Origin of the sequence: Nocardia sp. NPDC019323 (genome assembly GCF_044389845.1) — a bacterium.
Classification (GTDB): domain Bacteria; phylum Actinomycetota; class Actinomycetes; order Mycobacteriales; family Mycobacteriaceae; genus Nocardia; species Nocardia implantans.
Window position 1 is genome coordinate 600,752 of the sequence record NZ_JBIRYN010000001.1, and the last position, 115,343, is coordinate 716,094.

The following is a 115,343-nucleotide window of genomic DNA, read 5'->3' on the forward strand; positions in this document are numbered from 1 at the left end:
CGACGATATATCGGCAATGCATCGAGCGCAAGGCCCGGTTTCGATTTCCGGGCCCCGTCCGAGGTCAGCTCACCAGCGAGTCGATCCAGCGCGACAACCGCGCCCCTTCGACAACCATCAGTTCGGGATCACGAAAAGTATTGGTGAGCAGCGAGATTCCTTGATACGCGGCGACATAGGCGACGGCGAGTTCCTCAGCGTCCGCCCGTCCCATCGCGGCGAACTGCCGCTCGGCCCAGTCCACGAGCACCCGCATCACCTCGGCGGCCGCGGTGTCCAACCCATCTCCCCGCTTGTCCAATTCCGAGGACAAAGTGCCGAACGGACATCCGTATCGCACGGTCTGGTCACGCTCGGCGACCCACCCCGCGATCAGGGCCTTCAATCGCTCCGCGGGCGTCTCGTGCTGATCGCTCGCGGCGATCACGGCATCGAGGATGCGGGCGTGCGAGCTGATGGCCGCCTCGATGAGCTGGTCTTTCGTCTTGAAGTAGTAGTAGACGTTGCCGACCGGGACCTCCGCGGCGCGCGCGATGTCGGCGATCGTCGTCTTCTCCACGCCTTGCTGATAGAACACCCGGGCCGCGGCATCGACCAGCCGCTCCCGCTTACCCGATCCGGCCTTCGCCTGTGAGTCAGTCACACAACTAACTGTAGACAGCGCGGCGGCGATCGGCTACGGTGCATTTAGTCAGACAACTAACTAAGGAGTTGACGATGATCGTGGTCACCGGAGCCACCGGAAATATCGGCGCGCCGCTCGTGCGCCTGCTGGCTGACGCCGGCGAAGAGGTGACGGCCGTCGCCCGGCATGCGGACCTCTCGCTGCCCGCCGGTGTCCGGTCGGTTCAAGCCGATCTGGGCGAACCGGAAAGCCTCTCCCCCGCCGTCACGGGAGCCGACACCCTGTTTCTCCTGATCACCGGCGAGCAGTTGGTGACGGGTCCGGCCCCCGAGCAGGTGCTGAAAGTCGCCGCGGCGGCAGGCGTGCGGCGCGTCGTCTTCGTGTCCTCGCAGGGCGTCGCCACTCGTCCGGACGCCGCGGGCTACGCCAGGCTCGTCGCCTACGAAGCGGCGATCAGGGAATCCGGGCTGGCCTGGACCTTTCTCCGGCCGTCCGGATTCTTCTCCAACACCTATGCGTGGGCGGACGCGGTGCGCACGCAGCGCATGGTCGCCGCGCCGTTCGGCGACATCGGTCTTCCCTCGATCGATCCGGCCGACATCGCCGCGGTCGCGGCAGCGGCGTTACGCGACGACCGGCACGACGGGCACGTCTACACCCTCACCGGGCCCGAACTCGCCACACCGCGGGCTCAGGCCGAGGCACTCGGCGCGGCAATCGGCGCGCCGCTGCGCTTCGTCGAATTGACTCGTACGCAAGCTCGTTCGACGATGCTCGAGTTCATGCCCGAGCCGGTGGCCGAGCACACACTGACCATCCTCGGCGAGCCGACGCCCGCCGAACAGCGGATCAGCCCCGATGTGCCGCGGGTGCTCGGGCGTCCGGCCACGAAGTACGCCGACTGGGCCGCCCGCAATCGAGCGGCCTTCGTCTGAGGCTCGGGCAGCACGCTGCGCGAACGAGAAATGAGCACCGCCCGACGTTCCTCGGCTGGCGGAGTTCCGGCGTCTCGCATCGTCCGGGTGGCGGTGACGTGAACGGGTCACCGCCGTTGGCGCCTAGGCGGCGAAGACCTGGCGACCTGGGTGCGCACGGCGATTGCGGAGAAATCGCCGGGCCGGCTCGCGGGTCCGGCGACCGTCAGCCGATGTCGACCGGATCGATCTGCACGCGAAGGGGGGCGTCGGAGCGGTGCGTGCTGCGAACCGCCTGAGCCGCGCGCAGAGCACGCGCCAGCGCGGCTCCGGATCGGCGATCGACCCGCAACAGCAAGCGCTCCACTTCGGCGGGCGCATCGCCGGAGGAGAACGGTTTGCGGGCGCCGTCCGGCAGCGGCACCGGTCCGAGGCGGTCGACCGTGTCGGGCAGGTCCGCCGCCGAGAGCAGTTCGGCGATGGTGTCGGCGGTGCCATCGATCGCGGCGAGACGGACGGCGGGCGGGAAGCCGACCTCGGCCCGCGCCGCCACCTCCGCCCGCGCCGCGCCTACCGGATCCCACCGGACCAGCGCCTGCACGGTCGGGATCGAGGGCTCGGCCACGACGACGACCTGACCGTGCGCGCGGACCAGCGCCGCGGCGGCCATCCAGCGGCGCAACGCGTCCTCGGCGGCCCGCAGGTCGGCACGGCCGAGCAGCGCCCAGCCGTCGAGCAACAGCGCGACGCCGTACCCGCCGGGGACCACGGGTTCGGCGCCGACCGTGGCGACCACGACCTGCGGGCCCGGCTCGACGGTGTCGAGCACGGCGCCGCCGCCGGAGCCGCGGATCGGCACGCCGGGAAAGGCGCGGCCGAGTTCCTCCGCCGTGCGCGCCGCCCCGATCACCACGGCGCGCAGGGCGCGCGAACCGCAGGTGGCACAACGGAACGCGGCCTCGGTGATCCCGCACCAGCGGCACGCGGGACTCTGCGCGGCCGCGCCGTCCACTTCCGCCCGGCGGGTCTCCGGCAGCGCGAGCGGCCCGTTGCAGTGCCTGCACCGGGCCGGAGTACGGCATTTCCGGCAGGACAGCGCGGGGATGTACCCGCGGCGCGGCACCTGCACCAGCACGGGTGCGCCTTCCTTCAGCGCGGCGCGGGCAGCCGCGAAGGCGACGCCGGGAATCCGGACGGCCTTCGCGACCGGGTCGCGTTCCAGGGCGATATCACTGTCGCCGGGGGCGCTGATCCGCGGAGCGGTTTTGCGGAGCACGGCACGGTCGGCGATCAGGTCATGCGCCCAGCCGGAGTCGACCACCGCCTGGATCTCCGCGGTCCGCGCGAAACCGGCGGCGACGAACGCCGCACCGGTGTCGTGCGCCCGCAACATCGCCACCTCCCGCGCGTGCGGATACGGTGCGCGGGGTTCGGCGTAGGTGCTGTCGCCGTCGTCCCACAACGCGATCAGCCCGAGGTCCGCCGCCGGGGCGAACACCGCGCTGCGCGTGCCGACCACCACCCGCGCCGAACCGCGCAGCACCGCGAGCCACCGCCGGTACCGCGCGGCGGGACCGAGTCCAGCGGACAGCCCGACCGCCGAGTCCCCCACCAGCCGAACGCATTCCGCCAGTACCCGGTCGAGGTCGCGTTGATCGGGAACCATGAGGATCGCGCCGCGGCCCTGCCGTGCCACCACGGCGGCGAGTTCCGCCAGCCGCCGGGGCCAGTGCTCCCCGGGCAGCGCCTGCCAGGCCGCACGCGCCCCTTTGCCTTGTGCGAGGGCACCGACGAAAGCCGAACCGTGCACGTAGCGCTCCCAGGCAGCGAGATCAACGGCCTCGAGCAGCGCGACCTCGCGGGCCTCATCCGCGCCGTCGCTGCTGGCCGGCGCACGGTGTATCTCGCCGTCCGAAGACGACTCGCTCTCGGGCTCAGCAGTATTCGCCGAAGACGAGTGAGCTTGCCGCGCGGCGTCCTCGTTTGCGAGGGCCTCGCGGTCCGAATCGGCCACACCGCCGGTTTCGGTATCCTCCGACGCGGATCCATGCCCGCCGACCGCCGGATCGGTCTGCGACACACAGGAGTTCACCAGCCGTGCGAAGCGATGCGCTGCGGCTGGCATGGCATCGGTGTCACCGTCTCGACCGTATGACGTTGAGGCACAGGTTGTCCCGGATTCCCCCGCGCACCCGGATGCCGCCGCGTCCACCGGCGAGGCAGAAGGCGCAACCGTGGAGTCGACGGACTCTGCCGGTGCCGCAGCGGACTTCTTCTTGCCCCCGGTTTCCGTGCGGGCGTGGCGTGGTGGGATGGCCAGCCGCAGGACGTCGGCGCGCGTACCCGCGTACCGGGACGCGACCTTCTCCGCCAGGTCGAGGATTTCCGGAGTCAGCACGCGTTCACCGGACACGACGCGTTCCAGCGCGACCAGCTTGCCGCCATGGTCGCTGTGCGGCATTCGAGCGAGCAGGTAGCCGTCCACCAGCCGTCCGGCGAATCGCACCCGCACCCTGACCCCCGGCTGGGCGAGCTCGTCCAGCTCGGGGGGCACCACGTAGTCGAAGTCGCGATCGAGGTGAGCGGGCGAGAGCAGCGGAAGCACCCGGGCGATCGGCAGCTCGACGCCCGCGGGACCCGCGGCCGAACGGTCCGCCTCGGAGGCGGGGATGTCCGCCGCGGGTTCGTTCACTCGGACCTGGTCGAGATCAGAGTCCGACGGCGGCGCGCAACTTGTCCGCGCGGTCGGTGTGTTCCCACGGCAGGTCGACGTCGGTGCGGCCGAAGTGGCCGTACGCGGCGGTCGGCGCGTAGATCGGGCGCAGGAGGTCCAGGTCGCGGATGATGGCGCCGGGACGCAGGTCGAAGACCTCGGTGATCGCGGTGCTGATGCGCGCCGGGTCCACCTTCTCGGTGCCGAAGGTCTCGACGAACAAGCCGACCGGAGCCGCCTTGCCGATCGCGTAGGCCACCTGGACCTCGACGCGATCGGCCAGATCGGCCGCGACGACGTTCTTCGCGACCCAGCGCATGGCGTAGGCGGCCGAGCGGTCCACCTTCGACGGATCCTTGCCGGAGAAGGCGCCGCCGCCGTGGCGGGCCATGCCGCCGTAGGTGTCGACGATGATCTTGCGGCCGGTCAGGCCCGCGTCGCCCATCGGGCCGCCGAGCACGAACTTGCCGGTGGGGTTGACCAGCAGGCGGATGTCCGAGATGTCCAGGCTCGGCACGTCCAAGTCGGCCAGCACCGCCTCGAGCACCTTCTCCCTGATGTCGGGGGCGAGCAGGTTGTCCAGGTCGATGTCGGCGGCGTGCTGGGTGGAGACGACCACGGTGTCCAAGCGGACCGGGCGGTCGCCGTCGTACTCGATGGTGACCTGCGTCTTCCCGTCCGGGCGCAGGTAGGGCAGCACACCGGTCTTGCGGACCTCGGTCAGCCGCCGCGACAACCGGTGCGCGAGCGCGATCGGCAGCGGCATCAACTCGGGCGTGTCCTTGGTGGCGTAACCGAACATCAAGCCCTGATCGCCCGCGCCCTGCCGCTCGATCTCGTCGTCGGAGCCGCCGACACGGGCCTCGTGCGAGGTGTCCACACCCTGCGCGATATCCGGTGACTGCGCGCCGATCGCGATATTCACACCGCAGGAATTTCCGTCGAATCCCTTTGCCGACGAGTCATATCCGATTTCCAACACCTTTTCCCGGACAATTCGGGGAATATCGGCGTACGCCGACGTGGTGACCTCACCGGCGACATGGACCTGGCCGGTCGTCACGAGGGTTTCCACCGCGACCCGGCTGCGCGGATCCTCCGCGAGCAACGCGTCGAGAATGGAATCGCTGATGGCATCACAGATTTTGTCCGGATGACCTTCGGTCACGGACTCACTGGTGAAAAGCCGGCTCCCGGACGTGCGCACAGTTCTTCCCTCTCCCTCAACGGGTTACTCGTATCGGGTTGCGACAGTAACGCGATGTCGTGACTGCGCAACCCTTATATCTCAGCCTATTCCAAATCACCGACAGGGCGGACCGCAACGACGCGGCCGTACCGGACAGCTGAACTCCCGGTGGCCATGCGGCGCCGCATCGATGACGGCGTCGCCAACGACCGACCGGAGGGCAATTCCGGCCGGGACGCGGCCCGGTTCAGCGCAGCAATCCACTCAGCGCGTCGAGCACACGGCTGGCCAGCAACGCCTTGGAGCCGTGATCGAGCGCCTGTTCGGTGCCGTCCGCGCCGAGCAGCCAGCCGTCGTTGGTGTCCACCTCGAACGCTTTACCCTCGCCGACCGCGTTGACCACGAGCAGGTCGCAGCCCTTGCGGGCGAGCTTGGCCCGCGCGTGGGTCAGGACGTCGCCGTGCTCGTCACCGGTCTCGGCGGCGAAGCCGACGATCGCGGTGCCTGGCAACTGGCCGTCGCGGCGCGCCTGCACCAACCCGGCGAGGATGTCGTCGGTCTTGGTCAGCGGAATGACGTCCGGCTCGCCCGCGCCCTTCTTGATCTTGGCGGCGGCGACGTTGGTCGGCCGGAAATCGGCGACCGCGGCGGCCATGATCACCGCGTCGGCGCCGACGGCGTGCTTGTCGACGGCGGTCTTCAGCTGTTCGGCGGTGGTGATGTGCACCAAGTCGACGGCGGCGGGCGCCGCCATCTCGATCGTGTTGCCCGCGATCAACGTCACATGGGCGCCCCGCTGGGCCGCGACCCGCGCCAGAGCGTAGCCCTGCTTGCCGGAGCTGCGGTTGCCCAGGAAGCGCACCGGATCCAGCGGCTCCCTGGTGCCGCCCGCCGTGATGACGACCCGGCGGCCCTCCAGATCCCGCGGGATCGCGTCGGCACGCTCCATGAGCAGCGACGCGAGGCCGAAGATCTCCTCGGGCTCGGGCAGGCGCCCGGGGCCGGTGTCGGCGCCGGTGAGCCGGCCCGCCGCGGGCTCCATGACGATGGCGCCGCGGGCGCGCAGGGTCGCGACGTTGGCGACGGTCGCCGGATGCTCCCACATCTCGGTGTGCATCGCGGGCGCGAACAAGATCGGACATCGGGCCGTCAGCAACGTCGCGGTGAGCAGGTCGTCGGCGCGGCCGGACGCGGCGCGGGCCATGAGATCGGCGGTCGCCGGGGCGATGACCACGAGGTCCGCCTCCTGGCCCAGCCGAACATGCGGGACCTCGGGCACGTCGGAGAACACGCCGGTATGCACCGGGTTCCCGGACAGTGCCTCGAAGGTCGCCTTGCCGACGAACTCCAGCGCCGAGGTGGTGGGGATCACCCGGACGTCATGTCCGGTTTCGGTGAATCGCCGGACCAGAGAGCACGCCTTGTAGGCGGCGATGCCTCCGGCCACACCGACGACGATCCTTGTGGTCACTACGCCTCCGGCCTAGTCGTGGTCACTGGCGAACCGGGTTCGCCTCACTCGCCTTCGGAGTGCTCGAGCAGGTCGGCGTGGATCTCGCGCAGCGCGACCGACAGCGGCTTCTCCTGCAGACCCGGCTCGACCAGCGGGCCGACGTATTCGAGGATGCCGTCGCCGAGCTGGTTGTAGTAGTCGTTGATCTGCCTGGCCCGCTTGGCCGCGTAGATGACCAGGGCGTACTTGGACGACGTGCGCTCCAGCAACTCGTCGATCGGCGGGTTGGTGAGGCCGACCGGCGTGTCGTATGCGGGCGCGGTCTTGGTGTCCGTACTGCTCACTAGGGAGACTCCTGCTGTGTGGTCTGGCGCATGAACGAGGGGCCCTGCGAGTGCGGCGGCGCGCCGACTCCGGGCCCTGGTCACTCATGCCGGAGTGGATTGCGCATGCGCGAAGGGCCCTACGTGGTTACGCAGGCTACCTCCTCCGGGCCTGATCGCTCATGCGCAGGTGGGGGTCACGAACTCGAATTTGTGCTAACGAACAACGATACCAACTGCTCACAGGCGCTGGTCACCTCGTCGTTCACGATAACCATGTCGAACTCGTCACAGGCCGCCAGCTCGATCCTGGCCGTCTCCAAGCGGCGCTCGATCACCTCGGGCGACTCGGTGCCGCGCGAGGTCAGGCGCGCCACCAACTCCTCCCAGCTCGGCGGGGCCAGGAAGACCAGGATCGCGTCCGGGATCGCCCGGCGCACCGATCGCGCGCCTTCCAGATCCACTTCCACCAATACCGGAAGGCCTTCGGCCAGCGCGGCGCGCACCGGCCCTGCGGGAGTGCCCGAACGCTGCAGCCCGCCGTGGATGTCCGCCCACTCGAGCAGCTCACCCGCCTCGATCATCGCGTCGAACTCCGCACGGGAGACGAAGTGGTAGTCGAGGCCGTCGACCTCCCCGGGCCGCGGGGCCCGGGTCGTTGCCGACACGCTGAAGACCAGGTCGGGCAGTCGTTCGCGGACACAGCGGACCACGGTGGACTTGCCCACGGCCGAGGGGCCGACCAGTACGACCAGTCGACCCTTCCGCGTGTGTTCGATCACCCTCGTCGTCAGGCGTCGAAGTCGAACCGGGCCAGCAGCGCCTTGCGCTGCCGGTCGCCGAGTCCGCGCAGCCGCCGGGTGGGGGCGATCTCCAGCTCGCTCATGATCTCCGCCGCCTTGACCTTGCCCACCTTCGGCAGGGCCTCCAGCAGCGCCGACACCTTCATCTTGCCGAGGATCTCGTCGGTCTCGGCATCGGTGAGGACCTGCTTCAGGTTGGTGCCGCCACGCTTCAAGCGCTCCTTGAGCTCCGCCCGAGCGCGGCGAGCGGCAGCCGCCTTCTCCAAAGCAGCGGCGCGCTGCTCGTCAGTCAGCTGGGGAAGGGCCACGGTTCCTCCGTCTCATCGTTCATTGCATCAACTCCTGCCGGTAACCCGGCAGTCTCAGCGACCGTACCCACGACGTCCGCCGATTGCGAACCCACCCCCCAGGTCAGCGCATGATTCCGGGTACGGACCGCACCGGGGCGGCCCGGCCCCGGTCCCGCCCGCGCCATCGAGCGCATCCCGCTGCTCGATCAGCGAAATATGCCGTCAGCAGGGTGTTTTCGACAAACCGAATGGTTTGCGGAAGGGTTGCGACACGGCAGCGCATCTCTCCAGCAACCCCTCACGCGCCCTACCAGGAACTTTCTGGAAATCCTCCGCGTGTCGCGAGTTTTTTGCGCGTGTCGGGCGTCACATTCGGCCTGTTGCGGCCGCCACGGCCCGGCATCCGGTGCCGATCCTGGCCCTGTACGCCGGTCCAGGGGCGATGCGCCCACCCGGTGGCACCGATGGCCCCGAAATCAGCGCAGCAGCCCACACAGGCCCCGCTAAGGGGCACGTGTGTGCGAACAGCTGCACGCACAACAGGCGGAAACGCGAAAGGCCGGCGCGGATGCGCCGGCCTTTCGCGGTCATTTCTGGAGGAACGCGAACGCGTCTTGGAACTCGCGCACTTTGGCACGCAGTGCCGGAACGGTCGGTCCGTCCTTCAGCACCTCGCGCGAGACGTTCGGCACGACCGCCGCGAGCATCGGCTCACCGACCAGTCCCCGGATGGTCTCCGGGCCACCGCCCTGGGCGCCGACCCCCGGCATGAGGATGGGGCCGTTGAGCGCGGACAGATCGGGCGCGGCATTGAGCGTCGCGCCGACCACCACGCCGACCGACCCGAACTCCTCGCCCGCGTTGCGAGCCGCCGCCTCGTCGACCATGGTCTGCGCGACGGTGCGGCCGTCCGCCACGACCGCCCCCTGCACCTGCGCGCCCTCGGGGTTGGAGGTCGCCGCCAGCACGAAGACGCCGCGGTGACCCGCCTCGGCGAGCGTCAGCGCCGGCGCCAGCGAACCGAACCCCAGGTACGGCGACACCGTCACCGCGTCGGACCCGAGCGGGCCGTCGGCCAGCCAGGTCCGCGCGTAGGCGTCCATGGTGGACCCGATGTCGCCGCGTTTGGCGTCGGCGAGCACCAACGTTCCCGAGGCCCGCAACACCTCGATGGTGCGTTCCAGCACCGCGATGCCCCGGGAACCGTAGGCTTCGAAGAACGCCACCTGCGGCTTGACCAGCGCCACCAGGCCGTCGAACGCTTCCACGCAGATCTCGGCGAAGCGTTCGAGTCCCTCGGCGTCCTCGGGGAGACCCCAGGACCGCAGCAGCTCCGGATGCGGGTCGATCCCGACGCACACGGGCCCGAACTCCCGCATCGCGTGCCGCAAGCGGCCACCGAAGGTCTTCATCTCGCCCGTTCCGTCCGATCGCGGCTCACCCACGCAGCACCGCGTGCAGCTCCTGCAGCGACCGCACGCCGATGCCGCCGTTGATGCTCGCCTCGATGCCCTGCACCGCGGCCGCCGCACCCTGCACGGTGGTGATGCACGGGATGTTCACCCCGACGGCCGCGCTGCGGATCTCGTAGCCGTCGACGCGGGGGCCGGAGTTGCCGTAGGGCGTGTTGAACACCATGTCCACCTCGCCGTCGCGGATCTGCTCCACGATCGTCGGCTCGTCGTCCGGCCGCACCTCGGAGTGCTTGCGCACCTGCTCGCACGGAATCCCGTTGCGGCGCAGCATTTCCGCGGTGCCCTCGGTGGCGAGGATGCGGAAGCCGAGGTCGTGCAGGCGCTTCACCGGGAAGACCATCGCGCGCTTGTCCCGGTTGGCGATCGAGACGAACACGGTGCCCTCGGTGGGCAGCGAGCCGTAGGCGGCGGTCTGGCTCTTGGCGAAGGCCGTGCCGAAATCGGCGTCGATGCCCATCACCTCGCCGGTCGACTTCATCTCCGGCGACAGCAGCGAGTCGATACCGCTGCCGTCGGCGCGCCGGAAGCGGTGGAACGGCAGCACGGCCTCCTTGACGGCGACCGGAGCGTCCAGCGCGACGTGCCCGCCGTCGCCCTCGCTCGGCAGCATGCCTTCCTTGCGCAGTTCGGCGATGGTGGCGCCGAGCATGATCCGCGCGGCGGCCTTGGCCAGCGGCACCGCGGTGGCCTTCGACACGAACGGAACGGTCCGGCTCGCGCGCGGATTGGCCTCCAGAACGTAGAGCACGTCGTCCTTGAGCGCGTACTGCACGTTGAGCAGGCCGCGCACGCCGATGCCCTTGGCCAGCGCGACGGTCGAGCGGCGCACCGCTTCGATGTCGCTGCGGCCCAGCGTGATCGGGGGCAGCGCGCAGGCGGAGTCGCCGGAGTGGATGCCCGCCTCCTCGATGTGCTCCATCACGCCGCCGAGGTAGACCTCCTCTCCGTCGCACAGCGCGTCGACGTCGATCTCGATCGCGTCCTCCAGGAACCGGTCGACCAGCACCGGGTGCTCCGGGCTGAGCTCGGTCGCGCGGGAGATGTAGCCCTCCAGCGAGCTCTCGTCGTAGACGATCTCCATGCCGCGGCCGCCGAGCACGTAGGACGGGCGCACCAGCACCGGGTAGCCGATGTCGGCGGCGATCTTGCGCGCCTGCGCGAAGGTGGTCGCGGTGCCGTACTTCGGCGCGGGCAGCCCGGCCGCGACCAGCACGTCACCGAACTCGCCGCGGTCCTCGGCCAGGTCGATGGCGGCCGCGCTGGTGCCGACCACCGGCACGCCCGCGGCGGTGAGCCGCTGGGCGAGGCCGAGCGGGGTCTGCCCGCCCAGCTGCACGATGACGCCGGCGACGGTGCCGGACTCGCATTCGGAGTGGTAGACCTCGAGCACGTCTTCGAAGGTCAGCGGCTCGAAGTAGAGGCGATCGGCGGTGTCGTAGTCGGTGGAGACGGTCTCCGGGTTGCAGTTGACCATCACCGTCTCGTATCCGGCCTGCGACAGCGTCTGCGCCGCGTGCACGCACGAGTAGTCGAACTCGATGCCCTGGCCGATGCGGTTGGGCCCGGACCCGAGGATGATCACCTTCTCGCGTTCGCGCTGCGGCGCCACCTCGGACTCGGCCGCGGGATCGAGCTCGTAGGCCGAGTAGTGGTACGGGGTCTTGGCCTCGAACTCGGCGGCGCAGGTGTCGACCGTCTTGAAGACCGGGCGGATGCCGAGCCGGTGGCGCAGGGCGCGCACACCGCTCTCCCCCGCCAGCTCCGGCCGCAGCGCGGCCAGCTGACGATCCGACAGGCCGTAGTGCTTGGCCCGGCGCAGCAGCGGCTCGTCCAGCACCGGCGCGTCGAGGATCTCCCGGCGCAACTCGACCAGACCGGCCACTTCGGCCACGAACCACGGGTCGATGCCGGAGGCCGCGGCGACGTCCTCGATGCTCGCGCCCAGCCGCAGCGCGCGTTCCACCTGGTAGATGCGTCCCTCGGTGGGCGTGCGCAGATCCTCGAGGATCGCTTCGACGTCGGTCCACGCGCCGTCGTCCTCGGTCCAGAAGCCCGCGGCCTTGGTCTCCAGCGAACGCAGCACCTTGCCGAGCGCCTCGGAGAAGTTGCGGCCGAGCGACATGGCCTCGCCGACGGACTTCATGGTGGTGGTCAGCGTGCCGTCGGCGCCCGGGAACTTCTCGAACGCGAACCGCGGCGCCTTCACGACCACGTAGTCGAGGGTCGGCTCGAAGCAGGCCGGGGTTTCCTTGGTGATGTCGTTGACGATCTCGTCGAGCGTGTACCCGATGGCCAGCTTGGCGGCGATCTTCGCGATCGGGAAGCCGGTCGCCTTCGACGCCAGCGCGGACGAACGCGACACCCGCGGGTTCATCTCGATGACGATCAGGCGGCCGTCGAGCGGGTTCACCGCGAACTGGATGTTGCAGCCGCCGGTGTCCACGCCGACCTCGCGCAGGATGGCGATGCCGAGATCGCGCAGCTTCTGGTACTCGCGGTCGGTGAGCGTCATCGCGGGGGCGACGGTCATCGAGTCGCCGGTGTGCACGCCCATCGGGTCGACGTTCTCGATGGAGCAGACCACCACGACGTTGTCGCGGCCGTCGCGCATCAGCTCGAGCTCGTATTCCTTCCAGCCGAGGATGGACTCCTCGATCAGGACGTTAGCGGTGGGCGATGCGGCCAGGCCGCCGCCCGCGATGCGATCGAGGTCCTCTTCGTTGTAGGCCATGCCGGAACCGAGGCCGCCCATGGTGAACGACGGGCGCACCACCACGGGGTAGCCGAGTTCGGCGACCGTGTCGCGGACCTCGTCCATGGTGAAGCAGACCCGCGAGCGGGCGCTCTCGCCGCCCACCTTGGCCACGATGTCCTTGAACTTCTGCCGGTCCTCGCCGCGCTGGATGGCGTCGAAGTCGGCGCCGATCAGCTCGACGCCGTACTTCTCCAGCACCCCGCGCTCGTGCAGCGCGACCGCGGTGTTCAGCGCGGTCTGGCCGCCGAGGGTGGCCAGGATGGCGTCCGGACGCTCCTTCTCGATGACCTTCTCGACGAACTCCGGCGTGATCGGCTCCACGTAGGTGGAGTCGGCGAACTCCGGATCGGTCATGATCGTCGCCGGGTTCGAGTTGACCAGCGACACCCGCAGGCCCTCGGCCCGCAGCACCCGGCACGCCTGCGTGCCGGAGTAGTCGAATTCGCACGCCTGGCCGATGACGATCGGGCCAGAGCCGATCACCAGGATGTGCTCGAGATCCTCGCGGCGAGGCATCAGGCTCCTTCCATGAGACCGGCGAAACGGTCGAACAGATACGCGGCGTCGTGGGGTCCGGCGGCGGCTTCGGGGTGGTACTGCACGGAGAAGGCGCGGCCGTCGACCAGCCGGACGCCCTCGACGGTGCCGTCGTTGGCGCAGACGTGACTCACCTCGGCCGTGCCGAAGGGGGTGTCGAACCGCTCGCCCCGCTCGCCCTCCAGCGCGAAACCGTGGTTCTGCGCGGTGATCGAGATCCGGCCGGTCTCGTGCTCCACCACCGGGATGTTGATGCCGCGGTGGCCGAACTTCATCTTGTAGGTGCCCCGGCCGAGCGCGCGGCCGAGGATCTGGTTGCCGAAGCAGATGCCGAACAGCGGCAGGCCCTCGCCCAGTACGCCACGGGTCAGCTCGACCGCCGCGTCGGCGGTGGCCGGGTCGCCGGGACCGTTGGACAGGAAGACCCCGTCGGGCTTCAGTTCGAGGATCTGATCCAGCGTGGTGGCCGAGGACACCACGTGCACCCGTGTGCCGCGCTGCGCGAACATGCGCGGAGTGTTGGTCTTGATCCCCAGATCGACCGCCACGACGGTGTGCCGGTGGTCACCGTCCGGCTCGATCGTGTACAGCGCGTCGGTGCTCACCTCGCCCGCCAGGTCGGCGCCCAGCATGGACGGCTGCCCGTTCACCCTGGCCACCAGTTCGTCGGTGGCGGCGAGCGCGTCGCCGGAGAAGATGCCCGCCTTCATCGAACCGCGGGTGCGCAGGTGACGCACCAACGCGCGGGTGTCGATGCCGGCGATGCCGACGATCCGCTGCCGTTCCAGCTCGTCCGGCAGGGTCCTGCTGGCGCGCCAGTTGGAGGCGCGCCGCGCGGGGTCGCGCACCGCGTACCCGGCGACCCAGATCTTCGTGGATTCGTCGTCCTCGTCGTTCCAGCCGGTGTTGCCGATCTGCGGCGCGGCGGCCACCACGATCTGGCGGTGGTAGGACGGGTCGGTGAGGGTCTCCTGGTACCCGGTCATCGCGGTGCAGAACACCGCCTCACCGAGCGTCTGGCCCACGGCGCCGTAGGCCTGGCCGCGGAATACCCGGCCGTCCTCCAGCACGAGTGCTGCGCCCGTCCCCGCCCTGCTCCCGCCCGTGTCTCCTGTCATCCCTCGTCATCTCCCGTCGTCGTCCCGCTCTGATCCGCCGCGGGAAGCCTGCGCCAGGCCGGATAGACCGACTTGTCGTCGCCGCGGAAACCCGTATCGATCTCGGTTCCGGTCGGCAGCTTCCAGCGAATGACCAGCACACCATCTTCCGTCATCACTTTGCCCGCGTGTCCGCGTTCGGTGCGCACCGCCGTGATGGATTCCTCCGGAATCCAGATCGCCGTCGCGCCGTCGCGTTCGAGCAGAATTCCCTTGTCGAACCGGGTGAGTTCGGCGGTGGCCCGGAAACCCAGGTCGCCCACCGTGATCCGGTCCTGCCAGCTCGGCGCTATGGTGCTGCCCAGGTACAGCCCGGTGGTCGGCTCCAGTACCTGCGCGCCCAGTTCGTCGGGCACGGCGGGCAGGGCGCCGATGCGCTCGGCCTGTCGTGCCGCGCGATTGCGCCAGCCCCGGTACATCAGCCACAGGCAGACCCCGAACAGGACCAGCAGCCCCACCACCCAGAGCGTTCTCTCCACTACGAACCTCCTCGAACGGCTGCGCCCCGGTCACTCATCTATGCCTCCGCCCGGTTGCCCAGCGTCTTGCCGTCCCTGGCGGTGATCCGGCCGCGCAGCAGCGTCGCCGTCACCCGCGCAGGAAAGGTCATCGCCTCGAACGGCGTGTTGTTCGAGATGCTGGCGAGGTCCTTTCCGCGCACCGTCCAGCTCGCCCGCGGGTCGACCAGCGTCAGGTTGGCCGGCTCGCCGACTTCGAGCGGCCTGCCGTGCTCGTCCAGGCCGACGATCGCGGCGGGGCGCTCGCTCATCACGCGGGCGACGCCGCGCCAGTCCAGCAGCCCCGGCTCGACCATCGTTTGCACGATGATCGACAGCGCCGTCTCCAGCCCGAGCATGCCGGGCCGGGCCGCGGCGAACTCGCAGCACTTGTCCTGCTCGGCGTGCGGCGCGTGGTCGGTGGCGACGCAATCGATGATGCCCTCGGCGAGCGCCTGCCGCAGCGCGGCGGCGTCGGAGGCCTCGCGCAGCGGCGGGTTGACCTTGTTGACCGCGTCGTAGGTCTCCAGCCGGGAATCGTCGAGCAGCAGGTGGTGCGGGGTGACTTCGGCGGTGATCGCGATGCCCTGGGATTTGGCCCACTTCACCAGTTCCACGGTGCCCGCGGTGGAGGCGTGGCAGATGTGCACGCGGGCGCCTGCGTCGCGCGCCAGCAGGGCGTCGCGCGCCACGATCGACTCCTCGGCCGCGCGCGGCCAGCCGGCCAATCCCAGCCGGGCCGCGGTCGGACCCTCGTGTGCGACGGCGCCCTCGGTCAGCCTTGGCTCCTCCGCGTGCTGGGCGATCAGCACGCCGAGCGAGTTCGCGTACTCCAGCGCGCGGCGCATGATCAACGGGTCGTAGACGCAGTGGCCGTCGTCGGAGAACATGCGCACCGCGCCGACGCCCGCGGCCATGGTGCCCATCTCGGCGAGTTGCTTGCCCTCCAGGCCCACCGTGACCGCGCCGACCGGATACACGTCCACCAAGCCGACCTCGCGGCCTCGCCGCCACACATGGTCGGTGACGACCACCGAGTCGGCGACCGGGTTGGTGTTGGCCATCGCGAACACCGCGGTGTAGCCGCCGAGCGCCGCGGCGGCGGAGCCGGTCTCGATGGTCTCGGTGTCCTCGCGGCCCGGTTCCCGCAGGTGGGTGTGCAGATCGACGAAACCGGGCAGCAGGATTTGATCGCGCGCGTCGATCACCTCGGCGTCGACCACGCCCAGATCGGTGCCGATCTGCCGGATCTCCCCGTCGGCGACGAGCACGTCGACCGGCTCGCCTTCGCCGTAGAGCAGCGCGCCTTTGATCAGAACGTTCATGCTCGAGCCACCGCCTCCTGTGTTCCGACGAGCAGGCGGAACAGCACCGCCATCCGCATGTGCACCCCGTTGGTGACCTGTTGCAGCACCGCGGCCTTCGGCGAGTCCGCGACCGAGGACGCGATCTCCATGCCGCGCAGCATCGGGCCGGGGTGCAGTACGACGGCGTGGTCCTCGAGCAGGGCCAGCCTGCGCTCGGACAGGCCGTAGGTGATCGAGTACTCGCGGGCCGACGGGAAGAATCCGCCGTTCATCCGCTCGGCCTGCACGCGCAGCATCAGCACCGCGTCGGCGCCGATCAGCTCGGCGTCCAAGTGGTGCGAGACGCGGGCGGGCCAGGACTCCACGCCCACCGGCAGCAGCGTGCGCGGGGCGACCAGCACGACCTCCGCGCCGAGCGTGGCCAGCAGGAAGACGTTCGATCGCGCGACCCGGCTGTGCAGGATGTCACCGACGACGACCACCCGCTTGCCCTCGATGTCACCGAGCCGTTGCCGCAGCGTCAGCGCGTCCAGCAGCGCCTGGGTGGGGTGCTCATGGGTTCCGTCGCCCGCGTTGATCACGGCCGGACCGGAGCCGCGCCCCGCCGAGACCGCCCACTCGTCCATCCAGCGCGCGATCTGATGTGCCGCGCCGGAGGCCGGATGCCGCACGATCAGCGCGTCGGCTCCCGCGGCGTGCAAGGTCAGCGCGGTGTCGCGCAGCGACTCCCCTTTCGAGACGGAGGAACTGCTCGCGCTCACGTTGATCACGTCCGCGCTCATCCACTTGCCCGCCACCTCGAACGACACCCTGGTGCGGGTGGAGTTCTCGTAGAAGACGGTCATCACGGTGCGTCCGCGCAGCGTGGGCAGTTTGTGCACCTCGCGGCCGAGCAGCGCCTGTTCGAACCGCTCGGCCTCGTCGAGCAGCTCGGTCGCGGCGGCGCGATCGAGCGCGGCGACCGACAGCAGATGCCTCATGCGCCCGCCTCCCGCCGCAGGCCGGCGTGTGCCGGATCCATCACGCCTCCTCCTGGTGCAGATAGACGCCGTCGCGGCCGTCGTGCTCGGTGAGCAGCACCGAGATGTCCTCGGAGCGGTTGGTCGGCACGTTCTTGCCCACGTAATCGGCGCGAATCGGCAGTTCCCGGTGTCCGCGGTCGATGAGCACCGCCAGCTGCACCGCGCGCGGGCGGCCGAGATCACGCAGGCCGTCGAGCGCGGAGCGGACGGTGCGACCGGAGAACAGGACGTCGTCGACCAGGACCACCAGCGCGTCCTCGATGCCGCCTTCCGGAACCGACGTGCGCTCCAGCGGCCGGTGCGGACGGCTGCGCAGATCGTCCCGGTAGAGGGTGATGTCGAGCGAGCCGAGAGCCGGGCGGACGCCGGAGAATTCCTCGATCTTGCCGGTGAGCCGCGCCGCCAGGGTGGTGCCCCTGGTGGGGATCCCGATCAGCACCACGCGTGGCGCGTCCGGCTGGCCCGCGTCCAGCGCGGTCTTCTCGATGATCTGGTGCGCGATGCGCGCGATCGTCCGTCCGACATCCGAAGCCGACAACAACTCTCGCCCTGCCGCCACCCATTCCGGGGTATGTCGCTGCGATGTCTCGGCAGCGCCGGACTTGGCGGCCCGTTCTTCGGGCACGGCCATGCCGACCTCCTTCCCCGCCTCACCGGACGGTCCGTTAAAGGATGTCTTACGGCAAGCAGCGTAGCAGCGGCTCGAACCCCGCTTTCACCAGGCATATGGCGCTGTGAGCGGGGCCACTGGCAGCGGCGGGCCGCGCTACCGGCGGACCGCGAGAACCAATCGGAGATCCCGGTTGCCCAACGCGGCCGGGCGGTCGAGCGGCGCCACCAGATCGTCCCAGGCACGGAACTCGATCCGCCATCCGTGCCCGGCGAGCCACTGGTCGGCGTCGGGGCCGAGCCCACTGGGTTCCCTCGGTCCGTCCGCCCCGGCTCGCACCAGTCGCCGCAGTTCGGTGTACCGGTCGCTGTGCTGATCGGTGTCGAACTTGCCGAGGCCGAACCGGCTCTCCGGCGCGGACAGCTCCGTCAGCGTGGCCGCCACCCGCATGGCTTCCGCACGCCGCAGATAGCCGAGAACCCCTTCGTCGATCCAGTGGGTCGGGACGTCGGTGCGGAAGCCGTGGGCGCGCAGCGCGGCCGCCCAGTCGCCGCGCAGATCGGCCGCCACGACGTGGCGCGCACAGACCGGACGGGCGCCCGCCGCCTCCAGCACCGGTTCTTTGAACCGGAACAACTCGGGCAGGTCGATCTCGAAGACCTCGACCTCGCGCGGTAGCGGCATCCGGTAGGCCCTGGTGTCCAGGCCCGCGCCGAGGATGACGACCTGCCCGCAACCCGCCGCGACGGCCGCTCGGGCGGTGTCGTCCACCAGGCGCACGGAGACGCTGCGGCCCTCGTAGAACTTCTCGGCCAGCGCCTCCAACCGCGCCCAGCGCTCTTCGCCCCCCGGCTCGGCGCCGAAAGCGCGTCGCGCGGCGTCGGCGAACAGCTGCGCCCAGGGATCGTCGTAGAGGCGGTCCGGCCTGCGCGATTCCCATGCGCGGATCACCGCAACTCCGAGCGCTGTCATCGCCACGCCCGCCGTCGGCGCTTGCGGTGTGGTTTCGGTCATCGACGACTCCCCTCGTCCGGGTGACATCCCGCTCGGCAAGGTACTCGGCCTACCGGCGACGCGAGACGACGATCCGAGAAGAGTGACCGAAAACCGCTAGCACATACGTTCGAACGACGGTAGGCTCGGCCGCATGTCCACACCGCTACAGGGATCGCTGCTCGACGGTTTCGGCGACACCGAACTCGGGCCGCTGCGCGCCGCGCGCCGCACGGTGCTCGACCACGGCGCCTGGGTGGATCTGCTGCCCGGCTGGCTTTCCGGCGCCGACGCGCTGTTCGACCGACTGGTCGACCGCGTGCCATGGAAAGCCGAGCGCAGGCCGATGTACGACCGCGTGGTGGACGTGCCCAGGCTGCTACGGTTCTACGCGGAGCACGAACCACTGCCCGATCCGGCACTGGCCGACGCACGCGCGGCGCTGAGCGAGCACTATCGGCACGAACTCGGCGAGCCGTTCCGCACCGCGGGCCTGTGCTACTACCGGGACGGACGCGACAGTGTCGCCTGGCACGGCGACGACATCGGCCGCGGCGCCACCCACGACACCATGGTCGCGATCGTGTCGATCGGGGCGCCGAGGGCCTTGCTGCTGCGGCCCCGCGGCGGAGGCGCGAGCATCAGATACCTGGTCGGACACGGCGATCTACTCGTCATGGGCGGCTCTTGCCAACGCACCTGGGAGCACGCGGTGCCCAAGACGCGCAAACCCACCGGTCCGCGGATCAGCATCCAGTACCGGCCGCGCGGCGTCCGCTGACCCGGCCGGACGCGCCGGCTTGACCTGAACCATTGTTGGGGTCGGAAGCTCGTCGCATGAGTACGACAGCTTCCACACCTCCCTCGGTCGAGGACACGACGGTCGACCACTCCGCCGACATCGCCGCGATCCGGCAGATCGTCGCCAACGCGGAGACCGGTTTCAACACCAATGACGCCGACCTGCTGTCGGCGGATTTCACCGCCAACGCGGCCGTCGTCAACGCGACGGGCACGCTGATCACCGGATTCGACGCGCTGCTCGACGCCGGCCGCCGGGGTCTGGCCGGATTCCTCGCCGACCAGTACGCCCGCTATGAGATCGCCGACATCACCTTCCTGCGTCCCGACGTCGCGATCGCGCACAAGCGCGCATGGGCGACCACGCCGGACGGCGAGCCCGTCGAGCACGATCACGCCATGATCGCGCTGTACGTCTTCGTCAAGGAAGGCGAGCGCTGGTACGTCGCCGCGCGGCAGAACACCTTGGTACCCAAGGCCGAGTGATCGTCGTCCGCCACGTGTCCCCCGCTCCGGTTAGCCTGGCATCATGAGCAATCCAGGGGCGGGGGTCTTGGCCGTGATGCCGCTGCACACGATCAGCGAGGTCTACGGCGCGGCCGGGCTGCGCGAACGACTACTGCTTGAAATCGCCGAGTTGCCGGACTCGCAGCGGCTGGCCGCCGCGCTGGAGCTCGCGGCCGACCTGCATCGCGACGATCGCTACGGCCGGGAGCCGTACCTGAGTCATCTGCTGCGCGTGTCGATTCGGATCATCAGCCACTACGAGGTCCGCGATCCCGACGTGGTCGCGGCGGGGCTGCTGCACGACTCGGTCGAGGACCATGCCGCCGAGCTGGCCGCCGATCGCCCCGGCCCCACCGTCGACGCGGCGCTCGACGCGCTCACCGATCGGTTCGGTGCGCGAGTGGCCGATCTCGTCGCCGCGGTGACCAATCCCGAGCCGGATCCGGCGCGCGACCGGCAGGCGCAGTACCGCGAGCATGTCGCGACGAATCTCGACCGCGACCCGTGGGCCCGCGTCATCAAGCTCTCCGACTTCACCGACAACGGCGTCGGCATCCTCTACGCCACCGGCCCCGCGATGGCGAAACTCGCCGCCAAGTACCGCCCGCTCACCGATGTGTACCGCGACTTGGTCACCCGGCCGGACACACCGCTGGCCGAACACGTCCGGCAGCACATCCTCGATCAGCTCGACCGGGCCGACGAACGGTTCGAGGCCATCCTGTCGCGGGATTGATCGGCACGCGACACGAACAGATCGAAACCTCTTCCAGCACACGGGAATAAAGCGTCCCGATTCGTCACGGCGCGCGCAGCACCGACTCGACCAGCTCGCGCACCGCGGCCAGTAGCCGTTCGGTCTCACCCGCACGCACCATGGCCGGTACCCATTCGGCGCTCAGCGCGCCGAGCAGCAACCGCCCGACCACTTCGGCGTCCAGGTCCGGACGCGCTTCGCGCAGCAACGTGGTGATGTGGTTGTCCCAGAACGCGTGGAACTCGGCCGTTCGCGGGTGCGGCGGCTCGGTGCGATAGGCGGCCATCAGCTCCGCATTGTCGATCACCAGCCGCGCCATGGCGTCGAAGTAGGCGATCAGGCGGGCGCCCGCGGGCGCGCCGGGGCCGAGCGGCGGCGGACCGCTGGTGATCGCGTCCATCAGCGCGACCGCGCTCTGCGCGACCATCTCGTGCAAGAGCCCCGCACGGCTGCCGAAGCGATGGAAGATCGTGCCCTTGCCCACTCCGGCGGCGGCCGCGACGCGGTCCATGGTGATCGCTTCGGCGCCGTGCTCGGCCAGCAGGGCGAAGGTGGCGTCCAGTATCGCCCGCCGGTTGCGCGCCGCGTCCGCCCGTTCCCTGGGTCGTCCGTCGCCCATCGCACTCGCTTTCCTAGACAAGTTGACCGGCGGTCCATATCATCGGGAAGTCAATTGGACCGTCAGTCAACTTATGGAGTTCATGATGCAGGCAATCGTAATGACGGCGACCGGAAGCCCTGATGTGCTGGTCGCCGCGGATGTTCCGGCGCCGCGGTCGGCCGCGGACGAGGTGGTGGTCCGCGCCGAGGCGATCCCCGTGCTGTTTCCCGAAACCAAGCTGCGCTCCGGCGAGTTCCCGCTCGGCACGCCGCTGCCGCTGGTTTTCGGTTTCCAGGCCGCGGGGGTCGTCACCGAGGTCGGCGAGCGAGCCGATGCGGCGCTGATCGGACAGCGGGTCGTCGTGGCGACGCGCGGTTACGGCGCCTACGCCGACTTCGTCGCCGCCCCCGCCGATTCGGTGGTGCCCATTCCGGACGGCCTGTCCTTCGTGGACGCCGCCGCGGTGCTGATGAACGGATCGGTGGCGATTCCTCTGCTGGAAACCGCCGCGCTCACCGGCGTGGAAACCGTCTTGATCGAAGCCGCGGCCACGGGCATCGGCAGCGCGCTGACCCAATGGGCCAGAGAGTTCGGGGCGGCGCGCGTCATCGGGACCGCGGGCGGCCCCGGCAAAACCGCCCACGCCCGCAAACTGGGCGCCGACGAGGTGATCGACCACAACGATCCGGAATGGACCACCCGACTGCGCGAAACCCTCGACGGCGCAACGGTGGACGTGGTGTTCGATTCGATCGGCGGTGCGAGCGCTTCCCGCCTGCTCGATCTCATGACGCCCCTGCGCGGCCGGATGCTCGGCTACGGATGGCTGTCCGGAGCACCCGCGCAGGTGTCGGCGAGCGACCTGCTCATGCGCGGACTCACCTTCACCGGCTGCGCGGGGCCGGACTGGCTGAACCGAGTCGCTGCGGCGCGCACCGCCGTTCTGGCCCGCGCGGCGGCGGGTGGGCTCGATCCGCTGGTCGAGGCGGTGCTGCCGCTGGACCAGGCGAGCCGCGCGCATCGGCTGCTGGAGGAAAGGGCGGTGCTGGGCAAGATCGTGCTGCGTCCGGGCTCGGCCTTGTCCGGATAGCGACGCGCGGCCGCGTGCCGTGACTAGGGTGGACCCGTGCGGACTTCGCTGCAATCCCATGTCGGCGCCGCCAACGCGCTCACCGCGCGGTGGTGCGTGGCGGCGGGCGAACGAGACTTCGTGGTCTCCGGCGCCGGGGTGTGGCCGCTGCTCGCCCTGCTCGCCTCCGCGGCGGACGGTCCTGCGCGGGACGAACTGACGACCGCGACCGGCGTGCCCACGGCGGACGCGCGAGCCGGGGCGCTGCGGCTGCTGCGCGACCTCGAGGGCGCGGAAGCGGTGTCGGCCGCACTCGGCGTGTGGGTGCGCCGCGATCTTCCCGTGCACGAGGCCTGGTCGCAAGCGCTCCCCGATGGCGTGCTCGCCCGGTTGGCCGGGCAGTCGGAACTCGACAGCTGGGCGGCCCGGCACACCGATGGGCTCATCGACCGCTTCCCTCTGACGGTCGATCCCGAGACGCTGCTGGTGCTGGCCACCGCTCTCGTCGCGAAAACCCGGTGGCGGGTGCCTTTCGACGTCGGGACGCTGGCACCCGAGAACGGTCCGTGGCACGGGCACCGCGGACCCGGGCTGTCCCGCGCGAGCCGCGACCTGACCGACGCCGCGATCCTCGACGCGGCCGAACCGGTCACGCGCGTTGTCGTCGAAGGCGTCGCCGACCTCGACGTCCACCTTCTGCTCGGCGCCGGGGCACCTGGCGCCGTGCTCGGTACGGGCTTGGCCGCGCTGTCCGGCAATGTGCCGATCCGCTCCGAACTGCCGGTCGGCACAACGGGACCGGGGCTGACCGTGCGTACCGAACCGGTGGTGCCCAATACCGGTCGACTGCGCATCCAATTGCCGCCGTTCGAGGTTCGCTCCACCCACGATCTGCTCGCTGCCCCGGGCCTGTTCGGCATGAACGCCGCCACCGACTGCACCCGCGGTCACTTCCCGGCGATCTCCCCGCAGCCGTTGTGCGTCGGCCGCGGAGCACAGGAAGTGCTCGCGCGGTTCAGCCACGAAGGATTCGAGGCAGCCGCCGTGACGGCCTTCGCGTTACGCGCCGCGGCGGCGGTGCTGCGGCACGACTACGCGCCCGTCGTCTCGGTGGTCTTCGACCGCCCCTTCGGTTTCCTCGCCGTGCACCGCCCGACGGGACTCGCGGTCGTCGCGGGATGGATCGCCACCGCGCCGACGTCGTCCCCCGACGCTCCGGCCTGAGCGCTACCGCCGGGCGAAGTACGGGGCGTGCTCGGGCAGGACACCGCGAGCGAGCAAGAAGGTCGGCACGCTGCGAACAACCGGAACGCGCCGCAGGACGCGGATCGGCAGCGGTGCGCGTGCGGAGTTCGCGATGTCCATGCGTCCGTCGAGGGCGGGGGCGATCGCGAAGGCGTGCAGGAGTCGCTGTATTCCCTGCGTCACCACGGTCGGGACGCGGCGCCGCCGCTGCACCTTCGCCAGGTGCCTGGTGCCGAGTGTGCCCGAGAGCAGGGGCGGGGCGAGGATTGCGACCGCGGCCACGGCGTCTTGGACGGCCAGATTGATGCCGACGCCACCGGCCGGGGACATCGCGTGCGCGGCGTCACCGAGGCAGAGCAAGCCGTTGGTGTACCACTTGGTCAGCCGATCGAGTCTCACCTCCAGCAACTGGACCTGGTCCCAGCTGGTCAAGGCGTCTATCCGGTCGGAGAGCCAGGGCGCGGCCGCGGCCAGACTGCGCATGATCTCCTGCACCGGCCCCCGGCGGGCGGATTCGTCGGCACCTTTGGCGATCAGGGTGGCGCACTGCCAGTAGTCGCCGCGATCGAGCAGCACCGCCACCCGCCGGGCGCTGGCGATCGGCAACGCGCCGACGGGATCGATATCCGTGCGCGGCAGGCGGAACCACCAGACGTCCATGGGAGTCGACCACCTGCGGACCGGCAAGCCGGCCGCCGACCGCAGCAGCGAGCCGCGGCCGTCGCAGGCCACCGTGAGGTCGGCCTCGATCGAACCGGCCGCGCCGTCGGCGGTCCGGTAGGCGACGCCACCGACCCTGCCGTCGACCCAGACCAGATCGGTGGCCTCGGTGTTCATCCGCAGCCGGAAGGTGGGCTCGGCGGCCGCGGCCCGCGCGAGCAGATCCAGCAGATCCCACTGCGGCACCATGGCGATGTACTTGTGCTTGCCCGGCAGATGCGTCAGGGTGGCCAATGTCTGCAGACCGCCCGCGATCGGCAGTTGCACCTGATCCACCTTGCGCGCGGGCAGTTTCGCGAACTCCGCGCCGAGACCCAGTTCGTCGAGCAGGTCGAGGGTGGTGGGATGCACGGTGTCGCCACGGAAGTCGCGTAAGAAGTCTTTGTGCTTCTCCAGCACCGTCACCTCGACACCGGCTCTGGCCAGCAACAGCCCGAGGATCATTCCGGCTGGCCCCCCACCGACCACCAGGCATGTCGTGCGTTCCATCGACTGTGCCTCCTCGGTCACCACATCGCCGCAAGATCCCGCCTGTTTGCGCAAATCCTAGTGTGGCGGGGGCGGTACCGGACCCGATCGGCGACGGCCGACCGTCAGCCGACGTCCCTGTGCAGCAGGAAGAAGTACGGTTCGGCCATACCGCGCAAATCCATCACGCCGAGCAGGGTGTGGTCGTCGGCGCGGCGGAAGTGATCGATGATCGGCAGATGGTCGTAGACCATCGCGGCACTTGTCACGCCGCGGTATTCGACCTCGCGCAGCCGCGCGGTGTATTTGCGGGTGCGCAGCGTTGGCCGCAGGATCGGCAGCAACTTGCGCACGGCGCGCACGCCCGGCAGCGGTACCCGTCCGGCCAAGGCGACCGGGACGCGGCGCGGATCGACGGCGAATATCGTTCCGCCCGAGGCGAACAGCAACGGATGCACGCTGTCGGGTCCGTCGAACTGCTTGCCGTACCAGCCCGAGGCGACCAGCACGCCGTCCATCGGATGGCCCGTGTCCAGTTCCTCGCCGCGCCAGCGCCCCGTCGTGATGTCCTCGACCCGCGCCGCGGGGAGGCGGTCGAACAGCGCCCACGCCTCCTGCGCAGAACGGATGGCGGTCAGCTCGTTCGCAGCCATGTCTCCTACTCCTCACCGAGGCAACGTTGCAATAGTCACCCTATCTGTCTCTCAGCACCTGGCTGTCGACCAGGTCCGGACGCGCCTCGGCGCAATGGTTCAGTAGGACGCCATGAGATAGATCCCGGCGATGATCATGACGCAGGCCACGACGCGCTTGGAGCTGACCGTACGGCGCGGGAACCCCATCAGCCCGAAGTGGTCGATGGCGAGCGCGCCGAACATCTGCCCGGCGATGATCAGGGCGTTGAAGGTGCCGGCGCCCACATCGGAGGCCACGGAGATCATCGCCAGGATCGCGGCCCCACCGAGCAGACCGCCGAACGGCGCCCACCGTGGCATGGTCCGGATATCGGCCTTCGTCGGCCACGGCCGATTCCGGGACACCAGCAACGCCACGGTCAGGAAGATCGCGAAGCCGGTGAAGGCCACGGTGTAGGAGATCACGCCGCACAGCCAGACGTTCTTCAACGCGAGCTTCAGCGAGTTCTGGCATCCGGCTTCTACGGAGCGCAGCGCGCCGCCGACCAGGATGAACGCGAAGATGAGTGCCATCGTGGCGCGGGGCAGCGCGGCACGGGTCTTCTCGGCGGTCTGAACCGTCATGGAAAGTCCTCAGGAGAGTGCGAAGAGTGGATGGCGCGGCCGGCAGCGGGGCTGTCTTGCCGTCAGGTGACGCTGACCCTGGGTTCGTTTCCCGCGGGTTCGTCGGCCATCAGGTAGATCGCGAGCGTGATCAGCCCGCAGGCCACCAGACGCGGAAGGCTGGCGGAGCGCTCCTCGAATCCCATGAGGCCGAAGTGATCCATGATCACGGCGACCACCATCTCGCCCACGATCACCAGCGCACTGAACGTGGCCACGCCGACATGCCGGGCGACGGCGATCATCCCCATCACCGCCGCGCCGCCGAGCAGACCGCCGAACGGCGCCCACCACGGCATGTCGCGCACGTCGTCCAGCGTGGGCCACGGCGTCTTCGACGACAGGGCCAGGAAGATCGAAAAGCCGGTCAGCGCAACGGCATACGAGATCACGGCGCACAGCCACATGTTCTTCATGTGGTTCATCAACGTGTTCTGACAGCCGGCTTCGGCCGACCGTAGGCTGCCTCCGACCAGGATGAACAGAAATACCAGTCCGATGACGATGCTCATGGGCAATACATCCTTGGCTTCGGTGGCGGACGAACACCGAGAATGCGTCGGGCGCAACGTCCCACCCGAACGATGGGATCGGTTTGCGCCGGAGCCGACGTCCGACCTGTGTGACGCGAATAACGTACCATTGCATAACGGCACGTTCAATGGGTAATCGAGAACCGCTCCGGCTCGCCCCGGCCGGGAAGTGCCCGCGCAGCAGGGCTGCCATGATGGCACCCGTGCCCGAACTGGTCGATTCCTCCGCACGCAACCCTCCCGCGACCAGGTCCGAGCGGCGGCTGAGCCTTCTGGATCGAATCCGGCTCGCCCTGCTCGCGGTCGGTCTGCTGTGTGTGCTCACGGGCCTGCTGCCCCGCGCCGAGGCCGCCGCGAACATGCGCCGCATCGGCCCGCTGCTGCTGTTTCTCGCCGCCGTGATCGTGCTGGCCGAACTCACCAGGCAGGCCAAGGTCTTCGACGCCATCGCCCATCGCCTGGCGATTCTGGGTCGCGGCCACTACCCGGCGCTGTTCGGCCTGTGCGTGCTGTTCGCCTCCGCCACCACGATCCTGTTGAACCTCGACACCACGGCCGTGCTCATCGCCCCGGTCATGCTGGCGCTCGCCGCACCCGCTCGGATTCCGCCATTGCCGCTGGCCATGACCACCCTGTGGCTGGCGAACACCGCGAGCCTGCTGTTACCGGTCTCCAATCTCACCAATCTGCTCGCCGCCGACCGAGTGGCGCTGACCGCGACCGGCTTCGCGGGGAGAATGTGGGCGCCGCAGTTGGTTTCGATCGCCGTGACGACGGCGTGCCTATGGGTGTGGTACTGGCGGCGCGGCCGCAGGGAAACCGACCGCTACGTGCCGCCCGAGCCGATCCGGCCCGCGAACTTCCGGGAGCGCTCGCTGTTCTTCGCCACGGCGGGGGCCTGCCTGCTGTTCATCGGCGCGATCCCCGTCGTCGGCGACCGGATCGGTGTCGCGGCGGCGGTCGCGGCGCTCATCGCGTTGGCGGCGTTCGCCGTGTTCGATCGCGGCGCGTTGCGACTGTCGCTCATCCCGTGGCAGCTGCTCGTCTTCGTGGTCGGGTTGTTCCTGGTGGTGCCCACCTCGAGCCGGTTCGGCCTCGGTGACTTGATGCATGCCTTGATCGGCGCCGACTCCGGTGCGTCGGGCGCGTTCCGTGCCGCCGCGGCGGGCGCGGGTCTGTCCAATGTCGCGAACAACTTGCCCGCCTACACCGCGGGCGAGGCGGTGATCCCCGCGCAGAACGGCGATCAGCTCCTCGCGTTGCTGATCGGCACCAATGTCGGTCCGATCGTCACGCCGTGGGGCTCGCTCGCCACGCTGCTGTGCTTGGAGTTCTGCCGCACGCACGGCGTCCGGGTGCCCATGCGGCGTTTCGTCCTGACCGGCCTCGCGCTCGCCACCGTCGCCACCGCGGGCGCGGTCGCGGCACTGCTGGTGACCGGTTAGCGGTCGAGAAGCCCGGCTCTCTTGACCTCGAGTGCGGTCGAGGTACGAGGATGCCGTTTCGAGGCCGGATCGAACGCACGTCGGGTTCGGTCTCCGCGCGGAACCATCGGTTCCGGTGCTCCCGCTGGTCATCCGTACACCCACCAGCGGGAGCCATGCGCGCGGTCTCGCGGAGAAGTCCTCCGGGCGCAGCGATCAGCGCCCTACTGGAGCGCCGATCCGTCAGGAACCACGCCCGAGGGAAGTCAGTTCGGAGCCGTGACTTCCCATTCGTAGATCGTGAGTTCCGAGGAGCCGGTGGTGTGCACCGGATCGGTGAACGCGATCTCCCGCGCGGCGGCGAGGCTTTCGGCGTAGATGACATACGCGCCCCCGGTGCCGTCGGTGAAGCGGCCGCTCTCCTGTAACTGCCCGCGATCCTGCAGCGATCGCAGGAACTGCCGATGCGGCTCGATCACGGCGGTGTCGAAGCGCGGGGTGCGCATCGCCAGGACGAGGTACTTGTTCACGCCTCGGGCTCCGGTCGCGGGGCCCTGGTCGCGGCCGCGGCGGCGCGCACCTGCGGCGCCACCAGGACCACCTGCCCGAGCACGCCGTTGAGGAAGGACGGGGAGTCGTCGGTGGACAGTTCTTTGGCCAGCTCCACCGCCTCGTCCACGGCGACGACCGGGGGGACGTCGCTCGCGTGGAACAGCTCCCACACCGCGATGCGCAGAATCGCGCGATCCACGGCCGGAAGCCGGGGCAGGGTCCAGTCCTGCAAGTAGGACTCGATGGTCCCGTCCACCCGGTCGAGATCGTCGGCGACGCCCTCGACCAAGGTGCGGGTGTAGGGGTGCACCGGCGCTACCGACTGGTCGCGGGCGGCCAGTTCGGCGCGCTCGTCGAGCAGGTCGGCGGCGTCGACGTCCCTGGCCTCCGCCTCGAACAGCAGGTCGACCGCGCGGCGGCGGGCCTTGTGCCGCGCGCCGAGCTTCTTGAACGTGGACTTCTTGTCCACGGGCTGTTCAGCCACGGTCACATCATTCCGGATCGGACGGCCCGGCGCTCAGGCGTTGACCCGGCCGAGGTAGCTGCCGTCACGCGAGTCGATGCGCAGCTTGTCGCCGGTGTTGATGAACAGCGGGACCTGCACCTCGGCGCCGGTCTCCAGGGTGGCGGGCTTGGTGCCGCCGGTGGAGCGGTCACCCTGCAGGCCGATGTCGGTGTGCTGGACCACGAGCTCGATCGAGACCGGCAGCTCGACGTACAGCGGCGCGCCCTCGTGCATCGACACCTGCACGGTCATGTTCTCCAGCAGGAAGCGGGCGCCGTCGCCGATGGTGGCCTCGGAGATGGAGATCTGGTCGAAGGTCTCGCCGTCCATGAAGACGTAGTCGGAGCCGTCGTGGTACAGGTAGGTCATGTCGCGGCGGTCGACGGTGGCGGTCTCCACCTTCACGCCGGCGTTGAAGGTCTTGTCGACCACCTTGCCGGACACGACGTTCTTCAGCTTGGTCCGCACGAACGCGGGGCCCTTGCCCGGCTTGACGTGCTGGAACTCGATGATCTGCTGGAGCTGACCGTCGATCTTCAGCACAAGGCCGTTCTTGAAGTCGCTGGTGTCCGCCACTGTCTTCGGATCTCCTCGTTCTACCGCTTGGTCTCGGGCAGACCGGCGTCAGTCGACGACGGTCAGGTCTGTGCTGGTGTGGGTGAGCAACTCGGGGCCCCCTTCGCGCACCACGAGCGTGTCCTCGATCCGGACGCCGCCGCGGCCGGGAAAGTACACACCTGGTTCGACGGTCACCGCCACGCCAGACAGAAGTGTACCGGTTCCGGTTTTCGCGATTCCGGGCGCTTCGTCGATCCGGAGGCCGACCCCGTGGCCGAGGCCGTGCACGAACGATTTGCCGTGCCCGGCCGCCTCGATCACCGCCCGCGACGCGGCGTCCACGTCGGACACGGGCACCCCGGGGCGCAGGGCAGCGCGCCCGGCCTCGTGCGCGGCGGCGACCAGCGCGTGAGCCTCCCGCTGCCACTGCTCGGCCCGGCCGAGGACGAACGTGCGAGTGAGCACGGCGTGGTAGTCCCCGACGACCGCGCCGCACCGGACCGCGACCAGATCTCCCGCGCCGAGCGTGACGTCGGCGGGACGATGCCGTGGGACGGCGGAGTTCTTCCCCGTTGCGACCGTGGCCGCGGCGACCGTTTCCGCGCCGTGCTCGAACATCGCCCACGCCAGATCGCGAGCCACCTGCCGTTCGGTCCGCCCCGGCCGCACTCCGCCTGCTTCGAGTACTGCGCGCAGGCCCGAGTCGCACGCGACCGCGGCGGCGCGTATGCGCGCGGCCTCGTGCGAGTCCTTGACCATGCGCAACTGCTCCACCAGCCCGACGGTGGCCGCGAACTCCAGGCCGGTGCGCCACTCGACCAAGCGGCGATGCTGCTCGACGGTGACCACATGGCTCTCGTACCCGACCCGTCCGACGTGCCACTCACCGGCCAGCTCCACGATCCGGCGCGCCGCGGCGCTCGCGATCTCGGCGCGCAGGCCGGGCGCCTGGACGGCGACCAGATCGCGGTGGCAGCCGTCGGTTCCGAGCACGGTGCGTTCCTCGTCGTTGCCGGTGTCCCAGGAATGCACCAGCAGGGCGGAGTCCTTTCCGCAGAACCCGGTCAGATATCTGATATTCACCGGATCGGTGACTATCAGAGCGTCGACCTCGTTCTCCATCAGCAGACCGCGCAGCGCGCTGCGGCGCGCAGCATAGTCCGGGCCCCGACCTGCGTGATCAGCAGACATGCGTCCAAGCTACCGCCGGAACGCGGTCGTTGGCGCGCAACACGGAGACCGTCCCGGATGGGCACCGGCCCGCGCGCACGCCGGTGACGACGATCCGACAGCGTGGACGAATTCTGATACACGGGATCTTCACTTGCGCTGGAGTTGTGCACATTTCGCCGGCGCCACGTCGAACTCGGGCTGGGGGCAACGAGCCTGGAGGCATGTCACCGATCGGTTTCGCCGCGCTCACGGCATGGTGCATCGTCGCGAGCTGCATCGACATCCGAACCTTGCGGCTCCCGAATGCCCTCACCGGCTGGGGCGCCGCCATGATCTTCGGATTCGCCTTGCTCACAGGGCAATTCACGATCGCGCTGTGCGGCGCGGCACTGCTCGCATCGCCCTATCTGCTCGTGCACTTGGCCACGCCCGCCGCCTTGGGCGCCGGCGATGTGAAGCTCGCCGTGGGTCTCGGCGCGGCCGCCGCGCTGGGCGGCGCGCAATGCTGGGTCTCGGCCGCGCTCATCGCACCGGTCCTCACGGCGCTGGCCGCCGTCGTGCTGCTGGTGCGCCGAGCGGCCCGCGCGGGCCCCCGGCCGGACCGCGCCGTGGTGCCACACGGGCCCTCGATGTGCCTGGCGACCTTGCTCGCCCTCGCGGCCTGGGCGCCGGGAGCGCACTGAGCGGGCCGGGATCACGTAGTCAGCAAATATTCCGCAATTGATCGCTAGCATCAATCACGGGCATCGACTTCCCGAGCAGTCGCTGAAGCTGGGCTCGACGGCGGCCCCTCGGCGAATTGCCCCGAATGCGCACGCCAGCGATGCAGCGTCCAGAAGGAGCCGCCCAGTGAATCCGACGCACCCGTCGCGCAGACCGATCGTCGCGGGAACCGACGGCTCCGAGCAATCGATCGTCGCGGTCCGCTGGGCCGCGCAGACCGCCGCGCTGCACGACGCGCCCTTGCACATCGCGCTCGTCGTCGAGTCGTCGCTCGGCTCGGCCGACGACGATCCGCCGCGTCCTGCGGCATTGCTGCGGGTGCGCGAGGCGGACGAGGCGATCGAGCGTGCCGCGAACGCCGCGGTGGCGGCCGCCCATGCGGTGCGCGACATCGCCATCGGCACCGAGATCCGCACCGCGCACATCGCCACCGCCCTCATCGAGCGATCGCGCAACGCGGCGATGCTCGTGGTCGGCGCCCGCGGGATCGGCCGCGTCCAGCGCGTCCTGCTCGGCTCGGTCAGCAGCACCGTCGCCAGGGACGCCGACTGCCCGGTGGCGGTGGTGCCCGCCGAGACGCCGCTGTGGGACAGGGCGAACACCGATCCGGTGATCGTCGGCGTGGACGGCTCCACCGCCGAGCAGGCCGCCATCGGGGTGGCGGCGGCCGAGGCCTCGTTGCGCGGGGTCGACCTGGTGGCGGTGCACACCTGGGGCGAGGTCGAACCGCTGGCCGCGATCGGCACCGATTGGGCCGCGTCGCGCCGGACCGAGGAGGCATTGCTCGCCACCGCCCTGGCGGGTTGGCAGGAGCGGTACCCGGAGCTGACCATTCGGCGCGAGGTCGTTCGCGACCGGCCGCAGCGGCGATTGCTGGAACGCTCCCGGGAGGCACAACTGCTGGTGGTGGGCAACCGTGGCCGGGGGGCCCTGGGCCGGCTGCTGTTCGGCTCGGTGGGTGAGGCGCTGCTGCGCGCGGTGGATCGCCCCATCGTCATAGCCCGCTGAGCGCCGGGGCCGCGACCCCCGGCGTGCGCGCCGTCACGGCGGGCCGCATTCCGGAGCACCGGCGTCGACATGGGAAGATGAACGATGTGCTGCGTTGGATAACTGCCGGAGAATCCCATGGTCCCGCTCTCGTCGCCATCCTCGAAGGGATGGTGGCAGGCGTCGAGGTGACGTCGGACGAGATCTCCGCGCAGCTGGCGCGCCGCAGGCTCGGCTACGGTCGCGGCGCGCGGATGAAGTTCGAGGCCGACAAGGTCACCGTCGTCGGTGGCGTGCGGCACGGGCGCACGATGGGCGGCCCGGTGGCCATCGAGGTGGCCAACAGCGAGTGGCCGAAGTGGACCACCGTGATGTCCGCCGACCCGGTCGACCCGGCCGAGCTCGCCGACCTGGCCCGCAACGCACCCCTGACCCGGCCACGGCCCGGACACGCCGACTACTCCGGCATGCTCAAGTACAACTTCGACGACGCCCGCAACGTGCTCGAGCGCGCCAGCGCCAGGGAGACCGCCGCGCGGGTCGCGGCGGGCACCGTCGCACGCAATTTCCTGCGCCAGGCGTTCGGCGCGGAGGTCGTCTCGCATGTCGTGTCGATCGGCGCCGCGCAGAACACCTCCGGCATCGTGCCGACCGCCGCCGATCTCGCCGCGGTGGACGAGAGCCCCGTGCGCGCGTTCGACAAGGACGCCGAAGCCGCGATGATCGCGGAGATCGAGGCCGCCAAGAAGGACGGCGACACCCTCGGTGGCGTGGTCGAGGTGGTCGTCGCGGGACTTCCGGTCGGCCTCGGCTCGTTCACCAGCGGCGAGAACCGGCTGGACGCACGCTTGGCGGCCGCGCTGATGGGCATCCAGGCCATCAAAGGCGTCGAGGTGGGCGACGGTTTCGAGACCGCGCGCCGCCGCGGCAGCCAGGCGCACGACGAGATGCGCCCCGGCCCCGACGGCGTGCTGCGTTCGACCAACCGCGCCGGCGGCCTGGAAGGCGGCATGACCAACGGCGAGGCGCTGCGCGTGCGCGCGGCCATGAAGCCGATCTCCACGGTGCCGCGCGCGCTGTCCACCGTCGACATGACCACCGGCGACGAGGCCGTCGCCATCCATCAGCGTTCGGACGTGTGCGCCGTGCCCGCAGCGGGCGTGGTGGCCGAATCCATGGTGGCGCTGGTCGTCGCGCAGGCCGCGCTGGAGAAGTTCGGCGGCGACTCGCTCACCGAGACCGTCGATAACATCACCAGCTACCTCGAGCGCATCAGCACTCGCCCCCACGTGCATGCGGACAGTCGGTCGCAATGATCGTGCAGACCGATCCGCGCGCCCCGCGCGTGGTGCTGGTCGGACCGCCGGGGGCGGGGAAATCCACGATCGGCCGCAAGCTCGCCAGGGAACTGGGGGTGGAGCTGTACGACACCGATGCCGGCATCGAGCGGGAGACCGGCCGCACGATCCCGGAGATCTTCGCCGAAGACGGTGAGCCCGAATTCCGCAAGATCGAGGAGCGGGTGGTGCGCCGCGCGGTCCTCGCCGAACGCGGCGTGGTCTCGCTCGGCGGCGGCGCGGTGCTGTCGGCGAACACCAGGGACCTCCTGCGTGGCCGCACCGTCGTCTACCTGGAGATCAGTGTCGCCGAGGGGCTTCGGCGCACCGGCGCGAGCACGCAGCGGCCACTGCTCAACGGCGCCGACCCCGGCGCGAAGTACCGGGAGCTGATGCGTACCCGCAGGCCGCTGTATCGGGAAGTGGCCACCGTCCGGGTCCGCACCGACGGCCGCAGCCCCGGCCGGGTGGTGCGGATGATCATGACCAAGCTCGGGATGGAGCCGGTCGAACCGGCCGACGCGGACCTGCGGCCACCGCCCAGCGGAATCCCGCAGGGCAGCAGCCGATCCCGAGCCCGCCGGCGCGCCAGGGCCAGAGCGGCGGCCCGGCGCAAGGACGCCGATCAGCGCGAGACCACCGACACCGCGACCGGCGCGGCGGGCGAATCGGCGGTGACCGCCACCGTCCGATCCCGCCGCGCCCGCAGGAGCGTCACCAGCGAACCCGACGCCGCGAGCGGGACCGGCAGCGGGGAGCCTGCGGCGGGCAGCCGGTCCCGGCGCGCCCGCGCACGCCGCGCCCGTTCCCGGGCGCGGCAGCAGTCGACCACAGCAACAACAGAATCGGAGCAAGCCACGTGACAGAGCCGAGTCGTCTCGAAGTCCGGACCGCCGACCCGTACCAGGTGATCATCGGCCGCGGGTTGCTCGGCGAACTCGTCGAGTCGGTGAACAACGCGACCAAAGGCGTGCGCACCGTAGCCATCTTCCATCAGCCGCCGCTGACCGAGACCGCCGAAGCGGTGCGCAAGGCGCTGGCCGACACCGGCCTGGACGCGCACCGGATCGAGATCCCCGACGCCGAGGCGGGCAAGGACCTGGCCGTCGCCGGATTCTGCTGGGAAGTGCTCGGGCGCATCGGCTTGACCCGCAACGACGTCGTGGTCAGCCTCGGCGGCGGCGCGGCGACCGACCTGGCCGGTTTCGTCGCGGCCACCTGGATGCGCGGCGTGCGCATCGTGCACGTGCCGACCACGCTGCTGGCGATGGTCGACGCGGCGGTGGGCGGCAAGACCGGCATCAACACCGAAGCGGGCAAGAATCTGGTCGGCTGCTTCCACGAACCCGCCGCCGTGCTGGTCGATCTGGCCACCTTGGAGACAGTGCCCCGCAACGAGATCGTCGCGGGCATGGCCGAGATCATCAAGGCCGGCTTCATCGCCGACCCGGTGATCCTGGAGCTGGTGGAACGCGACCCGGAAGCCGCGATCGACCCGTCCGGCGAGGTGCTGCCGGAGCTGATCCGCCGCGCGATCCAGGTGAAAGCCGACGTCGTCGCCGCCGATCTCAAGGAATCCAGTCTTCGCGAGATCCTGAACTACGGTCACACCCTCGGCCACGCGATCGAGCGGCGCGAACGCTACCGGTGGCGGCACGGCGCCGCGGTCTCCGTCGGACTGGTGTTCGCCGCCGAGCTCGGCCGGCTCGCGGGCCGTCTCGATGACGCCACCGCCGACCGGCATCGCGCGATCCTGTCCGCCGTCGGGCTGCCGACCAGCTACGACGCCGACGCGCTCCCCCAGCTGCTGGACGCCATGCAGACGGACAAGAAGACCCGCTCCGGCGTGCTGCGCTTCGTCGTGCTCGACGGCTTGGCCAAGCCAGGACGTCTGGAGGGTCCCGATCCCACCTTGCTGGCCGCCGCCTATTCGGCGATCGCCCGGGAGGACAGTCCGAGCGGCGGTGCGGTGCTGCTGTAGTCCGCACCGGCCACACGGAAACGGCGCGCCCGGTTCGGGCGCGCCGTTTTTCGTCGGATCAGATCGCGCTGCCCGCGGCGGAGTACAGCGACGGCGGCGTGGAGCGCCCCTTGCCGTTCTGCCGCTCGGCCAGCATCCGGCCGACGCCGACGCCGACCAGCGCGGGCACGAAGATCAGCAGGATGATGAACGCCGCGCCCGCCGTGAGTTCGAACAGCAAGCCGTTGTCGCCGAGATCGAACCGGGGGACCCGGTCCAGGATCCAGGACGCCAGTCCGCTGCCGACGCCACCGACGACAGCGGCCTTCAGCCACAACATGGTCAGATCGGCGCCGCGTTCGGCGTCCCCGCTCGCGACGCGGTCCCTGCGACCGTCCAGCACACCCCAGGCCGCGATGGTCGCGACCAGCACGATCAGGCACAGCAGCCGCATCAGCGCGCCGTGCGTCGGCCAGTACACCATCGCGAACCCGAGCCCGGCGCGCAACGCCACCACCAGCGCGCCGAGCACGACGGCCCGCAACAACCAAGCATTCATGCGAAACACCATAACGCCCATTCGGCCGTAATCGAACGAAACCGGCGCGGCGAGATCGCGCTGCGGCACTGCCGCTCTGCCGTATTCTGGCCGGACCCGCACTCGTCCGAGGTAGCCATGCGCGTCACGAAAATGACCACCCACGTCGGGGCCGAAGTCACCGATATCGATCTGGTTCGACTTTCCGATTCGGAAACAGCCTCCCTCCGTGCCGCGCTGCTGGAACACAAGGTCTTGTTCTTCTCCGATCAGGAACTCGACCATGCCCGCCATATCGAATTCGCCCGCAGGTTCGGTCCGGTGACGGCGGCACACCCGCTGGTCGACACCTCGGAGTCGGCTTTTCCGGAGATCTTGACCGTCGACAATCTCGCGAACGAACGGAAATACGGCAAGAGCGCCGCCGAACGGCGCCGGACGCAGACATCGCCGCTGTCGTCCTGGCACAGCGATCTGACGCCCGTGGTGAATCCGCCGTCGATCGGCATCCTCCGCGCGCAGACCGTCCCGGCTTTCGGCGGTGATACCCAGTGGTGCAACCTGGTCGCCGCCTACCGGGGCATCTCACCGGCGGTGCGGGCGATGCTCGAAACGCTGGAGGCCGAACATCGCTACCTCGCCGGCTACCAGAGCGCCGAATCCGACGACCGGTATCACCGCACGGTCGCCGCCCGCCCACTGGCGGCGGTCCACCCGGTGGTGCGCAGGCACCCGGAGACCGGCGAGTCGGCATTGTTCGTGAATCCATTGTTCACCCACCGCATTCTGGGCCTGACCGGCGCGGAGAGCAGGCACCTTCTGGCGATGCTCTTCGAACAGCTCACCGACCCGGCCTTCACCGTGCGGTACCGGTGGCACGCGGGCAGCGTCGCGATGTGGGACAACCGGGCTACGGCGCACACTCCGCCGGCCGATCTGACCGGACCGGTGGAGCGCGTGCTGCACCGGGTGTCGGTCGTCGGCGAGATCCCCGAAGGCGTCGGCGCCTTGCGCTCGTACGCGTTGGACGGCGATCCGTGGCCCGCGCACGATCACGCAGACGCGGCGGGCTGACCGTTGGCCTGCCGGGCGGGCAGCAGGAACCGGTGCCGCTCGTCGACGGTGAGTTCGCGCAATCCCATCGCGTTCGCCACGGCGGTACGGAGTCGAGATCCCTGCCGAAGTTCCAGATCCGGATCTCACCGTCGTCGCTGCTGGTGGCCAGCTGTTCGCCGTCCCTGCGCCAATGCAGACCCCAGACCGGCTGCTTGTGCCCCCGCACCACGGCCAGCGACCGGTGGTCGTCGACCGACCAGAGCCGGATCGTGCCGCTGCGCGTGGCCCCCGCGATCCAGCCCGGCTCCCGAGGCGACCAGGCGACCGCCTGGACCGCGTCGTCGCCGATGCCGAAGCTCGCCAGCAGCTCCCCCGAGGCGGCGTCCCAGATCCGCAGGTAACCGTCGAAGCATCCGGTCGCGATCCGCGTAGCGTCGGCCGACCACGCCGCGGTCCAGACTTCGTCGTGATGTCCGTCCAGCGCCAGGATCTCCCGCTGTCCCGCCACGTCGAGGACGCGGACCGTCCGGTCCAGCAACGCCACGGCCAAGCGGCCGCCGTCGCGTGACCAATCCGTGGCGGTGACACCGTCGGCGAAGGTCAGCACCGTCGGCGAGGGCTCGTCGACCGACATGTCCCACAGCCGCACGGTGCAGTCCCGTGAGGCGGTCGCCAGCCGGTCGCCTCCCGGACTCCACGACACCCAGGTACCGACCCCGGAGTGACCGCGCAAGACGCGGTGGCAGCCGCCACCGGCGGAGTCCCAGATCCGGATGGTCTGGTCTCGGCTGGTGCTGGCCAGCAGTCCCCCGGACGGGGACCAGTGCAGATGGACGGCCTCGGATTCGTGGCCGAGGAACGTGGTCAACTCGCGTCCGGTGCGGACGTCCCACAGCTTCACCGAACCGTCGAAGGCCGCGGAGGCCAGTCGCCGTCCGTCCGCGGCCCACGCGACGGCGCGGGTCAAGCGGTCGTGCTGCAGCTGGGTCACCGCGCTGCTCCAGACCCGCAGGGTTCCGTCGGCCGATCCGGTGACCACCTGACTGTCGTCGGGCGCCCAGGAGACCGACGTGGTCGCCTGGTCCTGGCTGCGCTGGGTGATCACCGCGCGGTACGGCCGCACCGACCAGATCTTCAGCGTCCGGTCCTCGCTACAGGTGGCCAGCCGGTCGCCGTCGTGGGACCAGGCCACGGCCACCGTCGCGGCGTCGTGGGCCACGAACAGCTCGTCGAGCGCACGCTCCCGCGGCGCCCAGATCCGCACGATCCAGTCGCTGGACCCCGACGCGAGCCGATCTCCGCTCGGATTCCAGTCCAGGTCGAGCACGGCCGCTTCGTGCCCGTACAGCACATCGGTGGCGGTCGCGCCCGCGACGTCCCAGAGGCGAACGGTGCGGTCGGCGCCCCCGCTGGCCAGCCGCGCGCCGTCGGGCGACCACGCCACCGCGTGCACCGCACCGGCATGCTCGCTCCAACACGCCACCTCCGACCCCGCCGCCACATCCCACACCCGCACCACCCCATCCGCGCCACCGCTGGCCAACCGCGCGCCATCCGCCGACCACGCGACCGCGCAGGCGCCGCTCGCACCCACCGGCCAGGACACCGTCTCCTGGCTGCCCGCGCGGTCGTACAGCATCACGGCGCCGTCGGCCAAAGCGGCGGCGATGAGCTGGCTGCCCGGCGCCCAGGCCACTTGGCGGACGGCCGCCGAGGCGAGACGGGTCACCCGATGCAACCTCGTCGCGCACAGAGCGGCGACGAGCACCTGACGGGTCTCCGGGGTCGGCGCGTAATCCCGTTCGGCGGCGAGCGCCACCATGATCGCGGTATCGGGCTCGCGCATGATCCACTCCGACGCCACCACGGCGCTGGCATCGGCGAGCCGTTCCGCGGTCACCCGGTCCGCGCGGGTCGAGCGCTGCAGGAACTCCTCGACCGTCGGCACCGCCCGCGCGTCCGCTCCCGCATCCGCCCACCACCCCAGAGCGGCTTCCAATCTCGCTCCGGCGAGCAGGAATTCGTCCGCGCGATCGGACTCCGCCCAGTCCCTTGCCCACCGTTCCAGCCGGGAAAGCTGTTCCAGGCCGGCACGTCTGGTCTCGGCCAGCTGCCGCAGGGGCGCCCAGTGCCGGATCAACGCCTCGTGGGTGACCTGGTAGAAGACCCCGTCCGATTGCGGGCCCGAGTCCGCCGAAAGCAGCCGTGCCTGCACGAAAGCCGACACGATGCGGCGATCGTCCGGCGACAGGGTGGCGTCTCGGACCTGTCGGCGGGTGAAGCTGGACCCTTCCAGGTGGAAGAAACGCAGCAGCGTGTCCAGAATGCGGTCCTCGACGGCCCCGCGGCGCACGAGGTCCTCGGTGACGCTGTTCGCGCGGGCGGACAATGCGCCGAGCACGCCGCCGGAGGCTTGGTAATCCGCCTCGGTGATCACCGTGCGGGCCCCTTTGCGTTCCCACAACTCCATCAGCGTCCAGGCCAGCAGCGGCAGCGCCTCCCCGCTGCCGGTCTCGCCGACCATCTGGCGCACCAGGTCCGGCGGATCGAAACGCACACCGGCGGCGTCCGCCGGACGCTCGATGACCTCGTGCAGCGCCGAAGTCGGCAGCACCGCGACCGGCACGGGATGCTCGAACAGCTCGGCATGCGGCCCGGACAGGAAGTGGGTCAGGAACTCCGACCGGAACACCAGGATCACGCACGCCCACGGACACGTGCGGAGCACACGCTCGATCATGGTCAGGTAGCGGCGCTCCTCGTCCTCCGAGCGCGCGGTCACCAATTCCTCGGCCTGGTCGACGATGAGCAGCAGCTGCGGCGAGCGATGCGCCGCCTTCGCGCGCAACCGCTCCAAATAGTCCCGAAGATGATCGGTGTCCAGACTCAGTCCGCGCTCGACCGCACCGACCGACCCGTCCAAACCGCATTCGATCAGCGCGCGGGCGAGCGAACGCAGGGGTTCCGGGCCGGGCACCACCCGGGGCAGCACCACCCACCTCCCCCGGCGGGCCGCCAGGCGGGGCACCAGCCCGGCCTGCACCAGCGACGATTTCCCGGAGCCGCTCGGCCCGACGATCGCGATGCAGCGCAGCTGGTCCGTCTGCTCGCCCTGGACCCGATCGAGCAGCCTGCGGATGTCGCGATCGCGGCCGAAGAACGCACCCGCCTCGCTCTCGGAGAACGCGTCGAGGCCGGGATACGGACTCTCGCCCGCCTTCAAACGCACCCGCTCCCACCGTGATTCGGAGAAATGCCGCCACACGCGGACCCCGATCAACAGCAGGGCCGAGGCGAGCAGCGCGCCGAAAGCCCAGAGCGGAGCCGCTTCATGGACGAAGGTGGGCAGGTTGTCGTCACTGGTGGCGAGGTTCGTCGCCAAACCGAGCAGCGTTCCGACGAGGATCGAGAACAGATCGGGTACCAGATCCGACCGCGGTTTCATTTATTCCACCTTATGGACACACGCGGGCTCGAGTTGTTAACTTTAAGACCTTCGCCATGCACGGAAGCATGGAAAGCTCTGTATGCCATCCGGTTCAGATTACCCAGAGCGGGGGACGGGCCATGATCGTTTCCGAAATGCGAGCAGCAGCCGCCACAGCAGCGCGATCGGCGGTGCCCGACACCGTGCCGGGCACCGCGGGCTGGCTCGCCGAGCCCGTCGCGCGATCGGCGGCGCCCGACGCGCTGCCCGGCGCCGCGAGCTGGCTCGCCGAATCCGCTGTGGAGCACTCGGTTACCGCCGGGCGAGCACAGTCCGTGATGGACGTCATCGACGACATCGTCGGCGACATGCGTCCTTGATCAGCGGCGCCGACAACGTGCCGACGGCCGAGGACGCCGATCTCTATTTGGCCGGCCTCGGATTGAAGCCGTCACATGTGACAGCGGAAACCCGAACAGTTCTGGGCCGAGTTAATCGAATTCTGTACGCCAGCTACGTTCCCGGCACGGCGGAATTTCTCCGTGCACTCTGCCCGGACATAGTCGATACTTCGGAATTCTATGTACACGGTTCCGATCGGCTGCGCACCTATAAAACGATGGCGGCGCGCGCGCTGGAGGCGGCGATCGAGATGCCTCCGGTAGCGCTGGCCTTGTACGGACATCCCTTGCTGTTGTCGCTGCCGTCGGCGATCTGCCTGCGCGCCGGTCCGCGCCTGGGTGTGCGGGTACGCACGCTGCCGGGCATCTCCGCATTGGATTGCCTGATGGCGGATCTCGGGATCGACATCGTCGGCACGGGCGTCCAGATGCACGAGGCCACCGACATCCTGCTGTATCGACGGACGCTGCAGCCGGAGCTGGCCGCGGTCATCTGGCAGGTCGGCTTGCTGGGCACGCGGCTGCACAGCGCCGACACCGGCAACACGCCCGACCGCATCCGGGAGCTGGGCGAGTATCTGTCTCGCTTCTACGCACCGGGCCACCCCGCCACGTTGGTCGTCTCGGCGATCACCGATGAGCCCTCACGCCTCTACCACTCGACGGTGGGGCAGCTCGGTGAGGTCGGTGAACTACTCACCCCCGCGACAACGCTGTATCTGCCGCCGATACCGGTGCCAGAACGAGTGGACAGCGACATCGCCGCCCGGTTGACGAACCCGGACTATCTCGACGCCGTCACCCTGCCCACAGGAAATTCGTGATCCAGTCCCGGATCGCCTCGGAATAGTCCAGCAACGCGGGGAATTCGCGCGGCACGTGGCCGATGTCGGGAAACTCCACCAGCCGAGCGGGCGCGCGACCGTCGGCCCGCAACGCGTCGTGCAACTGGCGCCCCTCTCCCGGCGGAGTGCAGCGGTCGCGCCCGCCGACGATCACCAGCGTCGGAGTGGTGATCTCGCCCGCACGGCGCAGCGGATTGCGGCGAAGCGCGGCCCCCGTGGCGAAGGTCTCGGCGAACCGCCGGATGTTCGACGTCCGCTGAAAGCTCGTCCAGTCGGTGATCGGCGAACTCACCACGGCGGCCTTGAACCGGGTGGTCTCCGTGAGCAGCCACGCGGTCAGATACCCTCCGTAACTCTCTCCGCCCACCGCGGTCGGCAGTGCGCCCAGCACCTGCGCGGACAACCAATCCAGCCCGGACAGGACGTCTTCGGTGTCGACGCCGCCGAGGTCGCCGACCAGCCGCGCCACCGATTCGCGGCCGTCACCCACGCTGCCTCGCGGATTCGGCCGGAAGATGGCGATGCCTTCGGCGAGCAGATAGCTCATCGACGCGGGCCGCCCTTTCCATTGATCCGCCGACACGCTGACCGGCCCGCCGTGCACCCACAGCAGCAATCCGCGCGGCGCACCGGAGGGCAGCGTGAGCAGGCCATGGATTTCCGTGCCGTCCGAAGACTTCCAACTCACCCAGCGCGAGGTGACCCCCCGCAGGCCGGTGTCGTCGGCTGTGCCGCCGACAGACCAGATCCGCCTGCGGCGACCCCGGGTCAGCTCGACGAGTCCGGTGGGCGTGTCGAGGTTCTCGGCGATGGCGAAGATACGCTCGCCACCGACAACCACCTTCGGGAACCGGCGGGCGCCCCCGAGAAAGTCCAAACCCTCCCAGAGAGTTTCGGCGCGCTGCGTTGTGGCGTCGATGGTCGCGACGATATTGCACGGCCCCCGCAGGCCTGCCGCCACGAATCGCCCGGAGTGGTCCGACCGAGCCAGCGAGGTCGCGTCGAAACCCGCCCGGAACGACGCGCTGACACCGGAGACGAGATCGAGTACCCGTACATCGCCCGCGACCAGCCCTCGATCACTGCACACCCCCTCGATGAGGCCGACCCATCTTCCATCGAGAGATGCGGCAAGCCAACCGAGTTGCGGCTGCGAGCCGAACCCGGTCATCGGCCGATACAGCAGTTCGGTCGAACGGGATCCCAGCGCCAGCCGGACGACACGGCTGCTGTACCACGAATCCTCGGACGCGTCGTCGGACACCAGTAGCACGAGCGCGTCGGGGCCACACCAGATGGCCTCCCAGACGTTGAGCCCGGGCGAGGTGACTCGCTCCCAGTCCCCGGTGACCGGATCCAGCACGGCCAGCCACCGTGGAGTCACCGGCGCGGCGTCCGAAGCGGGAGCCGCCTTTCCGACCCGGTCGGACCCCAGCGCACCCGCTCGATCGACGCCGTCGGGTGCGACGCCGATCAAGATCCTTCGGCCGTCGGGGGACCACTCCACGTATTCGGCCCAACCGGGCAGCGGAAACTCTCTGCCATTCCGGCTCGCGTCCGGTTCGACGATCCACAGCTGATGGGCGTCGGAGGCATCCGACTCCCGAATCGCCGCCAACCGGCCGCTGTCGGGAGACCATGTCGCCGCCCCGTGGATCTGCCGATCACCGGGTAACTCGCGCAGCGACCGCCGCTCCGGATCGATCAGGTACAAGCGTCTTTCGGGTGGGCGGCCGAGTTCGCGCTGCACCACTCCCGTGCAAGCGACGTGGCGCCCATCCGGGGCCGGGCACGGGTCGGCGAGATCGCCGACCGCGCCGAGCAGGGGTGCGAGCGTTCGGGAAAACCAGTCGGCAAGGCTGTACCGATCCGGCATGGTCGCCCCCGTTCGTCAATTCCGGTCGTGACCGGTCAGCGCGGTGAGTGGCAGGGAGCCGCGGTCCAGCAGCGCCGTATGGGCCGCGGCGAGTGTCAGGCCCGAACCGACCATCTCGCGGATATGGTTCGCGATCGCCCGGGCACCGACCGCGTAGCCCAGCGCTTGGCCGGGCCAGGCCAGGTAACGGACGACTTCCTTGCGGACTTGGCCGACGTCTTGGAGAGTGTGCCGCGCCATGAACTCCACGGCCTGCTCCACGCTCCAGCCCCGCACATGCAAACCCACGTCGGTCACCAGTCGCGCGGCCCGCCAGCGCTGGTGCATCAGCAGACCCAGCCGGTCCAGCTCGCTGAGCTCGAGGCCCATCTCCGCATGGAGGGTCTCGGCGTAAACCGCCCACCCCTCGGTGAACGCGTTGACCGGAAGCAGCCGCAGCACCTCGGGCACCGCGTCGTTCTCGTCGAGGAGCGCGATCTGCAGGTGATGCCCGGGCACGCCCTCGTGCATCGCGAGCGGTAGCACTTCCGACGACCTCGTCGAGGTCGGCAGCATGGCATTGACGAACAGCGACCCGGGGCGCCCGTTGCGATACGACGACGGACCGTAGAACGCGGGCGGACCCGTCGACGCGTTCGTCTCCGGCATCGGTTCGACCTGGCAGGGTGCCATCGGCCACCGCTCGACCAGCACCCGGCTCGCCGAGGTCAACAGCTCGTGCGCGTCGGCGAAGCGCCGCATGATCTCGTCGCCGGGAAGCAGCTCTCGCGCGAAATCCCGGCCGGAGAGGGCGGTGAACTCGGCCTCGGTCGCGCGCAACAGATCCAGGCCGATGGCTTCGAGCCGCTCGGGCGACAGCGGCACGCTCGTTCCGCGAAAGATCGCCTCGCGATAGCGGTCCGGACCCGCCGGCGAGATCGCCGACGGCGCGGCGGGCACGGCCGTCGCGAGTTCCGCGACGGCCACCGAACGCAGCTCCGCCAGCGCCCGGTAGACCCGCTCGACGACCTCCTGTGGGATCTCGGCGACCGAATTCCCCTGCTCGCGAGCGGCGCTCATGCCGTGCAGCAGCGGGTCGGGGCCGCAGGCACGGGTCGCGAAAAGCGTGTCCACCTGGCTGATGAACGCGTGCAGCACCGGCGCCGAACCCCGAACGGTCTCGCTCGCGGCCGCGATCTCCCCGACCAGCTCGGACACATAAGCGGGGAAGGCCCGCAGCCGCTCGACATACGAATCGAACCGCGGATCCTCGCGCTGCGGCCAGGAACGCGACGCCCAGCTCAGCCGAGCCACCGGGCCGGTCATGTGGTTGAGCTCGGAGATGTCGCGCGATGTCGCGAGCGAGGCGGCGGACAGCAGATGGAATCGCATCGCGGCGCGCAGATCCTCGCAGGTGCGGTCACCGCCGAATTGATCGAGTTCCTTCAGCAAGAGTTCGATACGATCACGCACGGCGTCGCGCCCGCCCTGCGTCGGATCCTCCCACAGGACCGGAGGTAGCCTCCCCGCCTCGATCGCGGCGTCGGGGGTAACCGACCACACGGATTCGAGAATGTCCCTCGAGTAGGCCGCAACATCCCGCTCGCGCATCATGCCATGGTATCCCCGGTCCACGTCTCCGTCGCTGGAATCGCGTCCTACCAGGGGTTTCAGGACAAACCGAGCGAACGTCGCAAGAAGTCGAGCTGATGGAGCAACAGGTTGGCCACCACTCGTTCGTCTGTCGGCTTGTGCGTCGCGCCGGAAAGCGGAAGCACCTCGTGCGGATGTCCCGCGGCGAGCAACGCCGCCGACAGTCGCAAGGTGTGCGCGGCGACGACATTGTCGTCCGCCAACCCGTGGATCAGCAGCAGTGGTCGGGTCGGTTCGGCGGACGGCGCGAGGCCGGACGCCGTGACCAGGGAGTTGGCGGCGTACACCTCCGGTCGCCGATCCGGGTGGCCCAGATATCGTTCGGTGTAGTGCGTGTCGTACAGGCTCCAGTCGGTGACCGGCGCACCCGCGATCGCCGCGTGGAACACATCGGGTCGCCGCAGCACCGCCAGCGCGGCGAGATAGCCGCCGAAGGACCATCCGCGGATCGCGACTCTGCTCAGGTCCAGCGGGTACCGCGCGGCGAGCGCGCCGAGCGCGTCGACCTGATCGTCGAGAGTTCCGGCCAGGTCCGCGGCCACGAGCCGCTGCCGTGCCGGATTCTGGCAGGCCATACCGCGACCGTCGACCACGATCACCGCGAATCCCTTGTCGGCCAGCCATTGCGCTTCCAGGTAGGCGCGCTGGTCGCACAGCACCCGCTGGCCGTGCGGGCCACCGTACGGGTCGAGCAGCACCGGAAGCGGATCGTCGCCGGAATACCCGGTCGGCAGCAGCACCGCGGCCGGATTGTGCTGCGCTCCGGCCAACTGCAGATGAGGCCGGGCGGTCAGCACCGGCGCTGCGGAGAAAGCCGGGATTTCACCGAGGACGTTGCCGCCGCGCAGAATCCGCGTCCGAGTGTCGGTGCTCGCGAGCGTATTGGATCGCACGACGATGACATCGCCGCCGCGGGTGGCCGAGTGCACCCCTGGTTCGCTCGTCAGCCGAACCGTTCCGTCACGGCCCCAGCGGTACACGTGGATCTCCCCGATCTCGCGGTGCCGGGGGGACGCGGTTTCGCAGGCGGTGAACAAGATGTCGTCGTCGCGCACGTCCAGCACCGCCCGCACGTGCAGCTCCGGCGCGGTCACCCGCTCGTCGTCGACGAACAGCGCGCGCGTCGTCGCGTCGTCGCGCACGCGCACGAGCCGCCCCGCCGGTGTGCGGGCCGGCACACCGGCGACCAGTTCGAGCCAGACCTCATCGGCTTCGGCGGCCACGAGATCGGTCCGGCCGGTTTCGACATCGACCGCCAGATGATGCTGCGTCCGTTGATCACGGCTCTGGACCAGCAACAGCGGCGGCCCACCGGCCGTCCAGTCCACCCGCGCCAGATACGGATAGGCGTCGCGATCCCACTCGATGTCGACCCGATTGCCGTCCAGATCCACCACGTGCGCGGTGACATCGGCATTCGCGGTCCCGGCTGCCGGATAGGCGAGTTCGGTGGGTGGCTGCTGCGGATTGCGGCTGTCGGCGATCCACCACCGGTTCACCGGCGCCTCATCGATACCGGCGATCAGCAGATGCTGCGAATCGGGCGACCACCAGAAGCCGCGATCCCGGCCCATCTCCTCGGCCGCGATGAACTCCGCCAGACCGTACTGCCTGGTGTCGTCGACACCGCCGATCACGACGTGGTCTGTGGCGCTATCGATTTCGAACACCCGCACCGTCGGCCCCGACACGTAGGCGACCAAGCGTCCGTCCGGCGAAAGCCGTGGATCGAAAATCGGTCCGTCGAGCTTGTGCTCATCGACCGCACCGGTATCGACGTCGGCCACGTAGAGCGTCTCCGCCAAGACGAAGACCACTTTCGAGACCGCGGCATCGGTGGCGTACCGGACGATTCCGGTAGCGGCCTCGCGCGCCCGCTCGCGCAGCGCGCGTTCGCGCGCCGAACTGGTCTGCGTCCGCGCGCCCAGCAGTTCGGCCGAATCCGCGACCATCCGCTCCACGCCGGTCTCGACGTCGCGTACCCACAGCGACGTCACGGAATCGGTGCCCGACCGCGAACGCAGGAAGACCACATGGCGCCCGTCCGGAGCGACCGCGCAGTTACGCGGCACGCCCAGCGTGAAGCGCTGGGTGCGCGCGGATTGGACGGGAAACTCGGTCTCGTCGGTCATGAGACGATGCTAAGCGCAGCGATGCCCTCGCCCTGCCCTCTGCGTCCACGGCGGCGCTTGTTTCGGGCGGTTCACCAGCGAGACGTTCGAGGCCGCGCCCTCGCATAGGCCCCCGATCGGGTCCGCCGATGCGCGGCCATCGGCTTTCGCCGCCGGGGAACACGCACGCGGCTATGGCAGGCGCGGCCGCGATCCCGATTCGTCGAGCGCCGCCGCCATCTCCGTGCGCGGCGCCTGCTGCCCGGTGAACAGCTCGACCTGGCCGTAGGCCTGATTCAGCAGCATCTGCAGACCGCTGACCACCGTGTGCCCGGCCCGGGCCACCGCCTCGGCCAGCGGGGTCGGCCACGGGTTGTAGATCGCGTCGAGCACCACCGGCGCCTCGGCCACCGCCGGGGCGACGACCGCGGCCGCCGTGGCCGGAATGGTGCTCACCACGGCGCCCGCCGCCGCGCAGATCGCGTGCAGCGGCCCGGTGTCGAATCCGGCGAGCGACGCGATCATGCCCAGTCGCTCGGCGAGTTCCAGCGCGCCGCGCGCCCGTCCGGCGTCGCGGGCGACCACGGTCACCGACTTCGCGCCCAGCTCCGACAACGCCAGCAGAGCGGGCCGCGCGGTGCCGCCCGCTCCCAGCACCACGGCATCGGTCAGGTCGGTGACACCGCCGCCGCGCAGCGCGCCGAGCACGCCGTCCACGTCGGTGCAGTCGGCCAGCCAGCCCGCGTCGCCGCGGACCAGGGTGTTGGCCGATCCGACCAGCACGGCCCGGTCGGTGCGCTCGTCCGCGTAGGCCAGCGCCGCTTCCTTGCCGGGCATGGTCACCGACAGCCCGACCCATTCCGGCCCGAGTCCGTCGACCAGTCCGGGCAGCTGTTCTGCCGAGCATTCGATGCGCTCGTAACTCCAGTTCAGTCCGAGCGCGCGATACGCGGCCAGATGCAGCTGTGGCGATCGCGAGTGCGCGATCGGCTTGCCGAGCACCGCCGCCTTGCGATCAGCGCCCACCGCTGTCCTTGGAACTGTCGAGGATGCCGCTGCGCTGTGCCCGCGCGATCAGGCGCAGATGCTCCTGATAATCGTCGGTGAACAGGGTGGTGCCCTGCTTGTCGACGGTGACGAAGTACAGCCACGGCCCCGCCTCCGGATTCTCCATGGCACGCAACGCGTTCAACGACGGCGCGGCGATCGGAGTCTTGGGCAGGCCGCGCATCGCGTAGGTGTTCCAGGCGGTTTCCTGAGCGCGGTCGGCGTCGGTGGTCGCCACCTCGGTGCGATCCAAGGCGTAGTTCACCGTCGAGTCGAACTGCAGCATCTGATCGGCCCGCAGCCGGTTCACGATCACCCGCGCCACTTTGCCCATGTCCTGGGGTTGCGCCTCACGTTCCACCAGCGAGGCGGCCACCAGCGTCTGATACGGCGTCAGTTTCGTGTCGGCGCCGGATTGCAGCAGTCCGGTGGATTCGTAGCTCTTCGCGCTCGCGGTCACCAACTGCCGCAGGATCTCCTGCGGTGTGGCGCTGGGATCGAAATCCCAGGTACCCGCGGCGATGAGGCCTTCCAGCTGCCTCGTCCGGTCCGGGCAGTCCTTGACACCCTGCATCGCCCACGCGGGCACCCCTAGCGCGGCCAGGTCCAGGCTCGCGCCCGCGGCATCGAGCTGTTCGTAGGTCACGCACTTCTGGTTGGCGCCGGTGCCGATGCAGCTGGCTTCCGCGATCTTGCGGTAGATGCCGTCGTAGCGCCCGCCGGTGTTCATGTCGTGCTGGTCGTGCAGCAGCCGCCCCTCGGAGACGACCAGATTGCCGACCCTGGACTGTTTGCTGACCAGCGTCGCCACCGCCTCCGCGGCGGGGCTCTGGCTGGGGATCGCGTAGAAGCCGGGCTGCACCGAGTTCATGTTCGAATTACGCACGGCCGCTTGGAAGAACGCGCCCGTGCTGGCCACGACACCGCGCTCGACCATGGTCGCGGCGATCTGCTGCGAGGTGTCGCCGGGATGCACCTGCACCACCACCAGCGGTCCCCCCGGCCCGGCGAAGTCTTTCGGCGGAGCCAGACTGCCGATGAACTTCATCCCGGCGAAGACGACGGCGCCTGCGAAGAGCAGCACAAAGACGCCCGCGACGACCCAGAGGGTGCGGCGGCGCTTCTTGCGCTCGGCGGCTTTACGCGAGGCGACCCGGGAGCGCTTACCGCGCTGCGAGCGGCCGGAGCGTTCGGGCTTGGCGCGTTTCGACTCCGCGCGTTCGGAGTCAGCGCGCTTCGAGCGGCGCGGCGCTTCCGCACGCGCGGCCCTCGGGCGCTGTCCGCCACGCCGCGGGGGCGGTGGTGGCGGTGCGGGCTCCGGCTCCTCCTCGTCGTCGACGTAACGGGGGATGACGGTGGTGTCGTCGTCGTAGTCGTCGTACCGGTCACCGTCGTACTCGCCCCAGGCCCGGTCGTCTCTCCGGTAACGCCGATCAGCTTCGCGCTGTCGGAACAGTTCCTCGGCCCGCGCCCACCGATCCGTCATGCATCGTCCCCGGGCGACGCAGGACGTCCCGCTTCCACCGACCTCAACACCGCACTCCGTTCGTCCAACCATCCTTGCAGGATCGACACGGCCGCCGCCTGATCGATCACCTGCCGCTGGCCACGCGCGCGAACTCCACTGTCCCGCAATGCACGTGCAGCTGACACCGTAGTCAAACGTTCGTCGGAAAGCCGGACCGGCACCGACCCGACAGCAGCCCGCAATCGCTCAGCGAATGCGCTGGCCAGCGTAGCCGCAGTGCCCTTCTCCCCGCGTAATGTCCGCGGCAATCCGACGATTACCTCGACTGCCTCGTACTCCCGCACAATTTCGGCAATTCTTTCGATATCGGGTGCGGGAGCCGATCGCCGAGACTGTTTCGCGCGCGGCACGGTCTCCACCGGGGTGGCGAGAATCCCGTCGGGATCGCTCGCGGCGACCCCGATCCGGACACTGCCGACGTCGACGCCGATCCGCCTGCCCCGACCGGGGTCGGTGGCCGGCTGCGGCCGGTCGGCGCCGCGCTGCGCCGACCGCTCCGGTTCCGTTGGATCGCCCATCACCCGGCGAGTTCGGCCACCCGTGCCCGGACCGCGGCCAGGCCGGCCGGAATGCCGGAGGGGTCCGAGCCGGCGCCCTGCGCCATCTCCGGCTTGCCGCCGCCGCGTCCCGCGATGCTCGGGCCGAAGCTGCCGACCAGATCGCCCGCCTTGATGCCGAGCTCCTGAGCGGGCTTGTTCACCGCGACCACGAACGGCACCTTGCCCTCGGCGTTGCCGAGCAGCACCACCACGGCGGGCTCGCTGCCGAAGCGGCCACGGATGTCGGTGGCCAGGGTGCGCAGATCCCCCGCGGAGACGCCCTCCGGCGCGGCCACGGCGACCAGCAGCAGCCTGCCGATCCGCTCGGCCTCGTCGACGAATCTGCCCGCCGAGGACAGCACGGCGGCCATCTTCGTGCGCTCGAGCTCTTTCTCGGCCACCTTGAGCCGCTCCACCAGCTGCTCGACGCGCGCGGGCACCTCTTCGGAGGGCACCTTCAGCGCGGAGGCGACACCGGCCAGCAGCGCGCGCTCCTTGGCCAGGTACTTGTAGGAGTCCAAGCCGACGAACGCTTCCACGCGACGCACGCCGGAGCCGACCGACGACTCGCCGAGCACCGTGATCGGGCCGATCTGGGAGGAATGTTGCACGTGCGTGCCACCGCACAGCTCCATCGAGAACGGGCCGCCGATCTCCACCACGCGCACCTCGTTGCCGTAGTTCTCGCCGAACAGGGCCAGCGCGCCCATCTGCTTGGCCTTGGGCAGATCGGTGACGAAGGTGTTCACCGGGAAATCGGCGCCCACCGCGTCGTTGGAGACGGCCTCGATGTCGGCCTTCTGCTGCTCGGACAGCTGGCCCTGCCAGTTGAAGTCGAAGCGCAGGTAGCCCGGCTTGTTCAGCGAACCGGCCTGTACGGCGTTCGGACCGAGCACCTGCCGGAGGGCGGCATGCACCATGTGCGTGCCGGAATGGCCCTGCGTGGCGCCGCGCCGCCAGGCCGGGTCGGCCTGCGCGAGCACGACGTCGCCCTCGGTGACCTGGCCGTGCTCCACCGTGGTCTTGTGCACCCACAGCTTCTTGGCGATCTTCTGCACGTCGTTGACGCGCAGCTTCAAACCCGAGGAGGCGGTGATGGAGCCGCGGTCGGCGATCTGGCCGCCGGACTCGGCGTAGAGCGGGCTGCGGTCGAGGATGACCTCGACGTCCTGGCCGGCGGTCGCGGCAGGCACCCGGACGCCGTCGGCGATCAGGGCGAGCACGGTGGCCTCGGAGGTCAGCTCGTCGAAGCCGGTGAACTCGGTGGCGCCCCGGTCGACCAGTTCCTTGTAGATCGTCAGATCGGCGTGGGCGTGCTTGCGCGCCTGGGCGTCCTCCTTGGCGCGCTGGCGCTGCTCGGCCATGAGCGAGCGGAAGCCGTCCTCGTCGACCGACAGGCCGGCCTCGGCGGCCATCTCCAGCGTCAGATCGATCGGGAAGCCGTAGGTGTCGTGCAGGGTGAACGCGTCCGATCCCGCGATCGTGCTGCCGCCCCGCGCCTTCACCGCGGCGGCGGTGTTGTCGAAGAGGGTGGAGCCGGTGTTCAACGTCTTGAGGAACGCCGTCTCCTCGCCGACCGCGACGGTCTCGATGCGGCGGAAGTCGGTGGCCAGCTCCGGGTAGGACGGGGCCATCAGGTCGCTGACCACCTTCATGAACTCGCTCATCACCGGCTTCTCGGCGCCGAGCAGGCGGGCCGAGCGCACGATGCGGCGCAGCAGGCGGCGCAGCACGTACCCGCGGCCGTCGTTGCCCGGGTTCACGCCGTCGGCGATCAGCATGGCGGCGGTGCGGGCATGGTCGGCGATCACGCGGAAGCGCACGTCGTCCTCGTGCTGGACACCGTAGGAGCGTCCGGTCAGTTCTCCGGCCTTGTCGATGATCGGGCGCAGCAGGTCGGTCTCGTAGACGTTGTCCACGCCCTGCAGCAGCAGCGCGATGCGCTCGACGCCCATACCGGTGTCGATGTTCTTCTTCGGCAGCGACCCGACCGGCGGGTGCCCGAGCTTCGGGCTCAGCTCACCGCGGACGTCCTGCATGAACACCAGGTTCCAGATCTCGAGGTAGCGGTCCTCGTCGGCGACCGGTCCGCCGTCGCGGCCGTACTCGGGGCCGCGGTCGTAGTAGATCTCCGAGCAGGGGCCGCCCGGGCCGGGCACGCCCATGTCCCAGTAGTTGTCCTTGCCGTCGCGGAACTGGATGCGCTCCTCGGGGATGCCGGCGACCCGCTTCCAGATCTCGGCGGCCTCCGGGTCGTCCTGGTACACGGTGACCCAGATCCGCTCGGGATCGAACCCGTAACCGCCGTCGTCCTGCGGCTTGGAGATCAGCTCCCAGGCGAGGGTGATCGCCCCCTCCTTGAAGTAGTCACCGAAGGAGAAGTTGCCCGCCATCTGGAAGAACGTGTTGTGCCTCGTGGTGACGCCGACCTCTTCGATGTCGCCGGTCCGCACGCATTTCTGCACGCTGGTCGCCCGCGGGTACGGCGGCGCCTCCTGACCCAGGAAGTACGGCTTGAACTGGACCATGCCCGCGTTGACGAACAGCAGGTTCGGGTCGGCCAGGATCAGCGAGGCACTCGGCACCTCGGTATGGCCGGCACGGAGGAAATGGTCCAGGAAACGCCGTCGAATCTCGTGGGTCTGCACGAATACCCAGCCTACCGGTGCCGCGCACGCGAATTTTCATCGACCGGGCTCCGCGCGCGTCCCCGCGACCGGTCAGCGAACCCAGGCGCGCAGCGGCTCGCTGTCCAGCGTCATGCCCACGGGAGCAGGCAGTTCGACAGTCTTCCCGAACGCCCGCCGCACGGTCTTGCTGTACACACCGTCTTCCGGCTCGCTGAACACGACCACCTCGCAGCTGTCCCGGTCCACCAGCAGGTAGACCGGGATACCGGTCTCGGCGTACGCGCGCGGCGTCTCGACCCGGTCCCGACGGGTGTCGGTGTCGTACGAGGTCACTTCCACAATCATGAGGACTTTCGCCGGGTCGGCCCATTCGCCTCACCTGCGAAACTCCCGTCGGGGGCGAACACCCCATCCGGACGCACCCGCCCCTTCCGGTACGACTCGACCTGCAAACCGCGCTCCAATTACAGCCACATCTCCGGCCGTTGCGGAACGAAATGGCGGGTCAACCAACGGATGACCTTCACCGATACCGACACAGTACGCCTGGTACTGGGCGGATCAGCCGCGGACGATGCGGCGCAGTTTGTCGACCCTGGGGCCGATCTCGCGTTCGTGGCCGTGGTCGGTGGGGTGGTAGTAGTCGACGCCGACCAGTTCGTCGGGCGGGTATTGCTGGGCGAGCACGCCGTCTTTGTCGTCGTGGGGGTATCTGTAGCCCTGCGCGTTGCCCAGCGCCGCCGCGCCGGGGTAGTGGCCGTCGCGCAGGTGGGGCGGGACGGGGCCCGCCTTGCCCGCCGCGACGTCGGCCATGGCGGCGCCGATCGCGGCCACAACGGCGCCGGACTTCGGAGCCGTGGCCAGGTGGATCGTTGCCTGCGCGAGCGCGAGGCGGCCTTCTGGCAGGCCGACCAGCTGCACCACCTGCGCGGCGGCGGTCGCGGTCTGCAACGCCATCGGGTCGGCCATGCCGATGTCCTCGCTCGCGTGGATCATCAGCCGTCGCGCGATGAAGCGCGGGTCCTCCCCCGCGCTCAGCATGCGGGCCAGGTAGTGCAGCGCGGCATCGACGTCCGACCCGCGGATGGACTTGATGAACGCGCTGATCACGTCGTAGTGCTGGTCGCCGGCACGGTCGTAGCGGACCGCGGCCTTGTCGACGCTGGCCTCGACCAGGTCCACGTCGACGGTGCCGTCGAGCGAGGATTCCGCGGATGCTTCCAGGGCGGTCAGCGCGCGGCGGGCGTCGCCGCCCGCGATCCGGACGATGTGATCGAGCGCGGCGTCGGTCACGGTGTACTCGCCGCCGAGGCCGCGTGGATCGCCGATCGCGCGGCCGAGCACCTCGCGGATGTCGGCTTCGGTCAGCGACCGCAACTGCAGCACCAGCGAGCGCGACAGCAGCGGCGACACCACCGAGAACGACGGGTTCTCGGTGGTCGCGCCGACGAGCAGGACGATGCGGTTCTCCACCGCGGCGAGCAGGGCGTCCTGCTGGGTCTTGGAGAAGCGGTGCACCTCGTCGATGAACAACACGGTCTGCTCGCCCGCCGACAGCCGCCGCCGCGCCATGTCGATGACCGCGCGCACCTCTTTGACCCCGGCCGAGAGCGCCGAGAGCGCTTCGAACCTACGGCCGGTGGCCTGGGAGATGAGCGAGGCGAGGGTGGTCTTCCCGGTGCCGGGCGGCCCGTACAGCAGCACCGACGCGGCGCCCGAACCCTCGATCAACCTGCGCAGCGGCGAGCCGGGCCCGAGCAGATGCTGCTGGCCGACCACTTCCTCCAGCGTGGCCGGGCGCATGCGCACGGCCAGCGGCGCGCCCGCGTCCCGGCGCACCACAGTGTCGATCGAATGCTCCGGGGGCACCGCGGCTCCGGGCACGTCGAACAAACCATCGCTCACGGCAGGAACGTTACCCAGGCGCACCGACAGCGCGACATGCCGTGGCGCGCCCTCGCGGTCCGCACCGCGAGCGGCACACGGAGTTGCGCGTCGCCGGTACTTCGGATGGGATCGGTACCCGTGACTGAAAACGCATCCGTTTCAGATCCCTCGTCCACTTTGCGCTTCGCTCGACGCGTGCTTTTCCAGGGCAGCGCCGCCACCGCGACCGTGGTGCTGGCCGCCGGGCGTGCCGACGCCGCGACAACGGTGTTCCGCCACGGCGTCGCCTCGGGGGACCCGCTGCCCGACGGCGTGATCATCTGGACCCGCGTCACCGTCTCCGACGACGCGGCGCCTGGCTCGGGCCTGGGTGACCCGGCGACCGTCCGGTGGGAGATCGCCGCGGACGAGCGGTTCGCCTCGACCGCCGCGTCCGGCACCGTGACGACCTCGGCGGACTCCGACCACACGGTCAAGGTCGACGTTTCCGGCCTGGCTCCCGGCGGCGAGTACTTCTATCGGTTCAGCGCACTCGGCCAGACTTCGCCGGTGGGCCGCACCAGGACCGCTCCCGCCGCGGCCGACACACCGGACCGCCTTCGGTTCGGCGTGGTGTCGTGCGCGAACTGGGAGGCAGGCTACTTCGGCGCCTACCGCCATCTGGCCGCTCGCACCGACCTGGACGCGATCGTGCACCTGGGCGACTACATCTACGAGTACGGCCGCGGCAAGTACGGCGGCCGCGACGGCGCCGTGCGCGCGCACGATCCGGCCAACGAGATCGTCAGCCTGGCGGACTACCGCATCCGCCACGCCCAGTACAAGACCGACCCCGATCTGCTCGCCCTGCACGCCGCGCTGCCGTTCATCTGCACCTGGGACGACCACGAATCCGCGGACAACTCCTGGTCCGGCGGCGCGAACAACCACGATCCCGCCACCGAGGGCAGCTGGGCGGACCGGCGCGCCGTTTCCGCGCGGGCCTACCTGGAGTGGATGCCGGTCCGCGCGTCCGGCTCCGGCGCGGATGTGCGGATCTACCGCAGGCTGCGCTTCGGCACCCTGGCCGAACTCGCCATGCTGGATCTGCGCAGCTACCGCGACCAGGAGGCGAAGCCGGGGGCGAACTGGCGCGAGGCCGACAACCCGGCGCGCACCATCACCGGTAAGGCGCAGATGGAATGGCTCACCGCCGGCTTGGCCTCCGCTCCGGTGCGGTGGAAGCTGGTGGGTAACTCGGTCATGATCGCCCCGCTGGTGTTCCCGCCGCTCGAGCCCGCCACCACGGCGGCGATCACCAGCACCATGGGCCTCCCGCAGGCCGGCCCCTCGTTGAACGGCGACCAGTGGGACGGCTACACCGCCGACCGCACCCGGCTGTTCCGCGCCATCGTCGACCAGCAGATCTCCGACGTGCTGTTCCTGACCGGGGACATCCATTCCTCATGGGCCGCCGACCTGCCTCTGGACGCGGCGGGCTACCCGGGCGGCGCGACGGCGGGCGCCGAGTTCGTGGTGCCGTCGGTGACCTCGACCAGCATCGGCGACATGCTCCGGGCGAACTCCGCTCCGATCGCCGAATCGATCAAGACGGTCAACCGCCATTTGCGGTACGTCGAGTTGGATGCCCACGGCTACGGCGTCCTGGAGATCACCGCGGACCAGGCGCAGATGGACTGGTACTACCTGCTGAACGTGGCGGACCAGAACTCCGGTGTTCGCCATGGCGCATCGTTCGCCGTCCGCTCCGGGGGCCGGATCGAGCCGAGGCAGATCCCGCTCGGCTGAGCGCTGCCGTCGACCACTGGCGTCCTCCCCGGCACGCTACCGGCATTTCGGTGCCGGGACCGCACGACGATGCGCGTCCCGGTGCTGTGCCTGCGGGCGTCGACCACCTGGAGGCCGCTTTACTCGCACGCAGGGCGGGTGTCGCCGAGAGCGGCCTGATGCACGCGAACTCGACGCAGCGGGCTTACTCGCCCCAGCGTTCTTCCAGCCGCGCCGACACGTCCTCGGCGAAATCCCCCACGATGTCGTCTCCCGTGCACCGCGCGTCCTCGGCGAGCGCGGCCCAGCGGTTGATCAGCGCCGCCGAACGCGGCACCGAAAGGCCGTGCTCCCTGGCGGCGGCGATGCGGGCGTGGTCGGCGGGCAGGAACCAGTAGGTGGACAGCCAGACCCAGATCAACCGGGCTTCCAGGATGCGTTCGGCCAGCTGGTCGTCGTCGGCCAGCGCGGGCCACACGCCGACGACCTCCGCACGCCAGGCCTCCACCATCTGGCGCGCCCGCTCCCGCGAGAGCTCGAGATCGCACAGGCAGCCGGGGAAGGACACCAGCGCGTAGGCGATGTCCAGGGTGGCGTCGCGGAATCCGCCCCACTCGTAGTCGAGGAAGCGAGCGCCCTCCTCGTTCAGGATCACATTGTCCGGGCAGAGGTCCGACGGGCTGAACGCGCGGAAGCGGCCCGCGGAGTACAGGCGGTTGCCGCGCACGATGCGCTCGGCGATCTCGCCGGGCACCTCGATGCCGAGCTCGCGCTCGAGCAGACCGGGCACCTCGGCGATCGCCGACTCGGCCTGCTGGGCGATGCCGTCGACCCGGTGCACCACATCGACCCGGCGCAGCAACGCGACGAAGTCGGCTTCGCGCCCGACCGTGGCGGCATGCATCCGGCCCAGCGCCTGGGCGAACGCCATCAGGGCGTTGCGGGTGGCGGGCTCGGCGCCGGAGCGGAGCACGGCGGTCAACAGGGAGTTCTCACCGAGGTCGCTGAGGATCAGCAGACGGTCGGGAAGGCTGTGGGCGATCAGGTACGCGCCCGGCCGGTGCTCCCGGCTCAACGCGGTGGTGAACTGATACGACACCGTTTCGCGCAGGAACGCGGAGTCGATGCTGGCGACCCCGGGCGCCAAGCCGCTGGTCCGGCGTTCCTGGGCGGCGCCGCGAACCTGCTTGATGATCAGGGTTCGCGGCAGCGAGAAGGCATTTTCCGCTACACGCACACGTAGGACCGTCGTCCTACCACTACCGCTGAGTTCGATCGGATCGCTCAGCTTTACCGGAGCACCCATTCGCTTTGTGAGCAACTGTTGCGCTGCGGACACGACTTCGGCGGCGCGTTCGGCCAATAGTGCGGTCATCGCCTCTCAAAGTACTCGCTCGGGGTCACTTCTAGCGAGCGGTTACACAACCTTTCCGCGTCGCTCGGCGTGTCCGCGGCACGGCCGGACGGCGCCCGCCGGTCGCTTGACACCTCCGCACCCGTCGGGTTTTGTCATCGTCAACTGCCCTGCGCCACACCGCAAACCAGTTGAGTGGAAAGGTCTACGCATGACCGACACCCCGCCTCCCGCACCCAAACAATCAGCTGGCGGCGCTCCCTCCCAGAACGACGACGCACGCTCCGCCGCGCGGCCGGGGCAGCACGTGAACCCTGATCCGCAGGCTGCCGCCCCCAGGACAGGGCACGCCCCCCACGAGATGGCAGGCCCGGGCGGATACCCGCAGTACGAGGGGCCCGGCGCGGCGCATTACGGCAACGAACCACCGCAGCAGGCCCCACCTGCCGGCATAGGCCACCCCGGTTACGGCCCGCAAGGCACCGGGCCGGGCTGGGCGCCCTCCGGTCCGGCGCCCGCCCAGGAGCCGGTCTACGGCTACCAGCAGGTGCCCACCGGTCCGGCCACCCTGGACGTGGGCCGGGCGCTCAGTTACGGCTGGGCGCGATTCCGGTCCAATCCGGGGCCGTGGGTGGGGGTGACCGCGGCGGGCCTGGTGATCTACCTGGCATTCGTGCTCGTCGTGCAGGTCGCCGACCCTACGACGATGCTGCCGCTGCTGCTCGTCTTCCTGGCGGTCATGGCCGCGATATGGCTGCTGCAGGCGGCGATGGTGCGTGGCGCACTGTATGAGACCGACGGCACGCCACCGCCTTTCGGCGCCTACTTCCGATTCGTCAACGCGGGCAACGTGCTGCTCACCGCACTGCTGGCGTTCACGCTGACCTTCCTCGGGTCGGCGCTGTGCCTGCTTCCCGGGTTGATCGCGGGATTGCTGTGCGTGTTCTCGCTGCACTTCGTCGTCGATCAGGACCAGGGTCCCTTCGAGGCGCTGAAGTCCAGCTTCACGCTGGTGGTCGCCAACGCGTGGCAGGTGCTCCTGCTCGCGCTGGCGGTGCTGGTGATCACGTTCCTGGGGCTGCTGCTGTGCGGGTTGGGGCTGTTGGTCGCGGGCCCGGTCGCCGTGATCGCGGTGACCTACGCCTACCGAGTGCTCACCGGAGGCATCGTCGCCGCGGCGTGACGCAGGGTCACTTCTCGATCAGTGAGCGCATGCCGATCCAGCGCTTGAACCGTTCCACAGGACCGGCCTCGCTGCCCGCGCGCGGCCGGAGCTGGAGCACGATGATCCCGGCCACGATGATGCCTGCCATGTTCACCGCCAACTGCCCCGCGGACAGGAACGCCACCCGCCACTCCCCCAGGGTCGCCGCGACCACGGCGAAGCCGGCCGCGGGCACGGTGGTCACCGAGATGAACACCCCGACCAGCGCGGCCGATTTCGCGGTCACCAGCGACAGCATGCCCGCCGCGCCCGCGAGCAGCGCGACGACCAGGGAGAACGGCCCCACCTGATAGATGAAGTCGACCTGCTCGACGCTGCTCACCCCGTCCATGGTGATCCAGCCGACCTGCTCCCACACCAGCGTCGCGAGCAAGGTCACCATCATCGCCACCGGAAACCCGACGGCGAGCGCGATGGCCGAGCGACGGGCGAGCCCGAAGTCTTTGCGCGCCAGCGCCACCGCGAACGCCGCCAGCGGGCCGAACTCCGGCCCCACCACCATCGCGCCGACGATCGTCACCGGCGAATCGGTCGCGACACCTACGGCCGCGAGCAGGCACGCGATGGTCAAGAACGCCAGAAACGTCGCGTTGAGCCTCGACTCCTCGTGCGTCTGTGCGACCAGTTCCTCCCACACCACCGCGTCGCTCGGATCACCGGGCGCCTCGTGCACCGCGCGCTCGCCCGCCTCCGACAGGACCGTCTCGACCGGCGTGAGCGTCATCCCGCCGGATCGGCAGACGCCGAGAGCGGTCAGGTCCTCGAGCACGTCGTTGGCAGCCTCACGAGCCACGTCCGCTTGCACCAGATCACCCTTCGGCTCCAGCGCGATGCCGCGGGCCAGGGTCACATGCGTGACCCCCGGATCGGCGGCGAGCACCGCGAGCACCTCGTCGGTGAGTTCGGGCGGGCTGATCAGGCGCAAGTGCAGCAACGGGTTTCCTCGCGGTCGGGCAGACGGAGCTGACCAGAAGGTACCGTCCGGGTGAGCGCTCCGCTACGACGCGGCCTCGGCGTGCTCGCCCTTCTTCTGCTCCGGCTTGACGTCCAGACCCGCCTCTTTGCGCTGCAGCTCGCTGATCGGCGCGGGCGCGTCGGTCAGCGGATCGACGCCGCCGCCGGTCTTCGGGAACGCGATGACCTCACGGATCGAGTCCTCGCCCGCCAGCAGTGCGGTGACCCGGTCCCAGCCGAAGGCGATGCCGCCGTGCGGCGGCGCGCCGAAGGCGAAGGCGTCGAGCAGGAAGCCGAACTGCTCCTGGGCTTCCTCCGGCGTGATGCCCATCACGTCGAAGACACGTTCCTGCACGTCACGACGGTGGATACGAATCGAGCCGCCGCCGATCTCGTTGCCGTTGCAGACGATGTCGTAGGCGTAGGCCAGCGCCGAGCCCGGATCGGTGTCGAATGTGTCCAGCGACTCCGGCTTCGGCGAGGTGAACGCGTGATGCACGGCGGTCCAGGCGGAGTGGCCGACCGCCACGTCACCGCTCGCGGTCGCCTCGACGGTCGGCTCGAACAGCGGCGCGTCCACGATCCACACGAACGACCAGGCGTCCTCGTCGATGAGACCGACCTTGCGGGCGATCTCGACCCGCGCCGCGCCGAGCAGCGCGCGCTGCGCCTTCGCGGCGCCCGCCGCGAAGAACACGCAGTCACCCGGCACCGCGCCGACGTGCTTGGCCAAGCCGTCGCGCTCGGCCTCGCTGAGGTTCTTGGCGACCGGGCCGCCCAGAGTGCCGTCCTCGTTCACCAGCACGTACGCCAAGCCCTTGGCGCCGCGCTGCTTGGCCCATTCCTGCCACGCGTCGAGCTGCCGCCGCGGCTGGCTCGCGCCGCCCGGCATCACCACCGCGCCCACGTAGGGCGCCTGGAACACCCGGAACGGGGTGTCCTTGAAGTAATCGGTGCACTCGGTGATCTCCACACCGAAGCGCAAGTCGGGCTTGTCGCTGCCGAAACGGCGCATGGCCTCGGCGTAGGTCATGTGCGGGATCGGGGTCGGGATCTCGTAGCCGATCAGCTTCCACAACGCGACCAGGATCTCCTCGGCCAGCAGGATCACGTCCTCCTGGCGCACGAAGCTCATCTCGATGTCGAGCTGGGTGAACTCGGGCTGCCGGTCGGCACGGAAGTCCTCGTCGCGGTAGCAGCGCGCGATCTGGAAGTAGCGCTCGATGCCGCCGACCATGAGCAGCTGCTTGAACAGCTGCGGGCTCTGCGGAAGGGCGTAGAAGCTACCCGGCTGCAGGCGCGCCGGCACCACGAAGTCGCGCGCGCCCTCGGGGGTGGACCTGGTCAGCGTCGGGGTCTCCACCTCGACGAATTCGTGGCGGGCGAGCACCTCGCGGGCGGCCGCGTTGACCTTGGACCGCAGCCGGATGGCATGCGCGGGGCCTTCGCGGCGCAGATCCAGGTAGCGGTGCTTCAGGCGCGCTTCCTCGCCGGGCTGCTCGTCCAGCTGGAAGGGCAGCGGGGCGCTCTCGTTCAGCACCTCGAGTTCGGTGACGTTCACTTCGATGGCGCCGGTGGGCAGTTCCGGGTTCTCGTTGCCGCTGGGCCGCGGTTCGACGGTGCCGGTGACGCGCACGCAGTACTCCGCGCGCAGCCGGTGGGCCTGCGCGGCGGGTTCGCCCTCGCGGAACACCGCCTGGGCCACGCCGGACGCGTCACGCAGATCGATGAAGATCACCCCACCGTGGTCACGCCGCCGGGCCACCCAGCCGGTGAGAGTGACGGTCTGACCGGCATGCTCGCTTCGCAGCGAACCAGCCAAGTGGGTGCGCAGCACGGGGTTCCTTTCGACGACTCTGGCACCGGCGCGGTGTGACCAGGTGCGAGTCCATCGTAGTGAGACACATTCGGTGAGTGGAAACCGATATCGACGCGCCCGTGCCAAGCTGTATCCGAGGGAGTGTGAACCGGGGGCCCGGACCGCCGCGGGTTGGGTGACCCCGGGGGACGAGCGAGAAAGCGACGACGATGACCTTCAACGAGGGCATGCAGATCGACCCCGACCGGGTTTCGTCCGGCGGTCCCGGCATGGGCGGCAAGCTCGCGCTGGGCGGCGGCGCGGGCGGGCTCATCGTGCTGGTGCTGGCGCTGCTGCTGGGTGGCGACCCCGGATCCATCCTCGGCAGCTTCACCGGCGCGCAGGACCAGAGCCAGACGCAGCCGGGCACGGCAGGCACGCCGAGCCACTGCAAGACCGGCGCGGACGCCAACAGATACGTCGACTGCCGGGTGGCACTCACCGCGCAGAGCCTGGACGCCGTGTGGTCGGCCGAGCTGCCGAAGCAAGCGGGCAAACGCTATTCGCAGCCGAAGGTCGTGCTCTTCTCCGGAGCCACCTCGACCGGATGCGGCAACGCCACCAGCGAGGTGGGACCGTTCTACTGCCCGGCCGACCGGACCGCCTACTTCGACACCAGCTTCTTCCAGGAACTGGTGGATCGCTTCGGTTCCAGTGGCGGCCCGCTGGCGCAGGAATACGTCGTGGCGCACGAGATCGGCCATCACATCCAGAACCTGCTCGGTGACATCGGCCGCGCGCAGCGCGATCCCAGGGGCGCGAACTCCGACGCGGTGCGCACCGAATTGCAGGCCGACTGCTACGCGGGCATCTGGGCGCACTTCGCGGACAAGCAACGCGCGCCGGGCAGCGACCAGCCGTTCCTGAAACCGCTGTCGGACAAGGACGTCAACGACGCGCTGTCGGCGGCCGCCGCGGTCGGCGACGACCGCATCCAGCGCGCCGCGCAGGGCCGGGTGAATCCCGAAGCGTGGACCCACGGTTCGTCCGATCAGCGGCAGAAGTGGTTCCTCACCGGCTACAAGACCGGTCAGGTCCGCGCCTGTGACACGTATTCGGCGCCGGACCTGAACAACCCGTCCGGTCTGCGATAGCAGCGGATCCGAGCGATACAGCGCGCCGACTCCCGCCGAGGGTCGGCGCGCTGTCATGATCTACGGCAGTTCGCCTGTGCCGCAGGTGGACACGGACAGCACCGGAAGATGGGATCGATGCGAGTAACGAAAGCCGTTCTGCTGGTTGTGACGCTGATCGTCGCGGTGGGCTCGGGCGCCGCGACGGCCGACCCGGCACTGGATCGCCCCAGCGCGCTACCGCCGATCGCCGCGCCGCTGGCGCTGTTCACGCTGACCACCATTCCCGACGGTTGGCAGACGCGGACGGATCTGCGCCCGCAGCTGGAGATCTTCGCCGACGGCAGGGCGGTGAGCAGCCCCGACGCGGTGGCCGCCGAGCGTCGTCCCGAGACTCCGCCGAAGCGGATCGACGGGCATATCCCCTCCGACGTGCTCAGCGCGGCGCTGGCCGAGACCAAGGCGCTGGCCACGGCGGACCTGGGCGTGCCGAAGGCCACGGACCAGAGCAGCCGGATCATCGACCTCATGCCGCAGTCGCCGTCGGACGACGTGCACCTGGTGGTGTACTCGCCGGACACCACCGAGGGGCTCGGCGCGGAGCAGCAGGCCGCACGCAAACGCTTCGCCGACCTCTACCGGAAATTGATCGACTCGTTCGTGCAGGACAACTGAGACTCTCGTCGTCACCCGGCCCGGCGGCCGTTCGGGCCGGGTACGGCGCCCGGCCCGCTCGGCGTTGCGTCAGAACTGGTCCTGCTCGTAGTCGGAGCTGATGATCTCGTCCGAGTGCGTGGCACCGATGACATCCGGCGTCGACTCGCCCAGGGGGCCGGTGAGGTCGTCGTTGCCGGTGGGGCTCGAGTAGGGCTGCACCGTGCGCGAGTGTTCCTCGTCGTTGGCGCGCTGCCCCGCCGCGCCGGCCGGGCCGCCCATGAAGCTGCTGGATCCGGCGGGGGTCGTACCGGCCGGTGTGCCGGTACCGAGCGACGTGCCCGGTACACCGGAGACCGGCCGGATCGGCGGGACAGTGGTGCCGGGCAGGCCGCTGGCTTTGGGAACCGACGGCGTGCTCGGGCTGCCGGGACGGCCGGGGCTGCTGCCCAGCAGACTGCTGGGCGTGCCGTGGCTGGTGCTCGGACTGTGCGGGGTGCTGTGCACCGACGACGGCGTGGTCGTGGGCGACGTGGTCCCCGGCGTGGCGGAGTCCAGGCCCGCCGCCTTGGTCGCGGTGTCCGAAGCGGTGGACTGCGCCTGCTCCAGGATCGGTTGGCCGACGTTCTCGGCCAGAGCCTGGGCGACCTCCTGCGGCGCGGGCCCGCCTCCCGGCGCGACCAGCTGCTGCACCATCCCGCTGAGCTCGGCGGTCTTACCCGCCAGGTCACCGCGGGTGGCGTTGACCACGCCGACGGCCTGACCGAGGTGTTCGGTGGCCGACGCCATCAGCGTCGCCTGGGCGGGCGGGGTGAGGATCACCGGCGCGAGCGCGGTGGCCTGGGTGGCGAACGACGACGCGATGCCGAGCAATTGCGCGTTGCCCTGCTGCACCACCGCGGCGGCCCGCTGTGTGAGTTCGGAGATGTCGATGCCCCGCTGGCTGGTCTCCTGCCCCTGCACATTCGCCTGCTGACTCGCCGCCTGGGCGTTGCGCGCGGCCTGGCTCTGCCACAGCTGCTCGACCGTGCTCATGCTGCCCTTGCCCACCTGCATGGCCATCTCGATGACCTTGGAGGACTGGCTGAGGATCGCGGTCGGGTCGAACGCGCCGATGACGCCGGTGCCGAAACTGCTCAGCAGGTCCAGGATCGGCTTCATCAACACGTCGACGCCGGGCAGCGCGGGCACCGCGACGCCCTGCAGCAGGGCGGCCACCGGATCGGCGGGCAGAGCGGGCAGCGAGCCGGCCGCGGCCGCCGCCTGATTCACCGTGCTGGCGATCGCGCTCGGCGCGGCGGCGAGCGCGCCGTTCAGCACGCCGTTCGCCTGATCGAGCGCCGTCTCGATCGCGGGTGCCGCGACCTGGTCGAACGCGGTGTTCGTGTCCCCGAGCAGCGCCGAGGCCTGATGCGCGACGCCGTGCGCGTCCTCGGCGCTCGGCGCGCCGTTCAGTCCGGGCAGACCGGCGGGCACGGTGGCCGACTGCTGATCCTCGGAGATCTTGCGCGACAGCACGAACGCGGGCGGCTCGATGGGGGGAAGGTCTTCGGGCAACTGCGGCAGCGGCAGGTCGAGCACCGCCTGGGCCGGTGTCTGCTGCAGCGCGTCGAGCACGGCCTGCTGGCCGATGGCGACGTTCTGCTCGGCCGCGTGCGCGACCGCCTCGTCCTGCGGCGCGATGAGGCCGCTGTCCAGTGGTCTCATACCGCGCCCCCGATCTGGCCCGCGATGGACCCGAGCGCACCGGCGTTGGACCAGTCCACGGCGTCGTACGCGGCGGCGGCGCTGAACGCCGAGTCGGACAGCTTGGCGTACTTGGCGGACAGATCGTTGATGTCCTTGGCCTGCAGCACTTGCGCCGCGGCGAACATCGCCAGGTAGTCCGCCCCGATCAAGCCGAAGACCGGCACGAGCGCCGAAACGTTCTTCACCGCGTCGAAATTGCCCGCCCCCGCGAGATCACCGGCGATACCGGCGTTCGTGGCGGCGAACGCCCGGACCGCTTCGGTCTCTACCGAGAGATCACTCATCGAGTTGCCCCCCAAATCGTCGTACAGATCCGCGTCATGCAGTTTTCGAATCCGCCTACCCTGCCGAATCGGCAAGGGCCGCTACGGATGCGCTCAATATAGCGGACCGGACCGGCATGTTTCGAGCCCGAACGCGCCGCAGGACCGGGCGAACCGGACCGAACTGGAACGTGTTGCAAATTAGAACAAGTTCTATATTCTCTGTCCCATGAAGGTCGCAGTGACCGGCGCAGCCGGCTACCTTGGCACGAATCTGCTCCGCCTCCTCACCGAGCGCGGTCACCAGGTCACGGCCGTCGATCGGGCCGTTCCCGCCGAGCCGGCGGCGCCCGGCGTCACCTGGGTGCGCGGCGACGTGCTCGACCCGGCGTCGATGCGCGCCGCGCTGGACGGCGCCGAGGTGGTCTACCACCTGGTCGCGGTGATCACCCTGGCCGAGAAGAACGATCTCGCCTGGCGGGTGAACACCGAGGGGGTGCGCGTTGTCGCCGAAGCGGCGCTGGCGGTCGGCGCGCGCAGGATGGTGCACGCCAGCTCGATCCACGCGTTCGACCAGTACAGCTGCGGCGGCCGGATCGACGAGAACGCGCCGCGCTCGACCGACCCGGCGCTTCCCGTCTACGACCGCTCGAAATGGGCGGGCGAGGTGGCGCTGCGCAAGGTGATCGACCAGGGACTCGACGCCGTGCTGTGCAATCCCACCGGCGTCTTCGGCCCGCTGGACTACGGCAAGCCGCTGTCCCGCATCAACCGGACGCTCAGGGACGCGGCGCTCGGGCGCGTGCCCGCCATGATCGGCGGCGGATTCGACCTGGTGGACGTGCGCGATGTCGCCGAGGGCCTGGCACTGGCCTGCGAGCACGGCCGCACGGGCGAGAACTACCTGCTCGGCGGCTCGATGATCTCGATGCTCGAGCTGTGCCGCGTCGCCGCGACCCACGGCGGCAAGCGCGGCCCGAGGTTCGCCATCTCCCCCAAGCTCGTGTCCGGCGTCATCCCGATGCTCGCGCCGATCGGCAAGCTGTTCAACTCCGACATCGTCTCCAAGGCGGCGCTCGGCGCGCTGATCTCCGCCCCGGTCGTCGACCACGGCAAGGCCGAACGCGAGCTCGGCTACCGGCCGCGCTCGCTCGACGACACGGTGCGCGACCTGGTCGCCTTCTTCGCCGACCCGGCGGCGCTCACTCCTCCCGGCGCCAAGCAGATCGCTTGACAGTCGCTAGAACACATGTTCGACTGAGGGGGTGCGGTGGCAAAGCCAGACCCTGGACGCCGAGGACGGCGCCTTGCCCGGGTTGTCCCGGGCCGGTCTGGTGCGCACCGTGCGGACACCGGAGTTCGAGGGCATCACGTTCCACGAGGTGCTGTGCAAGAGCGCGCTGAACCGGGTGCCCGAAGGCGCGAACGTGCCGTTCCAGTGGACCGTCAATCCGATGCGGGGCTGTTCGCACGCCTGCCGCTACTGTTTCGCGCGCGGCACGCACGAATACCTGGACCTGGACGCGGGCCGGGACTTCGACTCGCAGATCGTGGTGAAGACCAATGTCGCCGCGGTGCTGCGCAAGGAGCTCGGCAGGCGGTCATGGCGCCGCGAGCCGGTGGCGCTGGGCACCAACACCGATCCCTATCAGCGCGCCGAGGGGCGATATCGGTTGATGCCGGGCATCATTCGCGCGCTGACCGAATCCGGCACCCCCTTCTCCATCCTCACCAAAGGCACCTTGCTGCGCCGGGATCTGCCTTTGCTCACCGCCGCGGCGGGGCAGGTGCGGGTGAGCCTGGCGGTGTCGATCGCGATCCTCGACGAGGATCTGCACCGGAGCCTGGAGCCGGGCACGCCGTCGCCCCGGGCCCGGCTGGAGTTGGTGCGCGCGCTCACCGACGCGGGGTTCGCGGTGAACGTCCTGGTCGCACCGGTCATTCCCTGCCTCACCGACGGCCGCGCCCACTTGGACGCGATCTTCGGCGCGATCGCCGAGGCGGGGGCGGAATCGGCGGTCGCGTTCCCCATGCACCTGCGCGGCAGCACCAGGGGCTGGTTCCTGTCCTGGCTGGCCGAGCACCATCCGGCGCTGCTGCGCCGCTACCGCCAGCTGTACCGGCACGGCGCCTACGTCACCCCGGAGTACTCCGCCTGGCTGCGCTCCCGGGTCACTCCGCTGCTGGCGAAACACGGTTTGACGGCGCGCGGGCGACCCGAACCGGAGACACGAACCGAAACCGCACCCACGAGCGACGCGCAGCTGGCATTGTTCGCCTGACGCGGGCAACCGCCGGATCTCGCCGGTCCGCGCGCTTCACGGGCGCGCACCGCGTTCGACGGAGTAGTTTGGCGATGGCACCTCTCAGCGACGAGGAAGTGAAGCAGGCATATGGTTTCACACCAAAACGATGTCGGCACAGCTAAATTGGAAAAGGTTGTCATTCGGTTCGCCGGGGACTCCGGCGACGGAATGCAGCTGACCGGCGATCGCTTCACCCACGAGGCCGCCGCCTTCGGCAACGACCTGGCCACCCAGCCCAACTTCCCCGCCGAGATCCGCGCGCCCCAGGGCACGCTGCCCGGCGTCTCGTCGTTCCAGATCCAGATCGCCGACTACGACATCCTCACCGCGGGTGACCAGCCCGACGTGCTGGTCGCGATGAACCCCGCCGCGCTCAGGGCGAACCTGGAGGACCTCCCGCGCGGCGCCACCGTCATCGTCAACACCGACGAGTTCACCAAGCGGGCGCTCGCCAAGGTGGGTTACGCCGCCGATCCGCTGGCCGACGAGACGCTGTCGGACTTCGTGGTCCACCGGGTCCCGATGACCTCGCTCACCCTGGGCGCGACCGAGTCCACCGGAGTCGGAAAGAAGGACGCCCAGCGCGCGAAGAACATGTTCGCCCTCGGTCTGCTGTCCTGGATGTACGGGCGCCCGATCGGCGGCACCGAGCAGTTCATGCGGGAGAAGTTCGCGACCAAGCCCGACATCGCCGAAGCCAACATCCTGGCCTTCCGCGCGGGCTGGAACTACGGCGAGACCACCGAGAGCTTCGCCACCACCTACGAGATCGCTCCCGCCAAGCTTCCGCCGGGCACCTATCGGCAGATCACCGGCAACACCGCGCTCGCGTACGGCCTGATCACCGCCGGTCAGCTCGCCGGGCTGCCGGTCTTCCTCGGCACCTACCCCATCACGCCGGCCTCCGACATCCTGCACGAGCTGAGCAAGCACAAGAATTTCGGCGTCACGACCTTCCAGGCCGAGGACGAGATCGCGGGCATCGGCGCGGCGCTGGGCGCGGCGCTCGGCGGTTCGCTCGGCGTCACCAGCACATCCGGCCCCGGGCTCGCGCTCAAGAGCGAGACCATCGGCCTCGCGGTGATGACGGAGCTGCCGTTGGTGGTGATCGATGTGCAGCGCGGCGGTCCGTCGACCGGACTGCCGACCAAGACCGAGCAGGCCGACCTGTTGCAGGCGCTCTACGGTCGCAACGGCGAGTCACCGGTGGTGGTGCTCGCGCCCCGCTCCCCCGCCGACTGCTTCGCCACCGCGGTCGAAGCCGCGCGCATCGCCCTCACCTACCGCACTCCGGTGCTGCTGCTGTCCGACGGTGCGATCGCGAACGGGTCCGAACCGTGGTCCATCCCGCGCGTGGCGGAGCTGGAACCCATCGACCCGGCGTTCGAACCGGAAGGCGACGACAGCGATCCGTTCCAGCCGTACGCACGCGACCCCGACACGCTCGCCCGCCCGCTCGCCGTCCCCGGCACGAAGGGCCGCGCCCACCGCATCGGCGGTCTGGAGAAGGCGGACGGCAGCGGCAACATCTCCTACGACCCGGCCAACCACGAACTCATGGTCCGCCTGCGCCGAGCCAAGATCGACGGCATCGAGGTGCCCGATCTCGTGGTGGACGATCCGGACGGCACGGCCGAGCTGCTGCTGATCGGCTGGGGCAGTTCCTACGGTCCGATCGGCGAGGCGTGCCGGCGCGCGCGGCGGCGCGGTGTGCCGGTCGCCCAGGCGCATCTGCGGCATCTGAATCCCCTGCCCGCCAATCTCGGTGACGTGCTGCGCCGCTATCGCGTCGTGGTCGCGCCGGAGATGAACGGCGGCCAGCTGGCCATGCTGCTGCGAGCGAAGTACCTGGTCGACGTGCGGCCGTGGACGAAGATCGCGGGCACGGCGTTCTCCGCCCAGGAACTGGTCGGGGTCATCGACGCGGCGCTGGACGGGTCGATCGAGGAGCTGGAACAGAACAAGGTGTTCGCCGCGAAGGCGAGGGCCACATACCGAACGCTGCCGGACGAAGTCCGTCCACAGCCCTGTGCCGGGCCGAGCGCAGGCGAGGCAGCCACATATCGAACGCTGCCGGACGAAGTCCGTCCACAGCCCTGTGCCGGGCCGAGCGCAGGCGAGGCAGCCACGTACCGGATGGCTGGGGGTAACGCATGACCATCGTGGAAACCGCACTGGTCGGCACCGACCTGGGACTGACCGGAGTCTCCGGGGTGCCGTCGGCGGACGGACCGCAGAAGGTGAAGGACTTCACCTCCGACCAGGAAGTACGCTGGTGCCCCGGCTGTGGCGACTACGTGATCCTGGCGACGGTGCGCGGCTTCCTCGCCGAACTCGGGTTGCGCCGCGAGAACCTGATGTTCGTGTCCGGGATCGGCTGCTCGAGCCGCTTCCCGTACTACTTGGAGGCCTACGGGATCCACTCCATCCACGGTCGCGCGCCCGCGATCGCGACCGGCTTGGCGGTCAGCAGGCCGGACCTGTCGGTGTGGGTGGTGACCGGTGACGGCGACGCGCTGTCCATCGGCGGCAACCACCTCATCCACGCGCTGCGCCGCAACGTGAACATGACCATCCTGCTGTTCAACAACCGCATCTACGGCTTGACCAAGGGCCAGTACTCGCCCACCTCGGAGCAGGGCAAGATCACCAAGTCCACCCCGATGGGCTCGGTGGACCACCCGTTCAACACCCTGTCGGTGGCGCTGGGAGCGGAAGCCACCTTCGCCGCCCGCGCCCTGGACTCCGATCGTGCGGGACTGACCGAAGTGCTGCGCGCCGCCGCCGAGCACCGCGGCACGTCGTTCGTGGAGATCCTGCAGGACTGCCCGATCTTCAACGATGGCTCGTTCGACGTGCTGCGCCGCGACAACGCCGCGGACCATCTCATCCCGCTGCGGCACGGCGAGCCGATCCGCTTCGGGGCCGAGGGGGAACTCGCGGTTGTGCGCCGTGGTTTCGGGCTCGCGGTCGCACGCGCCGACAGCGTCGCGGAGTCCGACATCGTGGTGCACGACGCCTACGCCGACGACCCGGAGTACGCCTACGCGCTGTCGCGGTTGTCCGATCAGGGGCTCGAGCATGTCGTCACGGGCATCTTCCGCAGCGTCAGCCGGCCGACCTACGACGACGCGGTGCGCTACCAGACCGAGACGGCGCGGGAACGGAAACCGGTCGGTCCGGAATCGCTGCAGTCGCTGCTCACCGGCTCCGAGACCTGGACGGTCGAATAGCGGGCCCCGCGCCTGCTCCGCGGGGCCGGTCAAGCTCGCTTGGCGAAACCGAGGTCGATGACGGCGTCGCGCTCCTGCTCCAGCTCGGCGACCGAGGCGTCGATCCGGGCGCGGGCCTGCTCATCGATCGTCAGCCCGGGCACGATGGTGTACTCGCCGTTCGCGCAGGTGACCGGGAACGAGCTGATCAGCCCTTCGGGCACACCGTAGGAGCCGTCCGATGGCACGGCCATGGACACCCAGTCGCCGTCGCGGGTGCCGCGCACCCAGTCGTGGATGTGATCGATCGCGGCGCTGGCCGCACTCGCCGCCGAGGACGCGCCGCGGGCCTGGATGATGGCGGTGCCGCGCTGCTGCACGGTGGGCACGAACTCCTCGGTCAGCCACGCCGGATCGCCGACGAGGTCGAGGGCGGGACGTCCCGCGATGGTGGCGTGCGCGATGTCGGGGTACTGCGTCGCCGAGTGATTGCCCCAGATCGCGACCCGCGCGATGGCGGCGGCGGGCGCACCGGTCCGCTTGGCCAGTTGCGCGATGGCGCGATTGTGATCCAGACGGGTCATGGCGGTGAAACGCTCGGCGGGCACGTCCGGCGCGTTGCTCATGGCGATGAAGGCGTTGGTGTTGGCCGGATTGCCGATCACGAGCACCTTCACGTCGTCGGCGGCGCTGGCGTTGATCGCGGCGCCCTGCTCGGTGAAGATCGCGCCGTTGGCGGCGAGCAGGTCCGCACGTTCCATCCCGGCGGTGCGCGGCCGTGCGCCGACCAGCAGGGCGATGTCGGCGCCCGCGAAACCGATCCACGGATCGTCGCTGATGTCGACGGAATCCAGCAGCCCGAACGCGCCGTCTTCCAGTTCCATCGCCACGCCCTCCAGCGACGCCACCGCGGCGGGAACTTCCAGCAGCCGTAGACGCACGCGCGTGTCGGGGCCGAGCATCGCGCCGGAGGCGATCCGGAACAGCATGCCGTAGGCGATCTGGCCCGCGGCTCCGGTCACGGTGACGGTCACGGTCCCAGCGGCGGTGCTCACGAACGAACTCCTTGCGATCGGCGGACTTCTGCTGCCCACCCTAACCACTCTCACCGCGACCGAACGCCCACGGTGAGCTACGCGACAGTGCCGCGCGCGCGGTCCCCGAGGACAACCGCGGCAAGGTCAGCCGAGCGTGGCGACCTCGCTGTCGGTGAGCACGATCGGCGACACCGCGTCCTTGGCGCGCGCCAGCCGCACGGCGCGATACAGCGGCCGCTCCTCCAGCCCGGCATCTCGTGCCTCGGCCCGCAATTGCTGCACCAGCATCTCCGAAACCGCTACCGCCGCGGCCAATTGACTGGCGGCGAGCGCGTCCGCGAGCCTGCGCAAACCGAGCAGATGCATTTCGCGGCCGCTGCCCGCGTCGGTGTACATGGCCAGCGGAACGACCTGCGACACCTCCCCCGCGGTGACCCGCAGGGCGATCCGGCTCAACCGGGCCGGGAACACCAGGACTTCGACCCCGGTGGCCGCCGACATCTCCACCCGCCGTTCGCCGAACAGCCTGCGCGCGTGAATCACCGTGCCCGTCAACCACATTCGCCGCCGGCGCAGCGCGACGGCGTACAGGACGGTCGGCGCGCCGACGACGACGCCGACGGCGGCCGCGATCGGCCAGCTCACCACGGTCGCGGCCAGCAATGCCGCGCCGAGCCCGATGCCCGACGCGGCCAGCGCGAGGCGGCGCAGCATCGGCGCGTACAACTCGGGCGCGACCAGATCGAGGCCCACCGGCGCGATCGCCTGCTGGTCATCAGAATTCGTGGACACTGCTCCGCCCTCTCGCGACTCCGGCGGCGGTGGTGCGCGCGCCGGTCACGCTACCGCTCCCGTCGCCCGGCCGGCCACGGGTTCGACGCACAGTACCGTGCGGTCGGCGGTCGCGCCGCGAAACCCGGCGCGTACCCGCCACCGCGCTACCCGGCCAGCGACTCCCGGATCACGCCGACCACCTCCGGCAGCGGAATCTGCCGCTGGTCACCGGTCGCCATGTCCTTGAGCCCGATGGTGTTCTCCGCGAGATCGCGATCGCCGAGCACGAGGGTGAACTTCGCCCCGGAGCGGTCGGCCGCCTTCATCGCGCCCTTCACACCGCGTCCGCCGTAGGCCAGATCGACCCGGACGCCCGCCGCGCGCAACTGGGCGGCCACCACCACCAGCCGCTGCTTGGCGGCGTCGCCCAGCGGCACGCCGAACACCTCGCAGCGCGCCGGGTTGCCCGCCGACTTGCCCTCGGCCGTCAGCGCCAGCATGGTCCGGTCCACGCCGAGGCCGAACCCGATACCCGACAGCGGCTGCCCGCCGAGTTCGGCCATGAGACCGTCGTAGCGGCCACCGCCGCCGATGCCGGACTGCGCGCCGAGACCGTCGTGCACGAACTCGAAGGTGGTCTTGGTGTAGTAGTCGAGGCCGCGCACCATGCGGGGGTTCACCACGTACGGCACACCGAGCGCTTCCAGGTGGCCGAGCACCTGCTCGAAGTGCGCCTTGGCCGACTCCGACAGGTGATCGATCATCAGCGGCGCGTTCGCGGTCATCTCCCGCACCTGCGGCCGCTTGTCGTCCAGCACGCGCAGCGGGTTGAGCTGGGCGCGCCGCTTCGTCTCCTCGTCCAGCGGCAGCCCGAACAGGAAATCCTGCAGCAGTTCGCGGTACTGCGGGCGGCAGGTCTCGTCACCGAGCGAGGTGACCTCGAGCCGGAAGCCGTCCAGGCCGAGCCCACGGAACCCGGCATCGGCGATGGCGATGACCTCCGCGTCCAGCGCCGGATCGTCGACGCCGATCGCCTCGATGCCCACCTGCTGCAACTGCCGGTACCGGCCCGCTTGCGGCCGCTCGTAGCGGAAGAACGGACCGGAGTAACACAATTTCACCGGGAGCTGGCCGCGATCGAGACCGTGTTCGATCACCGCGCGCATCACGCCGGCGGTGCCTTCGGGCCGCAGCGTGACGCTACGGTCGCCGCGGTCGGGGAAGGTGTACATCTCCTTGGTGACCACGTCGGTGGACTCGCCGACACCGCGGGCGAACAGGCCGGTGTCCTCGAAGACCGGCAGCTCGATATGCCCGTACCCGGCCAGTCGTGCGGCGCGGAGCAGGCCGTCGCGTACCGCCACGAACTCGGCCGAGCCGGGTGGCACGTAGTCCGGTACCCCCTTCGGGGCGGAGAAGCTGCTGGTCTTGGTCACGATGCTCCAGTTTCCACCACTACGGCCCCGCAAGTCCAACCGGTTGTCCGAACCGCCTCTCGAGGAGGTTGCGGAACAGTCTCAGGGAGAAATGGCACACTCTTATCCCGATGTAACCGGATACGGGAGGAACGTGGTAGTGCCGACCAACGAACAGCGACGAGCAGCGGCGAAACGCAAGCTGGAACGTCAGCTCGCCAACCGGGCCGAGCGGGCGCGCAAGCGCAAGCAACTCACCATCGCCGGATCGGTACTCGGTGTCGTCGTGGTGGTCGCCGCCGTGACCGGGGTGTACTTCTTGACCCGCGGCGACGACAGCAGCAGCTCCGACGCCGCCGACGCCTCGCTGTCCAGCACTCCCGCCGCGGCCGCGCCGCCGTCCGCGAAGGCCAAGCCCGCGACGGTCGACTGCACCTATCGCGACAGCGCCAAGCCCGCCGACAAGCCGGTCGGCAAGCCGAAGGCCGACGGCATCCCCACCACCGGCGTCGATGCCAAGATCAGCGTCAGCGTGGAGACCAGCCAGGGGCCGATCGGGCTGACCCTGGACAACGCCGATTCGCCGTGCACGGTGAACAGCTTCGTCAGCCTGGCGTCGCAGAACTACTTCGACGGCACCAGCTGTCACCGTATGACCGCGGGCGAGGGCCTGAAGGTCTTGCAGTGCGGCGATCCGACGGGTACCGGAATGGGCGGACCCGGTTACGAGTTCGACAACGAATACCCGACCGATCAGTACGCTCCGAACGATCCTGCGGCGACCTCGGAGCCGATCGCCTACAAACGCGGCGTGCTGGCCATGGCCAACGCGGGACCGGGCACCAACGGCAGCCAGTTCTTCATCGTGTACGCCGACTCCCAGCTTCCGCCCCAGTACACCATCTTCGGCACCGTGGACGACAACAGCCTCGGCACTCTCGACAAGATCGCCGCGCTGGGCCAGGACGACTCCAACGGCCCCGGCGACGGCAAGCCCAAGCAGCCGGTCACGATCCAGTCGGTGCGTATCGACCGCTGAGTGTGCGCCCTCGGGCCCGCCGCCGTTCTCCGGCAGCGGGCCCGAGTCGTGTCCAGCCCCAGGTCGACGTGAGAAAGTCGAGCCTTCTTCGGTTAGGATGCCCTCAGCTCGAAGATCGTCCGGCTCGCCCGAAGACACGCCGGAAATGTGCGATATATGCCGATGAAGCAGCGCACTCGTTCGTTTGTGCCGACCTTTGTCAGGTAACCTCGAAACAAGAAGTTCTTGCAGCGTAGTGCGGCCTCGGCCGGGCTATCCCCGGGCAGGAAGCGCCACGCCACAAGTTCTTCGGGTGTCCACGTTTGCAGGCGGGACCCGCTGCACGGGACTACAGTTCGCGTGGCGGCGTCCGTAACGAAGCACCACAATCATCCATAGTGATCACTGCAGCATCGGGGAGCAGCCATGTCCGAGGAACTGGACGACATCGGCCGGGAAACCGCGGCCATGATGAGGACAATGTTGCAGCTTGCGACGCTGGTCGCCTTGCGGACCCGCGAGCGTGGTCAGAAGGAAGCCGAAGCGCGCGTCAAGCTCACCGAAGCCCGGCTCAAAGAGGCCAAGGAACTGCAGCTGCGGGAGGCCCGCGACGCGAAGGCCAAGGATCCGCGCAACACCGAGCTGGCCCGGCTCATCGAGAAGCCCATCCCGCAAAAGGGTGTGTCGCTGGAAAAGGACCGGTTCTCCGCGCAGGCGGAGGCTTCCCGAATGGCGGCCACCGCCGCGGGCAACCCGGCTATGCGGTACGACTCCCAGGAACGTCGCATGGCGATCGCGGCCCATCTGGCCAAAATGGGTGTCGCGCCGGAGCTTGCCGCGGTACGGATGCTGATCGAAGTAGGACAGGCACAGCCGCCCGGCGAAGCCGTGCGCACCCGGCCCGGTGAGGCCCCTACGGTCACCAGGGCGGGACGGGAACAGGAGTCCCGCGGCCTGGAACGAAGTCGATAGCCGGAAGACGAACGAGTGCCCGCTGGATCATCCAGCGGGCACTCGGCTGTCGGCGAACCCTTTCGACGGGAAGTGCCCTGACGCCTCGTCGTCACGCAGGAAAGTTACCTATCGTGGGGTCGCTGAACATGCCGTTCTGCGGCGCTTTCGTCGGCAGCGGACTGAGCATGTCCTTGTGTCCGTTGCGCACACTGCAGTACTTGAACGGCCCCTTGGGATCGAACAACTTCGCCATATGCGGATCGGCGTGATCCAGGAACCAGACGCTCAGTCCGGTCGCTCCGTCCTGGCGGTAGTGCTCCCAGGCGCGCCACAGCGCGTCCAGCCGGGCGATGGCCTCCGCGTGTTGCCACCACTCCGGGCACCACACGGTGTCACTGAGATCGGTGACCTGCCGACGGTAGATCACGCTGAGATAGTTCTCGACGAAATCCACCACGTTCGCGTAGTGCATGTTCTGCTGCTGTTCGTTCACAGCGGCCGGACCTCCTCGACTTGGCCGTACTCCGGCGGTGGCGTCGACTTGCTCAGCGACGGCGAACCGATGACGTCCGCGATTCGCGTCTTGTGCTGCGGATCATGGTGCGAGATGGACTGTTTCACGTCCGCAGCGTACTCACCCTCCCACCACGGCACGGTGCGGATGAGCACCGGTGGCGCACCGGAGGGGAACAGGATGGCCCGTCCGCGCGGCAGCGTCGCCAGTCCGTTGACCGAGAAGGTCTTGGACGAGCTCAGCGAGCGCGAGTAGCTCTTGCCGCCCTTGGATTCGGAGACCGACTGCGAGATCGCGTCGTACTCGCCGAGCACGTCCGAACGTTCCTGCAGGAACTTCGTGTCGTCCACGCCGCTGCCGAGCACTTTGATGTTCGCCGCCGACCACAACGCGTTCATGCCGCTCTCGCCCCAGCAACGGACGCCCTGCGCCCAGGACTGCAGCACGGTCATCACGACGATGCCCCGCGAGCCGAAGTGGCTGTACTGCTTGGGCAGATCCTTCCAGCGCACCACGTTGGCCGCCTCGTCCAGCACCGCCAGCAGCGGGATCGCCAGGCGGCCACCGGCCGACTGCGACGCCTTGCGCATCGCCACGTCCACCACCGCCTCGGTGAGCGCGCTCACCAGCGGCGCGGCCGAACCGCGGCCCTCGAGCGACAAACTGTAGAGCGTTCCGTTCTTCTCCAGGAACTCCAGCTCGTCGAATTCCTGGCGGTCGCCGCCCCGGGAGATCCACGGATGCACGTTCGACAGTTTCAGGCACCGGATCATCTTCTTCGCCGTGCCGAAGATGCCGCTGCGCGTGCGCGGATCGGTGTTGTACTGCGAGGACAGGCCCGAGGCCGTGTAGTGATGGCGGGCGGCGCGCAGCAGCTCGATCGGTTCGGTGTCCTGCGGGTTGGTCACCCACTCCCACACCTGCACGATCGGCCTGCTGCCGTTGCGGTCGCCGACGGCGGCGGCGAGGAACAACCCGGCCAGCAGGTCCTCGGCCTCGGGATCGAAGAACGCGTCGGTCTTGGTGTCGCGGCCGTCGTCACCGTCGGCGAAGTGCCCCGCCAGCCGCGCCGCGCGCATCTCACAGCCCTCGCGCTTGGCGTCCACCCAGGACAGCGGATCCCAGAACCAGGTCGGCTCCTCACCGGCGACGCCCTGCGGATCGAAGACGAAAGTGGGACTTCCCTTCCCCTCGCGCACATCCCGGGTCGCGTCCACCACGTCGCGCTTGTTCGAGGTCGCCAGCACCGGACCGATCGCGGTGAGGATCGCCGGGATCACCCGCGACGTCGACTTGCCCTGGCGCGGACCCCAGATGTCCAGGTGCAGATCCTCGTACGAGCCGTAGAGCATCACCCCGTCGGCCACACCGACGCCGATCGGCACGCCCGGAGCGTCGTTGTAGCCGAGCTTCACCCCGAGCTGCTGGGCCTTCTCCCGGACGCCCGCCTCGGTGAGCATCGAGATCGCGCCGCCGTTGCCCATCACGTCGGCCTTGTCGTCGACCGGCAGCCTGCCCTTGGACCTGCGCTTCTCCAATTCCTTGCGGATCACCAGATACGCGACGACGCTCAGGATCACCAGCAGCACGATCGCCGTGGCCGCGGCGGGCCAGCGCAGCCTGCCCCGGGCCAGATCCGCCAGGATGGCGATCGGGTTGAAGGGGACCTTCTGCGGGCTGCCCTCCAGCATGTTGCCCAGATGCAGTGCCAGCCAGAGGGTTCCGAAGATCGCGAAGCCGGCGTAGGTCAGTAGCAGGCTGACGTCGGGTCCGGGGATGGCCGGATCCGTCACCTTTTTCTTCTTCGCCATGTGTCCCTCCTGGGTAGGCCGTCCGGTACGGAAAGCGGGTGGTCAGCGGAATGCGTCGAGCCGCCAGCCGTCGGGTGTGCGCACAACGGTGGCGATCACCGTCGCGGGCGGCAGCGGCTCCTTGCGTCCGTTCGGATAGACGACGGTCTGCTCGATCCCGATCTTGAACTGCTGGATGTTCGGATCGCTCAGGGCCGGCGCCTTCTCCCCGGACGCGAACGTGAACGCCTCCACGTGCGCCCCTTCCCTCGCCCAATCCGCCCATTGCAGCGTCGACTTCGGCGTCTCGGCAGCGGTGGGCGTGGCATCAAGCATACGAATCAGGCTGGGGCCGAGAAACTTCCGCGCCCGGCCCAGGGACTCGCCCTGGGCATCGGTGGCGGGCTGCCAGCTGTAGATCTCCCGCAATGCCGCCACCGCGACACCGTCCGGCGTGACCGGGTCGGGTGCGGGCACGCCCTCCAGCAACCGGGGTGTGGACGTAGCGGAGTGCGCCGCATCGGATCCCGAGTCCGCGCGGTCGGTCCGGCCACAGGCCGCGCCCAGCACCGCGACGCTCACCACCAGCATCACCACCAGTTTCGCGCGTGCATTCGCTCTATCCATCCAGGCTAGCCGCACACCGGGGCGTCGCGGCAGTACCGCCACCGTGTGTTCGCGCCCGTCAACGCTCACAGCACCCTCCTCGCCCGTCCGTCTCCCGGCACCGCGACTTCCGAAACGCCACCGCCAGAGCGGACGTCCGCGCCGGGCACCGACTGGATCATCCGCCCGTTGCCCGCGTAGACGCCGACCTGTGCGGGTCCGCGCGGACCGAAGGAGCTGAACACCAGATCCCCCGGCTGCGCCTTGCTGATCGGCACTTCCGCGCCCGCCTCCCACTGCTGTTCGGCCGTGCGCGGCAACGTCACCGTGCCGGAAGACGCCGCGAACACGGCCGCCGCGGTCAGACCCGGCCCGTCCAGTCCCCCGCCGCTCGGTCCTTGCGGCCCGCCGCCGCCCCAGACGTAGGGCGTGCCGAGCCACTCGTGCGCCGCTTGGACGATCTGGTCGCCGGGCGAACCCTGCCCGGGGGTGAACCGGCCGAGTGAACCCGGCGCCCGGTACTGCGCTTCCATCGTCAGGATGTTGCGCACGTACGGCTGCGTCTCGGCGTAGTGAGCGGCGAGCTGGTTCGGCATACCGCCGGAGGCCAGCACCGCACCCTCGCCCGCGTTGTACGCCGCCAGCGTCAGCGCGACGACATCGCCCTGCACCCTGCCCTCGGCCTGCCACCGCTGGATCTGGTGCGCGATCGCGCACATGTAGCGCCCTTGACCGATGATCGCGTCCCCGTCGTCCCACACGCTGGCGACGCCGTTGCCGTCGGCGTCGATCACATAGGGCTGACCGTCGTCGGGGTTGATGCTCACGGCGGTGGTGGGCAGGAACTGGGCCAAGCCCTGCGCACCGGCCGGCGACGTCGCGCCGCGGCGGAAACCGGACTCCTGCCTGCCCTGCGCGGCCAGCAGCGAGGGCGTGATCTGCGGGCAGAGGGAACCAGCGCGGCGATACCAGATCTCCAGCTCCTGCGGCACCTTGCCCGGGGCGAGCGCGCCACCGGCGGTGCCGAAGCCGAGGCTGCAGCGGGGATCGCTGGAAAAGGCGCGCGCACCGCCGACATCCGGGGTCGGCGCACCGTCCAGCCATGGCAGCGGGTCGATCTGCCGTCCGCCGGTGAACCGGCCGCCGGGGACGATCTCGAAATGCAGGTGCGGGCCGCTGGACTCACCCGCCGACCCGACCGCGCCGATGTGCTGCCCAGCGGTCACCGTGTCGCCCGCCCGGACCAGGACGCCGGAGTCCCACATGTGGCCGTACACCGCCGAGTACGACCTGCCGTTGGTGTCCACCGAGTCGACCACGATCCAGTTGCCGAATCCGGACGCCGGACCGGCGGCCACGACACGGCCGTCGGAGACCGAGAAGATGGGCGTGCCGTCCGGCGCGGCCAGGTCGACGCCCTTGTGCGCGCCACCCCGCGAGCCGAAGGTGTCCGACACGGTGAAGGTTCCGGTGGCCATCGGCAGCGTGCGGCGCAGCGGGCCCGCTCCCGCGGCGAGCGATGGCGTGGCGGTCGCGGCCGGATTGGTCCGGCTCGCGCCGGGACCGGTGGTCGCGGCGGCGCGCCGATCGCCCGGCGGGTAACCGCCCAGGGGCGCAAGCGCCGACTGCGAGCCGAGCACGGAGCCGCCCTCGCAGGCGTCGTCCACGGCGGGCATGACGATGACCAGCACGATGGTCATCAGGCCGAGCACCGCGCCGAGCGCCGTCCACAACGCCGTTTTGCCGCTCACCGCCGCACTCCGGCATCCTGCCGCGCGCGTGCGGGGCTCACGTGCGGCGCCGAGTCTCGTTGAGCGTGTCGGCCAGCGTGCGGTTCATCTCGGCGGCGGCCGCCAGTTGCTGTTGCAGCAGCGCGACTTTGCGCCGCAGCGCGGTCGCGTCCATCCGCTCCAGGCTGGGGCCTTCGGCCGCGCGCACCCAATTGCGCACCGAGTTCGTGTGCACACCGATCTGTTCGGCGACCACCCGGCAGGCCTCCGACTCGCTGCGCAGTTTGCCGGTCAGCGCGATGACCTGCTCGACCGCCGCTTGGCGCACCTCCGGCGACACGCGTCGGTAGGACCGGTGGGGCATCATGCTGCGCTCCCCGGTGAATCCGTCCCCCGCGAGATCGATTCGGTGAACTCGCTGAACCGCTGGTTGGTGTCGTGGATCCCGCTTTCCTTCTCCGACAGCGTGAATTCCATGTGGAACGGGATGCCCGGACGGCGATCCTCGCCGATCTTCAGCAGGAACTTGCCGGTACCCGGCGGGGACGGCCGCTGCTGTCCCGGTTTGAGCGCCTCACCGGTCAGCGCTTGCGGCGCGGACCATCCGGTCACCATCTCCTCCTCGGCCGATGTGAACGGAACCGTGCTGTCGAGCCGTTTGATCTCCTCGGCCGGGAGCGCGCCGAAGATCTTGGCGCGCGCCCGCTCGAGGAAACCGAGCGCCTTCGCGATGGCGGCTTCCGATCCGAGCGCCTGCAGGTCCTTGATGGTGTGGCTGATCATGATCAGCGCGGTGGCGATGCCGCGCTGCAATCGGGTGAGCTCGTCGACGCGGTCGACCATGAAGTCACCGAGGCCGAGCACCTGCCACAGCTCGTCCATCACCACCTGGAAATAGCGCTGCGGACCGAGTTTCGCGTCGGCGAGCACGTGCGCGGCCTCCACCGAGGCGAACCCGTCGGCCCAGCAGGCGAGCATGACCGCGGCCTTGAGCTTCTTGTCGCCGGTCGGGATGTGCGAGACGTCCATGCACACCGCGACCGCGCTGGTGTCGATCGGCACGGTGGTCTGCCCGTTGAAGACCGCGCCGAACGGTCCCTGGGTGAGCGCGCGCAGCGAGCGGCGCAGACCCTTGATCGCCTCCTGATACTCCGCGACGTCGTCGGCGCCCGCGTCCAGCATCAATTCCTCGCCGCCGCCGACGATCACCTCGAGCAGGTTCTCCATGATCGGCGGCTGGTCCGGCGTGTACCCGCTGCCCGGCCGGTACAGGATGCGCAGCGCGGTGGAGATCAGCGTCTCCTCGTAGTCGCGGACCCGGTCGCCGCGAACAAGCTCGACGAGGCCGGCGATCAACGTCACCTGCCTGGCCCGCAGGTCCTGCAACACCTGCAGTTGCAGCGCGGGGAACTCCTCCAGCCGCGGGACGACCGCGCCGAGCACGCCGGCGGCGAGCGGGTTGAGCTTGCCGTGCCCGTAACCCAGATCGATCACCTGGCCGCCGACGAGCTCGACCATCTTCCGGTAGTCCGGCTTGACGTCGGCGAGGATCAACGGCGTGATCCCCTGCGCGATGCCGCCGAGCACGATCCGGCGGACCAGCGAGGATTTGCCGAAACCGTTGAGGCCGAGCACGAACAGGCTGGGCGCGGTGATGAAACTGCCGCGCATGAACCAGTTCATCGGGTCGAAGCAAACCGGAGCGCCGGTGTGCAGATGCGACCCGAGCGGCGTGCCGATCAGCGGCGCGCCCGCGCCGACCGACCACGGCCACAGACCGGCGACCTGGGCCGTGGTGGCGCGGTACTCGACCGGGCGGCCGACCACGTTCATCCGGCCGCCGCCAGGGCCCGCGTAGCCGCGGTCGGTGAGTTGCGCCGTGCTGCGGTCGAATCCGTCCTCGATCGTCTGCTCCGCGCGGGCCGCGTAATTGCGGCGGCGGATGTCGTCGGTGCGGACCCGGAACTGCGCCCACGCCGCCCGCAGGCCGTTGCCCTCGCGGGCGATCATCTCCAGCTTGGCACGGGTGGCGTCGTCGAGCAGCGGCGGCCCGGACTGCTTGCGCCGATCGGCTTTCGCCTTCGCGCGGCGGGCCGCCTTGTCCGTGTACGGGCTGCCCATGGCGCGGTCGGCGGTGTAGTCGACCTTCGCAGGCCGTGCCATGCGGCCGTTCCTCGCGCCGTTGCGATCCGGACGCGCGGCGCCGCGCTCGGCGGCCGCGTCACGGGACGTGCGCGAGGTCCGCTCGGCGCGAGAACGTTCGGCGTGGCCGCGTTCGGCGCGCGCGCCGTCGCTGCGGCCCGCGCCCGGTCGCGCGCGCCGTTCGCCCGCGCGCCGGTCGGCCGTGTCGACGCCGAACCGGTCCTCGCCGTTCACCCGCGCCGAGTCCCGTGCGGGGCGCCGCCGCTCCGGCCGCTGTCCCCACTCGTCCCGTCCGGATTGCTCGAGTCGCCTGCGGCGTGCGTCCTCGTCCCGTTCTCGTACGGGTGGCTCGTAGTCCCGTGCCATGAATCGCTCACCCCGCCAGTGCCTTCGGAATTGTCGCGTGTTCCGGCAGGATCACCCCGCAACCGAGCGAGGCCGCGAAGGCCGCCGCCTGGTAGCGGTAGCACCGCCGAATCTTCAGGCGCGCCTGGGTCGACAGGTCGCGCGTGATGGCTTCGATACGCGGCAGGTCACCGCGCAAGGGCTCGGTGATGGTCACCAGCGCCCCGAAGCGGGTCACACCGTGACCCCTGGCCTGCTCTTCGCGGGCCTGCTGAGTCGCGCCGACCCGCAGCGTCGCCGCCGCGGACACGACTCCGCGTTCGCTCTGTTGGGCCACCAACGCGTTCTTGAAATCGTCGTCGACGATCTCGGCGGCGTCGGCGGCTGAATGCGGACGGTACACGATCGCGATACGTTTGCGCGGCACTTCGGGATTCGGTGCGAGCAGCCGCTGCAGCACCCGCTCGTCGACCGCGCCCTCGGGCGCGGCGTCCATCTCCCAGGTGACCGACCGGCCACCGTCGTGCACCAGGTGATCCCACTTCTCGTCGTGGGACACCGGGCCCGCGTCCGCCCAGTCCAGGCCGTGCCCCTCCGGTTCGCCCGCGGCCACCTCGAGGTCGGCCTGGGAGGCGGGATCGTAACTGCGGCGGATGAACGAGATCACCTCGTCCGCCGACATCGGCTGGGCGCGCACACCGGCTTCCGCCAGCGCGGCGCAGATGCCGGGCAGGCGACGGCCGATCTCCACGGCCTCTTCGGCCGGGTTCTTGCGCCGCTCGGCGGTGGTGGCCTTGAACGTGATCGCCACCCGCGGCAGCAATTGCACCCGCTCCTGCGGCAACTCGGTGGCCAGCTCGTACATCACCTGCTGGGCCAGCTCCGGCGCCTCCGGCCTGGTGATCGTGGAAACCTCGGTGAGCAAACGGTTTCCGGTCTCCGGCACGGTGTCGATCACCGGAACCACGGCGACGATGTCGCTGGTCTGGCCGACCGAGGCGAGGAAGGTTCCCCACGCCGACACCCACCGGTCGATCACGGGCTGATCCACCGCCTCGTGACCCTGCGGCCACGCGCGCAGCACCACGGTGTACTGGGCGAACTGGGGCAGGTGGATCATGCCGAAGCTGTAGCCGCCCGCATCGATGCCCTCGTACAACTTGGAGGGTGCGAGCAGGCCCGGCAAGCGGGTGACGCCGCCCGGGATCCGGGAGAAGCGGCCACCGCGGTACACGTGCTCGCCACGACTGCGCGAGCGCATCCAGTTGAACATCATCAATCCCGTCTCGTAGCCCGAACGACCTCCGGTCCGCCACACCAGCGGGACCATCACGACGACACCCGCGCCGCCGACGATCACACCCCACTGGAAGCCGCCGACCATCGCGGTGATCAGCGCCGTGATCACGACCGCGAAGCCGAGCACGGTTTCCTCCCAGCGCAAGCCGAAAAGGCCCGCGCTGCGCGGCTTCTGCCAGAGTCCGTACGAGCGCCGCTCGTAGGTGTCGCTGATTGTCATCGCGGAATGGTGCTCCTCCCGAGGTCGGGTGAACGGTTCGTCCAGCGATCGCCCGCGACGTCACCCATGGCTTGGTCGGCCCGGCTGAGCCCGCCGCTCGCGGCGCGCGCCGCGCCGATCCGGCCTGCCGTCCTGGCCGCTCCGGACGCTACCCCGGCCGCGCCCGCAGGTCCGGAGGCGCGCGGGGCCGCGCCGCCCTGCGGACCGCCGCCACCACGCGGCGGCGTCGGCCGTGGCGCGCCGCCGCCACCACGCGGTCCGCCCGCGCCGCCCGGACGCGGGCCGGTGCCGCTGCCGCTCACATAGCCGGCCCGGCCCGGCGCCGCCGCGTCCCTGACGCCGACGGCCTTGGTGCCCATGGCGCCGAGCGCAGCCACACCGACCAAGGTGCCGCCCGCCGCGGTGAAACCCGAACCGCCGCTGCCGACGATCGCGACGGCCGGAGTGGCCAGTCGCATCAGCGCGGGCAGCACGAACGCCACGCTGCACAGCAGCACGATCGCGACCAGCATGCGCTGGGCCTGTTCACCGTCGGGCAAACCGCTGGTCGGGGTGAGCGAGTCGACGTGGCCCGCCGTGGTGAACGCGATCATGTAGACGATCGCCGCCACCGGCTTCCACAACATGAAGGCGATGATCCAGCCGATGAGCTTCTGATAGGACTGCTTGCCGATGTTCATGCCGGAGGCCGCGGCCGCCAGCGGCAGCACACCGGCCGCGATCACCAGCAATCCTTGCCGGACGATGGCGAGCACGATCTGCGCGAGCGCGCCGAGCAGGCCGACGATCGCGATGATCAGCACCAGGCCGGGCGAGAAAGCCTGCAGCTTACTGGTTTTCACCATCAGCTCGGCCAGGTCCTTGGCATTGCCGTTGGTCGAGTCGTCGATGATCCACTCCGCGAAGCGGTCCGACGCCTGCGTGCCCGCGACGATCACCGCGCCGAGCATCCAGGAGCTGAACACGACGCGGGTGAACATCCGGAACGATTCGGCCGCCTCGTTCATCGCGGCCCCGCGTCTGGCTTCGGCCAGTCGCGCCCCGGACAGGATCACCGACGCGATCAACAACAGGATCTGCGCTTGATAGGTGTAGTCGTTGATCTTGGTGAACAGCGACCCGGAATCGCTGGCCGCCTCGTTGGGCACCTTCATCCAGAAGGTCAGCGCCAGGATGATGGCCTCGCCGAGACCGTTCATCAGCGAATCGACCACCTTGCCGAAGGTCGAATCCCAGGCCTTGTCCTTCACCGCCGTCGCCGCCTGGCCGGGATGCGAGGCGGCGTTACCCGCCTTGCACGCGGCCGACGCGGCGTCACCGAGGGTGAAGCCGGGCAGTCCGAGGCCGTCGAGGCTGTCGTGGATCTCGTTACACGTGTCGTCGAAGCCGTACGTCTGGCCGTAGGCCACGGTCGGAGTCGCGATCATCACCGTGAAGATGACCGCGAGGATTGTGACTAGCCGCCTCACCATTGTGTCCACCCATCGATCGAGCCGATCGTTTCGAGCGGCTGTGCGTCGCCCGCGGACGACTTCAGTCTCCAGCCACCGTCACGCCATACCACGTTGAGTCTCATGGCCACCCAACTTCGCCCGCCGTGCAGGAACTCACGGGTCTTGCGGGCGACACGAACAACAGCGAAATCGTCACCATAGCTTTCGATTCGGAACGCGTCGGACGCGTACAGCAGCGGTTTGACGCTCTCGGGCAGGACGTCGGGCACTTTGCCCTCGGCGATCTTGCGCTCCCGGTCGGCGAGTTCCTCGGGCGTGAGGATCACCACCTGCTGCCACAGCGTGTGGTCGGTGGGCCGGGCCACGGTCCGCCAGTAGATCTGCTCGGCGGCCAAGGCGGCGCCCTGCGGGGTCTTGGCGAATCCGAAGGGAACGCCGTTGTCGATGCGCGCCGGCCCGTCGGTCGTGGAGAACGGAACGACCGGGCCGCCGTACACCTGTTGCCATCCGCCCGGCTGGTTCGTGCCGCCCGGCGCGCCGGTCAGCCACTCCGGATCGGTCGGCGTCCGCGGCGCGCCCGACTGGGTAAGGGCTTGTCCGGCAGGATCTTTCGGGATGTCGAACCGATGGCCGAACGAGTCCTTTCCCGATCCGGCGAACGAGGGTCCCGAAGCCGGGCCCCCGGCGAGATCGGTCGCCGCCGTCGTCGTCTGCGCCACCTGATCGGGTGCCGCGTCGTGGTCCCGGACGGCGAACACGGTGACGACCGAGGCGACCGCAACGGCCAGTACCGCACCCGCGCCCAGCACAGCGGGCGGCATGCGATCGGAAGACCTCCTCCGGCTCACCATCTCGTCCACCCCTGCAACGACTCGATGTACTCGGTCTGGGCGTTGTTCGTGGTCGTCGGCTTCAGGCGCCAGTCGCCCGCGTCCCACACCATGGCCAGGCGCGTCGCGGCCCACAACTGTTTTCCGTCGATCACCGGCCCCCTGGTGGCCAGCCGGACGATGGCCAGATCGTCGGCGTAGTCGTCGACTTTGAACGCGTCCGAGGCGACGAAGTAGCGGGTCACCTTTTCCGGCTGCTGCCGCGGCAGCCGGTCGTCGGCCAGCGCCTTGTCGTAGGCGGCGATCTGCTGGGCGGAGACCCGGACCTGGCGCACATACAGGTCGCGGTCGGCGGGACGGGCGTTGAGCCGGTAGGTGATCTGCGCCGCGGCCAGCACCGCACCCTGCGGGGTGTGCGAGTATCCGACGGCCAAGTCGTCCTCGATCCGCGTCGGCCCGTCGGAGGTGGAGAACGGGACGGACGCGCCGTACACCCGCTGCCAGCCGTGCGGTTCGGCGGTGCCCTCCGGCGCGGCGGTCAGCCAGTCCGGATCGGAGGGCTTGCGCTGCCGGGACGGGTCCTGCGGAAGGGGTTGTCCCGCAGGGTTGTTCGGGATGTCCACGCGCCTGCCGAGGATGTCCAGCTCGGGGCTCGCGAAGCCGGTGCCGCCGGAGCCTTCGGTGACGGCGGGCGTGCCGTCGACCGGCTCGTCGTCGCGGCTGACGAAGACGAAGATGCCGACCACCACGATGAGCGCGAGCACGGCGGCGGAGGCGACGATCCCGAAGGAGACACGGTCGCGCGTGTACGACTCCCTGTCGCTCACGTCGGTGCCTCCACTTTCACGATGTCGGTAGGTAATGCGTCGATCGAGTCGATCGGCCGGTCGGTCGAATCCGGGTCCGGCAGCCGTAACCTCCAGTCCTCGCCGAACCACTCCACGGCGGTGTGATGCACCGCCTTCGATCTGTCGGAGTACTCGGTGTACACGTCGACGGTGGAGCGCGACTCGGTGTAGCCGGTGATCTTGTAGCCGAGCAGACGAGGGGCGAACTCCGCGCCGGCCGGGCCGGTGATCGAGAGCTGCACCCGGTTGATCGCCCACTCGTCCTTGGCCGGACCCGGAACCACCTCCGCCGCGGCGACTTTCGCCCACTGCGTATCCGCGGCCACCGCCAAGCGCACCGAATGGGTCAGCGCGGCGATGGCCGCGCCGCGCGGCGAGTGCTCGAAACCGGTCGCCGCGCCGTCGGCCGTCGACCTCGGCCCTTGGCCGGTGTGCGGCAGCGGCACCCCTTGGAACGGCTGCCATCGCACATCGGTGGGAGCGGCCGAGAGATCCGGCCCCACCGAGTCCGCGTCGCCGCCGCAGCCGACCGCCGCGAACAGCAGCGCGGCGCCGACGACTCCGGCCGCGGGGCGGCGGATGTCACGCCGCCACGCCGCGGAGTCCGCCGGCCGCAAAACTGTCGAAGTCATTCCCGCGTCGTCCCCGTCCCGCTCCGGCGGCTCACGCGGGCAGGAACGCCAGGGCGATCCCCGACGCCGTGCTCGCCACCACAGCACCAAGCAGGCTCATCAGAACGCCGTGCGAGGCATCGTTCATGGCCAGGTCGCTGCGAAAGACCAGCCACAGTTTCCCCGCGGAGACGATCATCCAGGCCAGGCACACCAACAGGACGAACCACAGCAGCCAGTTCAGCAGCTGCATCAGCGGTGCGAGCACGTCGGCGGGCATCTGCTTGTAGGCCAGCGTCCCGGCCGCGAGCATGTGTACGGTACCCATGGTCGGCATCAGGTCCCGATGACCGCGTTCATGATGGTGCCCGCGCTGGTGGCGACCACGCCGCCGATCATCGCGCCCGCCACCATCTTCGGCGACTCCAGACCACCGCCGGTCCACTTCTCCCAGGCGAACTTGCCGCCCGCGTAGACGATGCCGCAGATCCCCGACAGCAGGACGAACCACGTGAGATACCGCACCAACTGCAGGATCTTCTCCGAGCCGGGCGGCGCCTCGGGCGTCGGATTACCGACTTGCGCGAGTACGGTGCCGTACGTGTCCTGCACGGCGAGGAGGAGCGTGCTCATCGGGTGCCTTTCTCGAATAGTGGGTGGTGGTCGCCGATGCGATGCGGACGTTCACTCATCGGGCGGCTTGCGCAGATCCGGTGACCCGCGGTCGTAGCTGGCCTCCTCCAGTGCCGTCCGAGCGGCCGCCACGATGTCGGCGCCGAGCTCCCGGACATCGAGCGGGACTTCCTCCAGCAGATCGAGCTTGCGTTTCCTCGGCGGCACCGGGTCGCCGGGCGACCACACCGGCAGCTGCTCCGGTTCGACCAGCGTCCACTCCTCGTACCACGGCACCTGCCATACCTGTCCGGCCAGGGAGCCGACCACGTCGCGGTAGCGCCGGATCTCGGGCGCCATCCGTCCCGGCCTGGCGGCGACGGTGATCAGGCCGAGCACGTCGCAGGGACCGGCGAAACCCGAAAGATGTTGGCGCAGAAGGTCGTGCGCGCGGGACAGACCGGCGATGGTCTCCCTGGCGACCAGGACGACGAACGGACTTTCGCGGTCGAAGACGCCGGGCCAGCGGCGGCCCGAATCCGCCGCGGGCGCAAGCACATGCGCGAGGGTACTGGCTCCGGCCCCGCCGTGCACACCCAGCAGCCAGACCAGCGGCGCACGGCCGACGCCCGGCACGGGGCGGTCCCAGATGGCGGCACGGCGGGACTCCGGCGGAGCGATCACACCGGCGGGCGCTGGGTCGGGCTGACGCGGAAAAATCATGGCGGCGGTCATGATGCCACCCCGGCCAGCAGGCGCCCATACGCCCGGCGCGTCTCGGCGGCCAGCGAGGCGTGCCGCACGAGTTCACCGCGGGCCAGATGCGGATCGTAGGGAATCTCCCTGATATCGCGGACCCACCCGGACAGGTGCTCGCGCAAATGATCCGCTACCCGGGAGTCGTCACCGGGATACTGGTGCGAGACGACGATGGTGGTGTCGCCGACGATGCCGCCGCCATGTCCTTCCTCGGCCTCACCGAACTGGTCGTCGAGCCATTCCAGAGCCACGCGCAGCCGGTTGGCCGCGTCGGTGCGAGCCGGAATGGCAAGTACCAGAGCGACATCCGCGTCATCGAGCAAGGGCAGCAGTTGCCGGGCGGCAATCGGATGTCCCCCGTCGTAGACGGCGGTGTATCCGGCGTCGCGCACGGCACGGGCGACCGTGAGATAGGTCGCACGCCTGCGCAGCGGCGCCGCGTCGCGCCACAGCAGGCCGATGCCGGAGGTCGCCCGTGACAGGCACTCCTTCAACGGCGCGGGCTCGTCGTCGCCGCGTCCGTACAACCAGGACTGCAAACTGATCGGGTGCAGGTGCTCGTCCGCGCCGCGCAGCGCCAGATCGCTGCCCGCCGACGTGGCGTCCACCGCGACCGTCGGCGTTCCCCCCGTGCCCAGCTCACCCGCCAGACCCAGTGCCGTCGTGGTGGTACCCGCACCACCGCACCCGCCGACCACCAGGATCGGCCGCGGCGCCGGACGATCCGCTTCCGAACCGTCGCCCTTGCCGCGCCGTAACCGCACCACCGGAGCCTTGGAACGCACCGGCCGGCTCGACGTGGCGCCCTCCCCGGGCGCCTCGTCGAGCCAGCGGCTCCAGTCCTCTCCCATCGCTTCTGCTCTCCTTTATCCGGCCGTGATACCCGTGATCAGGGTGCGGCCGTCGATCACCGCGGTGGTGACCGTCTGCCTGCTGTAGGTGGCGGGCGCGCCGCCGGGCCGGTATTCGGTGACCTCCACCGAATACCGGTTGTCCGCGACCGTCACGATCCGTACGCAGTGCGTCGTGCCGATCGGGACGGAGTCGATCCCCCGCTGGATGACCCAGGCGGGCTGGACGTCGGCGTCCGGGGCCACGGCCGCGCGGGCGCGTTCCCCCGAGCGCTCGACGTAGTAGGCGTACTGGAACGACAGCACCGCATCGGGGCCGGAGCCCGCGCCGCCCGCCTCCGCGCTGCGCACGATCGCGTCACTGCGCTCGGTCGGGCAGGCGCCCGCGCTCACCGCGCGCGGATCGCCTGCCGCGTGCGCGCCCCCGACGGTGAGCTGCACCGACTCGGACATATGCGTGTCTCTCGGCAGCGCGGCGCGATCGGCGGCGGAGCGCAGCAGGAGCAGCACGCCCACCGCGGCGACGGCGATGATCACCACCGCCGCGATCCCGATGAGCACCAGCCGGGCCCTGCGGACGGCCGGATGGTCACGGGCGGCTTGCCGCAGCGCGCGCGACACCGTGGGGCGCGGCCGCTCGACCGGCTCGTGTTCGTCGTCGCCTGCCCACGGGAACGGCGCCGGACCGGTCCGGCGCGGCGGGACGTAGTCGTCGTCGGGGCCGGGCGCCCGGCCGGTCACCACCCAATCCGACCACCCGCCGGTGAATTCGCTGCGCTGCGCGGGCAGGTCCGACGGGATCTCATCGGGCCTGCGCTGCCACGGCTCGGCGTCGTCGCGGATGTGGTCCGGGTAGCGCGAGGGCGCGTCGTCGTCCGCGGGAGCGATGGTGTTCGCCTCGTCCCGCTCGCCCGCCTCCGGCGCGCCTTCCTCCGGCTCCAGAGCGCCGTACCAGCGGGAAAGCTGTTTGTACGACTTCAACATTCCCCCATTCCCGCAGAGCAGGGCACGCAGTGTCGCATCGTCGGACCCTCTCGGCGATCAGTTCGTGGAGAACGGGTAGGTGCTGGGTGTGCCGGTTCGGTCGGTGGGCGGAATCGATGTCACGCCGCTGGATGAGGCGCCATCGGCTCCTGTCCCGAACGGAAATTGTCCCGTACCGGACGAACTCGGCGTGGGAGACGCGCCGGAGCCGTCCCCGAAGAATCCGGTCGGCTGCCGCTGCGGCACCGCCCTCGGCTCGGCCTCGCCGCCGAAGGCGTCGGCGAGGTCGCGCGCGATCGCGGCGAACCAGTCCGCGACGAACCGGGTGGGAACGGCACCGTTCGCCGAGACGGTGGCGCTGTTGTAGGCGGTGTGGCGCTGCACGGTGTCCCAGTAGCGCACCCAGGTGGTCGTGTTGAGCAGCTCGCTGTTGTCGGTGATGTTCTGCACCACCGCGTCGAACGCCTGGGTGATCAGACGGACGCCGGTGGTCGGCGGGATCAGCTGGGGAACGGCGCCGAGCAGCTTGGCGCCCAGCGACAGCAGGGCGGCGGGCGGGTTCGCCAGTCCAGCGGTGGCCAGCTCGGTGATGTTCGCCGGGGCGAGGACCGTGCGGACCACCGCGATCACGGAGTTCAAGCCGATCATGCCGACTTTCAGCAGCGCCTGCAGCGCGGCGGGCAGATCCAGCGGCGTGCGCGGGTCGGAGGCGTCGGCCAGGCGCTGCGAGATCGACTTCCGCGGCGAGATCGACAGGGTGGCTAGCGAATTGCCTTGGATGTCCCCCTTCACCACTTCGGTCGCGGTCTTGATGGAGGTGAACGCCAACGCCTGCGCGATCGACACCAGCGAGGCGATCGGGTCGCCGCCGCTGAGCTTGGACTGGCCCGCCACGTTGGCGACCGCCTTCAGGATGGGCGCGCCGTCGGGGGCGTCACAGGCGAGATCGCCCGCCGCGCAGAAACTCGCCACCCGGCCGGTGAGCGCTCCGAAGTTCGCGGCCTTGTCTCGTTCCGGGCCGATGCCGCCGCCGGTGGCAGGCGTTTGCGGCAGTGCGGCGATGGACACCAGCCGGTCGCCCGAGGTCCCCGGCGCCGGGTCGGGCGTCGCCTTGCCGGGCGCACCGGGAAACAGCGGCGCACCGGGATTGCGGGTCGGGTCGCCGAACAGCGCGACCGCGGCGATCTTTTCGGCGGGCAGCACACCGCGGCCCTGTCCGATCTCTTGGGCGAACATCGAGGCGACGTGCGCGCCTTGGGAATAGCCGACCACCGCGAAGCGGCTGTTCGGGCAGGCATCGGCGACGGTAGCGGCCATGCCGCGCAGACGTGCGAGGCCGCCGGCCACGGATTCCGAATAGGGTGCCGCGCCACCGGCTGTCGCGCCGCCGAAGCCGGATTCGTAGGGTACATAGGCCCGATCGACGAGCCCGGTGTCCGGGGCTTTCGCCATCATCGGACGGAACACGGTGGAGAGCATGCCGGTGTCGGTGGTGGGCGCCGCGTCCGGCGACGACTCACCGGTGCCCTGAATCCCCAAGGCGTACAAGGCCGGGCAGGTGGTGAGGCGAATCCGCGTGGACGGACCGGCGGGATCCGGCGGCTCCGCCGCGGCGACACCGGCGGTCGCCACAGCCACGGCGAGTGCTACCAGCATCCCCGAGAGTCTTGCCGAGTATCCAGTCATAGCGATCCGCAATCAAGTCGTCTGCCGCAGCTACCTCAACGCCATGAAACGCAATAGACCGTAACAGATTCCGGCTATTACTGCCGCATCGACGGAAAACTTCCAGGACACACCGAGTTGAACGCGACACGCGGTGGCGCGTTCCGGAGAAGGGTCCGACAAGTTTCCGGCACAGCGCCCCGAATGGCAACCCCTGTAGCGGAATCAGGGGCGGACGAAAACCCTTGCGTTTCCAGCTAATTGATAGCTATCAGGAAGAGCGGCGGCGTCAAGCCGCGGAGGTGACGCGGTAGACGTCGTAGACGCCTTCCACGTTGCGCACCACATTCAGCAAGTGCCCCAAGTGTTTCGGATCGCCCATCTCGAAGGTGAACTTGCTGATCGCCACCCGGTCGCCGTGCGTGGCCACCGAAGCGGACAGGATGTTGACCTTCTCGTCGGCCAGCACCTTGGTCACGTCGGACAGCAGCCGCGTGCGATCGAGCGCCTCGATCTGGATGGCGACCAGGAACACCGAGGACGGCGACGGGGCCCAGGACACATCGATGATCCGTTCGGACTGCTCACGCAGGGAGCCTGCGTTGGTGCAGTCGGTGCGGTGCACGCTCACCGCGCCGCCGCGGGTCACGAAGCCCATGATCTCGTCGCCGGGCACCGGAGTGCAGCACTTCGCCAGCTTGGCGACCGTGCCGGGAGCGCCGGGGATCAGCACGCCCGCGTCACCGGTGACCCGCTGCCTGCTCGGCGTCGTCGACGGGGTGGAGCGCTCGGCCAGCTCGTTCTCCACGTCGCCGATGCCGCCGAGCTGCGCCATCAGCCGCTGCACCACATGGTGCGCGGAGACCTGGTGCTCGCCGACGGCGGTGTAGAGCGTGGAGATGTCGGTGTAGTGCAGTTCGTGGGCGACCGCGGTCATCGCGTCCACGCTCATCAGCCGCTGCAGCGGCAGCCCGACGCGGCGGACCTCCTTGGAGATCTGCTCCTTGCCGCTCTCCAGCGCCTCCTCGCGGCGCTCCTTGGCGAACCACTGGCGAATCTTGGCCTTGGCGCGCGGGGACACCACGAAGTTCTGCCAGTCGCGGCTGGGTCCCGCGTTCTGCGCCTTCGAGGTGAACACCTCGACGACCTCGCCGTTCTCCAGCTGACGCTCCAGGGCGACCAGGCGACCGTTCACCCTGGCGCCGATGCACCGGTGCCCCACCTCGGTGTGCACGGCGTAGGCGAAGTCCACCGGCGTCGACTTCTGCGGCAGCGTGATCACGTCGCCCTTCGGCGTGAACACGAAGATCTCCGGCGATTTCAGGTCGAAGCGCAGCGACTCCAGGAACTCCGCCGGATCTGCGGCCTCCCGCTGCCAGTCCAGCAACTGGCGCATCCAGGCCATGTCGTCGACCTCGGCGGTGTCGGTGGAGTGCTTGCCCCTGGTCTCCTTGTAGCGCCAGTGCGCGGCGATGCCGAACTCCGCGGTGCGGTGCATGTCCTGGGTGCGGATCTGCACCTCCAGCGGCTTGCCGTCCGGCCCGACCACGGTGGTGTGCAGCGACTGGTAGACGCCGTAGCGCGGCTGGGCGATGTAGTCCTTGAACCGGCCCGCCATGGGTTGCCACAGCGAGTGCACCACGCCGACGGCCGCGTAGCAGTCGCGCACCTCGTCGCACAGGATGCGGATGCCGACCAGGTCGTGGATGTCGTCGAAGTCCTTACCCTTGACGATCATCTTCTGGTAGATCGACCAGTAGTGCTTCGGGCGGCCCTCGACGATCGCGTTGATCCGGGAGGCGGCCAGTGTGTTGACGATCTCGGCCCGCACCTTCGCCAGATAGGTGTCGCGCGAGGGCGCGCGATCGGCGACCAGCCGGACGATCTCGTCGTACTTCTTCGGATGCAGGATCGCGAATGCCAGGTCCTCCAGCTCCCACTTCACCGTCGCCATACCGAGGCGATGGGCCAGCGGCGCGATGACCTCCAGCGTCTCCTTGGCCTTCTTGGCCTGCTTCTCCGGCGGCAGGAAACGCATCGTGCGCATGTTGTGCAGCCGGTCGGCCACCTTGATCACCAGCACGCGCGGGTCGCGGGCCATCGCGATGATCATCTTGCGGATGGTCTCCGCCTCCGCGGCCGCGCCCAGGTTGACCTTGTCCAGCTTGGTGACGCCGTCGACGAGGTGGGCGACTTCGGAGCCGAAGTCCTGGGTGAGCTGTTCGAGGCTGTAGCCGGTGTCCTCGACCGTGTCGTGCAGCAGCGCCGCGACCAGCGTGGTGGTGTCCATGCCGAGTTCGGCGAGGATGTTCGCCACCGCGAGCGGATGGGTGATGTACGGGTCGCCCGATTTGCGGAACTGATGCTTGTGCCGCTCGTCGGCCACATCGAACGCGCGCTGCAGCAGCGTCAGGTTCGCCTTCGGGTACAGCTCGCGATGCACGGTGGCCAGCGGCTCGAGCACCGGCTTGACCGCCGCGATGCCGCGCTGCCCGGTCATGCGGCGGGCCAGGCGGGCCCGCACCCGGCGCGACGCGGAGGTCGGAACGGCGGAGGAGGTGCCGGGTTGCCGCGGCGGCGCCGGATTCGCCTGCGCCTGCGGCTTCGGGGACTGCGCGGCGTCGGTGGCGCCCGCACCGTTCGGCCGCGGGCCCGACGTCGATTGCTCGACCTTCGCCTCGCCCAGATGCTGAGTCATGCCACCACCTCTCCGCGCCTCGATCGGACCACCCTATCCGACCGGTGCAACCTCCCGGACCACCAACTTTAGTCCGGGCGGAGCACCGACGTCCGTTCCGCGGACGAAGGATGCCCGCCGGGGTGCCGGTAGCAGCGACCGGCGCGGCTGCGAAGCGGTTCCCGTCATCCTTTTCGAGTGCCGCGTCCGGGACCCGTCCGTGCGTGGGACTCGAAAGCCTCCCTCGCGGCTTCGACGCTGTCGGCGGGTCGCCCAACTTGCTCCTACCAGCTCTTATACCCGTGCGGCGCCCCGGCGACGCACGATCCGGCCAGGAATGCGAGTCGATGCGGGACCAGGGGCGGTCAGCGAATCGCGGCGGGTTGTGCGCCGGCGAACGGCGTCCGGCCGGAGCCGGGCTCGGAGCGCAGCGACCGACCGTCGAGATCGGCGGCGGGGGCGACGTCGAGCAGGTCGAGCACGGTCGGGGTGATGTCGACCAGGGTCGCTCGGGTGCTGGTGGCGCCGGGCCGGAAGTCCGGGCCGCGAGCGATGACGAAGTTGGTCGTCTCGTCCGTGGACTGGCCGCCGTGTCCACCTCGGGGAGTGTGGCCGTGGTCGGCGGTGACCAGGACGGTCCACCGCTCGGCGGGGTGGGCGGCGGCGCGAGCGTCCACGGCGGCGACGATGCGCCCGACCAGGACGTCGACGCGCGTCACGGCGTCGAGGTAGGCGCGCGAGGCGCCGCCCGCGTGGTGACCCGCGTGGTCGACCTGGTCCAGCTGGGTGAACAACAGGTCGGGCGCGAATCTGCCGATCGCGGTCACCACGGCCGCGGCGGTGGCGGCGTCGGTGCGCGACTCGTCCGGATCGTCCGGTACGGGCGCGGTGGAGACGACGACGTCGGCGCGCGGGTTGCCGCTGCCGGTCATCGTGGCGATCCGGTCCCAGGTGGCGATGGACTGGGTCTTCGCGGTGGGCCGGGCCCGTTCCAGCCGGGTGAACACCGTCGGGTACCGCGCGAACGGCTCGGCGGTGAACTCGTTGTTCGTGATGCCGTGCTTGCGATCCCACACCCCGGTCAGCACGGTGGCCCAGGAGGGGCCGGAGATCGTGATGTGCGGGGCGATGGAGGAACGGCTCAGCAAGCCGGCAGCGCTGAGCCGCAGCAGATTCGGCGCCGGTGCCTGCTCGATCTTGTCGTACATCAGGCCGTCCAGTCCGATCACGACCACTTTGTCCGCGGGAGCATCCCCGTGGGCGACTCCGGCCGCGGCGGACAGCGGCAGGAACGCGGCCGCCGTGACGGCAACGACTTTCGCCAGCAGTTGCGCTCGGCTCATACCGCGACCATGCGGGACCGACCGGCACGTGCGATAGCCTGCCGCGACAGTGTTCATGGACGTTTCATCGCGCACCACATTGCCCGTAGCCTCGCTGAACAGGCCTCGAACACGGAATAGCCGACAGCTATATACCGATTTCACGGGTGGTCGCTTCCAGGTGAACGCGAAGTTTCGCACTGCGGCCGAAGATTCACCTCGGACGGGGCTGCCACGAGGCGGCGGAGGCGGGCGGGGCGGTGCTCGCCGTCCACGGACATGCCTACGCGTGGAGAATATTCGGCCGCACCGAGGGTGGCGTGCCGGTGCGCGACGTCTCCCATCCGGTGCTCGGGCGCGGCTACGCCGTTCCCGAGGTCGGGCCGGGTTCATGTCGCCGCCCGCCCACGCGCCAGTATCGTCCGCGCCATGATCGTCGCCCGTTCGATGCTGCTGTTCGCCCTCGCCGCGCTCGCCGAGATCGGCGGCGCCTGGCTGGTGTGGCAAGGCTGGCGGGAACAGCGCGGCGTCGTCTGGATCGCCGCGGGCGTGCTCGCGCTGGGCGCCTACGGGTTCGTGGCCACCTTCCAGCCGGACCCGAACTTCGGCCGCATCCTGGCCGCCTACGGCGGTGTCTTCGTCGCGGGCTCGCTGGCCTGGGGCGTGCTGGTGGACAAGTTCCGCCCCGATCGCTGGGACTACCTCGGTGCGGCGATCTGCCTCGCCGGCGTGGCGGTCATCATGTACGCGCCCCGCCGCTGACCGGTGCCCTCGGTCGACGCCGGCACGACACCTCGGGAACCCCCACGCGGCATCGCCCGAGCGCCCCACGGTGCGTGCGCGCCATTCACTCCGGCGCGCCGAATGCCCACACCGCGGCAGGCCGGCCGGTTGCTTTGACCCGGCGCCGTTCGGTGGTGCGCGCCAGACCCGGGATGGCCGCCAGCGTCCGGTTCAGATTCGCGGCATCGGGACGGGTCCCGGACAGCGCCGTGACGGCCTCCACCGCCCTGGTCGCGGGGAACTCCGCGCCGAGGAGCGCGCGGGTGAACGTCAGGTCCTTCCACAGCAGCCGCGTCAGAACGCCGCGGGCGACGCCGACGATGCGATTGTGGTCGAACGCCAGCTCGGGCACCTCGTCGAATTCGATCCACCGCGCCGGGCCCTCGTGCGGTCCCACCACCGCCCACATCGCGATCGACAGCGTCGGCCCGCGCGGGTCGCGGTTCGGCTCGTCGAAGGTCACCAACTGCCCCACCGCCCCGATGGCTTCCTCCGGGACGCCCAATTTGGTGTGCACGGCTCGCCGCGCCGCGACGGCCAGCCGCTCGCCTCGCCCGAGCAGCACACCCGGCAGGGCCTGCTGCCCCGCGAACGGCTCCATCGCCCGGGGGGCGATCCCGAACCGGACGCCGCCGTCCTCGTCCCAGAACCGCAACGCCACGACATCCACCGACACAACGGACTGCTCCACGCCGCCCCATCCTGCCCGACCAGCCTCCCGGCATGTGGACCCCTCTCGCGGTGTGCCGCCGTGGACGATTCACGCCGCCGCGCGATACGCCGTCTGCGTGCGGTGACGGCGACCGGGGCCGTCGGCGGTGAGGACGACCGGCACGCCGAGCGTCCGGGCCAGCCACGGCACCGGGTCGTCGGGCAGTTCGGCGAGCACGGGCTCGGCGCGCGTCACCATCCGGGTCAGTTCGCGCTGGTGCTCCAGGTCCTGCCACCGGCCGATGGGCAGCGTATCCAACCTGCCGCCGTCCACGGCGTAACCGGTTGCGGCGTAGCGTCGCCCGGGCACGTCGAGGTGATTGACGGCGAGTCCGTCGATACCGCCGGAGACCTCGATCGCGTAACGCAGCAACACCGTGTCCAGATGCCCGAGACGGAATTCGCCTTGGTAACGCCCGGACGTATTGTGCGGCTCGGGCACGTCGAGGCCGGGATCCTCCGTGGGGAACGGGCCTGCGCCGTGGCGGGTCTGGTAGGTGCGGGTCACGCCGAGCACGTAGCCGGACGCGCCGATCTCGGCGAGCATCGCGCGCGCGTTGCGTGGCTCGACGGTGGACCAGGTGGTGTGCGGATGGAACCCGCGCCATTCGTCCAGCAGGACGCCTTGCGCGCCTTCGAACACCACCGTGCCCCGGCGCGCGAACCGCGCCAGCTGGTCGGCGCCGACGATCCGCACCGCCGCGGCGAACTCCTGGTACATCTCGACCAGGTCGTCGATCGGTTCGAAGCGATGTTCGCTCGGGGCGACGAGCGGCCCGTAATGTGCCGCCAGCGTGCGCAGTTTGCGCCGCAGCACCATCGGACGCAGGCAATCCGCCACGATGGGAGCCGCGTGCGCGAGGGCGTAGCCCGCGGTCTCGCCGATCCCCCGCCCGCACGAACCGTGCCGCGCGGAACCCCGCGCGTCCTCGCGAGCACGGTTGGCGGCGATGTGGATCGGCGTGGTGAGCAGGGCTCGCCCGTCGATCCGCAGCAAAGACAGCGGGTCGTGGACGCCCAGCGCGGCCAGCCCGCGCGCCTCGGCGGCCAGCGCGATCGGCTCGACGAGCATGTGCCGCGACAGCAGCGTCGGCACGCCCGCGAACGTCCCCGAGCCGAACTGCGCGAACGTGTGATGGCGTCCTTCGGCGATCACGTTGTGGGCCGCCTGCGCCCCGCCGTTGAACCGGACCACGGCGGAGACCTCGAATCCCGACTCCGGTGCGCACAGCCAGTCGACCGTCGCTCCTTTGCCCGCGTCCCCGAAACCGAGATCCACGACGATGATGTGCGCACCGAACATCACACACCTTCAGCCGCGCCCACGCGGCAAGGCTCGTGGCCGCCGGTCATCGGCGTCCAGCGCTTTGCCGACCGACGCTGCTTCGGCCGCGGAACCGACATCGCGCAGATCCGCCAGTCCACCGGCCAGGTCGACGCGCCCCTCCGCCAATCCGATGGTCAGCGCGATGAGTTCGCATACCGCGGCGGGATCGTCCAAACGCAGGAAGTTCTGGCCGAGCAGCCCGCGCCAGTGCTCGGCGATCTCCGGGTCGTGGAAGTAGCTCGACTGGTTGGGCAGGATGTAGTGCACGTGCCAGCGTTCGGCGAGCTCACGGTAGACGGATTCGACCGAGATGTCCTGGCGCACACCGTCGCCGATGATCGCGCGAATGTGCCGGGAGGCCAGCCGCGGCTTGTTCAGTTCGTCGCCGATCAGGAAGAGGTAACCCTTCTTGCGCCGCTTCTCCCATGCGTCGGTCGCGATGTGCGTCGCGAGGAAATAGGCGGCCAGTTCGTTGCTTTCGGACTTCTGCCCACCGCCACCGCCCTCCAGGAAGACGGCCCGCAACTGCTCGTCCATCCGGTTGTCGGATTCGAACTGCCCCACCTGCAGTGGCACGCGATCGGTGTCCGCGTCACCGATCGCGCCGAACAGGATTTGCGGATCGTCCGCGTAGCCCTTGCGCCGCAGCAGACCGTGCAGGGTGCCCAGCTTGTCCTGCATGATCCGCGGCACCCGGCCCATCGATCCGGTGACGTCGAACAGCACCGCGATCGGCAGCGAGTTGGCGTGGTCGGCGGAATCCCGGCATTCGCGCACGCCGATCCCGAGCGGGTCCAGCATCGGGTGCACCCGCCAGTTCGCGTGCGGCTCGGCCCGCATCTCGGCGGTGTAGCCGAAGTCATCGATGCCACGAGCGGCGCGGAAGGTCTTGGCCGCGCGGTAGGCGGAGTCGTCCCAGTGTCCGTATCCCATTACGATCACGTCCTCTCTTTGTTTTAGTCTATTCGACCAAAACTTAGCCGGTCAAGAGTCGCGAGCCCGGAGGACCGGCACCGGGAGCCGGGCACCACGGTCTGGTGCCCGGCCGCCTTCGGCGTGCAAGCCGAACTGGTCGCCGCCGAGCCCGCCCGGTTCTTCGTGCCGCCCTGCGTCGGGCACCGGGGCTGGATCGGCGTGCGCCTGGATGTGGAACCGGACTGGGCCGAGGTCGCCGAGATCGTCCGGGGCGGTTACCGGCTCGTCGCCCCGAAGCGGCTCTCGGCAGTGCTGGACTGACGGCGGGTCAGGTCAGCAGGGTCTCCGACAATCCCTCCGCGGTGAGCTCGAGGCGCCGGGTCACCCCGATGTCGTCGAGGAACCGCGCATCGTGACTGACCACGATCAGCGCCCCTTCGAAACCGGCCAGCGCCTGGGTCAGATGCTCCAGGCTGGGCAGGTCGAGGTTGTTGGTCGGCTCGTCCAGCAACAGCAGGCGCGGCGCAGGGTCGGCCAGCAGCAGCATCGCCAGCGCCGCGCGCAACCGTTCACCGCCGGACAACGCCGCCGCCGCGACATCGGCGTCCGCGCCACGGAACAGGAAGCGGGCCAGCTGCGCCCGGATCCGCTCCGCCGACGCGTGCGGCGCGGTGGCGGCGACGTTCTCGAACACCGACCGCCCCTCGTCGAACACGTCCAGCCGCTGCGGCAGCATCCGCCACGGCACTTTCGGCCCCTCCTCGGCGATACGCCGCAGCAGCGTCGTCTTGCCGACGCCGTTGCGGCCGGTCAACGCGATCCGCTCCGGGCCGGACACCCGCAAGGTCACCGTCGGCCCGCACGCCAGCTCGACTCCGTCCAGCTCGATGACGTCCTGACCGGGGTACAGCCGTGTATCGGGCAGCTCGACCCGGATCTCCCGATCGTCGCGCAACAGCTCCTTCGCCTGCTCGAGCTGTTCCTTGGCGGAATCCAGCTTCTCGATGTGGTTGTTGCGCAGCTTGCCCGCGGACACCTGCGCCTGCCGTTTGCGTTCGGCCATCACGATTTTCGGCTCCCGCTTCTGGTCCCACATCTTCTGCCCGTACCGCTGCCTGCGGTCGAGTTTGATGCGCGCTTCGACGAGTTCGCGGGCCTGCTTGCGGACATCGCTGCGCGCGTCCCGGATCGCGGCGCGGGCAGCCTCCTGCTCGGCGGCGACGATCCGCTCGTACTCGCTGAAATTGCCACCGAACAAACGGAGTTCGCCGTGGCGCAGCTCCGCGATGGCCGCCATCCGCTCCAGGAGCTCGCGGTCGTGGCTGACCGTGAGCACCGTGCCGGAGAACTGGCCGATCACCTCGTAGAGCCGTGCCCGAGCCACCCGATCCAGGTTGTTCGTCGGTTCGTCCAGCAGCAGCACGTCCGGCTCGGCGAGCAGCTCGGCGACCAGTCCGAGCAGCACCGTCTCGCCGCCGGAAAGCGTGTCGAGCGTGCGATCGAGATGCGCCACCGAGTCGGCGACGTAGTGCAGGCCGAGCCGCGCCAGCAACGCCAGCGCCCGCTCCTCGACATCCCACTGGTTGCCGACCAGGTCGAAGTCGGCACCGCTTCCCGAACCGGACTCGATGCGGTGCAACGCTTTTCGCACCTCGGCGATGCCGAGCACCGCGTCGACGCGCTGCCCCGCGCCCAGACCGAGATCCTGGCGCAGATACCCGAGCTGCCCGGCGACGGTGACCGACCCGCGAGCAGGCTTCAGCTCCCCCGCGATCAACCGCAGCAAGGTGGATTTGCCCGCACCGTTGCCGCCGACCAGGCCGATGTGGCCGGGGCCGAGAACGGCGTCGATCCCCTCGAAAACGGGGGTGCCGTCCGGCCAGCCGAAAGTGAGATCGGAAAAAGACAGATTGGTCATGCCAGCTCCCAGAGGTTGCGACGAGACACGGCGCGCGAATGCGGGCCGCACGGTGGCTACCTCACATGAGCAACGGCAGAACTCCGATCAACGGGAACAAGACCTGTACAGGTTAACGACAACTCCGACCGATGCGCCAGTGCAATTCGGATCACACTTCGTCAGAACGACGCGCCGATCGCCACCGCCAGGCCCAATTCCCGGCCGGGCTCACTCGTCCAGCCGCAGCGACACCTCATCCACGAGAACGAGGGCTTGGTCCACGTCATTCGTTGCGCGAGTTCCGGCGGCGGGCTCTCGCGCGCCGCCGGTAGCGGCTCAGAGCTGAACGATCGAGGTCAGCGGGTAGTCGCCCTGCCGGGCGCGTCCGCCGAGGAAGCCGAGTTCCAGCACCACCGCGGCGGCGGCCACCTCGGCGCCGGACTGCTTGAACAGCTCCGCCGCCGCGGCGAGCGTGCCGCCGGTGGCGAGGACGTCGTCCAGCAGAAGCACGCGACGGCCGGCCAGATCGATGCCGTCCGCGGGAATCTCCAGCGCGGCGGTGCCGTATTCGAGGCTGTATTCCCGGCTGATCACCGGCGGCGGCAGCTTGCCCGCCTTGCGGACGGCGAGCACGCCGGTGCCGAGGGAGGCGGCGACACCGGCCCCGAGCAGGAAGCCGCGAGCATCGACGCCGGCCACCAGATCGGCGTCGGGTGCGCACGCGGCCAGGCAGTCGACCACGGCGCGGAAGCCCTCGGCGTCGGCGAACACCGGGGTGAGATCCGCGAAACGCACACCGGGCGTGGGGAAGTCGTCGTGCCAACGGGTCAAGCGGTCGACCATCTCGGCGGCTCTTGTGGTCCGTTCGGCGGCTACATCCTCGGACTCGATCGCCGCGTGCTTGCTCATCGACACCTCTCCATGGTCACATCACCCACACCGTCTGTCACCGCTCGAGCACCCACCGGTCCATGTTCCAGCCCGTTCCGGCCTGGTTGGGGGCGGCGATCCCGTTGCGCAGCCCCTTGCCGAAGGCGATCGTGCGCGGGGTGGCGAACAACGGAATGCTCGGCAGCTCCGCCCACAGCAGGTTCTCGGCCTCGGTGAGCAGATTCAGCTGTGCGGCCGCGCTGTCGTCGGCCCCGAGCTGATCGGTGATCGCATCGTAACGGCCGCTGCCGTACCGTCCGAAATTGAGACCGTTTCCGGTGCGCAACGCGCTGGCCGCGGCCACTCCCGCCAGGGAGCCCGCCGGCCCGGGCGCCGACGCGGTGCTGCCGAGGACGGCGTCGACCTTGCCCTCGGTGAGCCGGGTGGGCGTGAAATCGGGCGCTGCGGCGTCCACCACGGTGATGCCCGCCGGTTTGCACGCTTCGGCGATCATGGCGACGGTCTGCGCGCGCCGGTCGTCCGGACCCAGGTAGCCGATCCGGACGGTGGGGTTCGGCGCACCCGAGGCGGCGACGGCTCTGGTCGCGTTGGCCACGTCGCCGCCGGAGTAGTTGTTCGACGCGCCGATGACCGCCGGGTAGAGCAGGGCGTCCTGTTGCACCACGTGCGCATTCAGCGGCCCGGAGCCCAGCCCGGTCTTCGGTGCGTCCGGCACCTTGCCGAGCTTGTCGAACAGCGTCTGGCGCGGCAGGCACAGCGCGAACGCCCGGCGCGCCTCGACGGAGGCGAACACTCCCCCGGTGGACAGCGTCAGTTGCTCGGCGCCGCGGCCGGGCAGGGTCTGCACCGAGAAGCCGTTCAGATCCAGGTCTTTCACCGAGTGCGCGCCGATGTCGAGCACACCGACGGCGTTCTCGCCGACCTTCTTCTTCACGTCCACGTTCTTCGGCCACACCACGATTCGCCCGGTCGCCGGTTTGTTGCCCCACCAGCGCTCGTTGGCCACCAGCACCAAACCGTCCTCGTTGCCGAAGGATTCGATGCGGTAGGGCCCCGACGAAGGGAACCGCGACAGGTCCAGCCGTCCGTCGGCCGGGATGGTCCAGCCGGTGTTCCAGAACTCCGCGATCCGGCCCAGCGCGTTCGGATCGCCGGTCTGCAAGGCCGACACCACGTTGGGCACGTTCGCCACGCGAGCCGCGACATGCGCGGGCATCAACTCACCGGCGGCGAACAGGTTGCGCCAGGGCAGATACCGCCTGCCGGGCCGGAACACGACCGTGGCGTCCCGCGAGCCGGGCTGGCAGTCGACCCGTTCGATGGCGTCGTAGCCGCTGGTGCTCGCGGCGTCGAAGAGCGGAACGGGCCCCCGGTCACCCGGCTTGGTGTACCGGCCGCTGCGGGCGGCCCACGCCAGCACCAAGTCGTCGCAGGAGGTCGGCACACCATCGGAGTACACGCCGTCGGGATTGAGGCGGTACTGGATGGTCTGCGACTCGCCCGGCACCTCCTTGGCGGTCCCGAAGTCGGTGTCGGCGACCTGCTGGCCGTCCGGACCGGTGTAGAAGAAGCCGGTCAGCACCCGGGCGAACACCGCAGAGGACCCGGAACTCGCCCCCAGCGTGCTGGCGCCGTTATAGGTGGCGATGGTGGCATCGGTCGCGTAACCGATGGAGGGCACCTGATTCTTGCTGGAGCAGCCGACCATCAGCCCGGCGGCCACCGTCCCCGCAGCGAGCGCTCCGATCAGTCGTACCGCACTGCGTGGCTGTCGCATGAAACCCCTTGCCTGGTGTCAGTTCCGCCTCTTGTGCCGTTTCCCGCTCGGGCGCGCGCCGGGACGCGGCGTCTGCCCGGCCGCGCGCTGCTTGCGCTGCGCCGGTTCGTGCTCTCGACCCGTTGCCATGCTCGCCCGGCGCTCGGCCGCGACGCCCGCACGGGCGCTGGCCGCGCCCGCCCGCTTGGCCATGACCTTCTTCGTGTGCGCCGCCACGGGCCCCCATCGCTCCTTGATCGAGACCAGTAGCGGAGTCGCGAAGAAGATCGAGGAGTACGTGCCGACCAGCAGACCGACCAACTGCACCAGCGCCAGGTCCTTCAGGGTGCCGACGCCCAGCATCCACACCGCGACCACCATCAGCCCGACGATCGGCAGGATGCCGATCAAAGCGGTGTTGATCGAGCGCATGAGCGTCTGGTTCACCGCGAGGTTGGCCTGTTCGCCGTAGGTGCGCCGAGTCAGGTGCAGAATACCGTGGGTGTTCTCCTCGACCTTGTCGAACACGACGACCGAGTCGTAGAGCGAGAAGCCGAGAATGGTCAGGATGCCGATCACGGTCGCCGGAGTGACCTCGAACCCGACCAGCGAATACACACCCGCGGTGACGGTGACGTCGAAGAACAGCGCCGCCAGCGCCGCGATCGCCATGTGCGTCTCGAAGCGGACCGCGATGTAGACCGCGACGAGCACGAGGAACACGGCCAGCGCGATGACCGCCTTGCGCGTGATCTGGCTGCCCCAGGTCTCGCTGACGTCCGAGGTGCTGATCGCGGCCCGGCTGGGATTGCCGGACTTGTCCTTGGGCTGGAACGTGGTGAACAGCGCGCTGTTGAGCGCCTCGACCTGCCTCTGGTCCAGCGCCTCGGAACGGATGAGCATGGTGGCCGAACCGCCGGTGCCGACGGTCTGCACCGAGACCGGATCGGTGCCGATCGCACCGCGGTAGACGTCCTCCACCGCGCTGGTGGTCGCGTTCCCCGCCGGGAACTGGATGCGCGAACCGCCCTCGAAATCGATGCCGAAGTTGAAGCCGCGGAAGAGGATGCTGCCCAGCGAGACCAGCACGATCACGGCGGTGATCAGGTACCACATCCGGCGCTTGCCGATCACGTCGATCGCGCCGGTGCCGGTGTAGAGGCGGTTGAAGAAGCCGTGCTTGGGCGTCTGCGACTCGCCGACCGCGGCGAACACGTCGGTGATCTCGGTGGCGCTCGTCTTGTCCAGCGAGGGGGTGGTGTGGCTGTTGGTCATCGTCCTCACGCCTTCCCGAGTGCGGCCTCGGCCGCCTTCCGCTCGCGGGCGATCTGCTGGATCGCGCCGAGGCCGTTCACCGAGGGCTTGGACCAGAACGCCGTCCGCGAGGCCAGCAGCACCAGCGGCGAGGTGACCAGGAACACCACGACCACGTCGAGGATGGTGGTGAGGCCGAGGGTGAACGCGAAGCCCTTCACCTGGCCGACCGCCAGGATGTAGAGCACGGCCGCGGCGATGAAGCTGACGGCGTTGCCGGACAGGATGGTCCTGCGGGCGCGCTGCCAGCCGCGCGGAGCGGCGGAGCGGAAGCTGCGCCCCTCGCGCATCTCGTCCTTGATGCGTTCGAAGAACACCACGAAGGAGTCGGCGGTCATGCCGATACCGATGATCAGACCCGCGATACCGGCGAGGTCGAGAGTGAATCCGATCCAGCGTCCGAGCAGCACCATGATGCCGTACACCGCGAATCCCGAGGCCACCAGCGACAAGCCGGTGACGAAACCGAGCATCCGGTAGTAGGTGAGGCAGTACAGCAGCACCACCAGCAAGCCGACCGCTCCGGCGAGCAGGCCCGCCTTCAGCGAGGACAGGCCGAGCGTCGCGGACACGGTCTCGGCTTCCGAGGTCTGGAACGACAGCGGCAGCGAGCCGTACTTCAGCGTGTTCGCCAGTTCCTTCGCCGAGGTAGCGGTGAAGTTGCCGGAGATCTGGGTGCGGCCGCCCTGCTGCGGGCCCTGCTGCACGACGGGGGCGCTGACCACCTTCGAGTCGAGCACGAACGCGACGCGCTTGTAGACGTACTCGCCGGTCAGCGACGCCCATGCGTCGCTGCCGCCGGACTTGAAGTCCAAGTAGACCTCGTGCCTGGCCTGCTGCTGGTTCAGGCCCGAGCTGGCGTCCTTGATCTCCTGGCCGTCGATGCGGCTCTTGTCCAGCAGGAACACCTCGTTGCCGTCGGTCGAGCAGGTCACCAGCGGCAGGGCCGGGTCGTCGTTGCCGGCGAGCGGATCGGCCTTGGTGCAGTCCAAGGCGGCCAGCGCGGCCTGCTGCACGGACGGATCGGTGCTCTGTCGCACCGCTTTGGCCGCCTGGATCTCCTTGCTCGCCTCTTCGGTCGGCTCCAGGCCGGGAGCGGCGGGCGGCTGCGTCGGCTGCTGCGCGGGGAACACGCGCTGCTGCGGAGCGGGCTGGGTCGTCTCCGGCGCGGCGGGCTGCGTCGTCTCCGGCGCCGACGGCTGCGCGGCGGGCGCGGGCTCGGTGCCAGGCGCCGTCTGCGGGGTCGCGCCGCGTCCCGCCGCGGGCACGGCCTGCAGCACCGGTCGGATGTAGAGCTTGGCGGTGGTCGCCAGCGCGCGCGCCTGCTGCCCGTCGTCGCCGGGCACGGTGATCACGATGTTGTCGCCGTCGATGACGACCTCGGAGCCACCGACACCGAGGCCGTTGACCCGGTTCTCGATGATGTCCTGCGCCTTCTTCAGGCTGTCCTGGCTCGGCTTGCTGCCGTCGGGCGTGCGCGCGGACAGCGTGACGCGCGTACCGCCCTGCAGGTCGATACCGAGCTTGGGCGTCGGGGACTTGTCACCGGTGAAGAACACCAGCGCATAGATCACGGCCAGCAGCGCGGCATAGACACCGAGCAGCCGCAGCGGGTGCGCCGATCCCTGGGAAGGTGGCACAGTACGTCATCTCCTAGGCGGGAAGTCGAGGATGGAACATGCGGACGTGCACCAGCGACGCCGGGTGCGCGGACGGACGGCCGCGGCGACATCCGGCGAGCCGGGGCACAACCGCGGCGATCAGTCCTTGGTCAGGCGGGTCTCGGTCTGCTCGGCGGATTCCTCGACGGCGTCGGTGGTGTCCGAGCCGGTGGTCTCCGAGCCGGTCTCCTCGGTGCTCACCTGATCGTCGATGCGCACCTCACGGATGGCCTGGCGCAGCCACGTGGTGACCACGTCCTCGGCGATCTCGAGGTCGACCGTGGTGTCGTCGAGTTCGACCACGGTGCCGTACAGACCCGACGTGGTGACGACCTGATCGCCGATCTTCAGGCTGTCCTGCATCTGGGCGACCTTCTCGGCTTCCCGCTTCTGACGGCGGACACCGAGGAACATCGGCACGAGCAGGGCTACCAGTAGCAGCGGAAACAGCAGTTCCATCGTCGAAGTCAGTCCCTAGTTTCGTGGGTGGGATGGGCAAGTACCCCCACAGTCTGCCAGTTCGCCGCGCGGGCGCCACACCCGCACGCCGCTGGGCAGCCACAACTCCCTCATCGCACAACGGCTCGCCCGCCGGACACGCTCCTCGGGCGAGCCGCGCGACGGCCTCAGGCGGTCTTGCCGTAGACGTAGTCCTCCAGCGGGAAGCTCACCGCTTCGCGATGCGCGTTCAGCGTGCTGGTCGGCCGCAGCAGGGCGGCCTCGCCGTGCTGGTTGAAGTAGTAGCTGCGCGCGGTGGCGCAGTCGCCGCCGTAGAACACCGACGAGCCCAGCTTGTCGGTGACCCGGTCCAGGAACGCCGCGTTGGCCTGCTCGGTGACCTCGAAGGTGGTCTCGCCCCTACGGCGCAACTCGCCGAATAACCTGCCCATGTGCTTCATCTGGGCTTCGATGGTGGTGAAGTAGGACAGGCCGCTGTAGGAGTACGGGCTGTTGAGACTGAGGAAGTTGGGGAACTTCGGCACCGTGATGCCCTCATAGGCTTGGAACCGGTTGTCGCGCCAGAACTTTCCGAGATCCACCCCGTCCCGGCCGATAATCTCGATGGCCGGGAAGTTCACGTCCCACAGATTGAAGCCGGTGGCCAGGATCAGGGTGTCGATCTCGGTCTTGTGCCCGTCGGCGGTGACGATGCCGTCCGGCTCGATGTGATCGATCGAGTTCGTCTCCAGGCGCACGTGCGGCTGGTTGAACGTGGTGAAGTAGTGGTTGGAGAAGGTCGGCCGCTTGCACCCGAAGTCGTAGTGCGGTGTCAGCTGCCTGCGCGTCTGCTTGTCGCGCACCGACGCCCGCAGGTGCGCCTTGGCCAGCGCGCCCGCCCCCTTGTTCAGCAGCCGGGCCTGCTTGAAGTGCAGCACCCCCACCACCATCAGCGCCTCCAGCAGGCTGGTGTTGACCAGTCGCGCGGCCTTCTGCGTGGCGGGAACCCGCTCGAACAGCTTGCGCACCGGCGCGGGAATCGCGGTGTCGATCTTCGGGACCACCCAGATCGGGGTGCGCTGGAAGACCGTGAGCGCCCGCGCCTTCTTGGCCACCTCGGGAACCAGTTGCACGGCGGTGGCGCCGGTGCCGATGATCGCGGCCTTGCGGCCGGTGAGGTCGAAGTCGTCCTCCCACGCGGTGGTGTGGATGATCTTGCCCGCGAACGAGTCGATGCCGGGGAACGGCGGGGTGTAGGGCTGGGACAGGAAGCCGGTCGCCGTGAGCAGGTACCGGCCGGTGACGGTTTCGCCGCCCGCGATCGAGACCGCCCAGTGCTGCTGCTCTTCGTCCCAGCGCGCGCCGTCGACGACGGTGCCGAAGCGCATGCGGCGGCGCAGGCCGTATTTGTCGGCGACGTGCGCGGCGTACTTCTTCAGCTCCTCGCCCGGCGCGAACAGCCGTGACCAGTGCGGATTCGGTTCGAACGAGTAGGAGTAGGTCACCGAGGCGATGTCGACCGCCAGACCGGGATAGTGATTGACGTGCCAGGTGCCGCCGAGATCGTCCTCCCGTTCCAGGATGACGTAATTGCTCAGGCCGAGCCGATCGAGCTGAATGCCAGCTCCCATGCCCCCGAACCCCGCACCGACTACGACCGCGTCGTATTGAGGCGCCACACCGAACCTCCTGCTATCTGAACCACATATCACGGAATGACACATCATTCCGTTCGTGATGACTGTATCATCGGGGAGGTGACGAAGCCATCCACGCGTGCCGAGCGACGCAAAGCCGAACTGCGCCAGGAGATCATCGACACCGCGTTCGTCTGTTTCGCGGAGAAGGGCTATCACGCCACCGGCATCGCCGACATCGCGGCACAGCTCGGCATCGGCCACGGCACCTTCTACCGCTACTTCAGCAACAAGCGCGACATCATCGACCACGTCATCGACGATCTGGCCGCGCGCATCATCGCCGCCCTCGGCACCGAGAACGCCCCGGACGCCGCCGCCTCCCTCGATGAATACCGCGCCCAGATCGACCGCATCGGCGTGGCCCTCACCGAGATCCTGCTCGCCGATCGCCGGGTGGCCCAGCTGCTGCTGTTCCATGCCACCGGCATCGACGACGAGCTCACGCAGCGGTTGTACGGACTGCTCGACACCGCCGACGCGCTCACCGCGGGCTATCTCGACCACGGCGTCGAGCAGGGCTACCTGCGCGCCGACCTGGACACGCTGAACACCGCGCGCGCGGTGACCGGCATGCTGATCGGGGGCATCGTCTACTCGCTGCGCGAACCCGACGAGGCCGCCATCGCCGGGCTGAACCAGGCCATCCGCCGCCTGCTCGTGGACGGCGTGCGCAAGGACTGAGCAACTCGGCAATCCCCCTGACATCGCCACCGGCGCTAGGGTGAGGCGCACTGATCCGACGCTCTCGCCAGGGGGACGGCCCTTGTTCGCAAAAGGCCATGCAATCGCGAAGTATTCCTTCCGAGCGGCCCGGGGCGGCGAGCCTGACAGAATGTCGCTCGTGACTCCGGAGGACGTGCGCAGCACCCGCTTCGCGACCCCGACGCTCGGGCATCGCGGCTACCACGCGGACGAGGTGGACGCCTTCCTCGAACTCATCGCCGCGACGCTGGCCGGACACGGCGATCTCGCCGCCGACGATCTGCGCCAGGTCCGTTTCGAAGCGCCCCGGCTCGGCCAGCGCGGCTACCGCGCCGATCAGGTGGACGAGTATCTCGACCAGCTGCGCGCCGAGCTGGAGTTCCGGCAACGCGGTGTCCGGCCGGTGCCCGCCGCGAACGGCGACGGCCAGGCCATGCTCACGTTCGACGACGTGCGGCGCATGCGATTCAGCCAGGCCCCGGTGGGCAGGCGCGGATACAACGAGGAAGAGGTCGGCGCGTTCCTCGATCTGGTCGCCGCGACCCTCGCGCACGGCGGGCCGGGCAGCCTCACCCTCGCCGATGTCGAGGCCGTTCGATTCACCGAGGCCCGGCGCGGCACTCGCGGATATCAGCGCGACGAAGTCGACGCCTTCCGCGATTTGGTCGCCGCCGCTCTGCGCCATCGCCGCTGACCGCGACCGCGATCCACCCCCGCGCGAATCATTCGAAGAGGTCGAGCGTGGGGTGCGGCTCGCGGCCGCGCACTTCGATGGAGCCGAACACCAGGTCGGGCGGCGGGACGAGACCGAGGTGCTCCCACGCGGCGGCGGTGGCGACCCGGCCGCGCGGTGTGCGCGCGACCATCCCGGCGCGCACCAGGAACGGTTCGCAGACCTCTTCCACGGTCGCGGCCTCCTCCCCGACCGCCACGGCCAAGGTGGACACGCCGACCGGACCACCGCCGAAACCACGGACCAGCGCGCCGAGCACCGCGCGGTCGAGCCGGTCGAGGCCGAGCACGTCCACGTCGTAGACCTCGAGCGCGGCCTGGGCGATGGGGCGAGTGATCCGGCCGTCGGCACGCACCTCCGCGTAGTCGCGGACGCGGCGCAGCAGGCGGTTGGCGATCCGGGGCGTGCCGCGCGAGCGGCCCGCGATCTCGGCCGCCGCCTCCTCCTCGATGACGACGCCGAGGATGTGCGCCGAGCGCTGCAGGATGCGCAGCAGCTCGCCGGGCTCGTAGAAGTCCATGTGGCCGGTGAAACCGAAACGGTCGCGCAGCGGGCCGGTCAGCGCTCCCGACCTGGTAGTGGCTCCGACCAGCGTGAACGGTGCGATGTCCAGGGGGATGGAGGTGGCCCCCGGCCCCTTGCCGACGACCACGTCCACCCGGAAGTCCTCCATCGCCAGGTAGAGCATTTCCTCGGCGGGCCGCGCCATCCGGTGGATCTCGTCGATGAACAGCACATCGCCCTCGACCAGATTGCTGAGCATGGCGGCCAGGTCGCCGGCTCGCTCCAGCGCCGGACCCGAGGTGATCCGCAGCGCGGTGCCGAGTTCGGCCGCGATGATCATCGCCATGCTGGTCTTGCCCAGGCCCGGCGGGCCGGACAGCAGGACGTGATCCGGTGTGCCGCCGCGCTGTTTGGCGCCGCGCAACACCAGCGCGAGCTGTTCGCGCACGCGGGGCTGACCGATGAAATCGTCCAGCGACTTCGGGCGCAGACTCGCCTCGATCTCGCCGTCGGACTTCAGATAGTTGGCGCTGACCTGCGACTCGCCGGGGTCCTCTGAATGATCCATGACGCCTTACCGGTTCTTGCCGAGCAGGCCGAGCGCGGCCCTGAGGGCGGCGGAGGTGTCGGCGGCGGGCTGTTCGGCCAGCACCGCGTCGATCGCCTGTTCGGCTTGTCTGGCCGCGAAGCCGAGGCCGACGAGCGCTTCGGTGACCTGCTCGCGCACGGGCGTGACGGCAGTGGCAGGTGCGGATCCGGGCGGACCGGACGGTACCGCAACCAGATTCACCTTGTCGCGCAGTTCCACCACCATGCGCTCGGCGCCGCGCTTGCCGATGCCGGGGACCCGGGTCAGCGCCGCCACGTTGCTCTCGGCCAGCGCTTTGCGCAGCGCCTCCGGCTCGAGCACGGCCAGCACCGCCATGGCCAGGCGGGGTCCCACGCCCGACACGGTCTGCAACAGGCCGAACAGGTCGCGGGCCTCGGTGTCGGCGAAACCGTAGAGGGTCATCGAGTCCTCGCGGACGATCATCGCGGTGTAGAGCCGGGTTTCCTCGCCCCGGGTGAGCCCGGCCAGGGTGGACGGGGTCGCGTTGAGCCGGTAGCCGACGCCGGCCGCCTCGATCACCGCGTGGTCGAGGGCGATTTCCAGCACTTCACCGCGTACCGACGCGATCACCCGTGCACCGCCTTCCGTTGTTCGGCCAGCCGCTCCTTGTATCGGCGCTGCGCCGCGGCCGCCTTGGCCTCCGCCGCCGCCATCCGCTCCAGCAGCGGCGCCCGCCAACAATGGCAGATCGCCAGCGCCAGCGCATCCGCCGCGTCGGCAGGTTTCGGCGCCGACGCCAGGCCGAGGATGCGCGTGACCATGGCGGTCACCTGCTTCTTGTCCGCGGCGCCGTTGCCGGTGACCGCGGCCTTCACCTCGCTGGGTGTGTGGAACGCGACCGGGATCCCCCGCCGAGCCGCGGCCAGGGCGATCACGCCGCCCGCCTGCGCGGTGCCCATGGCGGTACGGACATTGTGCTGGGCGAAGACGCGTTCGATGGCGACGGCCCCCGGTTCGTGGGTGTCCATCCAGCGTTCGGCGGCGTCGGCGACCGCGAGCAGGCGCTGCGCCAGCTCCATATCGCCGGGCGTGCGGACCACGCCGACGTCCACGGCGGTGACCTTCCGCCCCGATCCGCCGTCGACGATGCTGAGGCCGCATCGGGTGAGTCCGGGATCGACGCCCATC

General features: G+C 69.8%; 102 protein-coding genes and 3 pseudogenes (1 of these 105 cut by a window edge). 29 read left to right on the top strand and 76 right to left on the bottom strand.

What is annotated here, in order from left to right; translation table 11 throughout:
- Positions 1–64: 64 nt before the first annotated feature.
- Entirely contained in the window at positions 65–643 is a 579-nt protein-coding gene (locus ACH49X_RS02775) for a TetR/AcrR family transcriptional regulator (protein ID WP_357206686.1), read from the bottom strand.
- Between the two features lie 74 nt (positions 644–717).
- Here ACH49X_RS02775 and ACH49X_RS02780 point away from each other — a divergent pair, with 74 nt between their 5' ends.
- On the top strand, positions 718–1,560 hold the full coding sequence (locus ACH49X_RS02780; RefSeq protein WP_357110378.1) for an NAD(P)H-binding protein: 843 nt from the start codon (positions 718–720) through the stop codon (positions 1,558–1,560).
- 205 nt (positions 1,561–1,765) lie between these two features.
- Here ACH49X_RS02780 and ACH49X_RS02785 read toward each other — a convergent pair whose 3' ends face one another.
- The 14 genes from ACH49X_RS02785 to ACH49X_RS02850 all read right to left on the bottom strand — a co-directional run bounded on the left by ACH49X_RS02785 (position 1,766) and on the right by ACH49X_RS02850 (position 18,684).
- Entirely contained in the window at positions 1,766–4,231 is a 2,466-nt protein-coding gene (locus ACH49X_RS02785) for a primosomal protein N' (RefSeq protein ID WP_397068685.1), read from the bottom strand.
- 16 nt (positions 4,232–4,247) lie between these two features.
- Positions 4,248–5,459 carry a methionine adenosyltransferase gene (gene metK / locus ACH49X_RS02790; RefSeq protein WP_084486213.1) on the bottom strand — a complete coding sequence of 404 codons (1,212 nt, stop codon included), beginning with the start codon at positions 5,457–5,459 and terminating at the stop codon, positions 4,248–4,250.
- A gap of 229 nt (positions 5,460–5,688) precedes the next feature.
- Positions 5,689–6,912, bottom strand: a complete 1,224-nt coding sequence (coaBC, locus tag ACH49X_RS02795) for a bifunctional phosphopantothenoylcysteine decarboxylase/phosphopantothenate--cysteine ligase CoaBC (protein ID WP_195082355.1) — start codon at positions 6,910–6,912, stop codon at positions 5,689–5,691.
- A 44-nt stretch (positions 6,913–6,956) separates the two neighbouring features.
- Positions 6,957–7,238 carry a DNA-directed RNA polymerase subunit omega gene (gene rpoZ, locus ACH49X_RS02800; protein ID WP_040780043.1) on the bottom strand — a complete coding sequence of 94 codons (282 nt, stop codon included), beginning with the start codon at positions 7,236–7,238 and terminating at the stop codon, positions 6,957–6,959.
- A gap of 176 nt (positions 7,239–7,414) precedes the next feature.
- Positions 7,415–7,999, bottom strand: a complete 585-nt coding sequence (gene gmk / locus ACH49X_RS02805; protein ID WP_067802087.1) for a guanylate kinase — start codon at positions 7,997–7,999, stop codon at positions 7,415–7,417.
- A gap of 8 nt (positions 8,000–8,007) precedes the next feature.
- A complete protein-coding gene (gene mihF, locus ACH49X_RS02810) occupies positions 8,008–8,328 on the bottom strand; it encodes an integration host factor, actinobacterial type (protein WP_028476708.1) in 321 nt (106 codons plus the stop codon).
- Positions 8,329–8,897: 569 nt separating this feature from the next.
- Positions 8,898–9,722, bottom strand: coding sequence for an orotidine-5'-phosphate decarboxylase (pyrF, locus tag ACH49X_RS02815; RefSeq protein WP_195082354.1), 825 nt, complete (start codon positions 9,720–9,722; stop codon positions 8,898–8,900).
- A 25-nt stretch (positions 9,723–9,747) separates the two neighbouring features.
- Complete coding sequence (gene carB / locus ACH49X_RS02820; protein ID WP_195082353.1) at positions 9,748–13,056, bottom strand: carbamoyl-phosphate synthase large subunit; 3,309 nt, start codon at positions 13,054–13,056, stop codon at positions 9,748–9,750.
- Positions 13,056–14,195 (bottom strand): glutamine-hydrolyzing carbamoyl-phosphate synthase small subunit, encoded by a 1,140-nt coding sequence (gene carA / locus ACH49X_RS02825; protein ID WP_195082352.1) that lies wholly within the window; start codon positions 14,193–14,195, stop codon positions 13,056–13,058. The genes carB and carA overlap by 1 nt, the downstream gene beginning before the upstream one ends.
- Positions 14,192–14,713, bottom strand: coding sequence for a transporter (locus ACH49X_RS02830; RefSeq protein ID WP_195082351.1), 522 nt, complete (start codon positions 14,711–14,713; stop codon positions 14,192–14,194). The genes carA and ACH49X_RS02830 overlap by 4 nt, the downstream gene beginning before the upstream one ends.
- A gap of 38 nt (positions 14,714–14,751) precedes the next feature.
- Entirely contained in the window at positions 14,752–16,056 is a 1,305-nt protein-coding gene (locus tag ACH49X_RS02835) for a dihydroorotase (protein WP_195082350.1), read from the bottom strand.
- Complete coding sequence (locus ACH49X_RS02840) at positions 16,053–17,018, bottom strand: aspartate carbamoyltransferase catalytic subunit (protein WP_195082349.1); 966 nt, start codon at positions 17,016–17,018, stop codon at positions 16,053–16,055. Before ACH49X_RS02840 ends, ACH49X_RS02835 begins: the two co-directional genes overlap by 4 nt.
- 40 nt (positions 17,019–17,058) lie before the next feature.
- Complete coding sequence (gene pyrR / locus ACH49X_RS02845; protein ID WP_323124412.1) at positions 17,059–17,691, bottom strand: bifunctional pyr operon transcriptional regulator/uracil phosphoribosyltransferase PyrR; 633 nt, start codon at positions 17,689–17,691, stop codon at positions 17,059–17,061.
- 135 nt (positions 17,692–17,826) lie between these two features.
- Positions 17,827–18,684 carry an SAM-dependent methyltransferase gene (locus ACH49X_RS02850; RefSeq protein ID WP_357206688.1) on the bottom strand — a complete coding sequence of 286 codons (858 nt, stop codon included), beginning with the start codon at positions 18,682–18,684 and terminating at the stop codon, positions 17,827–17,829.
- A gap of 133 nt (positions 18,685–18,817) precedes the next feature.
- Between ACH49X_RS02850 and ACH49X_RS02855 the strand changes: the two genes are divergently transcribed.
- Genes ACH49X_RS02855 through ACH49X_RS02865 form a run of 3 tightly spaced genes read left to right on the top strand, consistent with a single transcriptional unit; the run spans position 18,818 to position 20,707 of the window.
- Positions 18,818–19,444 carry an alpha-ketoglutarate-dependent dioxygenase AlkB gene (locus tag ACH49X_RS02855; RefSeq protein ID WP_195082348.1) on the top strand — a complete coding sequence of 209 codons (627 nt, stop codon included), beginning with the start codon at positions 18,818–18,820 and terminating at the stop codon, positions 19,442–19,444.
- A gap of 56 nt (positions 19,445–19,500) precedes the next feature.
- A complete protein-coding gene (locus ACH49X_RS02860) occupies positions 19,501–19,950 on the top strand; it encodes an SgcJ/EcaC family oxidoreductase (protein ID WP_195082347.1) in 450 nt (149 codons plus the stop codon).
- A 43-nt stretch (positions 19,951–19,993) separates the two neighbouring features.
- Complete coding sequence (locus tag ACH49X_RS02865) at positions 19,994–20,707, top strand: HD domain-containing protein (protein ID WP_195082346.1); 714 nt, start codon at positions 19,994–19,996, stop codon at positions 20,705–20,707.
- Positions 20,708–20,771: 64 nt separating this feature from the next.
- On the opposite strand, the gene ACH49X_RS02870 is transcribed toward ACH49X_RS02865, so the two are convergent.
- Positions 20,772–21,347, bottom strand: coding sequence for a TetR/AcrR family transcriptional regulator (locus ACH49X_RS02870; protein ID WP_195082345.1), 576 nt, complete (start codon positions 21,345–21,347; stop codon positions 20,772–20,774).
- Between the two features lie 85 nt (positions 21,348–21,432).
- Here ACH49X_RS02870 and ACH49X_RS02875 point away from each other — a divergent pair, with 85 nt between their 5' ends.
- On the top strand, positions 21,433–22,419 hold the full coding sequence (locus ACH49X_RS02875; protein WP_357206691.1) for a zinc-binding dehydrogenase: 987 nt from the start codon (positions 21,433–21,435) through the stop codon (positions 22,417–22,419).
- Between the two features lie 36 nt (positions 22,420–22,455).
- Positions 22,456–23,622 carry a serpin family protein gene (locus tag ACH49X_RS02880; RefSeq protein ID WP_195082344.1) on the top strand — a complete coding sequence of 389 codons (1,167 nt, stop codon included), beginning with the start codon at positions 22,456–22,458 and terminating at the stop codon, positions 23,620–23,622.
- A 3-nt stretch (positions 23,623–23,625) separates the two neighbouring features.
- Here the strand turns inward: ACH49X_RS02880 and ACH49X_RS02885 are convergent, their stop codons facing one another.
- The 4 genes from ACH49X_RS02885 to ACH49X_RS02900 all read right to left on the bottom strand — a co-directional run bounded on the left by ACH49X_RS02885 (position 23,626) and on the right by ACH49X_RS02900 (position 26,641).
- The gene (locus tag ACH49X_RS02885; protein ID WP_357206693.1) at positions 23,626–24,852 is read right to left on the bottom strand and encodes an FAD-dependent oxidoreductase; all 1,227 of its coding nucleotides are present in this window, start codon (positions 24,850–24,852) and stop codon (positions 23,626–23,628) included.
- A 104-nt stretch (positions 24,853–24,956) separates the two neighbouring features.
- Positions 24,957–25,484 (bottom strand): DUF4334 domain-containing protein, encoded by a 528-nt coding sequence (locus tag ACH49X_RS02890; protein WP_195082342.1) that lies wholly within the window; start codon positions 25,482–25,484, stop codon positions 24,957–24,959.
- A 99-nt stretch (positions 25,485–25,583) separates the two neighbouring features.
- The gene (locus ACH49X_RS02895) at positions 25,584–26,090 is read right to left on the bottom strand and encodes a DMT family transporter (RefSeq protein WP_195082341.1); all 507 of its coding nucleotides are present in this window, start codon (positions 26,088–26,090) and stop codon (positions 25,584–25,586) included.
- A 62-nt stretch (positions 26,091–26,152) separates the two neighbouring features.
- Complete coding sequence (locus ACH49X_RS02900; protein ID WP_357110350.1) at positions 26,153–26,641, bottom strand: DMT family transporter; 489 nt, start codon at positions 26,639–26,641, stop codon at positions 26,153–26,155.
- Between the two features lie 215 nt (positions 26,642–26,856).
- Between ACH49X_RS02900 and ACH49X_RS02905 the strand changes: the two genes are divergently transcribed.
- Positions 26,857–28,107 (top strand): SLC13 family permease, encoded by a 1,251-nt coding sequence (locus ACH49X_RS02905; RefSeq protein WP_357110435.1) that lies wholly within the window; start codon positions 26,857–26,859, stop codon positions 28,105–28,107.
- 245 nt (positions 28,108–28,352) lie between these two features.
- Here the strand turns inward: ACH49X_RS02905 and ACH49X_RS02910 are convergent, their stop codons facing one another.
- The 4 genes from ACH49X_RS02910 to ACH49X_RS02925 are packed head-to-tail and all read right to left on the bottom strand — an operon-like array spanning position 28,353 to position 30,892.
- Positions 28,353–28,616 (bottom strand): YciI family protein, encoded by a 264-nt coding sequence (locus ACH49X_RS02910; RefSeq protein WP_323124415.1) that lies wholly within the window; start codon positions 28,614–28,616, stop codon positions 28,353–28,355.
- Complete coding sequence (gene nusB, locus ACH49X_RS02915; RefSeq protein WP_195082338.1) at positions 28,613–29,122, bottom strand: transcription antitermination factor NusB; 510 nt, start codon at positions 29,120–29,122, stop codon at positions 28,613–28,615. Before nusB ends, ACH49X_RS02910 begins: the two co-directional genes overlap by 4 nt.
- Positions 29,123–29,155: 33 nt before the next feature.
- Complete coding sequence (gene efp, locus ACH49X_RS02920; RefSeq protein WP_039798939.1) at positions 29,156–29,719, bottom strand: elongation factor P; 564 nt, start codon at positions 29,717–29,719, stop codon at positions 29,156–29,158.
- A 48-nt stretch (positions 29,720–29,767) separates the two neighbouring features.
- The gene (locus ACH49X_RS02925) at positions 29,768–30,892 is read right to left on the bottom strand and encodes a Xaa-Pro peptidase family protein (RefSeq protein ID WP_195082337.1); all 1,125 of its coding nucleotides are present in this window, start codon (positions 30,890–30,892) and stop codon (positions 29,768–29,770) included.
- A 203-nt stretch (positions 30,893–31,095) separates the two neighbouring features.
- Here ACH49X_RS02925 and ACH49X_RS02930 point away from each other — a divergent pair, with 203 nt between their 5' ends.
- The 5 genes and pseudogenes from ACH49X_RS02930 (at position 31,096) to aroB (ending at position 35,902) form a co-directional block, all read left to right on the top strand.
- Positions 31,096–31,557 (top strand): A24 family peptidase, encoded by a 462-nt coding sequence (locus ACH49X_RS02930; protein ID WP_357206695.1) that lies wholly within the window; start codon positions 31,096–31,098, stop codon positions 31,555–31,557.
- Positions 31,558–31,723: 166 nt separating this feature from the next.
- Complete coding sequence (locus ACH49X_RS02935; protein ID WP_357206697.1) at positions 31,724–32,605, top strand: universal stress protein; 882 nt, start codon at positions 31,724–31,726, stop codon at positions 32,603–32,605.
- An 86-nt stretch (positions 32,606–32,691) separates the two neighbouring features.
- The gene (gene aroC, locus ACH49X_RS02940; RefSeq protein WP_357206699.1) at positions 32,692–33,900 is read left to right on the top strand and encodes a chorismate synthase; all 1,209 of its coding nucleotides are present in this window, start codon (positions 32,692–32,694) and stop codon (positions 33,898–33,900) included.
- Positions 33,897–34,415, top strand: a pseudogene (locus tag ACH49X_RS02945) (shikimate kinase); the annotation flags it as partial. The gene aroC and the pseudogene ACH49X_RS02945, both read left to right, overlap by 4 nt.
- A gap of 365 nt (positions 34,416–34,780) precedes the next feature.
- Positions 34,781–35,902, top strand: a complete 1,122-nt coding sequence (aroB, locus tag ACH49X_RS02950; protein WP_195082333.1) for a 3-dehydroquinate synthase — start codon at positions 34,781–34,783, stop codon at positions 35,900–35,902.
- Positions 35,903–35,960: 58 nt separating this feature from the next.
- Here aroB and ACH49X_RS02955 read toward each other — a convergent pair whose 3' ends face one another.
- Positions 35,961–36,440, bottom strand: a complete 480-nt coding sequence (locus tag ACH49X_RS02955; RefSeq protein ID WP_323124416.1) for a B-4DMT family transporter — start codon at positions 36,438–36,440, stop codon at positions 35,961–35,963.
- A gap of 132 nt (positions 36,441–36,572) precedes the next feature.
- Here ACH49X_RS02955 and ACH49X_RS02960 point away from each other — a divergent pair, with 132 nt between their 5' ends.
- Positions 36,573–37,493: a TauD/TfdA family dioxygenase gene (locus ACH49X_RS02960; protein WP_357110339.1), complete on the top strand. Its 921-nt coding sequence runs from the start codon at positions 36,573–36,575 to the stop codon at positions 37,491–37,493.
- Positions 37,494–37,614: 121 nt separating this feature from the next.
- On the opposite strand, the pseudogene ACH49X_RS02965 reads toward ACH49X_RS02960, so the two are convergent.
- A pseudogene (locus tag ACH49X_RS02965) lies at positions 37,615–40,920 on the bottom strand (AAA family ATPase); the annotation flags it as partial.
- A gap of 137 nt (positions 40,921–41,057) precedes the next feature.
- Between ACH49X_RS02965 and ACH49X_RS02970 the strand changes: the two are divergent.
- Both ACH49X_RS02970 and ACH49X_RS02975 read left to right on the top strand, forming a co-directional pair.
- A complete protein-coding gene (locus ACH49X_RS02970) occupies positions 41,058–41,282 on the top strand; it encodes a hypothetical protein (protein WP_195082329.1) in 225 nt (74 codons plus the stop codon).
- On the top strand, positions 41,279–42,127 hold the full coding sequence (locus tag ACH49X_RS02975; RefSeq protein ID WP_195082328.1) for an SAM-dependent methyltransferase: 849 nt from the start codon (positions 41,279–41,281) through the stop codon (positions 42,125–42,127). The genes ACH49X_RS02970 and ACH49X_RS02975 overlap by 4 nt, the downstream gene beginning before the upstream one ends.
- Here the strand turns inward: ACH49X_RS02975 and ACH49X_RS02980 are convergent.
- From ACH49X_RS02980 to ACH49X_RS03020, 9 genes and pseudogenes are all read right to left on the bottom strand, one after another.
- Positions 42,102–44,024, bottom strand: a complete 1,923-nt coding sequence (locus tag ACH49X_RS02980; protein ID WP_357206702.1) for a prolyl oligopeptidase family serine peptidase — start codon at positions 44,022–44,024, stop codon at positions 42,102–42,104. The genes ACH49X_RS02975 and ACH49X_RS02980 overlap by 26 nt on opposite strands.
- A 15-nt stretch (positions 44,025–44,039) precedes the next feature.
- Complete coding sequence (locus ACH49X_RS02985; protein ID WP_357206704.1) at positions 44,040–45,614, bottom strand: DUF885 domain-containing protein; 1,575 nt, start codon at positions 45,612–45,614, stop codon at positions 44,040–44,042.
- Positions 45,615–45,673: 59 nt separating this feature from the next.
- Positions 45,674–47,788: a prolyl oligopeptidase family serine peptidase gene (locus ACH49X_RS02990; protein ID WP_357110327.1), complete on the bottom strand. Its 2,115-nt coding sequence runs from the start codon at positions 47,786–47,788 to the stop codon at positions 45,674–45,676.
- A 171-nt stretch (positions 47,789–47,959) separates the two neighbouring features.
- Positions 47,960–48,793, bottom strand: a complete 834-nt coding sequence (locus ACH49X_RS02995; RefSeq protein WP_357206706.1) for a shikimate dehydrogenase — start codon at positions 48,791–48,793, stop codon at positions 47,960–47,962.
- Positions 48,783–50,300, bottom strand: a complete 1,518-nt coding sequence (gene mltG, locus ACH49X_RS03000) for an endolytic transglycosylase MltG (RefSeq protein ID WP_195082323.1) — start codon at positions 50,298–50,300, stop codon at positions 48,783–48,785. The genes ACH49X_RS02995 and mltG overlap by 11 nt, the downstream gene beginning before the upstream one ends.
- Positions 50,297–50,860, bottom strand: coding sequence for a Holliday junction resolvase RuvX (ruvX, locus tag ACH49X_RS03005; RefSeq protein WP_357206708.1), 564 nt, complete (start codon positions 50,858–50,860; stop codon positions 50,297–50,299). Before ruvX ends, mltG begins: the two co-directional genes overlap by 4 nt.
- Positions 50,860–53,529 carry an alanine--tRNA ligase gene (gene alaS, locus ACH49X_RS03010; RefSeq protein ID WP_195082321.1) on the bottom strand — a complete coding sequence of 890 codons (2,670 nt, stop codon included), beginning with the start codon at positions 53,527–53,529 and terminating at the stop codon, positions 50,860–50,862. The genes ruvX and alaS overlap by 1 nt, the downstream gene beginning before the upstream one ends.
- Positions 53,530–53,601: 72 nt before the next feature.
- Positions 53,602–53,865, bottom strand: a pseudogene (locus ACH49X_RS03015) (Uma2 family endonuclease); the annotation flags it as partial.
- Positions 53,866–54,072: 207 nt separating this feature from the next.
- Positions 54,073–55,416, bottom strand: a complete 1,344-nt coding sequence (locus ACH49X_RS03020) for a replication-associated recombination protein A (RefSeq protein WP_397068706.1) — start codon at positions 55,414–55,416, stop codon at positions 54,073–54,075.
- Positions 55,417–55,521: 105 nt separating this feature from the next.
- Between ACH49X_RS03020 and ACH49X_RS03025 the strand changes: the two genes are divergently transcribed.
- Positions 55,522–57,186, top strand: coding sequence for an alkaline phosphatase D family protein (locus ACH49X_RS03025; RefSeq protein ID WP_357206710.1), 1,665 nt, complete (start codon positions 55,522–55,524; stop codon positions 57,184–57,186).
- Positions 57,187–57,370: 184 nt separating this feature from the next.
- On the opposite strand, the gene ACH49X_RS03030 is transcribed toward ACH49X_RS03025, so the two are convergent.
- Positions 57,371–58,540 carry a phosphotransferase family protein gene (locus ACH49X_RS03030; protein ID WP_195082318.1) on the bottom strand — a complete coding sequence of 390 codons (1,170 nt, stop codon included), beginning with the start codon at positions 58,538–58,540 and terminating at the stop codon, positions 57,371–57,373.
- Between the two features lie 190 nt (positions 58,541–58,730).
- Here ACH49X_RS03030 and ACH49X_RS03035 point away from each other — a divergent pair, with 190 nt between their 5' ends.
- Complete coding sequence (locus ACH49X_RS03035) at positions 58,731–59,702, top strand: hypothetical protein (protein ID WP_357110315.1); 972 nt, start codon at positions 58,731–58,733, stop codon at positions 59,700–59,702.
- 7 nt (positions 59,703–59,709) lie between these two features.
- On the opposite strand, the gene ACH49X_RS03040 is transcribed toward ACH49X_RS03035, so the two are convergent.
- Positions 59,710–60,678, bottom strand: a complete 969-nt coding sequence (locus ACH49X_RS03040) for a DUF389 domain-containing protein (RefSeq protein ID WP_195082317.1) — start codon at positions 60,676–60,678, stop codon at positions 59,710–59,712.
- Between the two features lie 63 nt (positions 60,679–60,741).
- A complete protein-coding gene (aspS, locus tag ACH49X_RS03045; RefSeq protein ID WP_357110312.1) occupies positions 60,742–62,535 on the bottom strand; it encodes an aspartate--tRNA ligase in 1,794 nt (597 codons plus the stop codon).
- Positions 62,536–62,726: 191 nt separating this feature from the next.
- Here aspS and ACH49X_RS03050 point away from each other — a divergent pair, with 191 nt between their 5' ends.
- Together ACH49X_RS03050 and ACH49X_RS03055 are read left to right on the top strand one after the other, a co-directional pair.
- Positions 62,727–63,650, top strand: a complete 924-nt coding sequence (locus tag ACH49X_RS03050) for a neutral zinc metallopeptidase (protein ID WP_357110309.1) — start codon at positions 62,727–62,729, stop codon at positions 63,648–63,650.
- Positions 63,651–63,767: 117 nt separating this feature from the next.
- The gene (locus ACH49X_RS03055; RefSeq protein WP_195082314.1) at positions 63,768–64,304 is read left to right on the top strand and encodes a hypothetical protein; all 537 of its coding nucleotides are present in this window, start codon (positions 63,768–63,770) and stop codon (positions 64,302–64,304) included.
- 69 nt (positions 64,305–64,373) lie between these two features.
- On the opposite strand, the gene ACH49X_RS03060 is transcribed toward ACH49X_RS03055, so the two are convergent.
- Both ACH49X_RS03060 and ACH49X_RS03065 read right to left on the bottom strand, forming a co-directional pair.
- The gene (locus tag ACH49X_RS03060) at positions 64,374–65,990 is read right to left on the bottom strand and encodes a hypothetical protein (protein WP_357110304.1); all 1,617 of its coding nucleotides are present in this window, start codon (positions 65,988–65,990) and stop codon (positions 64,374–64,376) included.
- A complete protein-coding gene (locus ACH49X_RS03065; RefSeq protein WP_040867626.1) occupies positions 65,987–66,316 on the bottom strand; it encodes a type VII secretion target in 330 nt (109 codons plus the stop codon). The genes ACH49X_RS03060 and ACH49X_RS03065 overlap by 4 nt, the downstream gene beginning before the upstream one ends.
- Positions 66,317–66,524: 208 nt before the next feature.
- On the opposite strand from ACH49X_RS03065, the gene ACH49X_RS03070 reads away from it, so the two are divergent.
- The 4 genes from ACH49X_RS03070 (at position 66,525) to ACH49X_RS03085 (ending at position 71,834) form a co-directional block, all read left to right on the top strand.
- Positions 66,525–67,529 (top strand): NAD-dependent epimerase/dehydratase family protein, encoded by a 1,005-nt coding sequence (locus tag ACH49X_RS03070; protein ID WP_357206712.1) that lies wholly within the window; start codon positions 66,525–66,527, stop codon positions 67,527–67,529.
- 31 nt (positions 67,530–67,560) lie between these two features.
- Complete coding sequence (locus ACH49X_RS03075) at positions 67,561–68,577, top strand: Rv2578c family radical SAM protein (RefSeq protein ID WP_195082310.1); 1,017 nt, start codon at positions 67,561–67,563, stop codon at positions 68,575–68,577.
- Positions 68,578–68,688: 111 nt separating this feature from the next.
- Positions 68,689–70,758 carry a 2-oxoacid:acceptor oxidoreductase subunit alpha gene (locus tag ACH49X_RS03080; RefSeq protein WP_357206714.1) on the top strand — a complete coding sequence of 690 codons (2,070 nt, stop codon included), beginning with the start codon at positions 68,689–68,691 and terminating at the stop codon, positions 70,756–70,758.
- Complete coding sequence (locus ACH49X_RS03085) at positions 70,755–71,834, top strand: 2-oxoacid:ferredoxin oxidoreductase subunit beta (RefSeq protein ID WP_357206716.1); 1,080 nt, start codon at positions 70,755–70,757, stop codon at positions 71,832–71,834. The genes ACH49X_RS03080 and ACH49X_RS03085 overlap by 4 nt, the downstream gene beginning before the upstream one ends.
- Positions 71,835–71,863: 29 nt before the next feature.
- Here ACH49X_RS03085 and ACH49X_RS03090 read toward each other — a convergent pair whose 3' ends face one another.
- The 3 genes from ACH49X_RS03090 to hisS form a co-directional block, all read right to left on the bottom strand.
- Positions 71,864–72,868, bottom strand: a complete 1,005-nt coding sequence (locus ACH49X_RS03090) for a malate dehydrogenase (protein ID WP_357206718.1) — start codon at positions 72,866–72,868, stop codon at positions 71,864–71,866.
- Positions 72,869–72,994: 126 nt separating this feature from the next.
- The gene (locus ACH49X_RS03095; protein WP_357206720.1) at positions 72,995–73,642 is read right to left on the bottom strand and encodes a hypothetical protein; all 648 of its coding nucleotides are present in this window, start codon (positions 73,640–73,642) and stop codon (positions 72,995–72,997) included.
- A gap of 146 nt (positions 73,643–73,788) precedes the next feature.
- A complete protein-coding gene (gene hisS / locus ACH49X_RS03100; protein ID WP_195082306.1) occupies positions 73,789–75,060 on the bottom strand; it encodes a histidine--tRNA ligase in 1,272 nt (423 codons plus the stop codon).
- Between the two features lie 139 nt (positions 75,061–75,199).
- On the opposite strand from hisS, the gene ACH49X_RS03105 reads away from it, so the two are divergent.
- Together ACH49X_RS03105 and ACH49X_RS03110 are read left to right on the top strand one after the other, a co-directional pair.
- Positions 75,200–76,078, top strand: coding sequence for a peptidylprolyl isomerase (locus ACH49X_RS03105; RefSeq protein ID WP_195082305.1), 879 nt, complete (start codon positions 75,200–75,202; stop codon positions 76,076–76,078).
- A gap of 405 nt (positions 76,079–76,483) precedes the next feature.
- Complete coding sequence (locus tag ACH49X_RS03110; protein WP_195082304.1) at positions 76,484–77,029, top strand: hypothetical protein; 546 nt, start codon at positions 76,484–76,486, stop codon at positions 77,027–77,029.
- Positions 77,030–77,120: 91 nt separating this feature from the next.
- On the opposite strand, the gene ACH49X_RS03115 is transcribed toward ACH49X_RS03110, so the two are convergent.
- The 19 genes from ACH49X_RS03115 to ACH49X_RS03205 all read right to left on the bottom strand — a co-directional run bounded on the left by ACH49X_RS03115 (position 77,121) and on the right by ACH49X_RS03205 (position 98,291).
- Positions 77,121–77,504, bottom strand: coding sequence for a DUF4913 domain-containing protein (locus ACH49X_RS03115; protein ID WP_323124419.1), 384 nt, complete (start codon positions 77,502–77,504; stop codon positions 77,121–77,123).
- A complete protein-coding gene (locus ACH49X_RS03120; protein ID WP_195082303.1) occupies positions 77,501–79,336 on the bottom strand; it encodes a type IV secretory system conjugative DNA transfer family protein in 1,836 nt (611 codons plus the stop codon). The genes ACH49X_RS03115 and ACH49X_RS03120 overlap by 4 nt, the downstream gene beginning before the upstream one ends.
- Positions 79,337–79,378: 42 nt before the next feature.
- Positions 79,379–79,942 (bottom strand): hypothetical protein, encoded by a 564-nt coding sequence (locus ACH49X_RS03125; protein ID WP_357206722.1) that lies wholly within the window; start codon positions 79,940–79,942, stop codon positions 79,379–79,381.
- 65 nt (positions 79,943–80,007) lie between these two features.
- Positions 80,008–81,672 carry a peptidoglycan DD-metalloendopeptidase family protein gene (locus ACH49X_RS03130; protein WP_357110286.1) on the bottom strand — a complete coding sequence of 555 codons (1,665 nt, stop codon included), beginning with the start codon at positions 81,670–81,672 and terminating at the stop codon, positions 80,008–80,010.
- 37 nt (positions 81,673–81,709) lie between these two features.
- Positions 81,710–82,018: a transposase gene (locus tag ACH49X_RS03135; RefSeq protein WP_067802237.1), complete on the bottom strand. Its 309-nt coding sequence runs from the start codon at positions 82,016–82,018 to the stop codon at positions 81,710–81,712.
- Complete coding sequence (locus tag ACH49X_RS03140; RefSeq protein WP_357206723.1) at positions 82,015–84,159, bottom strand: hypothetical protein; 2,145 nt, start codon at positions 84,157–84,159, stop codon at positions 82,015–82,017. Before ACH49X_RS03140 ends, ACH49X_RS03135 begins: the two co-directional genes overlap by 4 nt.
- Before the next feature lie 7 nt (positions 84,160–84,166).
- On the bottom strand, positions 84,167–85,657 hold the full coding sequence (locus ACH49X_RS03145) for an SCO6880 family protein (RefSeq protein ID WP_195082299.1): 1,491 nt from the start codon (positions 85,655–85,657) through the stop codon (positions 84,167–84,169).
- Complete coding sequence (locus tag ACH49X_RS03150) at positions 85,654–87,129, bottom strand: hypothetical protein (protein WP_195082298.1); 1,476 nt, start codon at positions 87,127–87,129, stop codon at positions 85,654–85,656. The genes ACH49X_RS03145 and ACH49X_RS03150 overlap by 4 nt, the downstream gene beginning before the upstream one ends.
- Positions 87,123–87,932, bottom strand: a complete 810-nt coding sequence (locus ACH49X_RS03155) for a hypothetical protein (protein ID WP_195082297.1) — start codon at positions 87,930–87,932, stop codon at positions 87,123–87,125. The genes ACH49X_RS03150 and ACH49X_RS03155 overlap by 7 nt, the downstream gene beginning before the upstream one ends.
- A 23-nt stretch (positions 87,933–87,955) precedes the next feature.
- Positions 87,956–88,768 (bottom strand): hypothetical protein, encoded by an 813-nt coding sequence (locus ACH49X_RS03160; RefSeq protein ID WP_357206725.1) that lies wholly within the window; start codon positions 88,766–88,768, stop codon positions 87,956–87,958.
- Complete coding sequence (locus ACH49X_RS03165) at positions 88,765–89,421, bottom strand: hypothetical protein (protein ID WP_323124420.1); 657 nt, start codon at positions 89,419–89,421, stop codon at positions 88,765–88,767. The genes ACH49X_RS03160 and ACH49X_RS03165 overlap by 4 nt, the downstream gene beginning before the upstream one ends.
- A gap of 31 nt (positions 89,422–89,452) precedes the next feature.
- Positions 89,453–89,728: a hypothetical protein gene (locus tag ACH49X_RS03170; protein WP_228826988.1), complete on the bottom strand. Its 276-nt coding sequence runs from the start codon at positions 89,726–89,728 to the stop codon at positions 89,453–89,455.
- 8 nt (positions 89,729–89,736) lie between these two features.
- A complete protein-coding gene (locus ACH49X_RS03175) occupies positions 89,737–90,033 on the bottom strand; it encodes a hypothetical protein (protein WP_039799032.1) in 297 nt (98 codons plus the stop codon).
- Positions 90,034–90,084: 51 nt separating this feature from the next.
- A complete protein-coding gene (locus ACH49X_RS03180; protein ID WP_067811318.1) occupies positions 90,085–90,747 on the bottom strand; it encodes a DUF6668 family protein in 663 nt (220 codons plus the stop codon).
- Positions 90,744–91,622, bottom strand: a complete 879-nt coding sequence (locus ACH49X_RS03185; protein ID WP_195082294.1) for a MinD/ParA family protein — start codon at positions 91,620–91,622, stop codon at positions 90,744–90,746. The genes ACH49X_RS03180 and ACH49X_RS03185 overlap by 4 nt, the downstream gene beginning before the upstream one ends.
- Before the next feature lie 15 nt (positions 91,623–91,637).
- Positions 91,638–92,606 carry a hypothetical protein gene (locus ACH49X_RS03190; protein WP_195082293.1) on the bottom strand — a complete coding sequence of 323 codons (969 nt, stop codon included), beginning with the start codon at positions 92,604–92,606 and terminating at the stop codon, positions 91,638–91,640.
- Between the two features lie 57 nt (positions 92,607–92,663).
- The gene (locus ACH49X_RS03195) at positions 92,664–94,262 is read right to left on the bottom strand and encodes a cutinase family protein (RefSeq protein ID WP_357107879.1); all 1,599 of its coding nucleotides are present in this window, start codon (positions 94,260–94,262) and stop codon (positions 92,664–92,666) included.
- A gap of 298 nt (positions 94,263–94,560) precedes the next feature.
- Positions 94,561–96,969, bottom strand: coding sequence for a bifunctional (p)ppGpp synthetase/guanosine-3',5'-bis(diphosphate) 3'-pyrophosphohydrolase (locus ACH49X_RS03200; protein ID WP_195082291.1), 2,409 nt, complete (start codon positions 96,967–96,969; stop codon positions 94,561–94,563).
- 344 nt (positions 96,970–97,313) lie between these two features.
- Complete coding sequence (locus ACH49X_RS03205; RefSeq protein ID WP_357206727.1) at positions 97,314–98,291, bottom strand: alkaline phosphatase family protein; 978 nt, start codon at positions 98,289–98,291, stop codon at positions 97,314–97,316.
- Between the two features lie 411 nt (positions 98,292–98,702).
- Here ACH49X_RS03205 and ACH49X_RS03210 point away from each other — a divergent pair, with 411 nt between their 5' ends.
- Positions 98,703–99,032, top strand: coding sequence for a YnfA family protein (locus tag ACH49X_RS03210; protein WP_323124443.1), 330 nt, complete (start codon positions 98,703–98,705; stop codon positions 99,030–99,032).
- Between the two features lie 85 nt (positions 99,033–99,117).
- Here ACH49X_RS03210 and ACH49X_RS03215 read toward each other — a convergent pair whose 3' ends face one another.
- The 3 genes from ACH49X_RS03215 to ACH49X_RS03225 all read right to left on the bottom strand — a co-directional run bounded on the left by ACH49X_RS03215 (position 99,118) and on the right by ACH49X_RS03225 (position 102,024).
- Positions 99,118–99,744 (bottom strand): NUDIX hydrolase, encoded by a 627-nt coding sequence (locus ACH49X_RS03215; RefSeq protein WP_195082288.1) that lies wholly within the window; start codon positions 99,742–99,744, stop codon positions 99,118–99,120.
- Between the two features lie 69 nt (positions 99,745–99,813).
- Positions 99,814–101,067 carry an adenylosuccinate synthetase gene (locus tag ACH49X_RS03220; protein ID WP_195082287.1) on the bottom strand — a complete coding sequence of 418 codons (1,254 nt, stop codon included), beginning with the start codon at positions 101,065–101,067 and terminating at the stop codon, positions 99,814–99,816.
- 9 nt (positions 101,068–101,076) lie between these two features.
- On the bottom strand, positions 101,077–102,024 hold the full coding sequence (locus ACH49X_RS03225) for a hypothetical protein (RefSeq protein WP_357206824.1): 948 nt from the start codon (positions 102,022–102,024) through the stop codon (positions 101,077–101,079).
- A gap of 123 nt (positions 102,025–102,147) precedes the next feature.
- Here ACH49X_RS03225 and ACH49X_RS03230 point away from each other — a divergent pair, with 123 nt between their 5' ends.
- Entirely contained in the window at positions 102,148–102,327 is a 180-nt protein-coding gene (locus ACH49X_RS03230; protein WP_397068724.1) for a hypothetical protein, read from the top strand.
- 7 nt (positions 102,328–102,334) lie between these two features.
- Here the strand turns inward: ACH49X_RS03230 and ACH49X_RS03235 are convergent, their stop codons facing one another.
- The 8 genes from ACH49X_RS03235 to ACH49X_RS03270 form a co-directional block, all read right to left on the bottom strand.
- On the bottom strand, positions 102,335–103,924 hold the full coding sequence (locus ACH49X_RS03235) for an ATP-binding cassette domain-containing protein (protein WP_357206729.1): 1,590 nt from the start codon (positions 103,922–103,924) through the stop codon (positions 102,335–102,337).
- A 161-nt stretch (positions 103,925–104,085) separates the two neighbouring features.
- Entirely contained in the window at positions 104,086–104,193 is a 108-nt protein-coding gene (locus ACH49X_RS03240) for a DUF4291 family protein (RefSeq protein WP_195082405.1), read from the bottom strand.
- 49 nt (positions 104,194–104,242) lie between these two features.
- The gene (locus ACH49X_RS03245) at positions 104,243–104,815 is read right to left on the bottom strand and encodes an adenine phosphoribosyltransferase (protein WP_067811329.1); all 573 of its coding nucleotides are present in this window, start codon (positions 104,813–104,815) and stop codon (positions 104,243–104,245) included.
- 37 nt (positions 104,816–104,852) lie between these two features.
- Positions 104,853–106,574, bottom strand: coding sequence for an ABC transporter substrate-binding protein (locus ACH49X_RS03250; RefSeq protein WP_357206731.1), 1,722 nt, complete (start codon positions 106,572–106,574; stop codon positions 104,853–104,855).
- Positions 106,575–106,592: 18 nt separating this feature from the next.
- Positions 106,593–107,828, bottom strand: a complete 1,236-nt coding sequence (secF, locus tag ACH49X_RS03255; protein ID WP_357206733.1) for a protein translocase subunit SecF — start codon at positions 107,826–107,828, stop codon at positions 106,593–106,595.
- A gap of 5 nt (positions 107,829–107,833) precedes the next feature.
- The gene (gene secD, locus ACH49X_RS03260) at positions 107,834–109,507 is read right to left on the bottom strand and encodes a protein translocase subunit SecD (protein ID WP_195082283.1); all 1,674 of its coding nucleotides are present in this window, start codon (positions 109,505–109,507) and stop codon (positions 107,834–107,836) included.
- A 120-nt stretch (positions 109,508–109,627) separates the two neighbouring features.
- Positions 109,628–109,987: a preprotein translocase subunit YajC gene (gene yajC / locus ACH49X_RS03265; protein ID WP_195082282.1), complete on the bottom strand. Its 360-nt coding sequence runs from the start codon at positions 109,985–109,987 to the stop codon at positions 109,628–109,630.
- 167 nt (positions 109,988–110,154) lie between these two features.
- Positions 110,155–111,645, bottom strand: coding sequence for an NAD(P)/FAD-dependent oxidoreductase (locus ACH49X_RS03270; protein ID WP_195082281.1), 1,491 nt, complete (start codon positions 111,643–111,645; stop codon positions 110,155–110,157).
- Between the two features lie 36 nt (positions 111,646–111,681).
- On the opposite strand from ACH49X_RS03270, the gene ACH49X_RS03275 reads away from it, so the two are divergent.
- Positions 111,682–112,347, top strand: coding sequence for a TetR/AcrR family transcriptional regulator (locus ACH49X_RS03275; protein WP_357206735.1), 666 nt, complete (start codon positions 111,682–111,684; stop codon positions 112,345–112,347).
- 151 nt (positions 112,348–112,498) lie between these two features.
- Positions 112,499–113,062, top strand: coding sequence for a DivIVA domain-containing protein (locus tag ACH49X_RS03280; RefSeq protein ID WP_195082279.1), 564 nt, complete (start codon positions 112,499–112,501; stop codon positions 113,060–113,062).
- A 28-nt stretch (positions 113,063–113,090) separates the two neighbouring features.
- Here ACH49X_RS03280 and ruvB read toward each other — a convergent pair whose 3' ends face one another.
- The 3 genes in view from ruvB to ruvC are tightly spaced (at most 6 nt apart) and all read right to left on the bottom strand, a layout consistent with a single transcriptional unit that may run on beyond the window.
- A complete protein-coding gene (gene ruvB, locus ACH49X_RS03285) occupies positions 113,091–114,173 on the bottom strand; it encodes a Holliday junction branch migration DNA helicase RuvB (RefSeq protein WP_195082278.1) in 1,083 nt (360 codons plus the stop codon).
- Positions 114,174–114,179: 6 nt separating this feature from the next.
- Entirely contained in the window at positions 114,180–114,785 is a 606-nt protein-coding gene (gene ruvA, locus ACH49X_RS03290; protein WP_357206737.1) for a Holliday junction branch migration protein RuvA, read from the bottom strand.
- Positions 114,782–115,343 carry the 3' portion of a crossover junction endodeoxyribonuclease RuvC gene (gene ruvC / locus ACH49X_RS03295; RefSeq protein WP_195082404.1) on the bottom strand. Its footprint extends 8 nt past the window's final position, so 562 of the gene's 570 nt are visible here — the last part of the coding sequence; its start codon lies off the right edge, out of view — the gene reads right to left on this strand; the stop codon is at positions 114,782–114,784. Before ruvC ends, ruvA begins: the two co-directional genes overlap by 4 nt.

Bases quoted from the DNA above. Each gene is read 5' to 3' on its own strand.
- ACH49X_RS03205 (WP_357206727.1), bottom strand. From the start codon at position 98,291: ATGAGCCGAGCGCAACTGCTGGCGAAAGTCGTTGCCGTCACGGCGGCC.
- ACH49X_RS03175 (WP_039799032.1), bottom strand. From the start codon at position 90,033: ATGAGCACGCTCCTCCTCGCCGTGCAGGACACGTACGGCACCGTACTC.
- ACH49X_RS03110 (WP_195082304.1), top strand. From the start codon at position 76,484: ATGTCCGAGGAACTGGACGACATCGGCCGGGAAACCGCGGCCATGATG.
- ACH49X_RS03060 (WP_357110304.1), bottom strand. From the start codon at position 65,990: ATGAGACCACTGGACAGCGGCCTCATCGCGCCGCAGGACGAGGCGGTC.
- ACH49X_RS02990 (WP_357110327.1), bottom strand. From the start codon at position 47,788: ATGACCGACGAGACCGAGTTTCCCGTCCAATCCGCGCGCACCCAGCGC.
- carA (WP_195082352.1), bottom strand. From the start codon at position 14,195: ATGACAGGAGACACGGGCGGGAGCAGGGCGGGGACGGGCGCAGCACTC.
- ACH49X_RS02870 (WP_195082345.1), bottom strand. From the start codon at position 21,347: ATGGGCGACGGACGACCCAGGGAACGGGCGGACGCGGCGCGCAACCGG.
- ACH49X_RS03225 (WP_357206824.1), bottom strand. From the start codon at position 102,024: ATGGGATACGGACACTGGGACGACTCCGCCTACCGCGCGGCCAAGACC.
- carB (WP_195082353.1), bottom strand. From the start codon at position 13,056: ATGCCTCGCCGCGAGGATCTCGAGCACATCCTGGTGATCGGCTCTGGC.
- ACH49X_RS03280 (WP_195082279.1), top strand. From the start codon at position 112,499: ATGTCGCTCGTGACTCCGGAGGACGTGCGCAGCACCCGCTTCGCGACC.
- ACH49X_RS03145 (WP_195082299.1), bottom strand. From the start codon at position 85,657: ATGACAATCAGCGACACCTACGAGCGGCGCTCGTACGGACTCTGGCAG.
- ACH49X_RS03085 (WP_357206716.1), top strand. From the start codon at position 70,755: ATGACCATCGTGGAAACCGCACTGGTCGGCACCGACCTGGGACTGACC.
- ACH49X_RS03035 (WP_357110315.1), top strand. From the start codon at position 58,731: ATGACCGACACCCCGCCTCCCGCACCCAAACAATCAGCTGGCGGCGCT.
- ACH49X_RS03050 (WP_357110309.1), top strand. From the start codon at position 62,727: ATGACCTTCAACGAGGGCATGCAGATCGACCCCGACCGGGTTTCGTCC.
- ACH49X_RS03245 (WP_067811329.1), bottom strand. From the start codon at position 104,815: ATGAGCAAGCACGCGGCGATCGAGTCCGAGGATGTAGCCGCCGAACGG.
- ACH49X_RS02780 (WP_357110378.1), top strand. From the start codon at position 718: ATGATCGTGGTCACCGGAGCCACCGGAAATATCGGCGCGCCGCTCGTG.
- mltG (WP_195082323.1), bottom strand. From the start codon at position 50,300: ATGACGGATCGGTGGGCGCGGGCCGAGGAACTGTTCCGACAGCGCGAA.
- ACH49X_RS03150 (WP_195082298.1), bottom strand. From the start codon at position 87,129: ATGGTGAGGCGGCTAGTCACAATCCTCGCGGTCATCTTCACGGTGATG.
- ACH49X_RS02885 (WP_357206693.1), bottom strand. From the start codon at position 24,852: ATGGAACGCACGACATGCCTGGTGGTCGGTGGGGGGCCAGCCGGAATG.
- ACH49X_RS02980 (WP_357206702.1), bottom strand. From the start codon at position 44,024: ATGCCGGATCGGTACAGCCTTGCCGACTGGTTTTCCCGAACGCTCGCA.
- ACH49X_RS02930 (WP_357206695.1), top strand. From the start codon at position 31,096: ATGTCACCGATCGGTTTCGCCGCGCTCACGGCATGGTGCATCGTCGCG.
- ACH49X_RS02960 (WP_357110339.1), top strand. From the start codon at position 36,573: ATGACCACCCACGTCGGGGCCGAAGTCACCGATATCGATCTGGTTCGA.
- ACH49X_RS02970 (WP_195082329.1), top strand. From the start codon at position 41,058: ATGCGAGCAGCAGCCGCCACAGCAGCGCGATCGGCGGTGCCCGACACC.
- ACH49X_RS02905 (WP_357110435.1), top strand. From the start codon at position 26,857: ATGGCACCCGTGCCCGAACTGGTCGATTCCTCCGCACGCAACCCTCCC.
- ACH49X_RS03125 (WP_357206722.1), bottom strand. From the start codon at position 79,942: ATGGATAGAGCGAATGCACGCGCGAAACTGGTGGTGATGCTGGTGGTG.
- ACH49X_RS03220 (WP_195082287.1), bottom strand. From the start codon at position 101,067: ATGTTCGGTGCGCACATCATCGTCGTGGATCTCGGTTTCGGGGACGCG.
- ACH49X_RS02900 (WP_357110350.1), bottom strand. From the start codon at position 26,641: ATGAGCATCGTCATCGGACTGGTATTTCTGTTCATCCTGGTCGGAGGC.
- ACH49X_RS03135 (WP_067802237.1), bottom strand. From the start codon at position 82,018: ATGATGCCCCACCGGTCCTACCGACGCGTGTCGCCGGAGGTGCGCCAA.
- ACH49X_RS02890 (WP_195082342.1), bottom strand. From the start codon at position 25,484: ATGGCTGCGAACGAGCTGACCGCCATCCGTTCTGCGCAGGAGGCGTGG.
- ACH49X_RS03140 (WP_357206723.1), bottom strand. From the start codon at position 84,159: ATGGCACGGGACTACGAGCCACCCGTACGAGAACGGGACGAGGACGCA.
- ACH49X_RS03030 (WP_195082318.1), bottom strand. From the start codon at position 58,540: ATGACCGCACTATTGGCCGAACGCGCCGCCGAAGTCGTGTCCGCAGCG.
- ACH49X_RS03190 (WP_195082293.1), bottom strand. From the start codon at position 92,606: ATGTTGAAGTCGTACAAACAGCTTTCCCGCTGGTACGGCGCTCTGGAG.
- ACH49X_RS03080 (WP_357206714.1), top strand. From the start codon at position 68,689: ATGGTTTCACACCAAAACGATGTCGGCACAGCTAAATTGGAAAAGGTT.
- ACH49X_RS03065 (WP_040867626.1), bottom strand. From the start codon at position 66,316: ATGAGTGATCTCTCGGTAGAGACCGAAGCGGTCCGGGCGTTCGCCGCC.
- ACH49X_RS02840 (WP_195082349.1), bottom strand. From the start codon at position 17,018: ATGAGGCATCTGCTGTCGGTCGCCGCGCTCGATCGCGCCGCCGCGACC.
- ACH49X_RS03250 (WP_357206731.1), bottom strand. From the start codon at position 106,574: ATGCGACAGCCACGCAGTGCGGTACGACTGATCGGAGCGCTCGCTGCG.
- ACH49X_RS02955 (WP_323124416.1), bottom strand. From the start codon at position 36,440: ATGAATGCTTGGTTGTTGCGGGCCGTCGTGCTCGGCGCGCTGGTGGTG.
- yajC (WP_195082282.1), bottom strand. From the start codon at position 109,987: ATGGAACTGCTGTTTCCGCTGCTACTGGTAGCCCTGCTCGTGCCGATG.
- ACH49X_RS02925 (WP_195082337.1), bottom strand. From the start codon at position 30,892: ATGTCTGCTGATCACGCAGGTCGGGGCCCGGACTATGCTGCGCGCCGC.
- ACH49X_RS03025 (WP_357206710.1), top strand. From the start codon at position 55,522: ATGGGATCGGTACCCGTGACTGAAAACGCATCCGTTTCAGATCCCTCG.
- ACH49X_RS03070 (WP_357206712.1), top strand. From the start codon at position 66,525: ATGAAGGTCGCAGTGACCGGCGCAGCCGGCTACCTTGGCACGAATCTG.
- ruvX (WP_357206708.1), bottom strand. From the start codon at position 50,860: ATGGGCGATCCAACGGAACCGGAGCGGTCGGCGCAGCGCGGCGCCGAC.
- ACH49X_RS02895 (WP_195082341.1), bottom strand. From the start codon at position 26,090: ATGACGGTTCAGACCGCCGAGAAGACCCGTGCCGCGCTGCCCCGCGCC.
- pyrF (WP_195082354.1), bottom strand. From the start codon at position 9,722: ATGAAGACCTTCGGTGGCCGCTTGCGGCACGCGATGCGGGAGTTCGGG.
- ACH49X_RS03155 (WP_195082297.1), bottom strand. From the start codon at position 87,932: ATGCCGCCCGCTGTGCTGGGCGCGGGTGCGGTACTGGCCGTTGCGGTC.
- ACH49X_RS03235 (WP_357206729.1), bottom strand. From the start codon at position 103,924: ATGACCAATCTGTCTTTTTCCGATCTCACTTTCGGCTGGCCGGACGGC.
- ACH49X_RS02875 (WP_357206691.1), top strand. From the start codon at position 21,433: ATGCAGGCAATCGTAATGACGGCGACCGGAAGCCCTGATGTGCTGGTC.
- pyrR (WP_323124412.1), bottom strand. From the start codon at position 17,691: ATGGCCGTGCCCGAAGAACGGGCCGCCAAGTCCGGCGCTGCCGAGACA.
- ACH49X_RS03180 (WP_067811318.1), bottom strand. From the start codon at position 90,747: ATGACCGCCGCCATGATTTTTCCGCGTCAGCCCGACCCAGCGCCCGCC.
- ACH49X_RS03120 (WP_195082303.1), bottom strand. From the start codon at position 79,336: ATGGCGAAGAAGAAAAAGGTGACGGATCCGGCCATCCCCGGACCCGAC.
- secF (WP_357206733.1), bottom strand. From the start codon at position 107,828: ATGACCAACAGCCACACCACCCCCTCGCTGGACAAGACGAGCGCCACC.
- ACH49X_RS03200 (WP_195082291.1), bottom strand. From the start codon at position 96,969: ATGACTCAGCATCTGGGCGAGGCGAAGGTCGAGCAATCGACGTCGGGC.
- ACH49X_RS02860 (WP_195082347.1), top strand. From the start codon at position 19,501: ATGAGTACGACAGCTTCCACACCTCCCTCGGTCGAGGACACGACGGTC.
- ruvB (WP_195082278.1), bottom strand. From the start codon at position 114,173: ATGGATCATTCAGAGGACCCCGGCGAGTCGCAGGTCAGCGCCAACTAT.
- ACH49X_RS02855 (WP_195082348.1), top strand. From the start codon at position 18,818: ATGTCCACACCGCTACAGGGATCGCTGCTCGACGGTTTCGGCGACACC.
- ACH49X_RS03165 (WP_323124420.1), bottom strand. From the start codon at position 89,421: ATGACTTCGACAGTTTTGCGGCCGGCGGACTCCGCGGCGTGGCGGCGT.
- ACH49X_RS03185 (WP_195082294.1), bottom strand. From the start codon at position 91,622: ATGGGAGAGGACTGGAGCCGCTGGCTCGACGAGGCGCCCGGGGAGGGC.
- ACH49X_RS03240 (WP_195082405.1), bottom strand. From the start codon at position 104,193: ATGACGTGGACCAAGCCCTCGTTCTCGTGGATGAGGTGTCGCTGCGGC.
- ACH49X_RS03170 (WP_228826988.1), bottom strand. From the start codon at position 89,728: ATGGGTACCGTACACATGCTCGCGGCCGGGACGCTGGCCTACAAGCAG.
- ACH49X_RS03195 (WP_357107879.1), bottom strand. From the start codon at position 94,262: ATGCTGGTAGCACTCGCCGTGGCTGTGGCGACCGCCGGTGTCGCCGCG.
- ACH49X_RS02865 (WP_195082346.1), top strand. From the start codon at position 19,994: ATGAGCAATCCAGGGGCGGGGGTCTTGGCCGTGATGCCGCTGCACACG.
- ACH49X_RS02985 (WP_357206704.1), bottom strand. From the start codon at position 45,614: ATGCGCGAGCGGGATGTTGCGGCCTACTCGAGGGACATTCTCGAATCC.
- ACH49X_RS02850 (WP_357206688.1), bottom strand. From the start codon at position 18,684: ATGACCGAAACCACACCGCAAGCGCCGACGGCGGGCGTGGCGATGACA.
- ACH49X_RS02835 (WP_195082350.1), bottom strand. From the start codon at position 16,056: ATGAACGTTCTGATCAAAGGCGCGCTGCTCTACGGCGAAGGCGAGCCG.
- ACH49X_RS03055 (WP_195082314.1), top strand. From the start codon at position 63,768: ATGCGAGTAACGAAAGCCGTTCTGCTGGTTGTGACGCTGATCGTCGCG.
- ACH49X_RS03275 (WP_357206735.1), top strand. From the start codon at position 111,682: ATGACACATCATTCCGTTCGTGATGACTGTATCATCGGGGAGGTGACG.